The organism is Thalassobaculum sp. OXR-137 (genome assembly GCF_034377285.1).
Taxonomy (GTDB): domain Bacteria; phylum Pseudomonadota; class Alphaproteobacteria; order Thalassobaculales; family Thalassobaculaceae; genus Thalassobaculum.
In genome coordinates this window covers 4,709,613-4,822,732 of sequence record NZ_CP139715.1, presented here as the reverse complement: position 1 = coordinate 4,822,732, position 113,120 = coordinate 4,709,613, and the positions used below count along the sequence as shown (strand labels likewise).

Here is a 113,120-nt window from a genome sequence, read left to right as displayed (position 1 = left end):
AGCCCTCAACCAGAATCCGGAAATGTTCGGCGTGAGCCTCGGGCGCGAAGACCTCGGCCTCGTACAGAATGCGGTAGAAGGTCGGATGGGTGTCGAGATAGCCGAAGAAGGCCCGCAGCCGTGCCTCCTCGCGCGCCGGTCCGGTCAGGTCGCGCGGCATGGACGAGGCGATATGGTCGAGCATCTGCCGGCCCATATAGGGCAGCAGCCGGTTCAAGACGTCCTGGCGGGATTCGAAGTAGTTGTAGAAGGTTCCCTGGGCGACGCCGGCGAGCTGGGTAATCTTCGAGATCGAGGCCTCGGCATAACCGTCGGTGCCGACCACCTGCGCCGCGGCTTCCAGAAGCAGTCTGTAGGTCTCGCGCGCCTTCTCCTCACGGGACAGACGTCGCGCTTGGGTGGGGCGAAGGGAAAGAGAGTCCGCCATCGATATGTCGGCGCTTCCTAATGCACTGTTATTTCATTTGTATATTAACAGATTAGTTTCGGAAGTTGGGCCAAATTTGTGGCTCTGGGAGAGGGGCGATATCGGCTTTTCTGTCGCCTATGTTCCCGTATTCGTCGTAGGGGATTTGAAGGAAAGCTACCGGCGCCGGGAGGTCAGTTGGTCTGATTGTCCAGCACCAGCGCCTCACCACCGGACCAGACCGGCCCGGAAGCGGAATCGAGTTTGGCAGCCTCCTCCGTGCCGGCCCGGTCGATCCGGTACAGCTTCTCGTCGGCGAAGGCGCTGTGGTTGTGGGCGCTCTCGTTGCCGACATGGCCGGTCACGTTGCGGCTGTCCCAGGCGGTGGCGGCGACGATCGCCTCGCCGGAGGTCGGGGCTTCCACGAACAGGGTCTGCGCGATCTCCCGGTTGAGCCAGCGCGGATCCTCGGCATGGGCGACGGGGGTGAATTTCCAGACGATCCGGTCGGTCATCGGTTTCCTCATGGTCGTGTGGAGGGATTAGGGTCTGTTGGGGAACGGGTTGTCGCGGACCCGGTTCCCGAACGCAAAAGGGCGGCGCCTCTGTCGAGACGCCGCCCCCTTGGATCTGCTCAGGTCAGTGCGACCGCGATCAGGCGAGGTCGAACCGGTCCGCGTTCATGACCTTGGTCCAGGCCTTCACGAAGTCCTTGGCGAACTTCGCCTTGGCGTCTTCCTGGGCATAGACCTCGGCGACGGCCCGGAGCTGCGAGTTGGAGCCGAACACCAGATCGGCGCGGGACGCCTTCCACTTCAGCGCGCCGCTGGTGCGGTCGCGGCCCTCGAACTCCGTCTCGTCCTCGTTCGCCGCCGACCACACGGTGCGCATGTTCAGCAGGTTGACGAAGAAGTCGTTCGTGAGCGTGCCCGGCTTGTCGGTGAGGACACCCAGGTTCGACCCGCCGTAATTGGCGTTCAGCGCCCGCATACCGCCGACCAGCACGGTCATTTCCGGCGCGCTGAGGCCGAGGAGCTGGGCCCGATCGACCATCAGTTCCTCATCCGCCACGCTGTACTTGCGCGGGTGGTAGTTGCGGAACCCGTCGGCCACCGGCTCCAGCGGCTCGAAGGCCTCGGCGTCGGTTTGCTCCTGGCTGGCGTCGGTGCGGCCCGGCGCGAAGGGGACCTTCACGTCGTGACCCGCCTTCTTGGCGGCGTCTTCCACCGCGGCCGATCCCGCCAGCACGATCAGGTCGGCGAGCGAGATCTTCTTGCCGCCCGACAGACCGCCGTTGATGGACGTCCGCAGGCTTTCCAGCTTCTCCAGGGTGGCGGAGAGCTTGACCGGCTCGTTGGCTTCCCAGTCCTTCTGCGGGGCGAGGCGGATGCGGGCGCCGTTGGCGCCGCCCCGCTTGTCGGAACCGCGGAACGTGGCGGCCGAGTTCCAGGCCGCCGAGATCAGGTCGGCCGCCGGGATGCCGGAGGCCAGGACCTTCGCCTTGATGTCGGCCACGTCCTTGTCGTCCACCAGCGGGTGATCGACATCCGGCACCGGATCCTGCCAGATCAGCACCTCGCTCGGGACCTCCGGGCCGAGGTAGCGGACGCGCGGACCCATGTCGCGGTGGGTCAGCTTGAACCAGGCGCGGGCGAAAGCGTCGGCGAACTCGTCCGGATTGGCGTGGAAGCGCCGCGAGATCTTCTCGTAGGTCGGGTCCATGCGCATCGCCATGTCGGCGGTGGACATCATGGTCGGGACCTTCTTGGAGGGATCATGGGCATCCGGCGCCATGTCCTTCTCGGCGACGTTCTTCGGGGCCCACTGGTTGGCGCCGGCGGGGCTCTTGGTCAGCTCCCACTCGTAGCCGAACAGCATGTCGAAATAGCCCATGTCCCACTGGGTCGGGTTCGGCGTCCACGCCCCTTCGAGACCGGAGGTGGTGGTATGCGCGCCGATGCCGGACTCGAAGCCGTTCTTCCAGCCGAGACCCTGGTCGATGATGTCGCCGCCTTCCGGCTCGGCACCGACCAGCGACGGATCACCGGCCCCGTGGCACTTGCCGAAGGTGTGGCCGCCGGCCACCAGGGCGACGGTCTCCTCATCGTTCATGGCCATGCGCGCGAAGGTCTCGCGGATGTCCTTGGCCGAAGCCAGCGGATCTGGGTTGCCGTCCGGGCCTTCCGGGTTGACGTAGATCAGGCCCATCTGCACCGCGGCGAGCGGGTTCTCCAGCATGCGGTCGCCGGAGTAGCGGCTGTTCTCCTTGTCGGAGGTTGCCAACCACTCGGTCTCGCGACCCCAGTAGATGTCCTCTTCCGGCTCGAAGATATCCTCGCGGCCGCCGCCGAACCCGAAGGTCTTGAAGCCCATGGATTCCAGCGCGACGTTGCCGGCCAGGATCATCAGGTCGGCCCAGGAGATGGCATTGCCGTATTTCTGCTTGATCGGCCAGAGCAGGCGGCGCGCCTTGTCCAGGTTGCCGTTATCCGGCCAGCTGTTCAGCGGGGCGAAGCGCTGGGTACCCGAGGAGGCGCCGCCGCGGCCGTCGCCCGTGCGGTAGGTGCCGGCGCTGTGCCAGGCCATGCGGATGAACAGTCCGCCGTAGTGCCCGTAATCGGCCGGCCACCAGTCCTGGGACTCGGTCATCAGGGCGGTAAGGTCCTTCTTCAGCCCGTCGTAGTCGACCGCATTGAAGGCCTCCGCATAGTTGAAGTCCTCGCCGAGCGGGTCCGACATCGGCGGATTCTGGTGCAGGATCTTCAGATTGAGCTGGTTCGGCCACCAGTCGCGGTTGCTCACCGCAGAGGCCAGCGTGTGCCCGTGCATGAAGGGGCATCCGCCTGACTTGTTACTGCCGTCCATTACTACCTCCCAGTATCGCAATTCGGGTTGTCTCTCCGCGGGGCACCGCCACGGCGCGCGCCAGACAGAAAGCGTCATAGGCGTTCGCGACGGTTCAGGGTCCGAGAGAGGCCGACGGTTCGTCCGTCCACCCAACTCCATCGTAGAACCCGACAGGCCCCGCGTCATCGCTAATTTAGAATCTATCCAAACTGAATGATCCGAGGAATTCTCATTTACTGATCGCTTTGATAAGCTGTGCTTATGATAAACATCACCCTGAAACAGCTCCGCTACTTCGACGCCGTCACCCGCACCGGCCATTTCGGGCGGGCGGCGGAGAGCTGCGCGATCTCCCAACCGGCGATGTCGATGCAGATCAAGGAGCTGGAGGAGACCCTCGGGGTTTCGCTGCTGGACCGCAGTGCCCGCAAGGTGCGGCTGACCAGCTTTGGCGAGGAGTTTTCGCTGCGGGTCCGCGACCTGCTGAGGTCTGCCGAAGAGTTGGGAGACATGGCGCGGGCGGCGCGCGAGGGGCTGATCGGGCGCCTGCGTCTCGGCATCATCCCGACCATCGCGCCCTACCTGCTGCCCTCGCTGATCGGCGACCTGACCGAGCGTCATCCCGGCCTCGATCTTCATGTGCGCGAGAGCCTGACCCCGCGTCTGCTGCAGGAGCTGTCGGACGGCCGGATCGACGCGGCGGTCGTCGCGCTGCCGGTCTCCGAGCCTGCGTTCACGGAGGTCACCCTGTTCTCGGAGACGTTCCTGCTGGTCCGGCACAGCGATGCCGCAGACGATCCGGTGCCGAGTCCCGCAAGCCTGCGGGAAATGCGGCTGCTGCTGCTGGAGGAGGGGCATTGCTTCCGCGACCAGGCGCTGTCCTTCTGCAATATCCGCTCGACCCTGCCGCGCGAGACTCTGGACGGCAGTTCGCTGTCCACCCTGGTCCAGATGGTCGGATCGGGGATCGGCGTCACCCTGATCCCGGAGATGGCGGCGGATGTGGAGACGCGTTCCGCCTCGGTGTCGATCGCCCGGTTCGACGAGCCGCAGCCCTCGCGCAGCGTCGGCATGATCTGGCGCAAGACCAGCCCGCTTGCCCCGCAGCTCGGCCAGGTGGCGGAGGTGGTGCGGGGCTCGGCTGCCACCTTGCGCGAACGCCACAGGCAGGCGAGTCTCGCCCCATGAACCGCCGAAGCGCGGCCAAGCAACCGAGGGGAAGGACGCCATGGGCTTCGAGATCGACCGGGTCGACCACATCGTCATCAACTGCCGCGACCTGGAGACGACGGTTGCCTGGTACCAGCGGGTTCTCGGGCTGCAGCGCGAGGAGTTCGCCTATGGGGACCACACCCATGTCGCCCTGAAGTACGGCCGGCAGAAATTCAACGTGCGGCCGACCGGCACAGAGCATTGGTGGAGCGTGGACAACGACGCGCCCGGCAGCCTCGACATCTGCCTGATCACCACCAGCCCGATCGATGACGTGATCGCCCATCTCGCGGCCTGCGAGGTGGAGATCGCCAAGGGCCCGGTACCCCAGATCGGCGCGCTGGGCCCGATGACGTCGGTCTATTTCTACGACCCCGACCGGAACCTCATCGAGGTCGCCGTCTACTCCTGACCGCTGCATGCCCCATCGGTCGGTATGGTTCACGATCCGCTGCGAGGCCGTCGCCCGTCGGGGATGATCGCCGAACTGAGCCCCGACCATTCTCCAGCGGAGGACCTCAGCCCGGACATCTTCGACTACACCGAGAAGCAGTACAGCGAAGTACCGGTGACACTCGAAGTGTCGAGGCGCGCAACACCATGGTGGCGAGCTATGAGGCCGCGAAGGCCGCATTGGACGAGCTGGCCGGCGGCAACTTGAAAAGGCCGGTACGCTCCCGGTCACGCCGCGGCAGGCTGGGCTCGGGCGGCCGGTCGCTGGCATGCCGTGGCGGAAGAATTGACGGGCTCTCTGGTGCACCAAAAGTTAACAGTCAGGGTTAAGATCTTAAGATGTTGAATCTCCCTGGAATATTTTCAAAGTCGATGTAATTTTAGGAACCATACTCGCGGTTGGACGTTCTTTAGTCGTGCAACAGAGTGAGATTCAGTATGTCATTGTCGCGAAACGGAGATCATGAGATGCCCACCCTGCTGGATGTCATCACGATCGAAGATCTATCTGCGTTCGTGGATGGGCAGGCGGATGGCGATCTGGCCGAAGCGATCGAAGAGCTCGATCTGCAGGATGATCGATGTGCGGAAACGCTGGGCGCGTTCATGGCGCAGAATGCCCTTCTGCACCGGGCACTCGACCCGATGACGGACGAGCCGGTGCCTCAACGGCTGCTCGATCTCGTCCGCGGCCATCACCAGGGTCGGAACTGACGGGCTGCGGTCTACGCGCTGAGCCGTTCGCGCCGCGTCCCGCCGACGCCACATCGGGTCAGGGTGCACTTCGGACATAGGAATTCTCGGGAATACGCGCTTCGGCGCGTATTTTTCGTCGTCGGATCAAACGAGATCGTCCGGGACGAACCACGATTTTCTGGCAAAGGCCCGACCCTCTTCGAACGGAAAGTCGGCGATATACGGGCGCCGTTCCGCCTCAGCCGGCCCGCCGGTCGCTGCCTCCTTCCACAGATCGAAAAGCTCTTCATTGCGGCCGGCAATGCGCCGGCCCGCGAAGACGGAGCCCAGATGGTAATCCCACAGCCGCTGTTCGAAGGCGCGGACCTCTTCGGCGTCGTTCCACACCACCCCGGCCTCGGTGTCCCAGCGCAGGCTTCGGCCGTTGAGGTTGGCTGAGCTGATCATCGCCAGGCGGTGGTCGACGATGAAGACCTTGGAGTGAATATAGATGACCGGGTGCCCGTCGATCGTCCGGCGGTCGTCCGTCTCCAGCTCCTGATACCGGTTCACCAACGAATAGAACGCCGCACGCTCGCCGAACGCTTGCCGGATCGCCTCCAGGCACTGGATCTGCAGCCATTCGCCGTGCCGATGCGGCGGCTCCGTGGCGTCTTCGTACAGCACCTCCTGCGGCGCCGACGGCAGCAGAAGGATCAGACGCAGGTCGGGCTGGCGGTGTGCGGCCGCCACCAGTTCCAGGACGATGCTCCGCGACCGCAGGAACTGGGTCTCGATGTAGATCATGCCCTCCGCCTGGCGGATGGCGTCGATATGCGCCTGCTCGATCTCCATGATCGCCGGTCGGGGGCCGAATTCCGTGAGCGTGCGGCGCTGGCGGGACACCGTGCGGATGAAGCGCAATCGGCGGTCGTCGACGCGCTGCGGGCGGGCCGACGTGTCCGGCACGTCCATCCGCTCCACCAGGGCAGGCATATTGCGCACGAACCGGCGCAGGCGCTTGACCCGCTGGTTGAACGGCTTCACCTCCCGGTTCCAGCAATCGATGAAATGGTCCCGCGCGTCGTCGCAAACCGGACCGGTGATGCCCAGGCTGACATCGTGCCAGGTTTCATCGGACGGAAGATCGTGGGCCGGCGTGTCGTAGCGCCGCTCGTTGATGTCCAGCCCGCCGATCACGGCGTACGTGCCGTCGACGATGGCGAGCTTCTGATGATAGGTGGCCGGTCGCAGGCGCGGGGGAGTCCCGAAACGGGGCAGGAGAGCGCTGGGATTGCGGGTTCCCAGCAGCGGCGCGAGGCCGGGCGCCTCCGCCAGCAGGGTCTCGGGACGGACGCCCTGGATCGTGGCCAGACGGCGGACCCGATACCAAACCAGCGGCCAGAATACCCAGCGCAACATCTTGCCGACCTTGGCCTCGTGCAGCGCGGCGATCACCTGCAGACCCGGGCGCGGGTCCCCGTCGTCGCCGGCGTCGATGCGGGCCGTATGAAAGCCGCGCACGGAGGCCCAGGTCAGCTTGTGAAGATCGGTGGCGACGGTGGGCTCGAAATCGGTGAGCAGGATCCGCACATCGACGCCCCGCGACGACACGTCGGCGATCAGGTCTGCCCAGGTCGTCAGGCCCGAGTCCGTGACCCGCTGGGAGCGCAGTCTGGTTGTCGGATCGAAAATACGGAATCCGAGGAGCACCTCGCGCTTGGCGTCGAAGATCCGTTCTTCGAGGGCGGGATAGGCTTCGCTCGCCGCGATCAGCGGGGTGACCGTCTCTGCCGACGTCTCTTCCGCTGGATCTTGCCGTGTCTCAACCCCCAGTGTCGTTTCCATCGCGTCCATCGGCTTCGAGTCGTTGAGCGGCGGGAGAGGAAGCTGCCTGAGGGCGGCCGGAACAGTCATTGAAGGCCGTTTCTCTGGTGTATAGGCGTTTCTGTCGGCTGTGCGTCAGGCGTAACGCGCGACAGGGCTCTCGGTCCGAGATCCCTGTCGGATAGATCGGTTGATGCGGCGCGACGCCCGGGGCGGGGGTCAGCGCGGAGCCTGGATCTCGGCGGACTCGAAGCCGAGCTCTTCGGCTACCGCGACATTGACCGGGTTCAGGTCCATCGTATTCCGCACGCTGGCCCAGGCGGTTTCGATTTCCGCCGCGTCCAGGCCGTCCTCGGTGACGACAGTGGCGGTGTGCACCGCGAATCTCAGGCTCTCCGGCGCGTAGGACTGGGCGAGGATCGCGCCGCCCAGAAGAGTGGCAGGCATGGCGATCAGGGCGACCAGGGCGATACCGGTGACAATAGCTATGGAACGGATCCGCATGTCCTCAGCCCCCCGCCACGACGAGAAGCAGTTGCGCCCACAGGGTGGTCGCGAACGCGCAGCCGATCATAAGGGCCATCCGCTGCAGGGCCGGATTGTTCGCTGGGATGGCGGTGGTGTGCTCCATAGCCGTTTTCATTTCTCTATCTCCTGATCAAAGACGTTGTTGCCGTTCCGTGCGCGGGTGAGGCCTCAGGCGACACCGGCGTGGTGGGCGGCGACGCCGTTGCGAGAGCGCATGGACGAGACGTATGCAGGCGTAGAGGACAGATGGGCGCCGCCGACATGCAGCTCACGAAGACGCATGCGGGCGCGGGCAACGCGGGACTTCACCGTGCCGACGGCGACGTCGAGCATGTTGGCGATGTCCGGGTACGGCACGTTCTCCAGGCCGGCGAGGATCAGCAGTTCCTGATCGCCCTTATCCAGATTGGAGAAAGCCGCCATGAACTCCTTGAGCTCCACGGTGTCCTGCTGGGCGCCGGGGATGGACTGCTCGTACTTGCCGGAGTCCAGTTCCTCCGAACCGGCCACCGGACGCGGGCGGCGGCACTCGGAGATGAAGTGATTGCGCATGATCGTGAACATCCAGGCCTTGAGGTTGGATCCTTCCTCGAAGCTGTCGATGCGCTTCAGCGCGCGTTCGACGGTGTCCTGGACCAGATCGTCGGCACGGGCGGCGTCCCGGGTCAGCGACCGCGCAAAGCGGCGCAGGGTGGGGAGCAGCTGTTCGATCTCTTTGGCCACGTTCGGACTCATCTCGGTCACCTGAATTCGTTTCGATGAATAGCAATAAAGTACTTATTGAGCTCCGGTTCAATTAAATCCGCTGCCCACTCTAAAGCATAAAGCCCCATTTGGGCGGTTTATATAATGGAGGCATTTGCAGCAACATGAGGGACGGGCAGAAAAGGCGGCTCGTAATCATTATGATTATTCGGCTCACTATGAGCGGGAGGGGTTGGTTGGGCGGTTTGGGGTGAATGATCATTTAAAGCCATTGTGTCATTTGACACAGATGACGGCTGTTGAGTAAGAGGCGCACTATGAGTATATGATTGGCCTATCGGCCGCCTCGTAGGCGCTATCTGTCGGATCTAAATGGTGTTAGTGCTCAAAATCGGATGATTTCGATCCCCGGTTCCAAGCATCTGGGCCGCGGATCCGACGACTTGGATGGTGTGGCGAGGCCTGGCACCATGGAGAACCCGATGGGTGAAGAACAAAAGTCTGGTCGTCGTACTGAGCGGCTTCAGCTCATGCTGGACGACGAAGAGCTGACCAGGATCGACGATTGGCGCTTCGATAATCGTATCCCGACGCGCGCTGCCGCGATCCGCGAACTGATCAGGCGCGGCATGCTCTATGAGGATGCGATCGACGAAGCTGTCGACATGCCGGACCCCAGAGACATGAAATCAACGGAATATCGGGCTATTCCGATCGAGGAATAACGATCGTCCCCGATATTCCGGACTATTCGTATGTCCAAAAAGACCGATGCCCAGCTCTGCGAGCTGGGCATCGTCGTTGTAGCAGTGTCTCGCAGGTGAGCGTCACATGGGTCGGCGGCCGCGGATGGCGCCGGCCACGGCGCTGATCACCAGCAGCACGAGGAAGACCACGAAGAGGATCTGCGCGATATCCGCGGAAGCGGCCGCGACGCCGCCGAAACCGAACACGCCGGCAATGATCGCCAGCACGAGAAACATCAGACTCCAACCAAGCATTTTCGTCTCCATTTTTCAGTCAGCGCTGGCGACCGAACGGATCCAACGCATTGAGTTGTTGTGACCGGTAAACGCCTGTTCAAATGAACGGTTCCGCAAAAGGACCGACAAAAAATGTGCCGATGTGCCGGCATCCGCCCCGCCGGACGGCACGGTTGCGGGCTTCTGCATTATATAAACGCGACACACCGCGCCGGGTCGCGGGCGAGCCCGTTCGGCCGAGTCTTCCCACCGTGTCGCCCGGCTTGGGGCCAGGGACAGACGGCGCCGCTCGTCGAAAGGATCGACCGATTTTGGAACTGCCGTTTGGGTGAGCCGTTGTCGGGACATGGGGGCGGTTGGAACCCATACCGATCGTGCCATGCGGGACCCGATATCGTTCATCGGAGGGCGCATAGGGCGCAGCCGTTGAGGCGGGTCCTGTTTCCATCTCAGAAACAGGAGACACGCATGACTATGAAAACCCTTCTTCGCAGGTCGACGCCATTCGTGCTGGCTGCGCTGATCAGCACGCCCGCGACGGCCGGCCTTATCTTCAACGACGTCGCCGAGATCCGGGACCGGACGCCGACCGGTACCTCGTTCAACGAGCAACTGGCTCAGGAGTACAAGAAGATCGCCCTGTTCGAGGCGGACGAGATGTACGACTGGATCGATGCCGAGAACCACGCCACCAAGGGCAACATGGCCGCCAACGGCAAGACGCCGCTGCCCTATACGCCGGCGGAGTGGGACATCGAGAGTACGGAGCATCTGCGCGAACTGGAATTGGCCCGGGCCGAACTGCTCAGAATCCTCGACAACGGCGCGCGCAGCAGTGCGCCGCACGAGGCGGCCGTCGCCCAAGCGAAGTACGATTGCTGGGTCGAGCAGCAGGAAGAGGGCCATCAGCCGGCGCATATCGCGGCCTGCCGCGATGCCTATGTGACGGCGCTGGCCGATCTGAAGCTTGCGGTGGCGCCGGAGCCGGCCCCGGCCGTGGCCGTGGTGCAGGACGAGATCGCCCGGGAGACGGTGTATTTCGAGTTCGACAAGTCGACCTTGACCGGACAGGCCCAGGCCAAGATCGACAGCTTCGTCGGCGAGATGAAGAAGATCCAGCCGGTGGTTACGCTGTACATCGCCGGCCACGCCGATACGACGGGCCCGCAGGACTACAACGTCAACCTGTCGAAGGATCGGGCCGCCTCGGTGCGGGCCGCGCTGGAGCGCCAGGGCATGACCGTCGGCGACTACAGGGACCTGGAGATCGAAGCCGAGGGCGAATCCGATTTGGCGGTGCCGACCGCCGACGGTGTCCGCGAACCGCGTAACCGCCGGGTCGAGATCATCGCCCGCGGTCAGGTGACGAAGATGATCGACCAATCTGCGGCGCTGACGCAGTAGGCGCTGGCGACCGACATTTCGGCCTGCCCATAAAGCGAAGCCCCCGCCGGCGACGGCGGGGGCTTTGTCGTGTCATTCGCTGAACAGCGAGTTCTGAACGGCGGCTCCTGCGGCGCCCGATGCGTCGCAGCGGCGAATCAGGCCTTGGGCCGACCCAAAGGGAGTTCCTCTGCAGGTTTCACGCCTTGCTTGGATGCATCCAGGCCGAGCCTGATGAGCATACGAATGGCGCTTGACCGGGAGTTGACCCGGTGTATGAATCGCCAATCTTCGATTTCGCCCAATTCGTCGTCGTTGAGCATGATCTGCAGACGTTCAGTGCGTTTGCCGCGAGTTTGTATCCCTTCCGTCATAGTATTATCTGATCCTTCCGGCGTGGGGCCAGTTCGTCTCAAGTCAGTCCAGATTTGATCGTCCATACAGACTTAGTACCTGTATTTAGGTGCCAGATCTTCATCATGGGTTAATGTATAGGCGCTTTTCGAAAGGGCTTTATTCCATAGGGCACAACGCCATGGTCACCGACAAAGCGGGCAAGCAGTTGAATATCATGACCGAATACCTGTTCCGTAAATTGTCCGGGATGATCGCTGTCAACGACGTCATGCGGTCGGCGTTCTCGGTGGTGTGCACGGACAAGGCGCGGTTCGCCAAAGGCGATTATATCGTCCAGCCGGGTCAGGATTTTCGGTCCGTCTACCTGATCGTCGACGGCTGGGCGACGCGGTCCAAGCTGACCAGCAACGGCGCGCGGCAGATCATCAATTTTGCCATTCCGGGCGACATCCTGTGCTTCAACGCGGCGCTGTTCGACAAGGCCGAGGTCCATATCCAGGCCCACACGGCGATCGACGCGTTTTCGATCCCGATCCGACCGTTCTCTGATCTGCTGAACAATCAGCCGCAGCTGGCCGTGGCGCTGGCCTGGACGGCGGCGCAGGAGGAGGGGGTGGTATCGGAGCGTCTGCTGTCGCTCGGCCGGCGCAGCGCCCGTCAGCGGGCGGCGCATCTGCTCTGCGAGATCCACCGCCGGCTGCAGGTTGTCGACCTTGTGCGGCCAGGGGAGCAGTTTCAGCTCCCGCTCACGCAGGAGGATCTGGCGGACTCTCTCGGCATCAGCATGATCCACACCAACCGGGTCCTGCGCGATCTGGTGCGCGGCGGACTGATCGCCATGGAGCGGAACTCCGTGCGTCTGCTGGATCTCGAGCGTCTGCGCGAGATCAGCGAATTCTCCGACGATTATCTGCATTTTCCGGAAGACAAAAAATAAGGGGAAGAGACCTGCGTCCCTTCCCCTATTCCTGCCGCACGCCCCTCGGGACGTCGGTATCCTGTGCGGCCCGCGTGCTGCCGCGCCAGGCTCAGTCCTTCTTCGACTCGTCGATGATATAGCCGGTGCCGGCGCCGACGGCGCCGCCGATCGCTGCACCGCATGCCAGACAGCCGCCCGTCACCGCGGCACCGGCCGCGCCGACGCCGGCGCCGATGGCGCCGCCGGACAGGGTGCTCTGCTGGGTGCTGTTCATGCCCGAGCAGGCGCTCAGGGTGAGGCCGGCGGTAACCAGGGCAGCGGTAGCAAGCTTACGCATGGCTCTATCTCCTAGCTGTTGCATTCTTGCAGGGGAACGCTTCGTCCGAACGGCGGTTCCCGCATATCCCTTGCTTCCGAAAAATTATTCGCCGCCGAAAATGCGTCAGCCGCCGTGTTGGGGCACGGCGGCTGAGCAAAAGACGCGGGGAAGGAGAGTGGGCTTAGTCGGCAGCGTCCTTAACGGCGCGCTTGGTGTCGTTCACCGCCTCATCGGCGGCCTCGCCCATCTGTTCCATCGGGCCGTCCTGGTCGTAGCAGGCGGACAGGCCGAGGGAGAGAAAACCAGCAAGCAGACTGGCCCAAACGATCTTCTTCATGACTAACCTCCATTCTTGATGTCTTCAGCAAGACCTCGTGTGTTCGGTGGGATAACGGACTTGGTCGGGGTCGGTTCCCATAAATAATTGTCCGATGTCGAACGCGGGGCGCCAAGTGCTCCGCGGCGGCCGCGGCGGGAGCACTTTCTTTATACCTGTGCGCGCCGCGGGGCGGACGCCGCCAGGGGACCTCCGCCGGCAGAGAGACTCCCTCATACCGGAACCATCGCGTCGCGATGCCGTTACCCAGGCAGATTTCATTGTCGTGCTGCGGGAACGGATCGACCGACCGCGGCGGTCAGAGATGCCAACGGAGAATCGAAGAATGCTCTATTCCAGATCCCTCTTGGCCGGACTTGTCGCCGGATCGTCCCTGCTCATGACCGTGTCGTCCGCAGCCGGGCAGCATGCCATGCCGGTCTCCCTGGCCGTGCCGTCGGAGACCGACGTGGCGGCCCTGCCCCTGGCGGAAATGCTGGGCGATCCCGCGGGCGGAGATCTGACCGGCGATATCGAACGCCTGGTGATGCAGGGCTTCCTGGAAACCGGCCTCAGCGCGGATATCGGCGACAGTGCCGTTCAGGCGGGCCGCATGGCCTATGCCCAGGACCTCTTCCAGCCGATCTGGTCGAAGGCGGGGGCGGAGTCGCTGATCCGGCTGAACGAGAACCTTCTGGCATACGGTCTTCCGGTGGACCCGGATGGCGGTGAGGCGGTTGCCCAAGTGGTCGAGCGGCGCTTCGACGCTCCGAGCGATGCGGATCGCGCCCGGGCCGACATTGAGCTGACGGCGATCTGGCTGCGCATTGCCGCGGCGGTGAGCGGCGGATTGGAGGACGAGGGTGCCGCGGTTGCGTCTCTCGCCAATCAGCCGGCGCGCTCTCTGCTGACAACCGCGCTTCGGCGCGCAGGCGAGGGTGACGCGATCGGCACGCTGACCCCGTTCGAACCGGAGAGCGCCCAGTACAAGGGTCTCAAGAAGGCGCTGCACCAATACATCGATATCCAAAGCCGCGGCGGGTGGTACGCCATTCCCGACGGCGATCTGGTCCGCGAGGGCGACCATGATTCCCGCATCCCCCAGCTGCGGGCCCGCTTGCAGGCCGAAGGCTATGCGATTGCCTGGGAGACCGAGGCGGACCGGGACGACCCTGCGCCCACTCCGACCGACAGCGGCCGTCCTCTTGTCGAGGTGGCCCTGAAGGACGGCGCGGCGGAGGATGGCGCGATCGCCGAACGGGCGGCCGACCTGATGGCCGATCCGACCGAGTTGGATGCGCCTCTGGTGGCGACCCTGAAGGACTTCCAGTCCCGTCACGGGCTCGAGCCGGACGGGGTGGTCGGCCCGATGACCCTCGCCGCGCTCAACGAGAGCGTCGAGTCCAAGGTCGGTCGGATCGTGCGGGCGATGGAGCAGTGGCGCAGCCAGGGGGCGCTCGGCGAGCGCTATGTCTGGGCCAATATCCCGTCCTTCACGGCCGAGGGCTGGAACGCGGGCCGTCGGGAAATCCGGATGAAGACCGTCGTCGGCATGCCGTCCCGCGAGACGCCGATCTTCTCCGACCAGATCGAATACACGGTGGCCAATCCGAAATGGTACGTGCCGGTGAGCATCGCCCGCCGGGACAAGCTGCCGAAGCTCATCGAAGATGCCACCTATGCCGACCGCAAGGGTTTCACCGTCTATGAGCGGAGCACCGGCCTGCAGGTCAGTTCCTCTGCGGTGAACTGGCGCGATCCGGGCGCGGTCAACCGGTATCGCCTGGTCCAGAACCCGGGTTCCTCGAACGCGCTGGGCGAGTTGAAGATCATCTTCCCGAACCGCCATTCGGTCTATCTCCACGGAACGCCGAGCACATCGCTGTTCAAGCGGGCCAGCCGGGCCTTCAGTTCGGGCTGTGTGCGCCTCGAGCGCCCGGTGGCCATGGCGAACTGGCTCGCCTCCCACGATACGCGGGCAAGCGAGGCGCAGATCCGGCGGGCGGTCGCGTCCGGCGAGAACCGGCACATCCGCTTCGGGGCGCCGATCCCGGTCCATCTGACGTATGTGACCGTCACGGTGGACGATGAAGGGGTTCCGAATTTCTGGCGGGACATTTACAAGCGCGACGATCAGATTCATTTCGTCGAGCGTTATGCCCCGCCGGAGATCCAGACCACGGCGAGCGTCGCCCTCGACAGCATGGGACCGAAGCCGGCTGATTGATGCGGTTTGCTTGGAATTTAGTATGTGCGGCGGTGCTGTTCGGCCTGATCATGGCCGGCAGCACTCCGGCCGTAGCGGAAGGCCGCGCCGTCCGATTGAACGGCGACGCGCCCCCTCATCGGATCTGGCACCGGCTGGTGATGCCGGGCCACACGGTTCGTCTCGACGTTCCTAAAGGTTATACGGCGTCGGTAGACGGCGAGCCGGTCGGGAGGCGCTGGGTAGCTCCGGAAGCGCCCGGCCACCATTCGCTTCGGGTGGTCGACAAGACGGGCGAGACGGTTCAGCAGGTCGCCCTGTTCGTTCTGGTGCCGTCCGCCAGCATCGATGACCGCGGCTATCTGGAAGGCTATCGGATTGGCCGCTATCCGCGGAACACGCCGAAGGGGTTCATCCGCCTCGGTCGGAACGATCTGAACATCCGGATCTCCCCGTCTTTCAGGATCGGTCAGTTCATCTGCAAGCAGCAGCCCGGCCATTTTCCGAAGTTCCTGCTCGTGGGCGGTGCGAATGTCCATCGCCTTGAGGTGTTGCTGGCGGGCCTGCGCAAGGAAGGGGTCACCAAGGCGAAGAACTTCTTCGTGATGAGCGGATTCCGCACACCCTATTACAACGCCGCCATCGGCTCGGCCCGTCTGTCTCGCCACATGTACGGCGATGCCTCGGACATTTATGTGGACGTGGATCCGCGGGACGGAGTCATGGACGACCTGAACGGCGACGGCGCGGTTACGAAGGCCGATGCCGATTTCCTCTACGACTTCGCCGAGCGTCTGTTCGCCGCCAGGCCGGACGTTGAGCCCGGCGGGCTCGGGTCGTATGCGGCCAACGCCGTCCACGGCCCCTTCCTGCATAGCGACGGTCGCGGCAGCAAGGCGCGCTGGGGACGGTAAGTGTCTGTCGGAAGCGCCGGGCCGGAACCGATCGATGGGCGCGCGGCCTGTGTCGGTTGGAGAGAAGCCGTCCGCTCCCGGTCGCCGGACTTGAGCTGCCGGGCGATCTTTCTGCTCGACACTGACGCCCAGGAATGATCGAACCCTCGTCGCAGAATATAAGCGTTCGCCTGCGGCGGGACGGCATGGTCCCAATTGCCATGATTGCCGCCGCAATCTTGATGTATCTCGATGGTCGGGATCTGAAGAACCGTGCGGTTTCAGCGCAGCGCCGATGTATCGTTGGGCGTTCCTCGTCCGGTAACGCTATCGTTTCTCTACCCAGATTGGGGGAAGCTGTGTTTCGCGTGTTCTTGCCGTCGGTGATGTTCTACGCCCAGGCAGCCGCCCATATCGGGTCGGCCGCGTATCAGGCCCGGCGCGGGCGGCTGACCAACGCCCGTCTGGTCGAAGGCAGCCATGCGCTGCGCCGGTCCCTGGAGGCCGTGGGCGTCCGCTTCGAGGTATCCGGCCTGGAGGAGACGGACTGGAGCGGTGGACCCTATGTGTTCGCCGCCAACCACATGAGCGCGCTGGAGACCCAGATTCTTCCGTCCATCCTCAGCCAGGCCGCCCCCTGTACGTTCGTGGTGAAGTCCAGCCTCGTGGGCTATCCCGTCTTCGGTCCCGTGTTGAAGGCCTTCGACCCCATCGTGGTCGACCGGAAGGATCCCAAGGCGGATCTCCGCCAGGTGCTGGGCGAGGGCGGCAAGCGCCTGGCCTCCGGCAAGTCCGTCATCGTCTTCCCGCAGGCCCATCGGACCGAGGCCTTCGACCGCAAGGGCTTCAACACCATCGGCGTCCGACTGGCCCGGGCGGCGGGCGTGCCCATCGTGCCGATCGCCCTGCAGACCACCGCGTGGAGCGAGGGACGTCTGCTCCAGGATATCGGCTGGATCATCCCCAAGCGGCCCGTCCGTTTCGCCATCGGCAAGCCCATCGACATCGGCGCCGACAGCCGCGGCGCCCAGGAGCAGGTGGTGTCGTTCATCGAGGGCAAGCTCGCGGCGTGGTCCGAGTCCGAGCCGAAGACGGCCTGAGACGGCGGGGAATAATATTTCCGCGGGGACGGTCGGTTCTCGGGCCGGCTTATGGCATCTTGGGGCTTCGCGCCCGGCCGCGATGGATGCGGCCGCCGGCGATACCGGGAACCGACGGAGACCCTGATGACCGTGAAGACGATCGCGACCACCCCGTTCGACGGACAGAAGCCGGGCACCTCGGGGCTGCGCGCCAAGACCACGGTCTTCATGCAGCCGCACTACCTGGAGAATTTCGTCCAGTCGGTCTTCGACACGGTGGGTCCGCTGACCGGTAAGACGCTGACGCTGGGCGGCGATGGCCGCTACTTCAACAGACAGGCGATCCAGACGATCCTGAAGATGGCAGCGGCCAATGGGGCCGCACGGGTGGTGGTCGGCCGGGACGGCCTGTTGTCCACGCCGGCGGCCTCGGCGGTGATCCGCAACCGCAAGACCGATGGCGGTCTGATCCTGTCCGCGAGCCACAATCCCGGCGGCGAGGACGGCGATTTCGGCATCAAGTACAACATTCCCGCCGGCGGCCCGGCGCCGGAAAGCATCACCGGGGCGATCCACGCCCGCACGGCAGAGATCTCCGAGTACCGCATCCTCGACGCCGCGGATATCGACCTGTCCCGCGACGGAGAGAGCGCGCTCGGCGACATGGCGGTCGAGGTGATCGACCCGGTCGCGATCTATGCCGATCTGATGCGCTCGCTGTTCGACTTCGACGCGATCCGCGCCCTGTTCGCGTCCGGGTTCCGCATGCGGTTCGACGCCATGCATGCCGTCACCGGGCCCTATGCGACGGCGATTCTCGAAGGCGAGCTCGGCGCACCGGCCGGAACGGTGATCAACGGAACGCCGCTGCCGGATTTCGGCGGCGGTCACCCGGACCCGAACCCGGTCTATGCGGCGGCGCTGATGGAGGAGATGTTCTCCGCCGACGCCCCGGATTTCGGCGCCGCCTCGGACGGCGACGGCGACCGCAACATGATCGTCGGCCGCAACACCTATGTGACGCCGTCGGACAGCCTCGCCGTGCTGGCGGCCAACGCGCATCTGGCACCGGGTTATGCCGGCGGGATCGCCGGCGTGGCGCGCTCCATGCCGACCTCGCGGGCGGCCGACCGGGTGGCCGAGAAGCTGGGGGTGGAGGCCTTCGCCACGCCGACCGGCTGGAAGTTCTTCGGCACGCTGCTGGACGCCGGCCGGGTGACGATCTGCGGCGAGGAGAGTGCGGGCACCGGCTCCAACCATGTCCGTGAGAAGGACGGGCTGTGGGCGGTGCTGCTGTGGCTCAACGTGCTGGCGGCGAAGAAGATGTCCGTGGCCGACGCGATGGCCGAACACTGGGCGACATACGGCCGCGACTACTACTCGCGCCACGACTACGAGGAAGTCGACAAGGCCGCCGCCGAGACGTTGATGGACGACCTGCGCGACGTCCTGGCGGGCCTGCCGGGCAAGACCGTGGAAGGCCTGACGGTCACCGAGGCGGACGATTTCGCCTATACTGACCCGGTGGACGGCTCGACCGCCTCCAAGCAGGGCATCCGCATCGTCTTCGGCGATGCCGCCCGCGCGGTGCTGCGGCTGTCGGGGACCGGCACGGTCGGCGCGACCCTGCGGGTCTATCTGGAGCGTTACGAGCCGGATCCAGCGAAGCAGGGCGACGACCCGCAACAGGCCCTGGCCCAGGTGATCGCGGCGGTGGAGGCACTCGCCGGCATCGCCGAGCGCCTCGGCCGCGCCGAGCCCGACGTCCGGACCTAGCGACTCCACGGCCTCCTTATTTTCTCACTCTCCGGATTCAGTCCGGGGGAGTGCTGAACAGGTGAGGTCACCCCGCCGCCCGCGCCGGAAGGCCGTTCGCCAGCTCGGCGTCCATCCGCTGGAGGGCGAGTTGCACCATGCCCTCCACGATGAGTTCGACGCTGCCCTCGGCGATGACGATCCGCGACAGCGGGTCGTAGGACGGGTTCAGCGAATCCCGCAGTCCCGCCTCGAAGCTCGCCTGCATCAGGTGATATCCGCGCATCCCCGACCCGGCGATGGCGATCCGATGGGGAGCGAGCACCGAGGCCACTGTGCGCACCGCGTCGGACAGGCTGGTGCCGGCCTCGTCGAACAGGCGCTGCAGCCCGGCATCCCCGTCCTCGGCCCGGCGGACCAGCACCATCATCTGATCCTCGCTCGGCTGTTGGTGGTTGGCGATCGGCAGGTTGGCGATGGAGCGGGCGTCGCGATACAGGGCGTAATCCGCCAGATATGCCTCGATACAGCCGCGCTGGCCGCAGCGGCACTGGGCCCCCGCCGGCTGCCGCCGAACATGGCCGATCTCGGAGGAGAAGCCGTGGGTCCCGGCGAAGGGGCCGCCATCGCGCAGCAGGCCCATGCCGACGCCGTGTCCGATCATCAGGACGGCGACCAGCCCTTCCTGCAGCCGGCTGTCGCGGGATGTCACCGCCAGCGCCGTGGCTGCGGCGTCGTTCTCGATCACCACGGGGACATCGAACCGGCCGGCTAGCGGGGTGACCACGTCGGTGTCGCGGATCGCCAGGATCGGGCTCCAGACCTGACGGCCGGCGACCGGATCGACGATCCCCTGGAAGGCGATGCCGAGGGCGCTCGGCGGCACGCCGGGTACGGTGGCGGCCACTCTTTCGATGGCGTCACCACAGGCATGGGCGGCCTCGTCGCCCTTCAGGTCGCGGGTGGTGCAGGGGATCAGCTCGCGGGCGAGGATGTTGCCCTGGAAATCGGCGATCACCGCGTCGATCACGTCCATCCGGATCGAGGCGGCGGCAACGCGGCCGAATCCGGGGTTGAAGACCAGGTTCACCGGCGGGCGTCCGCGCGGACTGCCGGCCGCCGGTTCTTCCGCCGCTTCCAGCAGGACGCCGTTGGCGATCAGGTCGGAGGTGATGGTCGACACCGCCGCAGCACTCAGCCCCGTCCGGCGCACCAGCTCGACCCGGGGCATCGCGCCATGGCGGCGCAGCAGCCTCAGGATTCGTGTTCGACTGTTATCCTTTTCCAAGACGATCAGCCCAGCCGCTTCCCCAGAATGCCCCGCCGCCGCGCCGACAGGATAACGCGACCTCTTGCCGCCGGTCGATTTATGGTTCTTGCGTGAAATTATTCGGCTGAAACCTGGGCCGGTCAAGCTGACGTGATTAGATTTTGTCGCTCCAGACGTCCGATTGTTCTAAAATAAGTTGATGATATGAACAAATGTCGACGGCCCGGGCGAAAAAGGGCCGCGGAGGGGAGGGTTTCATGTCGGTTCTCGAGCTTCGCGGCGTGTCGAAGCGGTTCGGCGCCATTCAGGCCCTGTCGGACATATCCCTGGCGGTGGAGCCGGGTCAGATCGTCGGCCTGATGGGCGATAACGGGGCGGGCAAGTCCACGCTGGTGAAGATCATCTCCGGCAATTTCAGGCCGTCGGCCGGACAGGTCCTGGTCGGCGGAGAGCCGGCGGAATTCCATAATCCGCGGGCGGCACGGGACGCCGGGGTGGAGGTCGTCTACCAGGATCTGGCGCTCTGCGACAACCTGACGGCCGCGGCCAACGTGTTCCTCGGGCGCGAACTGACCCGTGGGGTCGGACCGATCCGCGTGTTGGACAATCGGGCCATGTTTGCCCGCGCGGGAGAGCTGTTCGAAGAGCTCAAATCCGAAACCCGGCCCTACGACCTGGTCCGGCGCATGTCGGGCGGCCAGCGTCAGGCGGTGGCGATCGCGCGGACCCGCCTGTCGAACCCGAAAATCGTGCTCATGGACGAACCGACCGCGGCCATTAGCGTGCGCCAGGTGGCGGAGGTGCTCGATCTCATCCGTCGGCTTCGGGACCAGGGCATCGCGGTCGTTCTGATCAGCCACCGAATGCCCGACGTATTTGCCGTGGCGGACCGGGTCGCGGTCCTGCGGCGGGGAACGCTGGTGACCGACAAGCCGGCCTCCCAATCGTCGCCGGAGGAGATCACCGGACTGATCACCGGTGCGATCGAGCGCGCAGCCTGATCTGTCGCTTCGAGCGCGATTCGGGCAATATGGTTAACGGAGCTTCATGGTTTCTACCATGTAGAGATTTGGCCTCGATATCGTTGTCTTAAATCTTGCATACTCAGCGAAACTTAGGGTCGAAATCCCCGGAAAACCGAGAACCCGATTGCCGAATCGGCGTTATCTTGGTCTTCTTCATTCGGACGTTCAAACGCGCGTCGTCGCGTGATCGGGTATGGTTGTTATGCGAAAATGGCTTAATCATCAGAGCGTGCGCCCGCTTCGGCGGTTTCTGCGCGCTTTGAACGTGGATACCGTCTGGGCCGAGGAATGGCTGCGGCTGACCTACGCCAGCGCCGAGACCGATGAGGTCCTGAGCGGAACCGCGACGGCCTCCGCCAAGTTTCAGGTCTTCAAGGACTTCTTCCGCGATTGGGCCTCCCAGAGCGAGGACGGCGACACGAAGAAGTCCGGCGATTCCGCGCCGTTCACCGATGATCGCCTGCGGACCTTCGTTCCGAATCTTCCCCCGGCTCCCGAGCAGATGCTGCTGCTCTGCGACTTTGTCGGCTTCTCCGTCGACGAAGGCGCCGAGCTGCTGAATCTGTCGCCTGAGGAGGCGGTGGCCGCCTTGGAGGAGGGGCGGGAGCTGACCCGCAACCTGCCGCCGCTTCCGGTGCTGATCCTGGAGGATCACGGCCTGATTGCCCAGGACCTGTCCGACATCATCGGCGAGACCGGGCTTTCGGTGATCGGGATTGCCGCCAACGAGACCGACGCGATAAAGATCTGCCGCCAGAATTGGCCGGAGCTGATCGTGACCGACCAGATGCTGGAGAATGGCGATACGGGGCTTCAGGCCATCGAGAAGCTCCGGGCGGATGGCGAATTCGCGACGATCTACGTCACCGCCTATCCCGACGAAGTGCTCACCGGAATGGACGAGGAGCCGTCGGTGATCGTGGCCAAGCCGTTCAAGCCGGAAGCGATCCGTGCGGCCCTCGGCTACACGGTTGCGGCCCGCGACCGGCTGGGATCGGTGATCGACGCGGAGGCCGAGCGGGAGATCGGCTGAGGCCGATCCGCTGTGATCCTGGACTACGGATCTACCGTCCCGGCCCCTCGCGGCCGGGACTTTTGATTCAGCACCAGCCCTTCAGCGCCGCAGCTCGAGCTGTGCCAGGGCCGAGGACAGGCGTTCCTCGGCGAACGGCTTCTGCAGGACGGGCGCGTGCGGGTAGGTCTGCTTCAACGGAGACTTCTCGCCGTAGCCGGTGACGAACATGAAGGGGATGCCGCGCCGGCTCAGTTCCCGCGCCACGTCGCCCGCGTTCCGGTCGCCCAGATTGACGTCGAGCACGGCGAAATCGATGTCGCTGGTCTCGATCACCCGCAGGGCCTGGTCGACGGTGGAGCAGATCCAGACGTGATCCGCCCCGACGTTGCGCAGCATCTCCTCGGAAGCCAGCGCGATGATCAGGTTGTCCTCCAGCAGCAGGGCGGAGCCGCTGGCCGTCTGCTTCGTCGGTGCCGGCTCCTGCTCGCGGCCGGGGACCGGCGGGGGCGTCTTGACCATGCCGGCCACGAACCGCGCCGGGACGGTGATGTCGACCTCCAGCCCTTCGGCCACGAAACGGACGGTGGTCGTGCCGCCGAGTTCGTGTGGAACCGACTGTTCGATGATGGTGGTGCCGAAGCCGATCCGCTCCGGCGCCGAGACCTGCGGGCCGCCCAGCTCGCGCCACTCGACGGTAAGATCGCCCGACGCTGCCTGCGTCGAGGTCACCGCGATCCAGCCAGCGGGGGAGCTCAGCGCGCCGTACTTGATCGAGTTCGTCGTCAGTTCGTGGATCACCAGCGAGATCGCGGAAACGGCGTTGGGCAGCAGCAGCGCGTCGTCGCCCCGCAGGTCGAGGCGCTGGCCGTTCTTGCCGGAGTAGGCGGCCAGTTCGGTGGCCAGAAGGCGCCACAGGGAGGCCGGACGCCAGTCCACCTCGGTGACCTGGTCGTAGGCCCGGGCGAGGGCCTGGATCCGGCCGCCGACGGTCTCGGTAAGCCCGGTGATGGTGCCGCTCGACGCCGAGCTCTGCGACCAGATCCCCCGGATAACGTTGAAGATGTTGCGGACCCGGTGGTTCAACTCGGCAATCAGGATCTCCTGACGCTCGTTGGCGGCGGTGCGCTCCGCCAGCGCGGTCTCCGACATCTTCAGGATGACCTCGGTGAGGGTCACCCGAAGGGATTCCGCGGTCCGGATATCGCTGTCGGTCCACAGGGCGGATTGCCCGCGAACGATTTCCTGCCACGCTTCGAAACTGGTGCGGGGACTCAGCCTGTCCTCGCCGTCGCGCTTGATCACCGCCTTGTCGGGCGCGCCGGCCCACTCGATGGTCTTGGCGACCTCGCGGCGCACCAGAACGATGAAATCGCGCGTGGACCGGGAGACCGGGATCGCCAGCAGGCCGGCGGCGGTCGACGGCACCGGCACGCCCTCGGGCAACGCCGCCGGCAGGTCGTGGGTCGCGTAGATCCGGCCGGAGGCGACGGAGGTCAGGAACGGCAGCAGGGCGACGAACTCGTCATGGGTCGGCACCTCCCCGAACCCGATATAGGCGCCTTCCGTCCAGCCGATCATCCCGTCGCAGGGAATGACGGTGGCGATCATCTCTGCCAATTCCTGGAACTGGCGGCTGATGGAGGAGCCCGTGGCCAGGCGGGCCATCAGCGCGTCGTGCAGCGCCTGGGCACGCTCCCGGTCGCGGTTGCTGGCCTCGTTGTCCTTCTTCTCCAGGATCAGCGCGAAGAGCTGCCCGAACATCTGGGTCGCCGAGCGGGCCTGGAAGCTCAGCACGCGCGGGCTGTTGTGGTGGCAGGCGATCAAGCCCCACAGCTTGCCGTGCATGACGATCGACACGGACATGGAGGCCTGCACGCCCATATTCGCCAGGTACTCGAGATGGACCGGCGAGACCGCACGCAGGCTGGACAGGGAGAGGTCCAGCGGCTCGCCGGTGGCGGGATCGTTCTCGGGGACGATCGCCGCGGTCGGCGCCTGAATGTCGGAGACGATGCGCAGGGTGCTGCGCAGATACATCCGGCGGGCCTGGGGCGGAATGTCCGAGGCCGGATAGCGCAGCCCCAGGTAGCTGGTCGATCCGGGATTGCGGACCTCGGCGACCACTTCCCCGGACTCGTCGTCATGGAGGCGATAGACCATCACCCGGTCGAAGCCGGTCAGGGCGCGCACCGCCTTCGCCGCGGATTCGCAGGCCTCCTTCACCGTCTGCGGTTTGGAGACCCGGTTGATCATCGGCTGCACATAGGCAGTGTAGTCCTGCTGCACGTCCGAATTCGGCTCGAATTCCAGGATCGTGGTGGCGCCGTTGACGTGGAGCGAGATGTCGAAATCGCGCTGCAGGTTGTCGAGGATCCGAATGCGGAACAGACGCTCCACCGTGTCTTCGTCCTGCAGCATCTGCATGCGCGTGCGGATGTTGTGGATCGCTTCCCGGTTCAGCACCGAGTTGAGGTCGAGCCCGATCAGGTCGACCGGCTCCAGGCCGAGATAGGTGCCGATGTTCTCCGAGACCTGGGTGATGGTCCAGTCGGGGGACACCGCGATCAGGAAGCCGAAGAACTGGACCCGTCCCAGCTTGTGGATCGGTTCGCGCTCGCATTGCGACAGGTCGATGCCCGGCGGGAGTTCAGACGGCGAGGGCATGGATGGTCTCCTTGGGCGCCTCCACGAGGGATACGGCGTCGGCGAAACTGGCGAAAGCGATCTCGGCGCCCTGTAGGACGTCCTCCCGGGGGGCTGCTGCCGCCTCCGGCGAATTCAGGAGCGACAGCGTCCAGGGCCAGATCTCGTCGTCCGGCGCGCGGCTCAGATATCGGGGCGCCGGGCAGGCGCCGGCCAGGCGCTTAAGCAGAACGCGGGACCCCAACCTCGATCCGCCCAGCACGTAGCTGAGGCCGACGGGATCCGCGTCCTCGAACCGGGCGGCGGGCACCCCCGCGGTCGGCTTCAGCGCCCGTTCCTCCAGGTCCTCCACCAGCAGGTCGGTCAGCCGGAAGGGCCAGCGCCGGGTCATGTCCGAGGCCGCCAGACGGCGCTCCATCGGCATGACCACCGCATGGTGAACCAGCAGGAAGCTGTCCAGCCCCGCGCGAGTCCGGATGTCCAGGTGCTGCAGCAGGGCTTCCGTCCGCTGATGCAGAGCCCTGGTCTCCCGTCTGAGATGGTCTCTCAGTCTCATGCGCAGGCCTCTATTGGAACCCGGTCACGTACCGGTCGATGGGCCGACCGATCGGCGGTCGATTGTCGGTTTCCGGGGCGGCGGATCGAGATCTGCCTGCCGCCGATAGCAGCCGTCATAATCCAAGCTCATGATTCAATGCCACAGTAGTCGCGGATCGGCTTTGGCGGAAGGTCCGACAAGTGCCGTTGGACCGGGAATCATCAGTGTTTCGTAGGCGGTAGTATGTAGTCGCTATTGACTAACGCGCCGCTCTGTAGCGTTGATACGATTGCTCGGCGCGGCTTGGTACCGAGCCTGATTTCGGAGAAACAGAAGATGCCTGCCTCGGACCAATCCGGCCTCCGGAATGTTCGTCTGCAGATCATGCTTGATAGGGATGAGCTGGATTCGATCGACGACTGGCGCTACCGCCATCGCATGCCGAGTCTTGCGGCCGCAATTCGCGAACTCATCCGTCGTGGCATGCTGATGAGCGAGACCGTGTTGGAAGAAGAGATCGATCTGACCGATCGCATCCGCTCTACGGATTTCCGCGCCATTTAGCCCTGCGGGAGGCCGCCGCGATCGGCGCCGCAGCCTCCCAGACCCCTCTCCACGAAACGTGACGATGATGCCCGCAGCTCAGCTCGGTCGCGCCGGGGACTGCGCGTGTCCGCGCGGGCGGAAGCGCCCTTCCCGGCGGTCCGGGGTCGACAGAAGCGACCGGCGCCCTACCTTGTAGGGGGTTGATTTGTTTGCAACGGAGAGGAAAGGAGCCTCCCATGACGAAGCTCACCCCGACCGAAGCCCGCCAGGCCCGCCGCGGCCGCCCGGTCCTAGTTGTCTTGACGATTTCCTTCGCCATCGCGGTCGCCGCACTCAGCGTGGTGGCGGTCTGGAACGCCTGACTCACCACGGCGGGTCGTCGACCCGTCTGAAGACCCGATCCCGGGCCCGGGCCGCGCGGACAGCCGGCCTGGCCGGGAGGGTCTCCCGAAGAAGCCGCGAGCCGACCGGCGGCTCCATCTCGCCACGCCAGGAGCCCGACATAAGCGTGTCGGACCGCCCCGGTGCAGCCTAGATCTCTAAGGCTGCCTGTCGATTTATCGTTCTGGAGGGGAATGGTGGGCGCGACAGGGATTGAACCTGTGACCCCTGCCGTGTGAAGGCAGTGCTCTCCCGCTGAGCTACGCGCCCGGTCCGTATCGGGACGCCGGTATCTACGGGCAGCGGGCGGCCTTGTCAATCACTCAACGCCCCCTGCGGCACATTCGGTGTCCCGTGTCTTTCTTCCCCTACAAGCCGAGCAGGGCCGGGAGCGCGGCCAGGCTGTCGATCCGGGCATCGGCCTCGATCTCGGCCAGGGGCAGGCGGGCATAGCCGTAGCTGACCAGCACGGCGCCGGTCCCGGCCCCGTGGGCGACGGCCATGTCGTGCTCGTTGTCCCCGACCATCACCGCCCTGTCCGATCCGACGCCCAGCAGAGCCAGGGTGTCGAGCAGGTGGCGCGGGTCCGGCTTGCGATGGGCGAAGCGGTCGCCGCCGGCTACTGCGTCGATATGCGGCGCGAATCCCAGCGCTTCCAGCACCAGTTCCGCCGGCCGTTGCGGCTTGTTCGTGCAGACCGCGACGGCAAGCCCGGCCGATTTCAGCCTGGCGACGGTTTCCACCGCGTCCGGATAGGCGCGGGTATGCCCGGCCACGTCGCTCTGATACTCGGCGATGAACCGGGCCACGAGCGAGTCGAGGCCCTGGGCACCGTCCGAGCCGTCGGCCGGGGTGCCGGTGGCGGCCCAGGTCCGATCCACGAAGACACGGCTGCCGTCGCCGATGAAGCGGCGCACCTCCTGGGGGGTCAGCGGCCGCCGGCCCTCGCTGGCGAGAAGGCGGTTGGCGGCGGCGCCGAGATCGTCGGCACTGTCGATGAGGGTGCCGTCGAGATCGAAGACGACCGCGGCGGCGTTTGGCGGAAGCGACATGGGGATCCGGGAGTGTTACGCATCGCAAGGGCTGGAGGGTGTTACACTCCGTTGCAAAACGTGTGTTCGTCAATGGGCCTGCCCGGTGGCATTTTGCCCGGCGCGGACCCGCGGCAGATCGCCCGGTGCCGCGATGGACATTGAGAGGGAGCCTATCGCCGATGAAGCAGCGAGTCGCCGCCGTGATCCTGTCCGCAGGCATGGGGACGCGAATGAAGTCGGCGCTGCCGAAGGTCCTCCACCAGGTGGCCGGCAAGCCGATGATCGGCTGGGTGCTGGATGCGGTCGCCGCCAGCGGCGCGGACCCGATGGTGGTCGTCACCGCCCCGGCGCACGATGCCGTGCGGCAGGCGGTTGGCGACCGGGCCGAGGTCGTCATCCAGGAGACGCCGCTGGGAACCGGACATGCCGCTCTTGCCGCCGGACCCGCGCTTGAGGCCTGGTGCGCGGATGGCGGCACGGTTCTGATCTGTTTCGGCGACACGCCGCTGATCACGCCCGAGACGCTGGCCCATCTGGTGGCGGCGCGCGCGGCGCACGACGACCCGGCCGTCGTCGTCCTCGGCTTCGAGCCCGAGGATCCCGGCCTATACGGCCGGCTGCTGCTCGGCGCCGACAACTCTCTCGAACACATCGTCGAGGCGCGCGATGCCAGTCCCGAGGTGCTGGCCATCGGCCTGTGCAACGGCGGCGTGATGGCGATCGACGCGTCGATCCTGTTCGACCTGCTTCGGCGGATCGACAACGGCAATGCCAAGGGCGAGTTCTATCTGACGGATCTGGTGGGCCTGGCGCATCGGGGCGGGCGGCGCTGCACGGTGGTCACCTGCGATCCGCTGGAGACCCAGGGTGTGGATTCCCGCGCCGGCCTCGCCCGGGCGGAGGCGGCGATGCAGGTCCGCCTGCGGGCGGCGGCACTGGAGGGCGGCGTGACGATGACCGCGCCGGAGACGGTTTTCCTGTGCCACGACACCCGGCTGGCCGCCGACGTGACGGTCGGCCCGCATGTGGTGTTCGGCTCCAAGGTCGTGGTCGAGGAGGGGGCGGAGATCCGCGCCTTCAGCCATCTGGAAGGCGCCCATGTGGGACCCGGCGCCCTGGTCGGTCCCTATGCCCGGCTGCGGCCCGGCGCGCGGATCGGCGCGCAGGCCCATATCGGCAACTTCGTGGAAGTGAAGAACGCCGAGATCGAGACCGGCGCCAAGGCCAACCACCTGAGCTATATCGGCGACGCCCGGGTCGGCGCCGGCGCCAATATCGGGGCCGGCACCATCACCTGCAATTACGACGGCATCAACAAGCACCGCACCGATATCGGCGCCCGGTCCTTCATCGGCTCGAACACCGCTCTGGTCGCCCCGGTGACGGTTGGCGACGGCGCGGTGATCGGGGCCGGCTCGACCGTCACCCGGAACGTGGCCGGCGACGATCTGGTGGTCGTACGCGGCGAGACCAAGACCATTCCCGGCGGGGGCGAACGCCTGCGCCAGCGCAATAGTGCGAAGAAGAAGACGAAAGGCTGAGGCATGTGCGGGATCGTGGGAGTGCTGTCGGGTGAACCGGCGGTGCCGTTGATGATGGACGCCCTGCGGCGGCTGGAATATCGCGGCTACGACTCGGCCGGGGTGGCGACGGTGACGGGCGATACCCTGAGCCGTCGGCGCGCGCCGGGGAAGCTGTCCGCCTTGCAGGAGGTGCTGGAGCGCGAGCCGCTGAAGGGCGTGTCGGGCATCGGCCACACCCGGTGGGCGACCCACGGGCCGCCCAATCTGGAGAACGCCCATCCGCATGTCGCCGGTCGGGTCGCCGTCGTCCATAACGGCATCATCGAGAACCACGCCGTCCTGCGTGCCGAATTGAAGGCCGAGGGCGCGGTCTTCGAGAGCGCCACCGACACCGAGGTGGTCGCGCACCTGCTGGACCGGGAGATTTCCGGTGGGGCCACCCCGCAGGAGGCCATGGCCCGGGTGATGCCGCGGCTGACCGGCGCCTTCGCCTTCGTCGTGCTGATCGCCGGCGAGGAGGACCTGATGCTGGCCGCCCGCCGTGCCTCGCCGCTGGCGATCGGCATCGGCGACGGGGCCGCCTATGTGGGCTCCGATGCGGTCGCCCTGGCGCCGCTGACCCGGCGCATCGTCTATCTTCAGGACGGCGACTGGGCGGTGCTTCGCCGCTCCGGTGTGTCGGTCTTTATCGGCGACGGCACGCCGGTCGAACGCACAGAGCAGGTCTCCACCGTTTCCGCCGCCATGGTCGGCAAGGGCAATTTCCGGCACTTCATGGAGAAGGAGATACACGACCAGCCGGAGGCGATCGCCCATACCCTGCACGCGGTGATCGACCCCGGGACCGGCGAAGCCACGCTGCCGGGCCCGCTGGCCGACGCGGCGAGCGTCGCCAAGATCACTATTCTGGCCGCCGGTACCAGCTTCTACGCGGGCCTGACGGCGCGCTACTGGCTGGAGAGCATCGCCGGCATCGCCTGCGAGGTTGAACTGGCCTCCGAATTCCGCGACCGCAAGCCGGTGCTGCCGGCCGGGGGCGTGGCCATTGCGGTGTCCCAGTCCGGCGAGAGCCTCGATACGCTGATGGCCCTGCGTCACGCCCGGACTCTTGGACAGAAGGTGCTGGCTCTGGTCAACGTGCCCGAGAGCACCATCGCCCGGGAGGCGGACGGCGTGCTGCTGACCCGCGCCGGTCCCGAATTCGGCGTCGCCTCGACCAAGGCCTTCACCGCCCAGCTCACCGCGTTCCTCGGTCTCGCCATCGCGCTCGGATTTGCGCGAGGCCATATCGACGAGGCCGAGAAGCGGCGCCTGGTCTCGGCCCTGGAAGGCGTGCCGAGCCGGGTAGCTGCGGTGCTGAAGGACGTGTCGCGCTACCAGTCGATCGCCCACGGCCTGTCACGGGCGCGCGACGTTCTCTATCTCGGCCGCGGCCTGTCCTACCCGATCGCGCTGGAAGGCGCGCTGAAGCTCAAGGAAATCACCTATGTCCATGCCGAGGGCTACGCCGCCGGCGAGATGAAGCACGGCCCGATCGCGCTGATCGAAGACAATGTGCCGGTGGTGATCGTGGCCCCAAGCGATGGCTGGTTCGACAAGACCGCCTCCAACATGGCGGAGGTCCGGGCCCGGGGTGGGCGGGTGATCCTGCTGACCGACGCTGCCGGGGCCAGGGCGCTGGGAGAGGCGGCCGACGAAGTGGTCGTGCTGCCGGACATCGCGCCCGAGGTGGCCCCGATCCTGTACTCCATTCCGGTCCAGCTCCTGGCCTATCTGGCGGCGGTGGAGAAGGGGACCGACGCGGACCAGCCGCGCAACCTCGCCAAGAGCGTGACGGTGGAGTGACCCAGGCGAACGCGGAGGCCCTGTTCGAGCGCTGGTGTACTCCCGGGCCGCCGGCGACACGGCCCGGAGATACGGCCCTGGGCGACCAGGCGACGCGGGGTCTCCTGACGGTCTCCGGCGTCCAGGAGGGCGTGGTCGATCAGGTCAGGACCTACCGCTGGGACCCGGCCGCGCCGGCCGACGGCCGGCCCAGCGTCGTCCTCGTGCATGGCTGGGGATCGCGGGCGAGCCACTTCGCCGCCATGATCCGCGGCCTGACGGCGGCCGGGATCCGCTGCGCCGCCTTCGATGCGCCGGGACACGGCGAAAGCGGCGGCACCACGGCCAGCCTGCCCCGCATGGCCGCCGCATTCCGGCTGCTCTGCCGCGCGCTGGCCTACGAGGGGACCCCGCCGGCGGCGGCGGTCGGCTATTCCTTCGGCGGCCTGGCCGCTGGGCTCGCCTGCGTACCGGACGTCTTGGCTGGACCGCCGGCCGAGATCCCAGCTCTCGCCCTGGTCTCCTCTCCGGTGACCCTGGCCTCGGCGACCCGGCGCTGGCTGGAGATGGCCGGCGAGCCGCAATCCCGCCAGGCCGACCTGATGGCGGAGCTGCGCCGGCGCGGCTTCGACGGCGACAGGTTCGACTTGCTCGCGGTGGCGGAGCGGCTGCCCCGACGCCTGCTGCTGGTTCACGACCAGGGCGACGACGAGGTTCCGGTCTCCGACGCCGAGGCTCTCGCCGCCGCGCGTCCGGACGCCATGCTGGAGCTGACCGACCGGTACGGCCACGCCCGGATGCTCCTGGCCCGTCCGGTGGTGCAGGCGGTCACGGCGTTCGTGCAGCCTCGGCACGAGGACATGTCGGTATCGTGACTTCTCCGGCGACGGTCGGCTGACCATTTCAGCGCCGACACGTCACCGATGGAGACAAGAGATGATCAGGCGATTGGGGAGTGCCACCGCAGCGGTTCTGATGCTCGCCACCGTTCTTGCCGCCCCGGCGGAGGCCCGGCGGATCGATGAGGTTCGAGCCAAGGTTCACGCCGTGATCGACGACCTCGGCATCGACCGGTCGCGGATCCGCCAGGTCTTCGTCGCCGCCGACGACGATGGCGGCGAGGCGCCCGGAACCCTCAGCTACAGCGCCTGGATCGCGTTCTCGGACTGTACCGGCAACCTGGCCATGCATCTTTCGGGCACCACGGCGGTGCGAACGATCTACACCACCGGCGACTGTGCCGTTCCCGGCGTCTCCAGGGGCGGTTGACCCGGTTTCTCCCGGATCATCATCACCTCGTCGCCATAACGACCCGCGTGCTTCAATGCCCGCGGGATCGTGCCGATGGCGCGGAAGCCGAGGCGCTCGTACAGCGTGATGGCCGAAAGATTGTCGGCCCGCACGTTGAGTTCGGTGATCTCGATCCCGGGCCGCGCGTCGGCAAGCGCCAGCAGGGCGGTCATGAGCTGCCGCCCCAGCCCCTGGCAGCGGTGAGTCTCGGCCACGAACACACCCCAGATCGTGGCCCGGTGACGCACATTGCCGCCGGCCCCCTCGCGCTGTGCGGCGAAGGCCACCGGGACATCGCCGTCGAAGCCGCAAACCATCGCGTTGAGCGGGTCCGCCAGCCGGCTGCGCCAGAACGTTTCCGGCTGACCCGCCTCCTGATCCAGCGTCGTGCCAAAGACCTCGGGTGCGGTCTCCAGAGCGCGCAATCGGATGGTGCGGAAGGCCGACCAGTCCGTTTCCGTCAGCCTGCGGATAACGACGCCCACGCGTTTCGCTCCCTTCAAATCGCCGCGACGCTGCCTATAGTACGGACAACACGACAATCATCACCCGCCGTGAAGGCGCGCGTCACGGGACGCCTGCCAGCGGGCCGATGCCACCAAGGCATATAAGGGAGCTAGTCGACATGGATCTCGCCAGCCGTCTGAAGGATCCGGAGCTTTTCAAGCAGCAGGGCTACATCAACGGCCAGTGGGTTGGCGCCGATGGCGGCGGCACGGTCAACGTTGACGACCCGGCGACCGGTAAGAAGATCGGCACCATCCCCGACATGGGCGAGGCCGAGACCCGGCGGGCGATCGAGGCCGCCAACGCCGCCTGGAAGGGCTGGCGCGAGAAGACCGGCAAGGAGCGCGGCCAGATCCTGCGCAAGTGGTTCGACCTGATGATGGCGAACCAGGACGATCTCGGCGCCATCATGACCGCCGAGCAGGGCAAGCCGCTGGCCGAAGCCAAAGGCGAGATCGCCTATGGCGCCTCGTTCGTCGAGTGGTTCTCCGAGGAAGCCAAGCGCAGCTACGGCGACGTGATCCCGAACCACGCGCCGGGCAAGCGGATCGTCGTCATCAAGCAGCCGGTCGGCGTGGTCGGCGCGATCACCCCGTGGAACTTCCCGAACTCGATGATCACCCGCAAATGCGCCCCGGCCCTGGCGGTCGGCTGCCCGGTGGTGATCAAGCCGGCGAAGATGACCCCGTATTCGGCTCTGGCCCTGGCGGTGCTGGCCGAGCGTGCGGGCATTCCGGCCGGCGTGTTCAACATCGTCGTCGGCAAGAGCGCGTCGGCCATCGGTAACGAGCTCGCCACAAACCCGATCGTGCGCAAGATCGGCTTCACCGGTTCCACCCCGATCGGCAAGCAGATCATGGCCCTGGCCGCGGGCACGGTGAAGAAGGTCAGCCTCGAGCTCGGCGGCAACGCGCCGATGATCATCTTCGACGACGCCGATATCGACGCGGCCGTGGAAGGCACCATCCTGTCCAAGTTCCGCAACACCGGTCAGACCTGTGTGTGCGCGAACCGAATCTTCGTGCAGGACGGCATCTACGACAAATTCTCCGAGGCGCTCGCCGCCGCGGTGAACAAGATGAAGCAGGGCAACGGCTTCGATGACGGCGTCGTGCTCGGCCCGTTGATCGAGGGCTCCGCCGTCGACAAGGTCGAGGAGCATGTGATGGACGCGGTCGGCAAGGGCGCGAAGGTCGCCGCCGGCGGTTCGCGCGTGAAGGATCTGGGGTCGAACTTCTTCGCACCGACGGTGCTGACCGGGGCGACCACGGATATGCAGATCTTCCGCGAGGAGACATTCGGCCCGGTCGCACCGCTGTTCCGCTTCAAGACCGAGGAAGAGGTCATCCAGCAGGCCAACGACACCGAGTACGGTCTGGCGAGCTACTTCTACGCCCGCGATCTCGGCCGTGTGTGGCGGGTCGCCGAGGCACTGGAATACGGCATGGTCGGCGTCAACGAGGGCGGCATCTCAACCGAGGTGGCCCCGTTCGGCGGCATGAAGGAAAGCGGTCTCGGCCGCGAGGGCTCCAAGTACGGCACCGAGGAATTCACCGAGATCAAATACATCCTGATGGGCGGCCTCGGCGCGCCGTAAGTCGGCCTGTCAGTTCCGGATAAACGCGGGCCGGGCAGGGATCACTGTCCGGCCCGAGCTTTATTGTACTCCTCCAGGCTGATCTCCCCAGCCAAGAAGCGGCGGCGAAGTTCTGCGGCGGGAAGCGAGGAGAGCGGGTCCTTCGATACGGGAGCACTTGTTTCCGAACTCGTTATAGCGGGCGAACTTCCAGAAGTGGCGGGAGACTGTCTTGAGGACAATGGCATCACGACATCTTCGGCAAGGATCGTCTGTTTGCCGTGATTGCTGGCGCGTAGTTCGGCGCGAGCCCGGTCGAAGCTCGGGTCGTAGTACAAGGGAGCGCCGTCCAAGGATGCGAGACGTTCGGTGATTACCGTCGAGGGCGAAATACCGATCTGCGCGAGCCGTGCGCGCACGCGTGGCTCGTCATAGGAATGTTCGGCGACGGGGCTGTGCCAGTAGGCGATCTCGTTGTTTTCACCCTCCACGTGGGTGATGCCTCCGCTGATCCCCTCCAGCTCGACCGTGTAGCGACGGGCGCCCAACAGGAAGTCGCCGATGTACGTGACCCGCCCGGCCTGCACGGTGAATCGCGGCGCGGTGTCACTGATCCGGCCGTTCTCGACGAAAATGAGCTGGGACGGTTTGCGCGGCCCTAGAACCGCTGCTTCGCGGGATTCCCGAACGCGTTCGCCGACAATCATCAGCCCGGTCATGCCCGCACCCAACGGGCCATGATAGATGCCCGCGTTGATCACATCGTCACTTGTTGTCGGCTGATAAAATTGAGCTTGCGCCTCGAAGGGCACGATGGCGGTCACCGCATAGGTACCCGGAGCCAGATTGTAGAAGGCGATGTCGCTCCGTTCGTTCTGATATCCGATCTCGCTGTGGCGAACGAAGACCGGGAGACCACCGGGTGTCGTTGACGTTGTGACGGTGCCGGAGCCGTCGTTGATGCGGCCGATCGTAACGGTCCAGAGGAGAGGTGGGGTGGTCTCCGCCTTGTAGAGCCCGAAGGCAACGCCCCCCGCACCCGTGATCAGGCCATCGCCATCCCCCCGCACAGCGACGTCCCGAGAGCAGGCGGATACGACCATGGCGAGGAGCATTAGAGCTAGAAAACGCAAGTATAGAACTCCTCCTATGATAGATCTAACGGATACCCCATTTCGCCGGGAGGGCCAACCCGCCCGTTCCCCATCGGAAAATCTCCGTGCCGGAACGGCGGGGGTAACCTTCTGCGCTGCGGCGCACTATGTTGCGGTGACGCGATTACGGACTGAGGCGGGAGAATGGCGATGGCCGGCTACGATTACGAACTGATCACCATCGGCGGCGGCTCCGGCGGGGTGCGCGCCTCGCGCATGGCCGGACGCTACGGCGCCAAGGTCGCCGTCGTTGAAGAGCTTCGGGTCGGCGGTACCTGCGTACTGCGCGGCTGCGTGCCCAAGAAGCTGCTGGTCTACGGATCGCACCTGCCGCACGAGATCGAGGACATGCGCGGCTATGGCTGGTCGGTTGAGGGCGTAAGCCACGACTGGTCGGCGCTGATCGCCGCCAAGGAGAAGGAGCTCGACCGGCTCCACGGCATCTACATGAAGCTGCTGACCGGTGCGGGCAACGACGTGCTGGACGGCAAGGGCAAGATCGTCGATCCGCACACGGTCGAGGTGGCCGGCAAGCGCTACACGGCCGAGCGCATCCTGCTCGCCACCGGCGGCTGGCCGAGCCTGCCGGACGTGCCGGGCATCGAGCACGCCATCACCTCCAACGAGGCGCTGGAACTGCCGCAGCGGCCCGAGCGGATCGCCATCGTGGGCAGCGGCTTCATCGCCGTCGAGTTCGCCGGCATCTTTCACGGCTACGGCAGTGAGACCCATCTGATCTACCGGGCCTCCAAGGTGCTGCGCGGCTTCGACGAGGATGTCCGCACCGCCCTCGACGAGGAGATGGCGAAGAAGGGCATCCACCTGCATTGCGAAACCCTGCCGTCGCGGATCGAGAAGGCCGGCGACAGCTACCTGGTCCACCTGACGGACGGCGAGACCCTGGAGGTCGATGCCGTGATGTACGCCACCGGCCGTCACCCGAACACCAAGGGCATCGGCCTGGAGGAGGTCGGGGTCGAGATGGACAAGAATGGGGCGGTGAAGGTGGACGAATACTCCCGCACCAACATTCCCTCCATTTGGGCGATCGGCGACGTGACCGACCGGATCAACCTGACCCCGGTGGCGCTGGCTGAAGGCACCTGCTTCGCCGAGACCGAGTTCAACGACAACCCGATGTCGCCGGACCATGAGAACGTGGCGAGCGCGGTGTTCAGCCAGCCGCCGATCGGCACCGTCGGGCTGAGCGAGGCCGAGGCGCGCGAGAAATACGGCACGCTGGACGTCTACATGTCGGGCTTCCGGCCGATGAAGTACACGCTCACAGAGAATACCGAGCGCGGAATGATGAAGCTGGTCGTGGACCGGGCCAGCCAGAAGGTCGTCGGCGCCCACATGGTCGGGCTCGACAGCCCCGAGATCATCCAGGGCGTGGCCATCGCGGTGAAGATGGGGGCGACGAAGAAGGACTTCGACCGCACCATCGGCATCCATCCGACCGCGGCCGAGGAATTCGTCACCATGCGCGAAAAGCGCCCGGAGCCCGAGGAGCAGCAGGCGGCGGAGTAGGTCGCGGCGGCAGTCCCCGCTCCTATAAACAACCGACTTCCCGGACTTGATCCGGGACCGTGGCAGGAACGCCGGTTGAGGATCCCGGATCATGTCCGGGAAGTCGGTTAGGGTATGAGGGTAGCGCCGGCCCCTACCCCCCCGCGATCGCGATCAGCGTTTCCGGGTCGAGCACCAGCAGCGGCTGGCCTTCGCCCATGACCGTGGCGCCGGCCAGGACGTCGACCGAGTTCAGGGCCGGGTGCAGTTCCTTCATGAACACTTCCTGGCGCCGCTTCACCCGGTGCACCGCCACGCCGATGCGGCGCTGGGGCGTGCCGATGATGACGACCGGGAAGGCCTGCTGGCCGACCGCGACCTCCGGCGTCTCCCAGCCCAGCATGGTCTCGATCGCCCGAACGGTCAGGAACCCGTCGCGGTGCTGGATGCCGGCGCGCTCGCCGACGGTCTGGATCTGTTTGCGGTCGACCTCGATCACCTCGATGATCGCGCGCTCCGGCAGGCCCAGGTCGCGTTCGCCGTCGCTCACCACGATGATCCGCTGCAGGGCGGCGGAGACCGGGAAGCTGAGATAGAAGCGCGTGCCTTCGCCTTCCTCGCTGTCGATATCGATGGCGCCGCCGAGCCGCCGCAGGGTGGTCAGCACCACGTCCATGCCGACGCCCCGGCCTGACGTCTCCGTCACCGCCGCTGCGGTGGAGAAGCCCGGCGCGAAGATCTGCCGATGGATCTCCCGCTCGGTCATCCGGGCGGCGTCCTGCTCGGTGATCAGGCCCTTTTCCAGCGCCTTGTTGCGGATGCGGTTGGTGTTCAGGCCGCGCCCGTCCTCCGCGATCATGATCTGGGCGACATTGCCGTGCTGGGTGGCGCGCAGGGTCAGGGTCGCCTTCTCGGGTTTGCCGGCATCCAGCCGCTCCTGCGGCCCCTCGATCCCGTGATCCATGGCATTGCGGATCATGTGGACCATGGGTTCCATCAGGGCGTCGACCATGGACTTGTCGATCTGGATGTCGCCGTCGTCGATCTCCAGGGTCACCTGCTTGCCGAGCGAGCGGGCAAGGTCGCGCACAAGGCGCGGCATGCGGCCGAAGACGATGCTGATCGGCACCACCCGCAGATCCAGCGTCACCGAGTGCAGCATCCGCAGGGTGACTTCGGCCCGGGCGATCTGGTTGGCGAAGACCTTGCCGGCATCGTCGATCCGGGCGGCGGCGGCGTAGAGCCGCTCGGCCTTGCGGTCGTCCACCTGGCCTGCCAGCGAGCGCAGCTCGGCCGCCGTGGCGCCGAACCCGGCCTCCGACGCGCCCTGGTCCAGCCGCGACAGGCTGAGACGGAGTTCGGCCACCGTGTCGAGATAGCTGTCGATCAGCGCCGAGGAGACGCGCAGGGAACTGCCGCCCGCACTGCCGGGGACGGCGGCGCCGGTGCCGGCACCGGCACTTCGGGCGGGTGCTGCCTCGCCGCGTTCGGCCGGCACGCTGCCGTCTGCGGCAGTGGCCGGCGGATCGGCGGGTCTGGCGGGTGGCGCTGCGGGCGCGGGATCGGCTGCGCGCGGCGACACAGGTGGCGGAGGCGCGGCGCGCGGCTGCGCCGGGGCGGGACGAGGAGCGGACTGCGGTGGCGGGGCGGGGCTGTCGCCAAACGGGGCGGCAAAGCCCTCCTGCTGCTCCGGCGACCATCCGGAATGCAGGGCCGAATCCCAGGAACTGTCGTCGACGAACAGCACATGGCCGTCGGTCTCGGCCGCTGGCGGTGTAGGGGCCTGCGCGGCGGGCGGTGGCGTCGGCGCGGCAGCAGGGGCGGCTGGAGCCGCCTTGTCGCCGACCACCAGCACGGTCCAGGCGCGCAGCACGTCGCCGCTGGTGTCCAGAGTGCGGATGGACGCCTCCACCGGGGCGTCGTCGCCGGTGATGCCGATGAGGAACTGGTAGAGGTCCGGGTCGATATCGACCAGCACCCGATTGGAGATCACCTGCTGGCGGTAGAGCAGACCGAGGATCTCGCCGCTGGCCGGGGCGCCGTCGGGGACCATGACCTGCACCTGCACGAGCCGGGCGCCCGGCTGCTCCAGGAATTCCACCGCCTCGTTGCGGGCGGCGGGGGACATGCTGTCGAACAGGTCGTCGCCCAGGACCTTGCGCAGTTCGGCGACGGCCGCCCCCGCGCCGGTGAGCAGCAGGGCCAGCTCGTCGCGCAGCCGGTCGTAGGTCTCGCGCGGCATGTCGAGGGAGGAGACGGTCAACCCCTCGATCCCGATCACCTCGCTCTCGCGGCGGATCTCGTCGGCCACCTCCAGCGCGCCGGCGCGCTCGGTCCAGGCCTCCATCAGCGTCAGTTCGCTGGCGAGACGGGCCAGGGCGGAGATCCGGAACACGCCGAGCGCCCGGGCCAGGATGCCGACCAGTTCCCAATCCGCCGACGCCCCGCCGCGCACCGACAGCCGGTCGACCACCGCCCGGGCCTCGCGCGAGATGTGCGGCGCCATGGAATCGTCCACGTCGTCCATGGAGATCCCGGCATCGGCCAGTTCGGACAGCACCCGCAGCCGGTGGATGAAGATGCACAGGCCCCGGATCAGGGCGGTTCGGTTGCCGGCCTGATCGCCCTCGAGCACGCCGAGAATATCGCCCAGCACCTCGGCGATGCCGAGATAGCCGACGTCGTTCGCCGCCTCGCGGATCGCCAGCATGGAGGAGACGATGGCCCGGCTGTCCAGGGAATCCATCGCCGGGTTCTCCAGCGCCTCGGCGAGCTGGCCGAGCTCTGCCGTCACCACCGCGTTGAACGGCTGCACGGTTCCGGGCTGGAACTCCGCCTCGTCGTCATTGGCCGGCTTCTGCGAGACCTGGATCGCCATCCGGCTCTGGGTGGTGGCGCCTGTCTCTTCCTCCGGTTCGGGCTCCGGCGGATCGTAGGCCGGCGGCGCTTCGGCCTCCGGCGCCTGGACCGGCGGAGGTGGCGGGGGCGGCGCGGCGGCGGCGGGCGGGGCCGTTGCAGTGATCGCGCCGCCGCCCTTGAGCTGCGCCTTGGCCTGTTTCAGCGCGGCGATCAGCCCGGGATCGCCGGCAATGTCGCTGCGGTTCTGCAGGCAGGCGCCGCGCAGGTCGACCAAGGCATCGGCCGATTGCAGCAGCAGATCCCGGGCGGCCTCGTTCGGGCGGGCCTCTCCGTTGCGGAACATGTCGAGCAGGTCTTCGGCCGCATGGGCGACCGTCTCCATGCCGGTCAGGCCGAGCGAGGCCGATACGCCTTTCAGCGAATGGATGGCGCGGAACAGCGCGCCCATGATCTCGGGGTTCTCCAAGTCGGCCACCGAGCCGGACAGGTTGGCCTCGAGCTGGGCGAGGTAGTCCTCGCTCTCCTGCTCGAACAGCTCCCACATCTCCGAATTGTCGTCGAAGCCGCTCATGTCAGGGCCACGCTGCGGTCGCCGCCCCGGTGAAACTCCGGCACATGCGAGGCGATCAGGCCGGTCAGGTCGACCACTTCGTGGAAGGTGCCTTTATGGGTGATCACGCGGGCTTGGCCGTCCTCGTCGGCCGGGCCGGGCGGGCTCTCGTCGTCGACGATGCCGAGCACGCCTTCGGTGGCGATCGCCCATTTCTGATCGAAATGGCTGACGATGACGTGGATCGACTGCTTCTCGAACCCGTCCTCCGTGAGCCGCAGCACCGGCAGGATGTTGCCGCTGACCTCGATGACGGAATCGATCTTCACCCCCGGCCGCCGGGGCAGGGGGGCGGTGCCGATATCGTCGATGGCCCGTTCCACGATGCTGGAATCGATGGCGAAGAGCCGGCCGCCGACGGCGATCGCCATATATTTCGGCCGCTGTCGGACCCGCAGTTCGTCCGGATCCGTGCGCTCGGCGACGGCGCGTTGGTCCGACAGCAGGGGCAGGGTGCTCTGGGCATTGAACCAGCGGTCGGCGTCGACCGCCTGCACAAGCTCGCCCTTCTCGTCGAGGAAGGCGTGCTGCACCTCGTTGCCGGCGACCAGCCCGTGCATCGGCTTGGCCGGGCCGAAATCCTGAATGCCCAGGATGCGCTCGACCGCCAGACCGATCACCGCGCTGCCGCGCTGCATGACGATGCACATGGCGAGGGTCAGCTCTTCCTCGCGCGGGTGCAGCCGCATCACCACCAGCGGGATCGGCTCATCGCGCAGGACCATCACGCCGATATAGTCCTCGGAGTCGCCCTCGATGGGCTCCATCCTGTCGATCTCTACGACCTCGCGCACCCGGCCGAGGGGGACGCCGAAGCGCCGGCCGTCGGACATGAACAGCAGGACCGGGATGCGTTCCTGGTTGCCGCCGCGCTTGCCGCTGACCACGGCGTTCACGTCATCGCTCCGGCCGGAGCGGGCGACAGCAGGCGGTTGATGGTGTCGATCAGCAGCCCGCCGCCGGACGCGTCGACATCCTTGCTGACGGAGCCGGACGGCTTGCCGATCACCGCGTCGGCACCGACCAGCCGCGCCTCAACGGCCTTCGGGGAGGCGGGGTGGGTGAGGGAGGACAGCACGATCACCTTTGCAGGCGACAGGATCTTGAGGCGGCGCAGGCATTCGATGCCGTCCATCACCGGCATCTCGATATCGAGGGTGACCACATCGGGAGACAGCTCGCGGGCCATGTCGACGCCCTCGCGGCCGTTCTCCGCTTCGCCCACGACCTCGAATCCCTCGGCACGCGCCAGGATGTTCTTGATCGTGAGCCGAACAAGTTTCGAATCATCGACGATCAGTACTTTGGGCATCCGCCGGCCGTCTTCCCCAGTCAACCAAGGCCGAGTTCAACCAAGGCCTTGAAATCTAAGTGCTCAATCGTTCCATATCGGCGCTGGTTTGCCTACCCGTTTGTGGAGGGGTTTCGGGCCGATCGCGCGGAAACGGCTTCTGCGAAGGGCGCGGGCCATTGTACCATCGCGGGAACAGTCACTGGAGACCATGGCGGGGGCCCGCGTGCTGGCTTGGCATTTTGTCGACGAGACGCTGAAGGACGGCCGTCCGGTGCCGCCCGACGGCGAACGCCTGACCCATGACGGGCCGGTCAGCCTGTGCGAGGGCGGACTACACGCCTCGGAACGGGTGCTCGACGCCCTGAAATTCGCGCCGGGCAACATCATCTGCCGGGTCGAATGCGACGACGTGGCCGAGCGGCAGGCCGACAAGCTGGTCTGCGGCGGGCGCACGATCCTGTGGCGGATCGACGGCGAGGAGGTGCTGCGCGCCTTCGCCCGCAAGGTGGCGCTCGACGTGGCCGAGTACTGGGAGATGCCGGCCGAGGTGCGCAAGTTCCTGGAGACAGGCAACGACAACCTGCGGGTGGCCGCCCGCGGCGCCGCGCGTCAGGCGTCCCGCGACGCGGTGCTGTCGGACGAACCTCAGGCGGCGGCGGCCGGCGAGGCGGCCCGTGCGGCGGCAGCCCGGACCCATGCGGCGCGCTCCACGGGACTCGCGGCGGCCTGGGCCGCGTCGAAGGCGACCCGGCGGGCCGATGCCTGGGAGGAGTTCGACCGGCTGCTGGAGACGATGATCGAGGAGGCCCGCGCCGCCGCTCCCCCCGCGGCCGCCGAGGACGACGAATGGGGCGACTTCGCCGACGAGATCGAGGCGGAGTTCACCTAGGTTCTTTCTTCCCCACCCCACCCGACTTCCTGGACGGGCGGAACGCTCGATCCAGGATCCTGTATCGACGCCGGAGACACGGTCCTGGATAGCGCTGGCGCGCTTCCAGGAAGTCGGGAGGAGAGAAAGAATGCGCGCGCCGGGTTCACCCGAAGAAACCGCAGCGGTGAAGCTGTTCGTGGAACTTCCGCAGGGTCTTGGCCTTCTCGCTCGGATCGGGGATCGCGGCGACCAGTTCGTCCTCGAAATTCGCCCGGCGCAGGTGCCCGACGATGATGTTCCGCGCCAGATCCGACGCCTTGCCCTTGGGCAGCATCTCCGGCTGCACCATGCTGACCAGCATGAAGGCCCGCACGTGCAGCGGCTTCTCCGGGTTGTCCAGCTTGTCGAGGATCTTGCCCTCGGTGATGTAGGACACCAGCAGCTCGTCCAGCCGCTCGGTCAGCGCCGCCTTGCGCTGCGGCGGCAGATTGGACTTCTGGATGTGGTGATAGATCGACGTCACCTTCGCCATCTTCTTGTTCGGCGGCAGCTTGTCCCGGATCAGATGGTTGATCGTCTTGGAATGGACCAGCAGCTTGTCGAGCAGCGTCTCCAGATCGTTGCGCAGCACCGTCTGGCCGATCTCGCTGTCCATCATGGCCAGCAGGTAGCCGGTGGCGCGGCCGGGATCGCCTAGGGCCGGCAGCATGGTCTCCGCCGCCTCGCGCATGCCTTTGCTGCCGCCCTTGTTGATGATCGTGGACTGCCGCGCGGTCATGGCCTGGGCCATGGACGGGCCGCCGATGATCTCGATGTCCGGGATCAGCTTGTCGAGCAGGCCGATGAAGACCTCGCGCTCCTCCTCGCGGTCGCCGCGGGTGAGCGGGCTGAGCCCTTCCAGTTGGCGCCGGACCCGGTCGACCAGAACCGCCTTGCTTTCCGGCAGTTTGCCGGCGGCGATCAGGCGGATGAAGGTGGCGTTGGCGAACTCCTGATGCTCGGGCGTCAGCTCGACCGGCTCCTCCTCCTCTTCCTCCTCGACGAGCGGTCGCCCTTCGGCGACGCAGAGCAGGGTGACGAGGGCGGTGCCGAGTTCGCGCGGATTGCCGATCATGTCCCGCAGGACATCGACATTGTACAGCGTGTCGGAGACGAAGATGTCGATCGCCTCCAGCGCCTGAGGCGCCTCCGCCTTCCAGGCCCATTCCATGAGCTGGCCGAACTTGCCTAGGAAGCTGCGGTTCTCGACCAGCTCCACCGACATGACGTAGCGGATCAGGTGGGAGACGTGCTCCTGCGAGACCTTAGCGACGATGCCCTCGACAACCGTGTTGAAGCCGTCCACCCGGATCCGGGGCAGGCGCTGCTCCGACGCGGCGATAGCGCGGGCGTTGATCTTGTTGATGAAGTCGAACAGCACGTCCCGCCGCTGGTTGACGGTCGTGTCCTCCATCTTGCGGACCTGGAAGGTGGAGACCTTTCCGACCGCCGAGAACAGAAGCGTGCCCTCCTCCAGCACCCGCTTGATCTCGCGCGGGGCGTGGAGCAGTTCGGTGGCGGTGAGGTTGTTCTTGTCGAGATAGTTGCGGAACAGCCGGTTGATCGTCGCCCGCGCCTCGCCGACGAACAGGTCGTTGGGCGCATGGCAGACGGGGGCATCGTCGATATCCTGGACGAAGACCTTCTCCTCGGTCTTCGGCTTCATCTTTTCGAACAGGATGTCTTCCGGCTTCAGCCGGTCTATGGAGCCCTTGGCTTCCTTGATGACACGGACACCCAGGATTCCGGCGCGGCTCAAGATCTTTGCCGCCTCCGCCTGAGCCACCTCCTGGTGCTGAGCCGTGGCCTCAATTGTCCAACGGCCCTCGCGTAGTGCGAGGATCTCGAAGGTTTTTCCGCCGAACATTTCTATGCTCGCATCTGAATTTTCCGGCGGAGCGCTTCTTGCTCCCCCACTCCCACAGAGGAGATAGTAAACGAAGTTTTCACTTAATTCATGACAAGAATCGCATACGGCTGTAACGCGCAGTCCGTTAAGCGCGCGAAACGTGCAAATCGCTCATGCATCTTTGGGTTTTTGGGACGGGCGGGCGGCACAGGCCGAGCCAAGCAGTGCCCGGCCCACGCCTAGTTGGAGCCGTGTTATTGCGCGGCGGTGCTAGTGGGCTTTCGCCTCGCCGACCGCGCCCTGCCTCAGGCTTTCCTCGCCGTTGAGCTGGGCCAAGCGCCTCTTCAGGTTCTCCGGACCCTTCACCACCGATATCAGTTCGCCGGTGCGGGTGTCGCTGATGCGCCAGGTATCGGCGGCACCGAAGGGGGCGGCTTTGTAGCGTTCGTGCATCTGGGCCATGGCGTCCTCCTCCTTGGGGTTGGTGGTCGCTGTTGCCACACCTTTCACCTGGGGAGTCCTGCGCGGCCATCAACCCCGCTGGGGGGACGCCGACACACGGCATCGAGCAGCCGTCCGTCGATGACGGCCAGACCCAGAGCGATCATTCCCATGCCGCCGAGCTGCCGCGGTTCGACGATCTCTCCGAGGATCAGGGCGCCGAGGGCCATGGCGCTCACCGGAATGAGGAGCGTCACGAGGGCCACGTTGGTCGCCCCGGCGCTGGCCAGAACTCGAAAGAACAGGATGTAGGCCAATGCGGTGCTGATCAGGGCGAGGCCGAGAACGGCGCCCAGCGCCGCCGGGCCCGGCAGGCGCAGGGTCCAGGGCATGTCCACGACCAGGGCCAGGGGGAGCACCAGCAGGGTGCTGGCGGAAAGCTGGCCGGTGGCGGTGACCAGCGGCGGCTGGCCGGCGAAGCGGCGGCCGAACACGCTGGCGGCCCCGTAGGAGATCGTCGCCCCGACCACCGCAAGCTGGGCGATCAGCGGCGCGTCCAACCCGTCCAGGGCGGCAGGTCCGACGGTGACAGCCAGGCCGGCGAAACCCAGGATCACGCCGACCACCTTGTGCAGTGGCAGACGCTCGGCGCCCGACGCTCGGGCGATCAGGGCGGACCAGAACGGGGTCATGCCGTTGATCACCGCGGCGAGGCCGGCCCCGATCTCGAGCTGGCCGAAGAAGATCAGGCCGAACGGTACCAGATTGTTCAGCAGCCCCATCACCGCGTAGTCGCGCCAGCGCGCGGCGCCGGGGGCGAACCGGATCCCGGCCACACGGAGCACCAGGTGCAGGGCGAGGGCGGCAATGCCGACCCGGGCCAGGACCAGGGTCAGCGGCGGCACCTCCGCAACGGCAATCCGGCCGAACAGGAAGGAGCAGCCCCACAGGATCGACAGGGCGAGCAGCAGCAGCCAGTCGAGGCTGGTCATGCGGGTATCGGCGGGGGGCATGGGGCGGACTCCTGTGTTCAGGTGCGCGCAGCCAATGGGGGGACACCCGCTCGGGCTTCCCGGTTCTTGTTGTCAGGATCCGCACCTCTCGCGGCAAGGCGCCGCAGTGTGCTCATGGGACGCCGAGATTGAAGCGCCGGCGGTACCGGCCTACCGTCGAGATCTCGACACCTGAGGAGGCCCCCATGCGCATCGGCGTGCCCAAGGAAATCAAGAACCACGAGTACCGGGTCGGTCTCGTGCCCTCCAGCGTCCGCGAATTGGTCGCCCATGGCCATGAGGTGGTCGTCGAGACCCATGCCGGTTACGGCATCGGCCTGGACGACGACCGGTACGAGGCGGCGGGCGCCACGATCCTGTCGACGCCGGAGGAGGTGTACGCCACCGCCGACATGATCGTGAAGGTCAAGGAGCCGCAGCCGGTGGAGATCGCTCGGCTGCGTCCGGGCCAGATCCTGTTCACCTATCTGCACCTGGCCCCCGACCTGGAGCAGACCAAAGGGCTGATCGACAGCGGCTGCATCGCCATCGCCTACGAGACGGTGACCGACGCCCATGGCCGCCTGCCGCTGCTCGCCCCGATGAGCGAGGTGGCGGGCCGGATGTCGATCCAGGCCGGCGCCCATTGCCTGGAAAAGGCTCAGGGCGGCAACGGCATGCTGCTCGGCGGTGTCCCAGGCGTGGCGGCGGCCAATGTGGTCATCCTCGGCGGCGGCGTGGTCGGCACCAATGCCGCCCGCATGGCCATGGGTCTGGAAGCCAAGGTCACGATCTTCGACATGTCCCTGCACCGGCTCTACGAGCTCGACATGCAGTTCGGCGCGACCCTGAACACCATCTTCTCGACCCGCGATGCGGTCGAGGAATACGTCCTGCAGGCCGACCTCGTGATCGGCGCGGTGCTGGTTCCGGGCGCGGCGGCGCCGAAGCTGGTGACCCGGGAGATGGTGTCGCGGATGAAGCGCGGCTCGGTGCTGGTCGACGTGGCCATCGACCAGGGCGGCTGCTTCGAGACGTCGAAGCCGACGACCCATGCGGAGCCGACCTACATCGTCGATGAGGTGGTGCATTACTGCGTGGCGAACATGCCGGGCGGCGTGGCGCGGACCTCGACCTTCGCGCTGAACAACGCGACCCTGCCGTTCACGCTCTCGCTGGCAGACAAGGGCTGGCGTCAGGCGCTGTACGACAACAAGTATCTGAAGGAAGGGCTGAACGTCCACGAGGGAAGGGTGACCTACAAGGCGGTCGCCGATGCCCACGGCTTGCCCTTCACGCCGGCCGAAGAGGCGATGCGGCTCTAACCCATCTCTTGCGGGCGGCCCTTCGACACGCCCTTCGGGCTGCTCAGGGAGACGTCGCTTTAAAGATTATCCTTTGGACCTCGCCCTGAGCAGGACCCCGGCGGTCAGCCGGGGGCCGTGTCGAAGGGCCAGCCCACAGCTCACACCCCCAGCCAGTCCCGTGTCTTCGCCCACCCCATCCCCGCCATCAGGGCGGGGGTGCGCAGGGGGCCGCCGGGGAAGGGGAGGTGGCGGACCTTCTCGAAGAGCTTCAGGCGGCTGTCGTCGCCGGTGATCGCTTCGGCGATGATCTTGCCGGCCAGCCCGGTCAGGACCACGCCCTGGCCGGAAAAGCCCTGGGCGTGGAAGACAGTCTCCGACAACCGGCCGATGTCCGGGATGCGGTTGATGGTGATGCCGATCAGTCCGCCCCACTGATGGTCGATCCGCACATTCGCCAGCTCCGGGAAGACACGGCCGATCTTGCGCCGCATGGTGCCGGCCAGCCCCGGCGGGGTGATCGCCGAATAGCTCGCCCCGGAACCGAACAGCAGCCGGCGGTCATGGGTCAGGCGGAAATAATCCAGCGCCACATTGCAGTCGGCGACCGCCACATCCTGGGGGAACAGTTTGGCGACCAGCGCGTCGGACAGCGGCTCCGTCACCGCGACGAAGGAGGCCACCGGCATGATCTTGGAGCGCAGCTTGCGATGTAGCCGGCCGAGATAGGCATTGCCGCAATAGACCACGTGTTTCGCGGTGACGGCTCCGGCGGCCGTGCGAACCACCGTTCCGTCCACCTCCCGCACCGGGCTGTGCTCGAACAGGAGCGCTCCGGCCTCCTCGGCTCCACGGGCGAGGCCGAGCAGGTAGCGCAGCGGGTGGATCTGGCCGCTCTCCGGATCGACCATGGCGCCCGTGTACCGGTCGGAGCCGAGCCAATCGCGGACCTCCGCTCCCCGGACCATCTTCGGCCCGGTGTAGCCCCAGGCATGCCAGGCCTCGCACACACCCTGCATCCCCTCGAACTGCCGGTCGTTCAGGGTGGCGTGCAGGTAGCCGAAGCGCAGGTCAGCGTCCGGGGCGTGACGGTCGGCGCGGAGCTTCATGTCCTCCACCGCCTCGCGGGCCATGTCGAAAAAGGCGCGGGTTCCGTCCTTGCCGACCTGCCGTTCGACGACCGAGACGTCGGCGCCGAGGCTCTGCAGTACCTGGCCACCATTGCGCCCCGAGGCCCCGAAGCCGATGGTCTCGGCCTCCAGAAGTACGACCTCCAACCCGCGCTCGGCGCAGTGCAGGGCGGTCGACACGCCGGTGAGCCCGCCGCCGATGACGCAGACGTCGCAGCTCCGATCCCCGATCAGGCGGGGCCGGTCGGGGGCCTCTGCCGTCGCGTGATACCAGGTGAGGGGAGCCGTCATCGCACTGCCCCCCGCGTCACACGGTCTTCAGGTACCAGGCCCATTCCAGCGGCGTGACCTCGGACTCGAAGTCCCGGCGCTCGCTCTCCTTCACCGCGTGGAACACATGCTGGAAGCCCTCGCCGAGCCAGTCGGCGATGAATTTGCTCTCGTGGAAGCGCTCCAGCGATTCCGCCCAGGTCTTGGGCACCGACGGTTCCTGGGACTCGTAGGCGTTGCCGTCCACCGGCGGCGGGGCCGCTGCCTCGGTCTCGATGCCGTGCAGGATGGCGGCCAGGATGGCAGCACCGGCCAGATAGGGGTTGGCGTCGGCGCCGGCAACCCGGTGCTCGATCCGCACCGCATCGGGCGAGGAGGCGGGCACGCGGAAGGCGCAGGTCCGGTTGTTGTACCCCCAGCAGGCCGACAGCGGCACATAGGCGTTCGGTCGGATCCGGCGATAGGCGTTGGCGGTCGGTGCGAACAGGGCCATGCAGTCGTTCATGGTCTGGCACAGCCCGCCGACCGCGTGGCGCAGCAGCGGCGAGCCGTGCTCCGGATCCTCGTCGCTGGCGAAGATGTTGTTGCCGTCCTTGTCCAGCACGCTGACATGCATGTGCAGGCCGTTGCCGGTCTCGTCGCCGAACGGCTTGGCCATGAAGGTCGCGTTCATGCCATGGGCCCGGGCCACGCCCTTGACCACCCGCTTCAGCATGACGGCATGGTCGGCAGCCTGAACCGGATCGTCCACATGGGTCAGGTTGATCTCGAACTGGCCGGGGGCGTATTCGGCGGAGGCGGCCATGGCCGGGATGCCCTGGAGCTGGCAAGCATTGGCCACGTCGTCCAGCACCGCCTCGAAATCGTCGAGCTCGTCCAGGCCGTAGACCTGGGTGGTCGACTGGCGCGATCCGCTGACCGGGCTGATCGCCGGGCTCGGCGGCAGATGCGCCTCCCGGGTCTTGTCGATCAGGTAGAATTCCAATTCCAGCGCCACCACCGGCCTCCAGCCGCGATCGGCGTAGCGCTGGGCGACCCGCTGCAGCACGACGCGCGGATCGGCGTAGAACGGCGTGCCGTCGGGCTCCGCCATGGTCAGCATCACCTGAGCCGAGGGGCGCGCCGTCCAGGGCACCTGGACCAGGGAGCCGGCGACCGGCCAGCACGGATAGTCGGCATCGCCCAACTCCCACACCAGGCCGCTTGAATCGACGCTGTCGCCGGTGACGTCGGTGCCGAAGACGGAGGCCGGGAAGGCGGCACCGTCCTTGAAGGTGCCTTTGAGCTGGTCGCGGCCAATGCGCTTGCCGCGCACCACGCCGGACAGGTCGGGCAGGAGGACGTCGATCGTCGCCACCTCGGGATGGGCGTCGAGGAAGGCGGTCGCGGTTTCAGGCGAGGGCACGGAGGTAGGGCGCACGGAAGACATGATTTTGGGACACTCGAATGGTTTACCGCTCATACCATGGCGCGAAGGTCCTGTGGAATGCGATCTTGCGCCGTCCGGTCCGGCAGGCCGACACTGCCGGTCGCCAACCGATGCGGGAGACCCTCCATGACGCTCAGCTTTGCCGTCGGCGACCTCCGGGTCGACCGGATCCTCGAACAGGAAGTGCCCGGCTTCGATCCCTTCACCTTCCTGCCGACCCTGACGCCCGAGATCCTGGAGGCGAACCGGTCCTGGCTGGAGCCGCTGAGCCTCGATCCGGCCACCGGGCTGTTCATCTTCCCGATGCAGTCCTACGTGATCCGCACCGGCAAGCACACGATCCTGGTCGATACCTGCGTCGGTAACCACAAGGACCGGCCGACCCGGCCCAACTGGCACCAGAAGACCGACACCACCTATATGGACGCGCTCGCCAAGGCCGGGTTGAGCGTGGAGGACATCGACTACGTGATGTGCACCCACCTGCACCCGGACCATGTGGGCTGGAACACCAAGCTGCTGGATGGTCGATGGGTCCCGACCTTCCCGAATGCGAAGTACGTCTTCTCGGCCAAGGAACTGGCCCATTGGACGGCGCGCAATGCGGAGACCCCGATCCCCTATATGGTGGACAGCGTCCTGCCGGTGGTGGAAGCCGGGCAGGTGGTCGAGGTGCGCAGCGACCACGCCTTCGACGACTGCCTGCATCTGGAACCGGCGCCGGGCCACACGCCCGACCACTTCGCCGTGCACCTGAATTCCAACGGGTCGGAAGCGCTGCTGATCGGGGACATGATCCACTCGCCGCTGCAGTGCCGCTATCCGGACCTGGTCGCCGCACCGGACATCGACCGCGAGCAGGCCAAGGCCACCCGGGTGGCTGCGATGGACAAGTATTGCGAGACCGACACGCTGATCTGCACCGCGCATTTCCGCTCGCCCTCCATCGGCCATTTCGTGCGGCACGGGGACGCCTTCGACTTCCGGTATCGCGAAGACTGACGAAGGTACCGTTCGCTCCCCTAAGACTGCCGCCATTGTGAGGAAACTCGCATTTCAGAGGTGGGGTAGCCGCTACGATCATGGCGCTAACGCAGTGCTGGGGAGTGCGCGCTATGGAAGTTTTTCGCGGAAGGGGCCGGCCTGACGGCGGCCCCCGGTCGTCCGTCGCCAAGGGGGCTGGACATGACCGCCACGGCGGCTGACGGGGCAGCCCCGTCCGGACGCCCGCGCCATCTGGTCGGGGCCAGTCTGATTTCCGCCGCCGGGTCGCTGCCGACCCATCTTCTACCGGTCACGATCACCGCCGTGGTGGCGGGGACCTCGGTGTCGCCGGAGATGGCCGGGCTGATCGCGTCGGCCATGCTGATCGGCCAGCTTTTGTCCTCCCTCGGCCTCCCGCTGCTCAGCGTTGCCCTGATCCCGCGCCTGTGGGCGGCGGCGGTCTCGCTCGCCCTGCTGGCGGGCATGGTGCTGTCCGGCGCGGACGGCATCCTGCTTCTGCTGGCGGGCTGGTTCGCGGTCGGCCTGTGCTGCGGTGTGTTGCTGTTCCTGGGAACGGTTTCCGCGGCCCATTTCGCCCGGCCGTCCCTCGCGTTCACCCTCAGGCTGGGTGTCGTGCTCATGCTCTCGGGCGCCTGCACGGGGCTGATCCAGGTCACCGACGCGGCGGCGGATTACGGCACCTATCTGATGTGGTTCGGGATCTCCATCGCCGCCGTGCTGGCGGTCGGCAACCTGCTCTACGCCCCCATCCCGCCGGTCCCGCAGAAGCACGACGCGCCGGGAGGTGGCCGGTTCACCGGCAAGATGGCCGCCGGGCTGATCGCCGCCTATGTGCTGTTCGTTGGCCAGACCGGACTGGTCGCCTATGTGCTGTTCTCCGCCGGGGAGCGGGGGATGGACCTGCACTCGGCCGCCTGGGCCTTCGCGGCGGGCAAGGTCGGTTCCGGCATCTGGCTGGTCGCCGCCTCGCGGATCGCCAGGCCGGGCTCCTCCGCCCTGCGGATGGCTGTCCTGGGCGTGCTGGTCGCCGTCGGCGGCTACGGCATGTCGGTGGCCGGCACGATCGAGACCTTGTTCTGCTTCCTGATCTTGTTCCAGATCTCGTTCAATTCCCTGTCGGCGCAGGTCCAGGGCAGCATCGCGGCCACCGGTCCGCAGGTCACCGGCCGCTGGATCGCCGGCACGTTGCTGCTCGGAGCGGCGTCGGGGCCGCCGCTGCACGGATGGGCGATCGGCGCGGGGCTGGACGCGCAGTTCGTTCTGTTCGCCGTGATCAGCGCCCTGCTGCCGGCCCTGTGGATGACGGTCTGCCGCATCTCCGTCCGGCAGGAGCGCTGATGGGCCGAGATTGCCGCGGGTTGGACAGTGTTGTATTCACTGGGCTGTCCAATCCGCGAGGCTCCCCATGACCATCGATCTCGAATCCTGGATCCGCGAACACCGGATCACGGAGGTGGAGTGTCTGGTCTCCGATCTCTCCGGCATCGCCCGGGGTAAGATCCTGCCGGCTCAGAAGTTCCTGCGCGCGACCCGAGACCAGGGTCTGCGCCTGCCGGAATCGATCTTCGGCCAGACCGTGACGGGCGAATATATCGACGAGATCGACCTCGACCCGCGCGCCAGCGACGTCTTCCTGCGCCCGGTGGCCGAGACCATCCGCATGGTGCCCTGGTACGCCGAGCCGACCGCCCAGGTGATTCACGACGCCTTCTATTTCGACGGTACCCCGGTGGACATCGCCGCCCGCCACGTGTTGCGCCGGGTGCTGGACCTGTATGCCGAGAAGGGATGGACGCCGATCGTCGCGCCGGAGCTGGAATTCTTCCTGGTCAAGGTGAACGAGGATCCGGATTACCCGCTGGAGCCGCCGGTCGGCCGCTCGGGACGGCCGGAGACGGCGCGTCAGGCCTACGGGATCGACGCCGTGAACGAGTTCGACCCGCTGTTCGAGGACATCTACGACTACTGCGAGGCGCAGGAGATCGACGTCGACACGCTGATCCACGAGAGCGGGGCGGCGCAGATGGAGATCAACTTCAACCACGGCGAGGCGATGGCGCTCGCCGACCAGACCTTCCTGTTCAAACGCACGGTGCGTCAGGCGGCGCTGGACCATAAGATCTACGCCACCTTCATGGCCAAACCGATGCAGTACGAGCCGGGCAGCTCGATGCACATGCACATCTCGGTGGTGGACAGCGAGACCGGCCAGAACCTGTTCGCCGGCAAGGACGGGGAGAATTCCGACTTCTTCCTGAACTTCATCGGCGGGCTGCAGAAATACGTGCCGCCCTGCATGGCCCTGTTCGCGCCCTATGTGAACTCGTACAGACGGCTGGTGCCGGATTCCGATGCGCCGGTGAACGTCCATTGGGGCGTCGACAACCGCACGACCGGGTTCCGGGTGCCGGTTTCCCGCCCGGATAGCCGCCGGGTGGAGAACCGGGTGCCGGGCGCCGATGCGAATCCATACCTGGCCTTCGCCGCCTCTCTGGCCTGCGGCTATCTCGGCTTGGTCGAGGAGCTGGAGCCGTCGAAGCCGGTGGAGGGGAGCGCCTATAACCTGGCCGCCAACCTGCCGCGGCATCTGGAGGATGCGCTGCTGCGCCTGAACCGTTCCAAGCCGCTGCGCGATATCCTGGGTCAACGTTTCATCAACGTGCTGACCCAGGTGAAGGAGCAGGAATCGAAAGCCTATCTCCAGGTAATCAGCGCCTGGGAGCGGCAATACCTGCTGCTGAACGTCTAGGCTCGGGCTGGCGAAAACCGGGATGGTGCGCGCGGCGTAAGGGTGAGACAGATCGCTATCTGTGTCGTGTAGAGCTGGACCTTATTCGTTTCAGCGGATCACACGCCCGTGCAGCGGGCCTGATCATTTCGATGCATATTAAATGGTGTGTTTCTTGATTTGATAAAACGCTGGATTGCAATCCCCCACTTTTTTTGATTTTATTCCGTAGTATGGGGAGGCCTGATTTCCTCCACTTAATTGCAATGTGGAGAAGGGTAAGTTTTATCAGAGAAATTCAGGTCGCCCATCTCTCTTGTATTTTTCCTGCAGGGAGTCTTTTGAGGATGTTATTGAAGGAAAGGCGAAATGTTCGATCAGAATTCATCACATTGATTGCTGACCGTGCCAACCCGGTCTCTGAAGTGTTATTTCTAGGGTACGACAATACAAAAACGAAACTGATACCGGCTCTCTACGGGAATAAGTGTAGGGTTTGGCATTGTGATGGGCAAGTTGAGGATTTGAGTCAGTTCGATTTAGTGATCAGTTTTGGTTATAGGCATATTATTAGACCAAAAGTATTGGAAAAAACGACGGCGCCAATTCTTAACCTGCACATCTCCTATCTGCCTTGGAATCGCGGCGCGCATCCGAATTTCTGGGCTTTTTATGATGATACGCCAAGCGGGGTCTCGATTCATCTTGTCGACAAAGGAATCGATACCGGGCCTATCGTCTATCAGAAGGAGGTCGAGTTCACAAAATATGAAACGAGCTTTTCCAGCACCTATAAAAGACTAATTTGGAAAGTTGAGGATCTCTTTATTGATAATATTTCCGATATTATTGGGAAGCGGTTTAGCGCCACTCCTCAATCGGGTCCTGGAACATACAAGCGCCTCCGAGATCTCCCTGCCGGCTTTTCAGGTTGGAGCGCTGACATAGACCGGGAAATACGCCGACTTCGTTCGGGGGAAGTCTAATAGCGGTGCGGTCGGAAAAGAAAAAGGGCACAACCGGTTCATTCTAAACCGATCGTGCCCCAGAAAATCCGGAAAAAACCCTGATCAGGCCGCGTCGCGCGTATATTCCGCTTCGATCTCGGCGACCATTCGGGCGGTCTCCGCAGCGATCGAGCGCACCAGTGCGAGCGCCTGACCGTACATCAGAGCCTGGCCGGTCTCTTGCGCCGCCAATTGCAGGGTGTCGATCGCCTGCAAATTAGCCGCGTCCATGTCCCGGTCCCAATCTTCCGTCATTGCTGATCCCCCGCGCCCCGCGTGATGCCATGACCCGATACTGACCTGCGGACGTGAATAAACGGTTAAGCCGGGTCGGTTTTTCAGAAAGCTGCCGTTTGCGAGCGTCGGTCGCTATAGTTGCGCCACCTGACGCCAACCCGGATTGACCACGATGACCGCTGTCGCGCCTGCCATAGACACCGACCAGATCAAACGCCTCGACGCCGCCCATCACTGGCACCCGTTCACCGATACCAAGGCGCTGAACGCCGAGGGAACCCGGGTGATCGTGAAGGCCGAGGGCAGCCTGCTCTGGGATTCGAAGGGCAATGAGATTCTGGACGGCATGGCCGGCCTGTGGTGCGTCAACGTGGGCTACGGCCGGCAAGAGCTTGCCGACGCGGCGTCGCGGCAGATGATGGAACTGCCGTACTACAACACCTTCTTCAAGACCACGAACGTCCCGGCCACCGAGCTCGCCGCCAAGCTGGCGGAACTCACGCCCGACGGGCTGAACTACGCGTTCTTCGCGAATTCCGGCTCTGAGGCGAACGACACCATCGTGCGGATGGTGCGCCATTTCTGGCAGCTCCGGGGCAAGCCGAACAAGAAGACGATCATCAGCCGGGAATACGCCTATCACGGCTCCACCATGATCTCGACGAGCCTGGGCGGCATGACCGCGATGCACGCCCAGGTCGACATGCCGCTGCCCGGCTTCTCCCACATTCGGCCGCCGTATTTCGTGCGCGACGGCGGCAACATGACCGAAGAGGATTTCGGGGTCGCCGCGGCCCAGGCGTTGGAGGATCGGATCCAGGAACTCGGGGCCGACACGATCGCCGCCTTCATCGCGGAGCCGATCCAGGGGGCGGGCGGCGTCATCGTCCCGCCGGCGAGCTATTTCCCGGAAATTCAGCGGATCTGCCGCAACCACGACATCCTGTTCATCGTCGACGAGGTCATCACCGGCTTCGGGCGGACGGGTAACTGGTTCGCCAGCGAGACCTTCGACCTCAAGCCGGACATGATGACCCTGGCGAAGGGGCTGTCCTCCGGCTACGCGCCGATCTCCGCCGTCATGGTCGGCGACCGGGTGGCCCAGACCCTGATCGAGGACGGCGGCGAGTTCTATCACGGCTTCACCTATTCCGGTCATCCGGTGGCCTGCGCGGTGGCGTTGGAGAACCTGCGGATCATCGAACGCGAAGGGCTGGTCGAGCGGGCGCGCAGCGAGATCGGCCCGTACCTGCAGGACGGGCTGCGGTCGCTTGCCGATCACCCGCTGGTCGGCGAGGTCCGCGGCGTCGGCATGATCGGGGCGCTGGAGCTGGTGAAGGACAAGGACGGGCCTATCCTGTTCGACAATATCGGCCGGGTCGGCACCATCTGCCGCGACCATTGCTTCAACAATAACCTGGTGATGCGCGCGGTGCGCGACGCGATGGTCTGTTCGCCGCCGCTGGTGATCACCCGGCCCGAGGTCGACAGGCTGGTCTCGACCCTCAAGATCTGCCTAGACAGGACTCTCGCCGATATCTGAATGCGGGCGATCAAAAGTTGAATAGAATGCAGTTAAAACTGGGTTGATTAACGCTTCCTTAACCCTCATCATAAGAGCGGGAGAGGGAGTACGTTCATCATGATTCTATCAACATTCGAGCCGGCGGTTCCGTTAGGGGCCGCAGGGCTGGGCAAGGCCCCGGGGGTTCCCCTCGGGCTACGCGGCTCCACGTCCATGAGTAGCGGTCTGCGGTCCGGTGTGGCCCTGATCGACGCCGCCGGCCAGTCGCTTGAAGATCTGCACGATGTGCGTAAAGCGCTGGCCGAGGCGGAGCGGGAAGCTGCCCGCACCGAGGCGCGCCGGCAGTTCGCGGACGAGGTTCGGGCACGCACCGCGCCAACCGCTCCGGAAAGCGATGCCGGTGTTTCCGCGCCCGCTGAACGGCCTTCGGCGCCGAGCGATGGCGGCTCTCAGCAGGCGGTCGCGGCGGCGCAGATCGCGGCGATCCGGGGAGAGCCGGCGGGACGCGGATCCTTCGTCAACCTCGCGGTGTAACGTCGCGCGGCCCCGCGCCTACGTGGGGCCGATACGCAGAGCCGACCTGCCGTCACTCCGGAAGGTCGTGCCTGTTCTTCTCTGCCTTTTCCAGGAAATTGAGCAGTCTGACCCGCTGGGTCTCCAGCTGGATGCGGTCGATCGGAATTTTCCCCATCCAGAGCCGGATCCGGTCCACGACTTTGTCCAGACCCTCGTCCTTGAGGACATAGTCGTCTGCGCCCGCCCGAAAGCTGGCGATCAGGCTCTCTGGCTTGCGCCCGCTGGTGGCGACGATGATCGGCGTGGTCCGGGATATCTTGCTGCGGACCTCGGCAATGAAGCGGTTGCCGCCGTCCAGATGGAACACACCCGGCTGGGTAAACACCCCGAGATCGACCACACAGAGGTCCACCTCCATGCGCCGCATCTGCGCAAGGGCTTCTGAAAGGTCGGTGAAGTTCAGTACTGTCCCGAGCACGCCGTCCACCGCCGCCCGGAACAGCATGGTCTGAATCATGTCGTCTTCGAGCAGCAGGATCCATCGTTCGGTAGACATAAGAACTCAGGTGGGACGTGGCGGTGTCGACAGGAGTGTCGCGATCTTCAGGACAGCCTCTTCGGCGTCCGCGGCGATCGTGCGGGCATTCTCCTCTACGAAGCGTCCGCCGCTACGGATTGCCTCCTGATACTCGCGGCTGCGGGCGCTGAGCCGCAGGAAGCCGATGTTGCCGGCAATGGAGACGAGCTTGTGCAGGGCCTGGCGCTTGTCGTCCTGGGACGACGTGGGCGACACGATGGTGTTTCCAAGTGCCGTGATTTCCGTGGATGCCTGCTCCAACACCATCTTCAGGGTTTCCGCCGGAATCAACCTTGTCAGGGCCTCGTAGCGTTCCTGGCTGAAGGCTGGCTCGCCGCCGCCGGCCGGATCGGCGGGAGCAACGGGCGGGCGATCTTCCGGGGCAGCGCGCAAGACGCCGACCTGCGCCAGCGCATCGTACAGCGCCTTCTTGTCGACCGGCTTCGCCAGATACCCGTTCATCCCGGCGTCCAGACAGGCGCTCATGTCGTCACGCGACACATAGGCGGTGAGCGCGATGATCGGAACCGCCCGGATCGACATCTCCGTCTCGAGGCCGCGGATGGCCCGGGTGGCCGCCAGCCCGTCGAGGACCGGCATTTCGATATCCATGAGCACGGCGTCGAAATCGCCGGATCGGACGGCCTCCACCGCTTCTTCCCCGTTCGAGGCGGCGGCCGTGCTGCAGCCGATCTGCTCCAGGAGAGCGCGGGCGATGTCGGTGTTGATCTCGATATCATCGACCACCAGCACCCGCGGCGTCTTTGCCGCCGTGGTCGGGGCGTAGTCGAGGGGCGTGTCGGCCGGGAGCGCTGCCGGTTCCACCGAGCCGAGGGTTCTGGTCGGAAAGTCGAGGGTCACGGTGGTACCGGTGCCCGGCGTCGAGGCGATGTCGATGCTTCCCTGCAGTGCCTCGACGCTGGAGCGCACGATGGCCAGGCCAAGTCCGGCGCCGGGGTTGGACGGGGTGCCGAGGCGCTGGAACGGTTCGAAGATCAGCTTCAGGTGCTGCTCGTCCATGCCGACGCCGGAGTCGGCGATCATGACCCTGAGCCTCTCGCCCTGCTCGCCGTCGGTGATCGAGACGGCGAGCGTGACATGGCCGGCCTCGGTGAATGCCACCGCGTTGGACAGGATGTTCGTCAGGCAGCGGCGGAGGCGCGGCCCGTCGGTTTCGACCATGACGCTCGGTACCCCGCCATCCGCGATCTTCAGGTCGATCCCCTTGATGTCGGACTCGATCCGGAAATCTGCCATGGCCTCGTCGATGAGCCGGGGCAGGGACGTCGGCTCCAAGACCACCGTCTCCGCCGCGCCCTGGGACCGGGAGACATGGAGGATATCGTCGATGATCCGCAGCAGGGTCCGGGCGGCGGCGGTGACCCGGTCAATCTGTTCCTTCTGCTCCCGGTCCCGGGGCTGGTGCGCCATGAGCTGGGCGTAGCCGAGGATGGCATTCAGCGGCGTTCTCACCTCGTGGCTCATCATGGCGATGAAGCGGTTGCCCACCGCCAGCGCGTCGCGGGCGGCGGTCTCGCTTTCCCGCAGCGAGGCGACGATCTCGCGGCGGCGGATTTCCACCGAAATGAGAAGGCCGAAGATGCCGACACCGGCCACGTTGGCGGCGACCAGGATCGGTCCGACGGTGGTGAAGATCCGCCAGGCCAGCGTTTTGTCGGGGAGGAGGAAGATGGTCGGCAGGCAGACGATGGAGGCGATCGTGGCGTAGGCCAGCAGCAGGGGCAGGGAGTGCCGGATCGACCAGCGCTGCATGATCGCCCAGCCCACCACGCTGCACAGGGCGTATACGACCATGGCGATGACGCCCGTCGGGGCGCCGATCCCGCCGATCCAGGCGCGCAGGATCATCGGGGGGATCGCGGCGACGAGGGCCGCGACCGGCCCGCCGAGGAGCCCCGACAGCAGCACCGGACTGGCGCGCGTGTCGAAGATCACGCCCGGCGCGAACTGGATCGGGATCAGCATCACCAAGGCCGAGGCGGCGCCGAGGGCGAGGCCGAGAATCGTCGATCGCGCGAGCGGATTGATGCCGTCGTTGAGGCCCGGTGTCGCCGTATAGGCCAGGGCGGCAAGGGCCAGCAGGCCGATATTATTGATCAGCGGAAGCGCTATTTCCATGCAAGCAGATCCCGACCCTACCCAGTGTGACGCCAAATATGGCGACGATTGGTAAATAGAAACTGAAAATCGAGCTCGTCGCGTATTCCCGCAATCAGAGAGTCGCCCGTTGACCGGCATTGACACTCTGTCGCGGGCACCGTTGAATCCGATCTAACGTTGTGCACCGCAAAAGGTGCCATAGCCAGAACAGGGGGCATTGATGACCAAGCGCAACCTCACCCAGCGGATCGCGTCCGGCGTCTCGCGCCGCTCGTTTCTTGCCGGAACCGGGGCCGTGGCCGCCGGCCTCACCTTCTCCGGCAAAGGCTTCGCTGCGGAGGAGAAGGTCCTCAACTTCTACAACTGGGACACTTATATCGGCGAGACGACGCTGGACGATTTCAGCGAGGTCACCGGCATCGACGTGACCATGGACCTGTTCGCCGACAACGACGAGCTGTTCGCCAAGCTGAAGGCCGGCAACCCGGGCTACGACGTCATCGTGCCGACCAACGACTATGTCGAGCGCATGATCTCGGCCGACATGCTGGTCAAGCTCGACCACTCGAAGATCCCGAACATCAAGAATATCGACCCGGCGTTCCTGAACCCCGCCTTCGATCCGGGACGGACCTATTCGCTGCCCTACATGTGGGGTTCCATCGGCATCGGCTATCGCAAGAGCCGGGTGAACAGCACCCCGGACAGCTGGAAGGTCCTCTACGACAGCGACGAGTATGCCGGCAAGATCGCCCTGCTGGCGGCGCCGAGCACCGTGCTGCAGGTCGGCTGCAAGTATCTCGGCTATCCGCTGAACGAGAAGGATCCGGCGGTCCTGGAGAAGGTCGCCGACATGCTCATCAAGCAGAAGCCGAACATCAAGGTCTTCGCCGAGGACAACGGTCAGGACCTGCTGCTCTCCGGTGAGGTCGACCTGACCATGGAGTGGAACGGCGACATCCTGCAGGTGATGGCCGAGGACGACGACATCTCCTATGTCGTGCCGAAGGAGGGCGGACTGCTGTGGGAGGATACGCTGTGCATCCCCACCGGCGCCCCGCATCCGGAAAACGCTCACGCTTTCATCAACTTCCTGCTCGACGCCCAGGCCGGGGCGGCGATCGCCGACTTCATCCAGTACGCCACGCCGAACGCGGCCGCCAAGGCGCTGATGTCGGACGAGTACAAGAACAACCCGGCGATCTTCCCGTCCGACGAGGTCATCCGCAATTCGGAGACCGCGATCTATCAGGGCACCGACTACACCCAGCTGGTCGACCGTCTGTGGACCAAGATCGGCGCGGCCTGAGGCGCCCTTAGGCAAGCGCGGGGGACGCGGTGGAGAACTGGCGGCGAGGCCGATCCGCATTCTGGCTGATCGGCCTCGGGCCGACCTTCTGGCTCGTCTTCTTCTTCCTCATCCCCCTGGCGATCGTCTGGCTCTACAGCTTCGCGGAGCTGCGCGGGCTGGTCGACATGGAGGTGACGGGCACCCTCGACAACTACGCCCGCGCCCTCGATCCGCTCTATCTCGAAGTCTTCGGCAAGTCGGTGGTCTTCGCCGGGCTGACGACGGTGGTCTCGCTGATCGTCGGCTTTCCGGTGGCGCTGGCCATCGTCTTCGCCCCGCCGCGCTGGCGGCCGGTGCTGCTGCTGTTGGTCATCCTGCCGTTCTGGACCAACCTGCTGATCCGCACCTACGCCCTGATCGCGGTGCTGCGGGTGAGGGGGTTCGCCAACTTCACCCTGGAATGGTTCTGGGACCAGTCGAACACCCTGCTGTCGCTTTTGGGGCTCGGCTCCTACCAGCTCCTGGGCGAGCGGTTCGAGCCCCTGGAGTTGCTGTATAACAACACCGCCGTCATCATTGGGCTGGTCTATGTCCACCTCCCGTTCATGGTGCTGCCGCTCTACGCGGCTCTGGAGAAGCTCGACCGCTCGCTGATCGAGGCGGCGCTGGATCTCGGTGCCTCCCAGTGGCGGGCCTTCCTGACCGTGGTGGTGCCGCTGTCCATGCCCGGCATCGTGTCCGGCGCGATCCTGGTGTTCATCCCGGCCCTGGGCTCGTTCCTGACCCCGGACCTGCTGGGCGGCACCGACAGTCAGATGATCGCCAACGTGATCGAGCGGCAGTTCAAGAGCGCCAATGACTGGCCCTTCGGCGCGGCCCTGTCGTTCCTGCTGATGTACCTGACCTTCGCCGCCTTGGCCCTGCGGGCGCTGATCGGCCGCGGCCGGGGAGGGTTCTAGCCGTGGCGCGCACCCCGATCGGCCCGCTCGAATACACGCGGCGCACCTGGATGCGGCTGACCCTACTGGCGACCTTCGTGTTCCTCTATGCGCCGATCGTCACCCTGGTGGCATTCAGCTTCAACGACAGCCGGCGCAACATCGTCTGGCGCGGCTTCACCCTGAAATACTACGAGCAGGCGCTCGGCAATTCGGAGCTGATCGAGGCGTTCGTCAATTCGCTGACCATCGCCCTGATCTCCACCGTCATCTCGACGATTCTCGGTGCGTTGACGGCGCTGCTGCTGTGGCGGTTCCGCTTCCCGTTCAAGGCCGGCTACGAAGGGGCGATGGCCTTGCCCATCGTGATCCCGGAGATCTGCATGGGCGTAGCGATGTTGGCCTTCTTCGCCAAGGTCGGCTGGCCGAGCGGACTGCCCTGGCCGCTCTCCCTGTCGGCGATCATCATCGCCCACGTCTCCTTCAGCTTCCCCTTCGTCGCCGTGGTGGTCCGCGCCCGGCTGTCGGGCTTCAATCAGGAATTGGCAGAGGCGGCACAGGACCTGGGGGCCAGCGAGTGGCGGGTGTTCTGGGACGTGATGGTGCCGTTCATGCGCCCAGGGCTGGTCGCCGGCGCGCTGCTGGCCTTCACCCTGTCATTGGACGATTTCGTCATCACCTTCTTCACCTCCGGTCCGGACACGGTGACCTTCCCGGTCAAGGTCTACTCCATGGTCCGGTTCTCGGTGACGCCGGAGGTCAACGCCGCCTCCACCGTTCTGATCGTGCTGACCGTGGTGCTGACCGGCGTCGCCCTGTGGATGCAGTTCCGCCAGGAGAAGGAAAAGTCATGAGCATCAGCGGAGCCGCGCCCGCCGTCTCCCCAGCCTCGGGCAACGACGCCCCGATCATCGAGATTTCCAGCCTGTCGAAGCGGTTCGGCAAGTTCTCGGCGGTCGAGGACGTCAACCTGAGCATCGGCCGGGGCGAGTTCTTCGCGCTGCTCGGCCCGTCCGGTTGCGGCAAGACCACGCTGCTGCGGATGCTGGCCGGCCTCGAGCTGCCCAGCGAAGGAACGATCAAGATCGACGGGCAGGACATGTCCCTGGTCCCGGCCAATAAGCGGCCGGTGAACATGGTGTTCCAGTCCTATGCCGTGTTCCCGCATATGTCGGTGCTGGACAATGTCGGGTACGGCTTGCGGATCGACGGGGTGCCGCGCGAGGAAATCAAGCGTCGGGCCGAGGAGGCGCTGGCCCTGGTGAAGCTCGACGGCTTCGCCTCTCGCCGCCCGGATCAGCTGTCGGGCGGTCAGCGCCAGCGGGTGGCGCTGGCCCGGGCGCTGGTCAAACGGCCCAAGGTGCTGCTGCTGGACGAGCCGCTCTCGGCGCTGGATGCCAAGCTGCGCGAGGCCATGCGTCTGGAGATGGTGAACCTGCAGGAAACCGTGGGGATCACCTTCATCATCGTCACCCATGACCAGTCGGAGGCGCTGTCCATGGCGTCTCGGATCGCCGTCATGGACCAGGGGGCGGTGCAGCAGGTTGCCCCGCCTGCGGAGCTCTACGAATTCCCCTCCAGCCGCTTCGTCGCCGATTTCATAGGCTCGGTGAACATGATCGAGGGCCGGGTCGAGCAGGCGTCGAGCGGCCGGGTACGGCTAGTGTGCCCGGGGGTTACCACGCCGATCGAGATGGAACACGACACCGCGCCGCCCGTCGGCAGCACCGCCTGGGTGGCACTGCGGCCGGAAAAGATCGACATCACCAAGGAGCCCACCGGCGAGGCCGACGCCAATACCGTCTCTGGAATGGTCGAAGAAATTACCTATCTGGGCGAAACATCGGTCTATCATGTCCGGATTTCCCCGGACCTGCCGCTCATGAAGGTCTCGAGCGCCAATCTGGACCGGGTAACGCGACGCGCCTTTACCTGGGAGGATCCGGTGTATCTCTCCTGGACGGCAACATGTGGAGTGGTTCTGGAAAGGTGAGCATACCGGATACGATCGAAGAGGCGGGCGGCGAGACCAGATGGCTGGATAGACCCGACGGAATGCACCTCAGATACGCCCTGTTCGGCCCCGCGGGGCCGTTCGGCTGGTGCGTGTTTCTGCCCGGCTACACCGAATTCATCGAGAAGCACCTGGAGACCGTCAGGGACCTGCGCGCGCGCGGGTTCGGCGTGCTGTGTCTGGACTGGCGCGGCCAGGGCCTGTCGGCGCGTTACCTGCCGGACCGCTCCAAAGGACACGTGGACAGCTTCGATACCCATCTGGCCGATCTGGACGCGGTGATCGCCGATGCCGGGCTCGATGACGCCGGGCCGCTGACGGTCGTCGGCCATTCCATGGGCGGGCATTTGGCGATCTGGTTCTGCCGACGCCATCCGGAGCGGGTGAAGCGGGGGGTGGCGATCGCGCCGATGATCGGGGTGGCCTCGCTCCGCCCCACCATCGGCGGTCTGCTGTCGGTGTTCTGTGCCGTCGGCATGTCTGGCCGCTATGTTTTCGGCGGCAGCCCCTATGGCCCGCGCCGGCGGCAGTTCGAGGGCAATAAGCTCACCACCGATTCGGTCCGCTTCGACCGGACTCACCGTTTGATCGAGCAAAACCCTGAACTGGCGGTCGCCGATCCGACCTTCGGCTGGGCCCGGGCTGCCTGGCGGTCGATCCAGCTCACCCACCGGCCCGGCTGGTTCGAAGCGATCCGCGCGCCGATCCTCGTCGTCCTGGCCGGTCGTGACCGGATCGTGGACAACGCGGCCACCAAGCGGGCGATCCAGCGGTTGCCGCACGGGATGGGGGTCCGCATCCCCGACGCCGAGCACGAGATCCTGGGCGAGATCGACCCGATCCGCGATCAGCTCTGGGAGGCGTTCGACCGGTTTTGCGGCTTGAAGGTCGCGCCGGCGGCGCCGGAGCGCGCGAAAGAGGCGGCCGTTTAGCGCCGTCCAACCCTCCGACCTCGCCCTGAGCGGCCCCGGCTCTTGGCCGGGGCGTGTCGAAGGACCTGAACTCTCCCCCCACCCTTCGACACGCCCCGGCCAAGAGCCGGGGCCGCTCAGGGCGAGGCGATTTGGTGGTGGGGCTCAAGGCCTCCAGATGTACTGGATGTCGATCGGGTCGCGCTCGGTCTCCACGAAGCCGAGGCGCTGGTAGAACCGGTTGGCCGGGCTGCCGTTCAGCACGGTCAGCCGCACCGGCTTGCCGAGCGCGCGGGCCTCGTCCATCAGCACCGCCATGATCCGGCTGCCGAGCCCGCTGCCGTGGCAGTCGGGTGTCAGGTACAGGTGCTCGATCTCCACATGCGCGCCATGATCGGTGAAGGTCACGCACCCGGCGAAGCGGCCGTCCAGGTCTATGAGCCGGGTGCGCTCTGGGCTGAACTTGGCCACGAACTTGTCGCGCGCACGCTCCGGCGTGTAGCGGCCCAGTCGCTCCAACTCGCCGCGCATCACCGCCACCTTCAGGTCGACCAGACGGTCGATATCCTGAGCGGCGGCGGGACTAAAAGTGATCGGCGGCAGGTCAGCGGGTTTGGACCGTACGGTTTCGGCTGTCATGGGACCAATAATGTTCAGGGGTTCGGCTTGGCGGGTTGCACTGCAACAGCTTACCATGCGGGCCGGTACTGTCATCGTCCCAGGGAGGGTCGCTTGCTGCTTATCGAGAAGATCATGGCGGCCTTCGCCAGCCTGATAGCCATCAACCTGATGAAGCTCGACAGCGAGGATGTGGTCCGTGCGCGCCGCGAGTATCTGGGCCAGAAGCAGGTCGTGAACGGCCCGGTGCCGCGCGGCGGCGACCGCCAGGTCGTCGTGCGGTTCGGACGCTGAGATGACCCGCAAAGTCACCGTCGCCGCCACTCAGATGTCCTGCGGCGCCGACGCCGCCAGCAATCTCGACCGGGCCGAGGCCCTGGTGCGCCGCGCCGCCGGCGCGGGGGCGCAGGTCATCCTGCTGCAGGAACTGTTCGAGACCCCGTATTTCTGCAAGGACCAGGACGCGGCCTATTTCGGGCTCGCGCGGCCGGTGGAGGGCAACCCGGTCATCGCCCGCTTCGCCGACCTCGCCCGCGAGCTGTCGGTGGTGCTGCCCTTCAGCTTCTTCGAGGCGGCCCACAACGCCCATTTCAACAGCCTGGTGATGATCGACGCCGACGGCTCGGTCCTCGACCTGTACCGCAAGGCGCATATCCCGGACGGGCCGGGCTATCAGGAGAAGTTCTACTTCACCCCCGGCGATACCGGATTCCGGGTCTGGGACACCGCCTATGGCCGTCTCGGCTGCGCGATCTGCTGGGACCAGTGGTTCCCGGAATCCGCCCGGTCCATGGCGCTCCAGGGAGCCGAACTTCTGTTCTATCCGACCGCCATCGGCAGCGAGCCGCCGCCGGCCCCGCCGATCGACAGCTCGGCCCATTGGCGGCGGGTGATGCAGGGCCATGCCGGCGCCAACCTGACGCCGCTGATCGCCAGCAACCGGGTCGGCCGCGAGATCGGGCTGACCTCCGAGATCACCTTCTACGGCACCTCCTTCATCGCCGATGAGACCGGGGCGGTGGTGGCCGATGCGGAACGGGCCGACGACGCGGTGATCACCGCCAGCTTCGATCTGGACGCGGTGCGGGCGCGGCGTCTCGGCTGGGGCGTGTTCCGCGACCGCCGGCCGGAGCTCTACGGCGCCATTGCCACGGTGGACGGCAGCCGCCGGCGCTGACGAGGCTCTCATGGGCATCACGATCACCGCCTTCCACCGCTCTCCGGACCAGGGACGGGGGCTCGCCCGGGACATGCAGGTCCGCTGGGCGCTGGAGGAGCTGGAGCTGCCCTATGACGTGCGCTACGTCCCGATACCCGACCTGAAGCAGCCCGACCATCTGGCGCTGCAGCCGTTCGGCCAGATCCCTGTCTTCGAGGAGGACGGTCTCGTCCTGTTCGAATCCGGCGCCATCGTGCTCCACCTGGCCGAGCGGCATCCGGGGCTCCTGCCGGAGGATCCGCACGCCCGGGCGCGGGCGAAGATGTGGGCGGTCGCCGCGCTCAGCACGGTGGAGCCGCCGATCATCGAGCTGCAGAACGCCACCCTGCTGGAACGCGGGAGAAGCTGGCAGCAGGAGCGCCTGCCCCTGGTGAAGGAGCAGGTGCGAGCCCGGCTGATGCCCCTGGCGGCCCGCCTTGCCGACAGAAAGTGGCTGGAGCCCGGGTTCAGCGCCGGCGACCTGCTGTTGGTCTCCGTGCTGCGCCGCCTGGGCTGCACGGATTTGCTCGACGGTATGCCTGCCTTGGCGGCTTATATCGCCCGCGGCGAAGCCCGCCCGGCCTTCCAGCGCGCCTTCGCCGATCAATTGGCGGCCTACCGGGAGCATTGTGAGTAATCGGCCGCCGAATTGTGCGCGGCGGCGCGACATCCGCCTCAGACTGTGTTAGCCGGTCTGGCAAACACGTGCGTTCACCCCTGGGACCTCCGTCGATGACCCTTCCCGATCGCGTGCTCGACCACGCCCGCATTCCCGAGCTCAGCAATCCGTATTTCGGCAAGGTCCGCGACTGCTACGACCTGCCGGACGGACGGCGCATCCTGATCGCCTCGGACCGGATCTCCGCGTTCGACCGGATCCTGGCCTCGATCCCGTTCAAGGGTCAGGTGCTGACCCAGATGGCCCGGTACTGGTTCGAGCACACCGCCGACATCTGCCGCAACCATGTGCTCGACTATCCCGATCCCAATGTGGTGGTCGCCAAGCGGCTCACCATCCTGCCGGTCGAGATCGTCGTGCGCGGGTATCTGGCGGGGACGACCAGCACCTCGGTCCTGACCCGCTACAAGAAGGGCGAGCGGGTGATCTACGGCCACAGCTTCCCCGAGGGGCTGCGCGACAACGCCAGGCTGCCGGCACCGATCATCACGCCGACCACCAAGGCCTTCGACGGCGGCCATGACGCGCCGCTGACAGCCGAGGAGATCCTGTCCCAGGGCCTTCTCACGCAAGCCCAGTGGGAGAGCGTGTCGTCCATCGCCCTGGCGCTGTTCGCGCGCGGGCAGGAAATGGCCGCCGAGCGCGGACTTATCCTGGCGGACACCAAGTACGAGTTCGGCACCGACGTGGACGGCACGATCGTGCTGGCGGACGAGATCCACACGCCGGACAGCTCCCGCTTCTGGCTGGCCGACGGGTACGAGAGGGCCTTTGCGGAAGGCAGCCGCCCGCCGTCCTTCGACAAGGACGTCATCCGTTCCTGGGTCGATGCCCGCTGCGATCCCTATAACGACGACATTCCGGAGATCCCGAAGGAACTGATCGACCGGACGGCCGCCGTCTATGTGGAGGCGTTCGAGGCGATCACCGGCCAGCGTTTCGTGCCGGACGTCTCCGGCGCCACCCCGCTGGACCGCATCCGGGCGAACCTCGCGGGCTATTTCTCGGCCTGACCTTCCAGCCGCTCGATCAGGGCGGGGAGGTCGGCGATGGTGTCAATGACGTGGTCCGCGTCCGCGGCCTTCAGGGTTTCGGCTGCCTTGGCGCGCAGCGGGGCGATCTCCGCCTCCGTCATGGCGGCCAACTCTTCCGGCGTCTTGCCCACCGCGTTGCCGGACAGGGTCACGCCAACGGTCACGCAACCGGCGGCCACCCCCTCGGCGATGCCGGGCTCGGTGTCGTCCACCTTGATCACCGCGCTCGGCGGGTAGACCACCAGGTCGACGAAGCATTTGTACATCATCAGCGGCCCCGGCCGGCCCTCCGGCAGGTCGTCGGCGCAGACCAGGTTGTCGGGCGCATAGCCCTGCTCGGCGGCGAGCGGCAGGACCCGCTCCATGATCGAGCGCGTGTAGCCGGTGGTGGAGCCGATTTTCATGCCCCGCCCGCGCAGCCAGGCGACCACGTCCTTCGTACCGGGCACCAGGGTGGCGTAGTCGGCCACGACCTCCTCGTTCATCGGCACGAAGACCTCGTAGACCTTGTCTACATCGCTCTTCTGGGGCGCGGCGCCATATCTGGCGGTCCACTGCTCGGCCACCGAGGGCAGCTTCATCATGGCGTCGATATGGTGCCATTTCGGCGCGCCCATCGGGCCGCGCGCCTCTTCGATGCTGGTCTCGATGCCGAAGCGCTTGAACGCCTCCACGAACACGCCCATCGGCGCGAAGGAGCCGAAATCGATGGTCGTGCCGGCCCAGTCGAAGACCACCGCCTTGAACTTGGTCATGCCGAATCGCTCCCGAACAGGTCGTTGATGGTTTCCTCGCCGATGCCGAAGGCGGTCGACGCGCCGCAACCGGCCGTGACCACGACCACGCGGGTGGCGTCGTCCGGCGCGTCGGTGAAGCGCCAACGGTCGCCGGCACTGGCATAGGTGCCGATCCAGGTCTCGCTCACCCGCCGCGCACCCAGGTCGAGCACGGTGTCTAGCTCGTCCAGAACCAGCGCGTTGAGATCGTCCGAGACGAACGGGTCGAGGGTCTCGCCGTATTCGTGGGTGTCGCCGACGACGAGGGAGCCGTCGGCCGACTGCACGACGATCAGGTGGATGCCGTGCTGCCGCTTCGCCGCCTGCTCGCGGTCCAGCTTGGCCTTCAGCGGGGCGGCGGCGGGCAGGTCGGCATAGCCGCGGTAGCGGGCCAAACCGTGGTCTGACATCACCGCGGAGCCCAGGGTCACCGGCCGCTCCGGCACTACCCGCATCATCTGCAGCTTGCAGCGGGTCGGGGCGTAGGCGGCGATGCGGTCGGCGAACAGGCCCTGGTAGTTGTCGCCAGGGCAGACGATCACGGTCTCGGCCTCCACCCGGCCTCGGCTGGTTTGCAGCACCGGCGTGTCCACCGCATGCACCAGGGTCGACCAGCGGAACTCAACCCCATGCAGCTTTTCCAGCCAGCGGGCGAGGGCGGCGATGGCCGTGCGGGATTCCACCCGCAGCTCATGCGGCGAGTAAAGGGCAGCGGTGACCCCGTCGGGGCGCAGGGACGGGCAGCGGGCGCGCGCTTCCTCGCCGGTCAGGCGGCGGCACTCTTCCGCCATCTCGGTGTCGAGGAAGGCGTCGATCACCGCCTCCGCCTCGGCAGACCGGGCGGTGACGATCAGGCCCTCATGCAGCACCGGGATCTTCGCGGCGGCGGCGACCTCGGCCCAGACGTCGCGGGAGCGCCGGGCGAGGGTCCAGCAGTCGCCCGCCTCCTGGCCGGAGACGGTGACGAAGCCGAAATTGCGGATGGAGGCGCCGGTGGCGAAGGCGTCGCGTTCGATCACCACCACGCGCTTGCCCCGCCGGGCGGCGGCGAGCGCATGGGCGAGGCCGAGAATGCCGGCACCCACGATGGCGATGTCATAGCTCATAGGCGGCCCCCGCAGTCGCGTAAGCCGGGCATGTAATCGCCTCGGGGCCGCAGCGGCAAGGCCGGTTTCGTGAACCTTCCGTGTCGCCGTCAGGCCTTCGCGGGCAGGCGGAGCTTGTCGCGGGAGACGGGATGATCCCAGTCCTCTCCGGCGACCAGCCGGGCGGCGAGCCAGCCCCAGTCGTCGGCCGATTTCGCGCCCTTGCCGTTGCCGCCCACGGCCACCGCGATCCTTCCGTCCTCGACCCAGTCGATATGGGGATAGCCGGTGGCGGTCCAGGCGACGGCGCAGGTATCGGTGTGCCAGTGACTGGCGCGGGCGAGGCCGGGGATCAGGTCGGTGAGAAAGGCCTGGAAGTCGCGCCTGTTGTCGGCCGACCCGCTGCTCTTGAACCAGCGCGAGAAGTCCTCCCGGCTGTGCAGGTCGGCATCGTCGGTGCTGCCGATCCCGATCTTCAGATACAGGTGCCCGTCTGGATAGCGGATCGGCGGCAGGATATAGGCGCCGCTTTCAGCATGACCCATGGTCGGCATCGACGCTAACTCCTCCGCCAAGTCGCCTTCGATCCGCGCCAAAGTGACGGTCCGACCGAAGACACGCAGGTTCAGGGCCTGCGGGCTCAACCCCCAGGCATCGGTGAAGGCGCCGGCGGCGATCAGTACGCGCTCGGCCTGGTGGACTGCGCCGGCGGCGGTTTCCACTTCCACCCCGCCCGAGATCAGGCGGATGGCGGCGGCCTCCTCGGCGATGATCGTGGCGCCGCGTTTTGCGGCGGCAGCGGATTGCGCGGCGACCATGGCGCGCGGACTGAGATGCCCCGCCTTGCCGGTCTCGTGCAGGCCGCGCCGGTCGTCGGCGATCTTGAGGAAGGGGAAGCGCGTGCGGATATCGGCGGCATCGAGCCGGGCGATCTGCGCGCCGAGCGGCCGGCCGGCGGCTTCCGACCGGTCGAGATAGTCGGAACCGGGACCGCTGAGGCCGAGATAGCCGGACGGGGTGAAGAAGCGGATGCCGCCTTCCGCCTCGATCTCGTCGTAGCGGTCGATGGAGCGCTTCGCCGTGACCGCCCAAATGGGGTCCGGGTCGACCGCCCGGGTCATCCGGCCCTCGTCGTAGTGGCTGGCGAAGACGCCCCGGTGGGTGGCGCGGTCGGCAGGTTCGTCGGGCCCGAGCAGGGCGACACCGTCCGTCAACCCGGCCAGATGACGCCCGGCGGCGCTGCCGATCAATCCGCGGCCGATGACGATGACCTTGTGCATGGGCGGGCTCCTCAACCGAGCGCGTGGCTGGACAGGGCAAAGAGGCGGGCGTCGTCGGACGGTTCGGGCCAGGAGCCTCGCACCATCACCGGCGAGTCGGCGCCGACGGCTGCGAGCCCCTGGGATTCCAGGAATGCGGCAAATCCGTCGAAGCCGACCGGCGCATCCACCCGTACGAAGCCGGGCAGGGCGAGGGCGCGGAACAGCCGGATCGCCTCCTCCTCGCCGGCGGCCACGATTGGGCCGATGACGGTGCCGCGCCCGAACATGCGCTCGATCGCGTAGCCGGTGATGCCGGCACCCCCGTCGATCACCGCGACCCGGCCGATGTCGCGCAGGGCAGCCAGGGCGTCGGTCCGTCCGGCGCCGAAGGCCGCCCGGTCGAGGGCGAGGATCGCCGGCATATCGTTCGGTGTGGCCGGGCGGAGGTCCGCGGCCAGCTGCGGTCGGCCCTCGTAGGTCCCCTGATACTGGCGGCAGGCGCCGACCGTGCGGAAGCCGAGCTTATCGTAGAGCGGTTTGCCGGCCTCGGTGGCGAGCAGCATCATCGACCGCTCCCCGGCGTCGTCCAGAATCCGCTCCACCAGCCGGCGGCCGATACCCCGGCCTTGGCAGTCGGGAGAAACCATCACCAGCCCGAGCCGGGCGGCGGCGGGTTCGAACGCCCACCATAGAGCCACACCCTGCAGGGCGCCGGCATCGTCCTTGGCGGTATGGCCGGCGCCCAGCCGCATGAACAGGCCGATATCCTCGCGGCGATGCGGCCAGCGCAGAGCTTTCACCAGTTCCGTGACGGCATCGAGGTCGTCCGGCTGGACGGGGCTGACGTGAAGCGCGGAGGCGGTCATCGGGCCTGTCTCCGGTCTTGGTCGGGGGCGTCCTGGCGCAGGCGGCGCAGGATGACGGCCGGGTTGCCGAAGTGGCGATGCAGCTCCGGCAGGATCGTCTCGACCGGCGCGGTGCGGATCAGTTCGGCCAGCCGGAAATGCTCGACGGCGAGGTCGTCGCGGCTGCGGTATCCGCCCATCAGCCGGTGCAGGCACAACCGGGTCTCGGCCTGGACGGTGGCGTAGGTGCGCGACAGCCGCAGGCTGCCGGCGGCATCCACCAGGGCGCGGTGGTACTCCAGATCCAGATCGCCGCCACTGGTATGGTCGCCGCCGCGCATCGCCCGGTCCATGCGTTCGGAAATGACGGTGAGGTGTCTGGCGGTCGTGGCCCGGTCGCCGTGGGAGACGAGGCGTCGGACGGCCGCTTCCTCCAGACTGGCGCGCACGAAGAACACGTCCAGCATGTCCTCCTCGCTGAGGTCGACCACGAAGACGCCACGATGGGGGATGCTCTTCAGCAGCCCTTCCTGGACCAGCCGCTGCATCGCTTCGCGCAGCGGGCCGCGGCTGATGCCGAGGGCGAGCGCCAGTTCCACTTCGTGGAGCTGCTCGCCCGGGCCGTGAGCCCCGGCCAGGATATCGCTGCGCAACCGCTCGGCCACCTGGGTGGACAGGGTGACCTTTTCGATCGGTTTGGGCACCGCCACGGCTCAGGCCCCGAGCAGGCCCGGCAGGCCGCCGATATCGGCGATCGCCCGATAGCCGTAGGCCGGATTGCCGGGACCATGGCCGCGCTCCACGAACACCCGCTGGGCGATGCGCAGGTCATGGGCGGTCATCAGGTCGTAGCGCAGGCTGGACGATACGTGCATCACATGCTCCGGCCCGCAGCCCAGCGTGTCGAACATGTACTCGAAAGCCTGGAACCGGGGCTTGTAGGCCTGTGCCTGTTCGGCGGTGAGCACGGCGTGGAACGGTGCGCCGAGCTTATCTACATTCGCCTGGATCTGACTGTCGGAAGCGTTGGACAGCACGACCAGCGGCAGTTTCTGCGCGGCCCGGGCCAGGCCGGCGGGGACGTCGGGATGGGGCCCCCAGCTCGGGATCGCATCGACGATGGCCTGAGCATCGTCCGCATTGAACGTCACACCCCAGCGCTTGCAGGTACGTTCCAGCGCGCGGTGCAGGACCTCCGGATAGGGCTTCCACGCGCCCAGAACCTCGTCGAACCGGAAGGCCGTGAAGTCCTCCAGAAAGCCCGGCATCGCTGCGCTATCGACCCGGTCGGCGAGACGTGCCCGGGTGACGTCGCCGACCCTGAAGTCGGTCAGCGTTCCGTAGCAATCGAAGGAGATATAGCGGATTTGGGACAGCGACATGCCAAGGGCCTCGATCATGGTTGATGCGACAGTTGCCGATGATTGTCAGATTGTCAACAATCAAACAATTATCGTCCCGGGCGCTCGGTTCGACGGGGGCAGGGGCAGACCCGTGGCGGGAACCGTGGCTCCGGCGAGACGTTTCTCACGCATGCAGACGCGCGGTCGATCCGACGCCGGAAACCGACCTTCTGACCGGCGCAACCGACCGCTTCAATCGAATGGAGAACCACCATGGCCACCAAGGGTGCCGCAGACTTCGCGGCAATGATGTTGGATCCGTACGACCATTTCGAGACTCCGATGGCCGTCGCCCGTAGCGAGTCCCTGAGCAAGGAAGAGAAGCTCAGCGTGCTCAAATCCATGGAGGAAGACGCCCGCGAGCTTCAGGTCGCCGAAGAGGAGAGCATGGATGGCGGCGAACGGCGGTCTCTGTCCGCCGTCCGCGATGCCATGCGGGCAGTGGATCCCGAGGCCGCCGCCCGCAGCGAGGCCGTGCAGACCAGCAAGGCCCGCTGACGCGAACGCGCCGGCCCTATGCGGCGCTGTCTGCCCGCCGACGTCGTCGATCCGTTGCCGGAGGTCTATAGTGCCCGCGGACGGGCATCGACACGGCAACGACGGGGGCGACTATGACGATCGGGATCGGCGCCTTCGGGCGGAACGCCGGCGCGGCGGTACTGGCCGCCTGGGAAGAGGCGGAAAGACGGGCGTCCGGCGATCTTCACGGCTTCGCCGTCTTTACCGTGCTGAGGGCGGGCGGCGAGCCGGTCTCCCTGGATTGTCAGCGCGGAGGCCTGGAAGCCATACGTGCCGGGGCTGAGCAACTCGTCCAGACGGCACAGGCGACCGTCGCAGCGGTGATCACCAGCGGTCCGGACCGGCCAGAACCACTGTCCCAATTCCTCGCGGCCGGACGGGCCGGGCTGGTCACCGGCCACCGGCTCCCCAATCTGGCAACGGTGGAGGGACCCTCGGCAGGCCGGGCGGCGCTGGCCCTGCTCGCGCAGGGGCTGTCGGCCGATGAAGCGGTGGCCCGGGTCCTTCGCAGCAATCCCGATATCGATGCCGGCCTGATCGCCGTGACCCCGACCGATCTGGGTCTTGCGAACAGCGCGCATGTGGAAGGGCGCGACGATCTGGGCCGCGCGCTCATCATGGCGGAGGACCGCCGGTACGGGTTTGGGCTGCTGCACAACTCCATCGCGCCGGTGGAGGGCCTCGCCCAGGCCGTTGCGGCGGTCGGTGAGGCGGTGCTCGCGAGGGCTGGCGATAGCTAGAAACCGCAACCGCTCTCGCCCCAGCCCGACATCGGCAGAACGGGAGGGCAGCCCGAGACCGCCGGAGATATCAATGACCTTCAGAACCCTTTTGGAACGAGCCCTGGCCGAGGCGCAGCGCCATTGGATGATCCTGGGATCGGCGCTCCTCCTGTACGGCTTCGGCGTGCTCGCCAGCGAAGTCGGGGAAGGGGAGACGCTGACATTCGACAGGTCGGTCCTGATGTTCTTCCGCGTGGACGGCGATCCCACACTGGCCATCGGCCCCGAATGGATGTTCGAGATGGCGCGGGATATCACCGCGCTCGGGAGCTTCACGCTGCTCTGTCTGCTGGTGGTGGCGGTCGCCGGGATCCTGCTGATCCTCCGACGCAACGACATCGCGGCGTATCTGGTGACGGCGATCGCGAGTGGGACAGCGCTCAGCACGGGTCTGAAGCTGATCTTCGACCGGCCGCGCCCCGATTTGACCGGGATCGTTCAGGTCTTCACGTCGAGTTTCCCCTCGGGCCACGCGACGATGTCGGCGGTGACCTTTCTGACCCTCGGTGCCTGCCTGGCCGCGGCGACCGATAACCGGAGGCTCAAGACGTTCGCCTATGTCTACGCCATGCTGCTGACCATCCTCGTCGGGTCGAGCAGGGTCTATCTGGGGGTGCATTATCCGACCGATGTGGTCGGCGGCTGGATCGTCGGCGCGTCGTGGGCGGCGCTGAGCTGGCTTGGGTTCCAGGTGGTGGTCCGCCGCAGACCCTCCGCACGCCGGCTCGCGCGGGCCGGTTCCGAAACGGAATGAGCGGGACTTCGCCCCTCAGGCGGAAGCGCGGAGTGTCGAGGGGGCGACGGTCGACGGCTCCGGCACCCGGACCCAGGCGAGCAGTCCCAGGCCGAGGGCGATTAGGGCGGCCGCGCCGAGCATTGCCGTCGTGCCGGTGTGCCACAGCACGCGGGTGACGACCGTCAGCGGAATGCCCACCGCGACGCGATACTGCGGGCGGTAGAGACGGCGCGGGCGGACTTCGATCACGGCATCGAACACGCCGTCGGGTCGCATCCAGCGGTCGCTCTGGTCCTGCAGACCGGCGGCGGCCTCGATCCGGTTGCCCTCCAGCAATGCAACGTAGGAAATGATGTCGTTGGATTCCTGATATTCGCGGACCACGTCGCCCAGACCCACGAGATCGCTGGGGTCGATGCCCAATGCCATGGCTTCGCCGAGGCGCGCACCGAGCGATTCCCCATAGGCATTGGCGGTCTCGATCGCCTTCGTGGCGCCGAGCCCGAAGATCGTCGCACCTACGATCCCCAGCCCGATGAGGCAGGTCACGGCGTAGACGGTCGCCAGTTCGCGGTAGGATTGGAAAACCTCCGGATTGGCGAGGACGGCGGCGTGCACCACCACGCCGAGCGCCAGCAGCACCAGCGCGGCGAAACCGGCGATCGCCGTGCTCCGGGTGAACTCCGCCAGGATCTCGTGCTCATAGTAGAGCACGATGCTCCCGGCCGGACCGAAGCGGCCGGCGACCGGCAGGGAGTACCGCGACAGCCAGTCGTGATGCTCGATCCCGGGCAACTCGTCGCCCAAGCCCAGGAAACTTCCCTCGGTCCATTCCCGGTCGCCCGCATCGAAGTCCGTCGGATTCCGCAGCACCACCCGGTCGGTCAGATCGACGATCTCCACGGCCCGCACGGCCGTGTCGAACCGCAGCACGCGGCCGCTGGCCGCATCGAAGCCGATGAAGTCGGAGACCGGGAGGCCCATGGACAGCATGCCGCCCATCGCCTTGTGGACGGTCTCCGCCTCGGTGCGGATCCGCTCCACGTCGAAGCGCGACGACGCCAGAACCCACCAGCTGCCGCCGAAGAGGACGAGGCCGGCCAGTACGAGGCACAGACAGGCGACCAGACGCCGGCGTGCGGACCGGATCGCGCTGCTGTCCGGACCGGCATCCGCTAGGTCCGATTGGAGTGGCTGGTTCATTCGGGCACACCTTTGACGTGATTGGCAGGATAGGCCAGCCCGAAGACGATGCAAGCCGGACTCGCGCCCGGACGATCGCGCTAACGAGTTGCTGTCACTGGTCGCGTGTGAAACAGTCGGGTCACGCAATAGCCGGATGTCTCGCTGGAAGGAAGCTCTCCGTGACGGCTGTCATGCTCGCACGGGCACTGGTGGTGTGCCTCATCTCCCTGACGGTGGGGGCGATGGTTGCCGGAAAACCGGCGCAGGCTGCCGCAGAGCGGCCTGTGCTGGACTGGCTGGAATTCAGCGCCGCCACCCAGGAGCACTACCGGATTTCTGCCAACCCGCAGGATACGGCACGGATGCGCGCCGTCCCTTCCTGGACGGACAGGCCGAGCCGCTTCCATCTGCTGATGCTGATCCCGTTCAAATCCGTTGCCGCCTATTCGATCGGCGTCGACGGGGTGCTCGACACGTTCCGCCAGCAGAACATACCGGCGGAATTCGAGATCTGGCTCTACGGAAACGACGACGCCATCGCCCAGGAGGCCGTCGACTGGGCGGAGTCGCATGCGGTCGACCTGATCATGCCGGTCGGCTCGCGCGCGGCGGAGTTCATGCACCAGACCTATGTCGGCGGCCGGTTGCCGGTGGTCACCAACTCCGCCAAGGATCCGGTCCTGCTCAGCCAGATGCCGGACTATCAGAACGGCAGCGGCACCAATATCGCCTATACGTCGAACACGGTGCCGATCCGCCTGTTCGTCAGCTACCTGCTGCAGCTTCTGCCGGATCTGAAGAATGTCGGCGTGCTGTATGCGGAGTCGAACCGCAGCGCGATCGAGACCCAGGTCACGCCGCTGCACGACCTGGCGGATTCTTTCGGGCTGACCGTCTACGACGTGGCGGTGGGCGACGGCCAGCAGGTCGAAGAGGATCTGGTCGCCGGTATGGGACGGGTCCGCCAGCAGATGGTGAATTCGGATCCCGGCCTGTCGGCCAGCGCCTGGATCGTGACGGGGTCGACGTCGGTTTATCAGCGGATCGGCCTGATCAACGGTCTTGCTGGCCGCGCGCCGGTCGTCTCGACGTTGCCGGACGTCGTGCGCAGCGGCGACGACAGCGCGGCGATCTCCATCGGCATCAACCAGTCCACCGCGGTCCAGCTTTCGGCGTTCTATGCCATCAGCGTCCTGACCGAGGGCGTGGATCCCGGCTCCCTTCCGGTCGGCGTCGTCACACCGCCGGATCTCGCGATCAATTTCCGCGTCGCCCGGCAGATCGGCCTCCGGATTCCCTTCCGGTTCATGGAGGCCGCGACGTTCATCTACAATTACGACGGCAGGCAGGTGCGGGCGTTCGGACAGCCGGTCGGATACATTAATTGAAGCCCGGCCGGGATTGCCCATGACCCATGCATCAGAGAATTCGAAAGAAGCGACGACCGGTCGGATGCGGCCGGCCCGGCGGTACAGCTTCGTCATGGGGCTGGCCTATGTCGTGCTGCTTGCGGTGTCGGTCGGGTTCTTCATGTTCCAGATCGACAAGCGCGAGAAGGCCGAATGGGACGCGCTCTCCAGCGGCCTGAAGGAGCATGGCCTGATCCTCGACGCCCTGGCCTCCGCGGTGGTGAGGCGGTCGGAGGAGATCCGCGACGATGTCACGTCGGCCTACGCCGCCGCCCTGAGCGATATGCCGGACGGTCGGGTCCAGGCCCTGGTCGACAGAGGGGAGTTCGGAGAGCTCTCGTTGCGGGTCAATTCGGGGATCGACCTGCCCTCGACGGCGGCGCTGGCCGGTGTCCTCGATGCCGGGGCCGACCGGTCCACCGACGCCGAACTGGTCGCGGCCCTCCAGTTGCTGGGCGAGTTTCGGTATCTCGTCTCGCTGCTGCCGACGATCAAGCGGACCGCTTACATCTCTCGGGCCGGCTTTGCCGCGATGCTGCCGGCGACCCAGGCCGAGGCCGACGCCTTCCTGCACGCTCCCCGGTCGGACGCTCTGATGACGACGGGACTGCCGAACGACAATCCCGAACGTCAGGGACGGTGGCTGTTTGGAACGGACCGAACCGGGAGCCCGCTGCTTCATCTGGTGATCCCGGTGGACGTTCAGGGCCGGTTCCTGGGCGTCATCGCGTTCGAGTTTTCCCTGGATTATCTGAACAGGGTCAACGGCGATTTCGAGTATCCGGTCGGACAGACCCTGTTGGTGACGGCCGACGGCCTGCTGCTGGCGCATCCGGAGCAGGGTGCTATTCGGGTGCCGCTGGGATCCCCGGTCGCCGACGCCCTGCCGGTCGACGCGGCGGAGGTGGTCGCCCGTGCCGATGACGTGCCCTCGCGCCGGGTGGTCGACGTTGGGGGAACCCTACTCTATGTCGAGGCCCTGGAATCGGCACCCTGGACGCTGATCTATCTGGGAGACCGCTGGACGATCCTGACCAGCCTGATCGTCGACCGCGGGCCCGAGATGCTGGCTCTGGTGGCAGTCCTGACCCTCATGATGCTGATCGCCGGCGGGCTTACCGGGCGGGAGTTCGTCTGGCCGGCCAGCCAGCTTGTGGAGCATATCAAGGCGGCCGGCGAGGTCGGCCCCGGAGGGCTGCCGCGGGTGCCGCCGGGCTGGCGTCCCTGGTTCCGTACCGTCACCCGGGTGTTCCGCGAGAATTCGGACCTGGTCCGTTTGCGCCAGGAGCTGCAGATCGCCCACGACATGCAGGCCTCGGTGCTGCCGAGGGAGCCGTTCCGGCACGACCGGATGGTGATCGTCGGACAGATGCACGCGGCCTACGAGGTCGGCGGCGACTTCTACGACTACTTCCAGATCGACGAGAACCGGGTCGGCGTGGTGATCGCCGACGTGTCGGGAAAGGGCGTTCCGGCCGGGCTGTTCATGATGATCTCGCGCACGCTTCTGCGCGCCGAAGGGCTGGGCGGCGGCGACCCCGGCGAATGCCTCACCCGGGTGAACAACCTGCTGGAGCGCGAGAACGAGGCGGCCATGTTCGTCACCGTGTTCTACGGGGTGATCGACCTGAAGAGCCTGACCCTGTCCTATGCGAATGCCGGCCATAACCCGCCCTTCGTCCTGAAGGCCGACGGCAGCGTGGTTCCCATCGAGCCGCTGGGCGATCTGGTCCTCGGCGTCATGCCCGGCATCGAATACTCCTCGGCCACCACCAGCCTGTCGCCGCAGGACGCGCTGTTCCTGTACACCGACGGCCTCACCGAGGCGTTCGACGTGAACAACCAGGAATATAAGGAAGCCCGGCTGATCGAGGCCCTGGCGACCTGCCGGGGTCAGTCGGCGGCCGAGATCGGGGATTCCTGCATCGCCGATGTCGAAACCTTCGCCACCGGCGCCGCCCAGGCGGACGACATGACCTGCCTGGTGGTGCGGATCGAGGCCTGATCCGCACACTGAGCCGAATCCGCCCCGAACCGACGCTATCGTCCAAGTGTTTACCCTGGCATGGCGTATCCTGCCGGAAGCCGCGCGGATGGGGTGAGGGGGAAAGCATGTTTCTGTCGGTGTTCGACATCTTCAAGATCGGGGTCGGCCCGTCCTCGTCCCACACCATGGGGCCGATGCTGGCGGCGGCCCGGTTTCTTTCCGGATTACGAGATGCCGGCGGCCCGACGCCGGCGGCACTGCGGGTCCGGCTGCACGGCTCGCTCGCCTTCACCGGCAAGGGGCATGCGACCGACCGCGCGGTGATCCTCGGACTGCTCGGATACCGGCCGGACACCCTGGATCCGGACCGGGCCGACGCCCTGGTCGCCGAGGTTCAGGACAGCGGCAGGATCGAGGTGTCCGGGATCGGGCCTCTCGCTTTCGCCCCGCAGACGGATCTCGTCTTCGACTACGACGTCGCGCTGCCGGGGCATGCCAACGGCATGGTGATCGAGGCGCTCGACGGTGAGGGCGGCCCGGTCCTGTCTGAGACCTACTATTCCGTGGGCGGCGGCTTCGTGGTGACCGCGTCGGAACTCGAAGCCCAGCAGTCTGGCCGGGCCGACGGTCTGGGCGAGGAGAAGGCCCAACTGGGCTACCCCTATCCCTTCGGCTCGGCGGCGGAGATGCTGGCCATGGGCGAGCGGGCCGGGCTCAGCATCGCCGCGATGAAGCGGGCCAACGAGACGGTGGCCCATGGCGACGGACTGGAGGCGGCCCTGGATCGGATCCTCGATGCGATGGACTGCTGCATCGACCGCGGCCTGACCCAGTCGGGCGTCCTGCCCGGCGGCTTGAACGTCCGGCGCCGGGCCAAATCGATCCACGAGGCCCTGTTGGCGGAACGGGGCCTCAACCGGGTTCAGCCCCACACGGTGAACGACTGGATGAGCGTCTATGCCATGGCGGTGAACGAGGAGAACGCGGCCGGCGGCCGGGTCGTGACCTCGCCGACAAACGGTGCTGCGGGCGTGGTGCCGGCGGTGCTGCGCTACTACCGCGACCACTGTATCGGCGCGAGCCGCGACGGACAGCGGGACATACTGCTGGTCGCCGCCGCGATCGGCGGACTGATCAAGCACAATGCGTCGATCTCCGGGGCGGAGGTCGGGTGTCAGGGCGAGGTGGGATCCGCCTCGGCCATGGCCGCGGCCGGCCTGTGCGCCGCGCTGGGCGGCTCGAACGCCCAGGTGGAGAACGCGGCCGAGATCGCGCTGGAGCATCATCTGGGGATGACCTGCGATCCGGCGGGCGGGCTGGTTCAGGTGCCCTGCATCGAGCGCAACGCGCTGGGGGCGATCAAGGCGGTGTCCTCCGCCAGCCTGGCTTTGCGGGGCGACGGCCGGCATTTCATGCCGTTGGACAACTGCGTCCGAGTGATGCTGGAGACCGGCCGGGACATGAGCCTCAAGTATAAGGAAACCTCCACCGGCGGGATCGCGGTCAACCTCCCGGAATGCTGATCGGCCCCCGAAAGTTTTTTTGAGCTCGCGACTCGCGGGAAAGCGCCGGGGAGCCGCCTGTCTTCGTAGTTAACGGCTCCTAGTATGCAAAAATATGGAACCGTTCGCGTTCCCTTGCGTTTCATTGACGCGGAGGGGATCTGACAAAGCCACCTGACAAAATTCACTAACGTTAGCGGAATAATCAGGTCTCTTTTCCCGTCCTACCTATGTCGAAACCAAGTGGCGAGGGGTTGTCCGGTCGCCAGATCGATTGGAAGGAGTGAGATGATTTCGACACGTGTTGTAGGCCTTGCCGTTGCCGTGGTCGGTGGCGTGCTTCTGGCTCTCGGAGTGAGCGCGGCCGATGCCCCGCTCTCCGAGCTGAGGTACGAGCTCACGGGGCAGTATTCCGACCGGACGATGCTGCAAATCGTCGGTGGGGCCGCCGCACTGGTCGTTGGATCACTTGTGGCGCTTCGGGCGCGCTCTTGATCCTCAAGACCCGTAATTGACGCTTCTTCCGTATGACTAGAAAGAACTTAGGAGAACTATAATGCGTAAATCCGTGATGTATGCCGTTCCGATCGCTCTGGTCACCCTGATGTCTGTCGGCTCGACGGCCGCTCAGGCCAATGACGGCATCCTGTTCCCGAACGTGCATGCCATGCGTATGGCGAACCCGGCCGGCGGCAACTTCAACCAGGAGCTGGTCAAGGAGTACAAGGAAATCGCCCTCTTCGAGGCCGACGAGATGTACGACTGGTTCGACGCCGAGAATCATGCCGCCAAGGGCGTGATGGCGCAGAACGGCAAGACCCCGCTGCCGTATGACCCGGAGAACTGGGGCATCGAGGACGATGCGAAGATGGCCGAGCTGAAGTCGGCCCGCAGCGAGCTGGTCGGTCTTCTGGATGCCGGCGGACGCGAGATCGCCCCGTCCGAGGCCGCCATCGCCCAGGCGAAGTACGACTGCTGGGTCGAGCAGCAGGAAGAGGGTCACCAGCCGACCCACATCGCGGCCTGCCGTGACACCTTCTTCGCCGCGCTGAATAACCTGAAGGCCGCCATGGAGCCGAAGGTCGCGACGACCGACGTCACCCAGACCTTCGCCGAAGTGGCCCGCGAGATCGTCTACTTCGACTTCGACAAGGACACCATCACCCCGGACGCGCAGGCCAAGATCGACAACTTCGTCATGGAGATGAAGAAGCTCGACAACATCACCCTGTTCATCACGGGTCACACCGATACGTCCGGTTCGAACGCCTATAACAAGGACCTGTCCGCCCGCCGCGCTGCCACGGTGCGTGCCGAGCTGGACCGCCAGGGCATGACCACCGGCAACATCGAGGACCTCGAGATCGCTGCCGAGGGTGAAGAGCAGCCGGCCGTTCAGACCGGCGACGGCGTCCGCGAGCAGCTGAACCGTCGTGTCGAGATCATCGCCCAGGGCGCGGTGACCGAGACCTCCCGGGTCACGACCGTCACCACCAACTAAAGGTGACGTCCGTCACTGCGATTTAAGACGGCCCTGACGGGCTCTCTTCAGGAACCCCAGCCTCCTCGGCTGGGGTTCTTTTTTGTGCTTCAGTCAGGCCTTCGTGTTCTTTCTGTGGCAACCTGTGACAACCCTGTGCATCGCTTGAATGCCGTGACTTTCTGCAATAGATCAACTTCATACCGAAAAGATGGAGTCGCAGAAATGTCCACCAACAGCGTCGTCAAAACTCTCAGCGCAGTCCTCGTCGCCGGTGTTCTTCTTGGCGGTTGTTCCAATCTCAACACCCAAGAGCAGCGAGCTCTTTCCGGCGGTGCCCTGGGTGCCGGTGTCGGTGCCGCGGCGGGCGTGCTGACCGGCGGCAGCATCTTCGCCGGCAGCGTCATCGGCGGTGCGGCCGGTGCAGCCATCGGCGCCTTCACCAGCGAGAACGAGGTCAAGGTCAATCCCTGAGCCGTCCGTGGCCGAGCGGACCGCGTTCGCGGGGACCGGTTCGACCCGGCCCCAGGAATCTCGACTGGATGATTGAGAGTGACATGCACAGAGGATTGACAGAAACCGGCGCTGAGGCGATTCCTGACCGATGCGCCTGTTCATCGCCGTCATCTGCGTCTTATCGCTTGCTGCCTGTGCCGGAAGCACCGGCAAGCAGCAGGCGGCCATGGGCGTGCAGCCCGTCGTCAAGCCGACCGTCAGTGCGCCGGGACGGACACCCGTTCCCGAGCCTCGGCCGGCCGTGCCGAGCCGCGCCGGCGCAAAGAAACCTGGCGGCGACACAGGCGCGAACGCTTCTGCCCAGGCGGCCGCTCAGCAGCAGGCGTCGGCCGCTGCCCTCGCTCCGGCAGTGGACATGGATAAGCTCGCCGGCGCCGACCGGCCGCGCATCAGATCCCTGCTCGGACCAGCCGACGAGGTGCGGGCCCAGCCGCCGGGAGAGACCTGGATCTACCGGGAGGGCAAGTGCTCCGTCGAGCTCTACCTGTTCCCCCAGGTCTCCGCGTCGCAATACGCCGTTCTCGGTCACAGGTTCCTGCCGTCTTCTCTCGGCGAAGAGGAGCGGACGGCATGCTTAACGAAGTTAGCGTCGAGGACACCTGCTTCGTAATGCCTCCCGGTCCTCCCCCGCGTGTCCTGATCGTCGACGACGACGCCCTCATTCTCGAGACGCTGGCGATCAACCTCGAGGATAACGGCATCGAGACGGAGACGGCCGAGTCCGGCGAAGCGGCGATGCGCCGGCTTTCCGAGGACGCCAATTTCGATCTCGTGATCCTGGACTGGAAGATGCCGGGCATGTCGGGCCTCGACACGCTGAAGGCCATGAACGCGGCGAGTCTCAACCTGCCGGCCATCATTCTCACCAGCCTGACGGACCAGATCTTCGAGGAGTCGGCGCTGGCCACCGGTGCGGTGGATTTCGTCGACAAGTCCCGCAGCTTCTCGATCGTGCTGCGACGGGTGCAGATCATCCTGTCCGGCGTGCGCGGCCGCACCAGCGCGGGCGACGAGGAGGGGGCCGGTGCCGTAGCGGAGGCGGATCGCATCGTCGTCGGTGCGCTGACCCTGGACCGCAAGGCCGGCCGGGCATTCTGGAACGACGCCCAGGTGCCGCTCACCCTGACCGAGTACCAGCTCGTCGACGAACTGGCGTCCAAGCCGGGACGCGATATCAAGTATCGCGACCTCTACAACCTAGTGCACGGCGAGAACTTCTTCGTCGGCACCGGCGGCGACGGGTATCGGGCGAACGTCCGCAGCTTCGTGAAGCGGATCCGGCAGAAGTTCAAGGACATGGATCAGTCCTTCGAGCAGATAGAGAACTATCCGGGCTTCGGCTACCGCTGGCGCGAGCCGGAATAGGCGACCGGTGAGCCAGGGCGCCCCTCCATCGGCCTTCTCCCGCTATAGCCGCTCCATCGCCGCCAAGCTGCTGGTCGTGCTCATCCTGTTCATGGTGGTGCCGGCGGTGCTGTACGGCCGGTTCCAGATGGCGGACCAGGAACGCCGCGCCTTCATGCTGGAGAGCGTGCGCAGTCACGGCGCCGCCATCGCCCAGGCGCTGGCCGACGACGTGGGTCGGCCCGAGGCGGATGTTTTCGCCGAGGTGCCGGAGCGTCTGCATCTCTTCGAGACGCCGGGAATGCGCCTGCGGCTGCTGTTCAGTCCGGTCGGGGACAAGGATGTCTCCGACTTCTTCTATGTCGCCACCACCCCGCCCTCCACATCGGAGCAGCTGGAGGTGGAACGCCAGTTGTTCCGGGCCACGGGCCTGTTGAGCGATGTCTGGTCGTCCTGTTCGGGCATGCGGGAACTCAGCCGGGTGACGGCGGTCCCCGAGGCTGGCCGCGAACTGCTGGTGTCCATCACCCCGATCCGAACCGCCCAGGGATGCTGGGCGCTGATCGCCTCTCTGGCGCTGGACGACGAGGTTGCCGCCTCGCTGATCGAGCCGTATTGGCAGCGTCCGGAGGTCATCGCCGCCGTGGTCATCTATGTGGCGATGGCTTCCATTCTCATCCTCGTCCTGTTGGATGTTCGCGGAGCCCTGCGGCGGTTCGAGGTCCATGCCCGCCGGATCGCCAGCGCCGGCGGCGCCGGACGTTCGTTCCGCCGATTGAACCGGGTGCCGGAGCTGGACGGGGTGGCCGGGGAGTTCGACGCCATGGTCCAGCGCCTGCACGACGTGGCGGTCGATATCCGGGCCTCGGCGGAAGAACAGGTGCATGCGCTGAAAACCCCGATCGGCACCATCGCCCAGTCGCTGGAGGCGTTGCGCCGGGCGATTCCGCCGGACAACGCGCGGGCGCATCGCATGCTCGGCATCATCGACCAGTCGCGCCAGCGGCTCAGCAGCCTGATCGTGGCCGGACAGCGGACGACCGAAGCGGCCGCCCTGCTGGCGTCGCCGCCCCGCGACCCGGTGCGGGTCGACGCGCTCCTGCGCGACCTCTGCGCCGATTTCGAAGGGCCGTGCGAGGCGCGGGGCATCCATCTGAGCGCGGAAATCGCCGCAGAGGCGACGGTTCTGGGCAGTGACGAGATGCTGGAAGCGGTGTTCGAGAACGTCATCGAGAACGCGGTCGGGTTCTCGCCGAAGGGCGCGACGGTCGCTGTCCGCCTCGATCGACTGGGCCGTGACGTGCGGATCGTCGTCCGCGACTCCGGCCCCGGCGCATCCAAGGAGGTTCTCGGCCATCTGTTCGACAAGGGCTTCACCAAGCGCCCGGCCTCCGCCATCGACGAAGGGGGAGGCGGCCATTTCGGTCTGGGCATGTGGATCGTCAACCGCAATGTGGAAGCCCTGAACGGATCCGTCTCGGCGCGCAACGCCGATCCGAGCGGATTGGAAGTGACGATTACCCTGCCCATCGCGGAAAAATCGTGAACCGCGGAATAACACCCCATGCGCACGGGTCATGATGTCAGCGGCCAATAAAAAAGCCGCGTCATTGCCCCACTCCCCTGCAGGGCTCGTTTCGGCGGGCCCTGCATCGGGGGGCACGGGCCGGACACCCGGCGCTGCGCCGCTGCCGCGGCACCCCTCGCGACAGTAAGAAACCTTAGGGTTTCTGCGGATTTCGCGCCACCGCTCGGCTTTCAGATCTGCCGGGGCAGCACACTGCTGCCGCTGGAAGCGCAATAAAACGCCATACGTCACCGTTAGTGCCGGAACCCCCCATATGCCACGGCGTTCACAGGTTGGGGCCGGGAGGGCACAACCTTGTCACAGCTCTGGCCCAGCAACGTCACAGCCGTATCGCTAAGTCTTATTCAGACGACGGCGAACAGCCGGACACTTTGAAGGTTGTGGGAGCAGAGCAATGACCATCACCGAAATGCAGGCGAGAGAGCATTACAGCAGCGTTCAGCGGACTGCCCGCCGGCTGGTCGGCAATCGGGCCGACGCCGACGACATCGCCCAGGAGGCGCTGCTGCGGGCCATCGTTTATGTGCGCGACGGTCGGAAGGTGGAGAACTGGCGCGGCTACCTGAACCGGATCGTGCGGAACGTCATCGCCGACGACTATGCCCGCCGCAAGCGGCAGGGCCCTGTCGTCGATCTCGACGACGTCCAGGGCAGCCTCGGCGTTCTGCCGAACCAGTACCAGCGTCACCGCGTCCACGAGATGCAGGACGCAATCGATGCGCTGCCCGAGCAGCAGCACGACGTGGTGCAGATGATCGCCGTGGACGGCATGTCCTACCGCGCCGCTGCCGAGCAGCTCGGCGTGCCGGTCGGCACCGTCATGTCACGGCTGTATCGCGGTCGCGAGACGCTGAAGGTGCGGATGGACGAAGGCATGGGATCGCAGCCCGCTGCGGCCGCCGCCTGAGCCCATAGGTCTATCCCCTTCCTGTCGGAAACGGAGCGGTCGGGCCAGCCCCAACGCCTTGCCGCTCCGTCACGGGCCCGCCGGCGCCGTCCCCCACCCCCACCCCAGGCGCCGGCGGGATCCCGAGACGAGACAGGATACCCGCCCAGGTCGCGACCGGAGGAGGACGCTGTGAGAGCGAAGCTGATGACGACCGTCCTGAGTGCCGCATTCATGGCCGGAGCCGCCCAGATCGTTGCGGTGGCCGAGCCCGCCAACACCCAGACCACGATGCCGCCCTCGGCCGAGTCGGGCGCCGTGATCGACGTGAAGCCGGTCGGCCGCCCGAAGGTCGACGAGGCGACCTCCGCCAGGGAGAAGCAGCTCGTCGGCGCGACGGTGATCTCGCTGGACGAGAAGGAGGCCGGGACCATCGAAAAGATCGTCGACGAAGGCGGCTCGTCCAAGGCGGTGGTCGAATACGACGGTGTTTTGGGCGTCGGCGCCAAGAAGGTGGCGATCCCGCTGGCCGATTTCACCCTGATTTCCGAAGGGCGGGCCCGGGTCAGCCTGAGCGCGGCCGAGATCAAGGACCTGCCCACCTACGAGGGCTGATCGACTTAACCGAATGCGTCGGGACCTTGGCGTTGTTCCCCCGAGCTCCCCCCGAAGCGCCAGAGCGTTCCGACGCTGGACCCCGCGGCTCAGGCCGCGGGGTCTTCTCTTTGGGTCGTCCTATTGCGCCGCCCAGGCGGAGGCGAGCTGACGGGAAACGAGCTGGGCATAGAGCCCGCCCTTGGCCAGCAGCTCCTCGTGGCTGCCTTCCTCGATCAGCCGTCCGTCCTCCAGGACGACGATCTTGTCGGCATCGCGGATGGTGGACAGCCGGTGGGCGATGACGATGGTGGTGCGGTCCGCCTTCAGCTTGTCCAGCGCCCCGCGCACCGCCTGTTCGTTCACCGCATCCAGATGCGAGGTCGCCTCGTCCAGGATCAGGATCGGGGCGTCCTTCAGGAAGGCCCGGGCGATGGCGACCCGCTGGCGCTGCCCGCCCGACAGGGAGGTGCCCCGTTCGCCCACCGGCGTGTCGATCCCGTCCGGCAGCGTCTCCACCAGTTCCTGCAGGGAGGCATGGCGCACCGCCGCGTCAAGATCCGCCTCGGACGCCTCCGGCCGGGCAACCAGGATGTTGGCCCGCAGGGTGTCGTTGAACAGGTAGGTGTCCTGGGCCACCAGGGCGATCCGGCCGCGCAGGTCGTCCAGTTCGTATTGCTTCAGGTCGACGCCGTTCATAGTGACCCGGCCCGCATCCGGGTCCCAGAACCGCATGAGGAGCTGGGCGGTGGTGGTCTTGCCCGCGCCCGACGTGCCGACCATGGCGACGGTGGCGCCTGCCGGGATCTCCAGGGTCACGTCGTTCAGCGCGTAGCGATGCTGGCCGGGATAGGTGAAGGACAGGCCCTCGAGCGCCATGGAGGCGGGACCCTGGGCGGGCGGGACGCCCGGTCCGTCGGTCACCGGCACCGGCTCGTTCTCCAGCCCGTAATAGCGCCGGGTGGCGCCCAGGGTGTCGGCCAACTGGCGGCCGATCTGGGCGATTTCCGACACCGGCAGGAACGCCGCCATCGCCAGCAGGGTGAGCAAGGGCAGGATGCCCGGATCGATCGACCCGTTGGACGCCATCACAGCACCGGTCACCACCACCGCCAGGCCGCCGAGGCCGGTAAAGACCTCCAGCAGGCTCTGCTGCAGGGTTAGCTCCTCGAAGAACGGCAGGCGCAGGTCGATATGGCGCTGGGTTAGCTTCTCGATCAGTGTGCCGCGGGCGTTTTCCTGCTGGAAGGCGACGATCTCGCCGAGGCCCTGGACCGAGTCCACGGCGACGGCGCCGAGTTCGCCCGCCGCCTCCCGCGCCTCGGAGCCGAGCTGGTCGACCTTGCCCCGCATCAGGAATGGCGCCAGCGCCACCGCCACCAGGAACGGCACCAGGGCGACGGCGACCCACACGCTCTGGCTCGCCAGCACCGCGACCACGGCGGCTGGTACCAGGACGGCGACGAAAGCCGGGGCGACGGTGTGGGCGAAGAAATACTCGATCAGCTCGATGTCATGGGTGGCGAGCGACATCAGGTCGCCGGTGCGCCGGCGCACCAGATAGGCCGGCGACAGGGCGTCGAGCTTGCGGAAGGCGGCGATCCGCATCTCGGCCAGCAGCCGGAACGCCATGTCGTGGGCGAGCCAGGATTCCAGCCAGTGCAGCAGTCCGGACAGCGGTGCCACCACCGCCAGGGCGATGAGCCACTGGTCGTAGGACGTACCGTTCTTCAGCGCCAGGATGGTCAGCGCGCTGAACACCCCGACACCGATGAAGGCCACGACTCGCAGCACACCGAAGGCGAAGGTCAGGGTGAGGCGGCCCCACCAGGGCAGGGCGGTTGCCATCAGCGCCATCACCACCTGGAACCAGCCCAGGCCCTCGGCCTTGATGATGCCCTCGGTCGGGGCCTGTTTGGCGCCGCCGGGGACCGAGGACAGGGTTTCCGTCGCCGGCTTGGGGTCGATCACGGCGTCGCCCTCGGCCTGCTGGGATTCCCGCGCCTGCTCGGCCATCAGCCGGGCATAGACGCCGCCCTTGGCCATCAGCGCGTCATGGGCGCCTTCCTCCACCACCTGGCCCTTGTCGAGCACCAGGATGCGGTCGCAGTCGATGACGCTGGACAGGCGGTGGGCGAGCACCAGGGTTGTGCGGCCCTTCATCAGCCGGTTCAGGGCGTCCTGAATGACCGCCTCGTTCTCGGCATCGACCGCGCTCAGCGCCTCGTCGAGCACCAGGATCGGGGTGTCGCGCAACAGGGCGCGGGCGATGGCGACACGCTGGCGCTGGCCGCCGGAGAGCTTGATGCCCTTCTCGCCCACCACCGTCTGGTAGCCTTCGGGCAGGCCGGCGATGAAGCCGTGGATATTGGCGGCCTGGGCGGCGGCGATGACGTCCTCCTCCGACGCCTCGGGCCGGCCCATGCGGATGTTGTCGCCAATGGTGCCGTGGAACAGGAAGGTGTCCTGATTGACCACCGAGATGCGCGAGCGGATCTGCTCGAAGGACATCTCGCGCAGGTCGACGCCGCCGATGGTGACGCGCCCGTTCTCGGGATCGAAGAAGCGCAGGAGCATGCGCACGACCGACGACTTGCCGCAGCCGCTGGGACCGACCAGGCCGACCCGCTCGCCGGCGGCGACGTGGAAGTCGAGGCCGTCATGCACCATCCGCCGGGCGCCGGGATAGCGGAAGCCCACGCCCTGGAACGAAACCGACGGCGTCAGGCTCTCGGCCGCCGGATTGTGCGGACCGTCGACCACCGCCGGCACGCCGTCCAGCAGGTGATAGACGCCCTTGGCCGCCGACATGCCGACCATGCCCTGGTGCAGCACGATGCGCAGCTCGCGCATGGGCCGGAAGATCTCCACGCCCAGCATCATGATGATCAGCAGCTCGCTCAGCTCCATCGCACCGGAGTCCACCCGCCAGGCGCCGACGGCCAGCGCCGCCGCCGCGCCGCAGGCGATGGCAGTGTCGGTGATGCCGCGGGCCAGCGAGTTGGTCGCCAGCACCCACATGGTGCGCTTGAACAGGTCGCGCGCCTTGGCGGCGAGCGTATCGGCCCGCTGGGTGCCCTGGCCGAAGGCTTTTAGGGTCGGCAGGCCCTGGATGCTGTCTAGGAACTCCGCGGCGAAGGCCGAATAGGCCTTCTGGCGGCGCAGCGAATTGCGCTGGTCGAGGCTGTGCCAGATCGCCGGGGCGAACAGGGAGATCAGCGCGAAGACCAGCAGCACGCCGGCTACCGGCAGGTCGAGGAAGGCGGCGAAGGCGAAGATCAGGATCGGCGTCAGCAGCGAGATCAGGCCCTGTGGCATATATTGGCCGAAATAGGTCTCGAGCTGCTCTACCCCGTCGACCAGGGTGAGGGTGATCCCGCCGGACCGCTCGCGCCCGACATAGGCAGGGCCGAGTTCGGCCAGCTTGTCGAACAGTTTGCGCCACAGCTTCTTCTGCACGATGGCGGCGGTACGGTGGGCGACCGTGTTGCGCCAGTGCTCGAAGACGCCGCGCAGGAGCATGACGACCGCGATGGCCGCGATCGGCCCCATCAACTGTTCCACCGTGTCGCCGGCGAAGATCCGGCCGATCAGCCAGCCGAGCAGGGCCAGCCGCGCCACGCCCAGCGCCACGGCGCAAAGCCCAACGATCACCGCCAGCGCGATGCGCCAGCGGACACCCTGCGTGAAAGCCCAAAGCCGCGTCTCGAAATGCATCGGGGTCATCCTCGAATATCGAACTTGTCATCATTCTAATTGAGAATGACTCCGAACTAGATGGACGATTGCGAAGAGCCATTGTACGATTTTGAACGTTGATGCGGTGCCGCATGAACGCTCACTATCGACGGACAAGAGCAGACTGGGCGGCTATTGCCGTGATCGGAGGATGCGGTGATCAGCGACTGGGACAATCTGCGGGTGTTTCTCGCGCTGGCCGAGGAGGGCAGCCTGACAGCCGCCGCCCGCAAGCTGAAGGTCAGCCATCCGACCGTGGCGCGCCGGGTGAAGGCGCTGGAGGACGAGCTCGGCTCGCGCCTTTTCGAGCGGCTGCCCGACCGCTTCGTGCCGACCCTGGCGGCGACCCATCTGCTGGACGAGGTCCGGGCGATGGAGCAGTCGGCCCAGGCGCTGGCCCGGCGCAGCGCCGGCCTCACCGACACCCATCTCGGGACCGTGCGGATCTCGGTCGACGAGACCATGGCCGAGTTCATCTCCCGCCACCTGATGCGGCTGCGCGAGAACCACCGCTGCATCGAGTTCGAGATCGCCGTCGCCCATATCTCGGCCAACCTGTCGCGCCGCGAGGCCGACCTGCTGATCCGCAACCGGTTCCCCGACAGCGCTCATCTGGTCGGCCGCAAGCTCGGCCGCTTCGCCTACGCGGTCTACGGGGTGCGGGACTTCGCCAAGGCCTGCGACGGCAGTCCAGAGTCGCTGCGTGCGCTGTCCTGGATCGGGTTCGACGACGACCATCTCTATATGCCAGGCCAACAATGGCAGATTGAACTGCTGCAGGGGCGGGCGCCCGAGGTGCGCACCAATAACGGCGTGGTGTTCTACCACGCGATCCACGAGGGCCACGGGGTAGGTGTGCTGCCCTGCTTCCTGGGCGACAAGCATCCGGCCCTGACCCGGCTCACCCCGATCCTCGACGATGTGGTGGTCGACGAGTGGATGCTGGTGCACCGGGACATGCGCTCGCTGCCGCGCATCCGGGTGGTGATGGATGCGTTGGTGAAGCTGTTCCAGGACACCCGGGCGGAGATGGAAGGTCGCATCGCTGTGCCGACTCCGGTCAACGACCTCGCGGCGGTCGGCGGCTAGCTCACGGCGTATCTGAGCGCTGCATCGGCCAGCAGCCGGGTGGAATCCAAAGTCGGCAGGACGGAATTCTGGTCCGACAGGACCAGCGGCAGTTCAGTGCAACCGAGAATGACGGCATCGCACCCGCGGTCGCGCATCCGCGCGATCAGGCTTTCCAGGTAGGCGACCGACGCCGGCACGTGGATGTCGTTCACCAGCTCGTCCATGATGATGCGGGCGACCTCGTCCTTCTCTTCCTCCTCCGGCCGCAGGAACGCGATGTCCTCGGCGCCCAGGGCGTCCGGATAGACGGAGCTGTCCACCAGCCATCGCGTGCCGAGCAGGGCCGCCCGGCGAACGCCGCGGCGTCGGGCTTCGCTTGCGACCACCTCGGCGATGTGCAGCCAGGGCAGGGGCGAGCGCGGCCGCACGTGGGATATGGCGGCGTGGATCGTATTGTCCGGGCAGATCAGAACATCCGCTCCCGCCCCCGCAAGTTTCTCCGCCGAGCGCAGCATGATCGCGCCGACGGCGGCCAGGTCTCCCGCCTCCAGCGCCGCCACATAGTCCGCCAGGGAGGCGCCGTGCAGGACGATCTCCGGATGGGCATGGGGGCCCAGCAATGCCGGTGCCCTCGCGCAGATCGTCCGGTAGCAGAGTGCGGCTCCTTCGGAGGAACAGGCGACGATGCCGATGGTCCGGGGGTTTGCGGTGGAAGCGGGATCGGGGTAGGTCATGGCGGTCTCTCTTTCGGCGGATCGTTCGATATATAGAACGAGTAGCCGCCCCGTCAAAGCTGGAGTTCCGTGCGATGCCCTCCGAGATGCCGGACGATGCCGCCCGCCGACAGACCTTTGCGACGTTGCTGCAGTCGAAGCGGCGTCAGCGCGGCCTGTCCCTGAGCGAGCTCGCCCGGTCGGCGGGGATCGCCAAGTCGAACCTGTCGCGCCTGGAATCCGGCGAGGGCAATCCGAGCCTGGAGACGCTCTGGGCGCTGAGCGGCGCGTTGGACGTGACGGTGAGCGAACTGATCGACCCGCCGGCCGGCCAGGCACGGCTGGTGCGGCGGGGCGAGGCCGCCGACATGTGGGCGGAAGCGTCGGCCTACGGCGTCACGCTGCTATCGCGCTGCCCTGCCGGGGCGGTGCGGGATCTCTATCGGGTGACGTTCCAGCCGGGCGAGGCCAAGCGCTCGGCGCCGCATCCGGCTGCCAGCGTGGAGCATGTGGTGCTGCTGTCGGGCCGGGCCAGGGTCGGCCCGGTGGGGGCGGAGGAGGAGTTGGCGCCCGGCGACTATCTCACCTTCCCCGCGGCACAGGAGCATGTCTACGAGGCCTTGGCCCCGGACACTGAAGCGCTGATCGTGATCGAGACGCGTTAGAAGTGCGATCGGCCCCTGATTTCGGCTAGCCCGATTTCTGTTAGCTGGCGCGGAGCATCCGGCGGCGGGTGTCGATCAGGTCGATCGTCAGCAGCAGGTGCGTGATCTCCCCGTCCTCTCCGGAGAGCGGCAGGATCAGGTGGTCGCGCAGCACCACCTCCTTGAGGGGGCCTTCATAGGGCACCGGAGTGCGGACCGGCGCCCGGCTGGTCACGGCGTCGCGCAGGCCGGTCATCAGCGGGCCGTCCTGGCTGATATGCGGCAGGGAGCTCATGAGCTGGCCGGTATGGTTGCCGAAGGACACGGAGCGCACGGCGTCGCCGATCACCCGGAACCGGAAATCGGCGCCGCCGTCGATGACCTGGAGAAAGACCACATGGGTGAGCAGACGGGGAATGTCCGTGGGGTCGAAGTCGCTCCGCCGGGGAACGGGCCGACCGCCTCGGATCGACTCCCAGTATTCCAGGCTTTCATCAACCATCGACATTCTGGACCTACCGTGTCGAAGACATCAGGGGCTCGGCCGGTCGGCGGTGACTGACGAAAGGATGCGGCAGGTCTCGCAAAGGGGACGCCGCGAAACGCTGCCATTGGCCGACCCGTATCCGGGTGACACGCCACCCGAATTCGGGACTATAGGGCTCAGGGGTTAAGCATTCGTATAGCCGAATGCATATTCGGATATTTGCGGCCCGGAGCCGTGGATCGCTCTCTGAATTTTTAGAGTTTCGTGAAGGGCGGCACCGTGGCGATCAGTCCGCGGCTGCGCAGCCGATCCTGCAGCAGCCCGAAGAAGCCGCGGCGGAAGAACTTCATCACCACGATCACCAGGACGGCGAACAGGAGCAGGTGGGCATGCGGGCTGATCTCGCGCAGGACTTCCTGGCCGAGCACCAGCAGCACCGCGCCGATCACCGGCCCGGCCAGGGTGCCCAGCCCGCCGACGATCGTGGCGGCCAGGATCAACCCCATTTCCGACAGCAGCAGCATCTGCGGCGCGATCACCTGCACGAAGAGATGGGCGAACAGGCCGCCCGCCAGGCCGGCGAGCAGGCTGGAGACGACGAAGGCGTTGGTCTTCCACTTCACGGTGTCGATGCCCATGGCCTGGGCGATGTCCTCGTCCTCGCGGATCGCCTTCAGGTACAGCCCGGCCTCGGAATTCACGAACTTATAAACCACCACAAGGCTGATCAGACCCATGGCCAGCATGATCAGATAGCCGAGCGCATGGTTCGGCTCGTCCAGCGGCAGCAGGTAGGGCATCTCCAGGCCGAGCGAGCCGCGGGTGAACTCGTGCTCGATCTGCAGCACCAGGCGCAGGATCTCCGAAAACCCGATGGTCATCAGCGCGAGATAAGGACCGCGCAGCCGCAGGCACATGCGCGCCAGAACCCAGCCGACGGCCGCTGCGACGATCCCGCCGCAGAGCACCCCGACGATAGGATGGACGCCCAGATGCAGGCACATCAGCCCCGAGGTATAGGCGCCGACCGCGGCGAAGGCCGCCTGGGCGAAGGACAGCACCCCGGCGAAGCCCAGCAGCAGGTTCCAGGACGAGGCCAGGATGATGAAATACAGCGCCGTCGCCCCCACCCGGATCAGGTAGCTGTCGAAGATCAGCGGCACCACCAGGGCGACGGCCAGGGCGAGCACGGCAACCAGCTTCTCGAAACGCGTCACGCCCGACGCTCCTTCTGTCCGAACAGGCCATAGGGTCGGATCAGCAGCACGCCGATCAGCACCAGGAACGAATAGACGTCCTTGTAGGCGAGCGAGATGAAGACCGAGCCGAGGCTCTCGACCAGGCCCAGGATCAACGCGGCGATCACCGCCCCCGGGATCGAGCCCATACCGCCCAGGACCAGGATGACGAAGGCCTTCACCACGGGGACGACGCCCACATCGGGATAGACCAGGAAGATCGGCGACAGCAGCGCGCCGGCCGCCCCCGCCAGCAGGCCGGCGATGGCGACGGCCATCATGTTCATGCCGATGGCGTTGATGCCGGTGACGGTGGCGCCGACCCGGCTCTGGGCGGTCGCCATCAGGGCGCGGCCGAGCCAGGTGCGGTACATCAGGAACAGGGTGGCGGCGATCAGGACGATGGCCATGCCGGCGGCGAACAGCCGGTCGCCGGACAGCCAAAGGTCGCCGATCACCGGTACGGATCCGGGCCAGAAGGAGTCCGGTGTGTATTCGTAGGCCCCGGCCGTCGCCAGCGCGCCGTTCTGCAGGAACAGCGACAGCCCGAAGGTCAGGATGATGGCGTATTCCTCCGGCCGCTCGATCCGCGTGGTGTAGATCGGGCGCAGCAGCACGCGCTCGGTCAGCACGCCGAAGGCGGCGACGCAGGCCATGCTCAGCGGCAGGCCGACCAGCGGATGCAGGCCGAAGGTCACGGTGAACAGGTAGAGGGCATAGCCCCCGAGCATCAGGAACTCGCCGTGCGCGAAGTTCACCACGCGCATGATGCCGAAGATGATCGTCAGACCGAGGGCGATCAGGCCGTAGATCAGGCCGAAGATCAGGCCGTTGACGATCTGGGACAGGACATAGACGTCCACGGGGCTCTCCCTAGAGGATGCGGCATGGCGGCACGAACCGCCATGCCGGCAAGTCGGTCAGGACAGGATCGTCACTTCACGATGTCGGCGGTCTTGAACGCCGTCGGATACAGCACCGACGCCTCGCCCGCGGCCTGATCGACCTCGGTGTACTGGAAGATGAATGTCGGCACGTCCTTCCACTGCTGGGTCCACACGCCCGGGCCGGTCTCGAACTTCACCGGGCCGCGGGAGCCGTCGAACTCCAGGGTCTTCAGCGCCTCGACGATCTTCGGCCCCTCTGTGGAGCCGGCCTTCTTCATGCCCTCCAGCAGCGCCTGCATGCTGTCGTAGCCCTGCAGCACCACGTAGTTCGGCTCGCGGTCGAACTCCTTCACGTAGCGGGCCTTGATGGTCTCGCCGAGCGGGGTCAGCTTGACGCTCGGGCTGAACGGGCAGGAGAGCAGGACGTTCTTGCCCGCTCCCTTCACCGCTTCCCAGAACACCTTGTCGTTCTGCGAGGTGCAGGTGGCGTCCAGGAACAGGGTGTCGGAGGACGGCGCGAAGCCGATCTCATGCGCCTGCTTCAGCACCAGGAAGCCGCCCGGCTGGGTCACCGCGGAGATGATCATCTCCGGCTTCACCTGGGTCTTGTACTTCAGCAGGACGGGGACGAAGTCCTTGCCGGTCTTCTCCACCACCTCGTAGGAGAAGTCGATATCGGCGCCGAGTTTCTTGATGGCGCCCTCGATGTTCTTGGCGATACCGACGCCGTAGTCGGAATCCTCGACGATGGCGGCGATCTTCTTCAGGCCGACCTCGGCCGCGAGCCCGACCATGTTCTCCGCCAGCTTGGAGGAGTAGACGCTGGTGCGGAACACCTCGGCATAGCCCGCCTCGGTCAGGTTGTCGGACCAGCAGGAGGCGATGACGAAGGGCTTGCCGTGCTGCTTGGCCACCTCGATCTCGGCCGAGCAGACGGAGGAGTGGTACTCGCCGGCGAGGCCGACGACGCCCTCGCTGGTGATCAGCTTTTCGGCGGCGGTCGCCCCCACCGGCGGCTTGCCCTGGGTGTCTTCCACGACCAGTTCGACCATCTTGCCGTCGAGGCCGCCGGCGGCGTTGAAGTCGTCCACGGCCCATTGCAGGCCGAGCACCAGTTCCTTGCCCTGCTGATAGGCGCCGGGCGAGGACAGCGGCGCCAGGCCGCCGACCTTGATCGTGTCGGCCGCGAGGGCCGGGCCGCCTGCGGCGAGTGCCGCGAGCAGCGGCAGGCCGGCGAGAAGTCTCGTCTTCGTCGTTCTCATGCTGAAGCCTCCTTCGTTGCGTCGACCACGCGCGTCTCAGATCTGCAGCCAGTCCTTGATCAGCGCGTGGAGGTCCCCTGCGAATGCGTCACGTGCCCCGTCGGCCTTGTTCCTGCCGAGTTCCAGGACGTACACGTGATCGCCGATGCGCACCGCCTCGCGGACGTTCTGGTCCACCAGCAGCACCGTCATGCCCTCGGCCTTCAGCCGTTCGAGCGTGTCGTAGACTTCCTTGGCGACGATGGGCGCCAGGCCGACCGTCGGCTCGTCGAACACCACCAGATTGGGTTCGATCATCAGCGCCCGGGCGACCTCCAGGATCTTCTGCTGGCCGCCGGACAGGTCGCCGCCCTTGACCGACTTGCGCTCGGCCAGGATCGGGAACTGGTCGTAGATCCTGCGCCGCATCTTGCCGATGCGCGCGCTGTCCCGCCGGAAGGTCCAGCCGCCCAGGTCGATGTTCTGCTCCACCGTCAGATGCGGGAAGACCGTGCGTTCCTGCGGCAGATAGGCGATGCCCAGCTCGGCCATCTTGTGCGCCGGCGTTCCGGTGAGGCGGGTGGCGTCGTAACGCACCTCGCCCTCTTTGGTCGGCAGCATGCCGCAGATCACGCGCACCAGGGTCGACTTGCCGGACCCGTTGGGACCGATGATGGAGGAGATCTGACCGCGCCGGACCTCCAGGCTGACCCCGTGGAGGATGTTCACCTCCTCCACGTATCCGGCGACGACGTTTTCGACGACCAGCATCGTCAGCCCCCCAGATAGGCTTCGATCACGAGCGGATTCTCGCGGATCTCGGCAGGCGTGCCGTCGGCGATGAGCTGGCCGTTGGCCAGCGCGATGATGCGCTGGGACAGGCTCATGATGGTCGGCAGATCATGGCTCACCATGATGATGGTCAGCCCGTCCTCGTGCAGGGTGCGGATGCGCTCCAGCATCACCTCGATCAGCGTCGGATGGACGCCGCCGAACGGCTCGTCCAGCAGCAGCAGGCGCGGGCGCAGCATCAGGGTGCGCGCGAATTGCAGGAGCATCCTCTGGCCGCCGGACATGGACCCGGCGACGGTGTCGCGGAACTGGTCGATGGTGAGGGAGGCGAGCAGCTCCTCGCCGCGATGGATCAGGTCCTCGCGGCTCTCGCCGTCCTGGCGCACGGCGAAGCCGGCGGCGAGCAGGTTCTCCATGCAGGTCATGTGCGGGAAGACGCGTGGCGCCTGGAACATCCGGCCGATGCCGGCGCGCGTCACCTCGTGCATCGACAGGCTGTCGATCCGGTTGCCCTCGAAGGCGATCGTGCCGGCGCTGAGCGGGTAGATCGAGCCGACGGCGTTGAGCAGGGTGGTCTTGCCGGACCCGTTCGGGCCGATCAGGCCGAGCAGTTCGCCGGCCGCCATGGAGAAGGTCACGGAGTCGAGGGCCTTGTTGCCGCCAAAGGCGAGCGAAGCGTCCTCCACCTCGAAGATCGGAGATGCGGCGGTCAAAAGACAACTCCCCCATGTTCCACGACGCGCGAAGGTGCCGTGGCTGTCTCCCGATCCTCCCTCCTGATTGCGCCATCCCTGGCAGGCGCTTATCCCGGATTGATTTCGCACATGCGAGGTGCGTTCGTTATTCCGGTTTCCGGAAACCGTAAGGCGGGTATGATCGGCCTGTCAATTGCACTTCCGAAGCGATGTGGAGGCCGTGATGACCGCCAAATCCGAGAAGCCGCTCGCCCGCTATGCCCGCATCCTGGAAACGGTGGCGGCGTCGGGCGAGGGGATGACCCTCAGCAACATCGCCCGCACGGCGGGGCTGCAGGTCGGCACGGCCCATCGGCTGGTAAACTCCCTGCGCGAGGTCGGGCTGCTGGATCAGGCCGAGGGCAGCCGTTCCTACCTGCTCGGCCCGCGGCTGCTGCGGATGCTCCATGTCGCCTCGGTGCCGAAGGCGGTGGTGGCGGTCGCGCGGCCGTTCCTGCGCGAGCTGGTGGCGGAGTTCGGGGAGACCGTGTTCATCGCCCGGCTGGCCGGCTCGGTGGTCGAGACGGTGACCCTGGAGCAGCCCTTGGGCGACTTCCGGTCCTATATCCATCCGGGCCGGGAATGGCCGATGCATGCCACGGCGACGGGCAAGGTCATCCTCGCCAACCAGGATTCCGATTTCATCGACCGGATCCTGGCGGAGCCGCGGGTGCGCTTCACCGAGAACACCTGCGTCGAGGAGGTGGTCCTGCGCGCCCAGTTGGACGAGGTCCGGCGCACCGGCTTCGCGGTCTGCGACAACGAGATGGACGTGGGCGCACTCAGCTACGCCTGCCCGCTGAAGCTGGACGGCCGCCATGTGTTCTTCGCGCTGGGCATCGTCGGCTTTGCCGAGCGCATGCGGCGGGTTCCCGCTGAGCAGGTGTGCCAGGCCCTGGCCCGCTCCGCCGAGGCGATGACCGAGCGGTCGCTGCGGATGGCGGCGTGACCCGGGGATCCGATGCAGAGCGCCAGTTGACCGCCGCCGATTTCCGAATTTAGAGTTTTGCGGTGCAAAAATTTCCGAAAATCGGAAATTCGAGGCCCGTGCCGATCCGGTCGGCGTGCCGACTGGTGTGAGGTGGGGTGAGGGCGATGGATGCGGTCTGGCGTGTAGGCATCGATATCGGCGGCACCTTCACGGACGTGGTGGCGACCGACCGGAGCGGTGGAAACGTCCGCTCCGCCAAGGTGCCGAGCGTGCCGGGCGACCCGGTCTCCGGCCTGATCTCGGCCCTGGCGGCGGTCGATCTGACCTGGGACGCGGTGGCCGAGCTGGTTCATGGCACGACCATGGTGACCAACGACATCGTGGAATCCCGGTTTTCGAAAACCGCGCTGGTCGCGACCGAAGGCTTCACCGACACGCTCGATATCGGCCGGATGTCGCGCGACAACCTCTACCGGCTCGACCTGCTGCCCAAGGCACCGGCCCTGGTGCCGGACGGGCTGCGCTTTTCGGTGGCCGAGCGGATGCTGCATGACGGCAGCGTCGATCTGGCGCTGACCGAGACGGAGGCCGACCGTGTGGCCGAGGCGGTGGCGGCGAGCGGCGCGGAGGCCGTCGCGGTCTGCCTGCTGCACGCCTACCGCAACCCGGCGCACGAGATCCTGCTGGGCGAGCGGCTGCGCCGGGTCGTGCCGCGGGTGGCACTGTCCCACCGGATCAGCCCGGAGCAGCGCGAATATGAGCGCATGAACACCACGGTGCTGAGTGCCGCGGTCATGCGCCGGGTGCAGGACTATCTGGGCCGGATCGGCGAGCGGCGGCCGGCGGGGTCGCGCTTCCATTTCTTCCATTCCGCCGGCGGCATGGCGGCAATCGACGCGGTGGCCGATCACCCGCTGATGCTGGCCATGTCGGGGCCGGCCGCCGGGGTCGCCGCCTCGGCCCGCATCGCCGCCGAAATCCGCGACGAACTCGGCACCGACCAGGCGCTGACCTTCGACATGGGCGGCACCACGACCGACGTCTGTCTGGTCGCGGACGGGGCCGCCCAGGTGCGCTCCGACCACCGGCTCGGCCGCTACCGCATCCGCCTGCCGATCCTGGCGGTGGAGTCGATCGGGGCCGGCGGCGGCTCCATCGCCCGGCTCGACAGCGGCGCCGTGCTAGTCGGCCCGCAGAGTGCCGGGGCCGATCCGGGGCCGGCCTGCTACGGACGCGGCGGCACACAGGCGACGGTGAGCGATGCCGACCTGATCCTCGGCTATCTGGAGCCCGGCCGCCGCCTGGGCAACGCCCTGACCCTCGATCTCGCCAAGGCCGAAGCCGTCGTGCGCCCCATCGCCGAGAGTGCCGGCGTGTCGGTGGAGGAAGCGGCCCTCGGCATCGCCCGGGTCACCCACGCCAACATGGTCCGCGCCCTGCGCCGCATCACGGTGGAGCGCGGCGTCGACGGTCGCACCTGTCCGCTGATCGCCTTCGGTGGGGCCGGGCCGATGCATGCGGTGGAGGTCGCCCGCGCCTATGGCATCCGCCGGGTGGTGGTGCCCGCCCTGTCCAGCGGCTTCTCCGCGCTCGGCTGCGTGGCGGCGCGGATGCGCTACGGACGGCAGCAGACCGTCGGCATGGCCAGTGAGATCTGGGACGCGGCGGCCGCCTGTGCCGCCCGCGACGCGCTCATCGACGAACTTTCCGCCGACCTGCGCAGCGCCGAGGGTGCGGAGGCCACCGCGCTGAGCGTGGAGGTCATCGCCTCCCTGCGCTACCGCGGCCAGAGTGACTCCCTGGAGATCGCCGATCCGACCCTGGACGACGTGGAAGCCTTGGGGGCCGCCTTCCGTGCTCGGCACGACGCGCTTTACGGTTTCAGCACCGACGAGCCCTGGGAACTGGCGGCCCTTCGGGTCGCCGTGTCCGGCCCGGAGCAGCCCAGCGTGACCCCGACCGTGGAGCGGCGCGCGGCGGCAGAGGGGCGGCGGCGCTGCGTCTTCGAGGAGGGCGGGGCGATGGATGTGGTCTGTCTCAACCGTGATGCGCTGGCGCCGGGCGACTGGCGCCAGGGGCCGGCGATCGTCGAGGACGACTGGTCGACCATCGTGGTGCCGCCGCGCGAACGCTACCGGGTCGACGGCTACGGCCATATCCATATCGAGGTGGCGCAAGTGGAAGGGGTCGGCGAGGCATGAGCATCGATCCGTTCACCCTGGAGGTCATCCGCAACGGCCTCTCCGCCATCGCCGAGGAAATGTCTCTGGTGGTGATGCGCTCCGCCCGCTCGCCCCTGCTGCGCGAGGCGGGGGACCTGTCCTCCGCGCTCACCGACCGGGACGGGCTGCTGATCGCCCAGGGGCAGGACATTCCCATGCATATGGGGGTCATGAGCTTCACGGTTCAGGAGTTCCTGAAGATCGTGCCGCGCGACCGGCTGAAGCCGGGCGATGTCTGGCTGCTCAACCTGCCCCAGGTCGGCGGCAACCACTTGCCCGACGTGAAGGCGATCCGCCCGGTGTTTTCCGGCGACCGTATCGTCGCCTTCGCCGTCAGCCTCGCCCATTGGGCCGATGTCGGCGGCGCCGCGCCGGGCAGCTACTACGCCGCCGCCTATGACGCCTGGCAGGAGGGGCTGCGCATTCCGCCGCTGCGGATCGTCACGGCCGAGGGGCCGGACGAGGAGAAGCTCGCCATGGTGCTCGCCAATGTGCGCGGGCCGGAGGAACGGCGCGGCGATATCCTGGCTCAGGTCGCGGCCACGCGGGCTGCCGACCGGCGCTTCGCCGAGATGTTCGCCCGCTATGGTGCCGACGAGGTGGAGCGCGCCTTCGCCGCCCTGCACGACCGGGCCGAACGGCAGATGCGCGCTGCCATCGCCGCCCTGCCGGACGGCGTCTATGACGGTGAGGACTTCATGGACGACGACGGCCATGGCGGGGCGCCGACGGCCGTGCGGGTCACGATGACGATCAGGGGCGAGGAGGCGGTGCTCGACTTCTCCGCCTCCGACGACGCGGTGCCGGGTCCGATCAACACCACCCGCTTCATCACCGCCGCCTCGGTCTACTACGTCATGAAGGCGGTCTGCGGGCCGGAGATCCAGCCGAGTGCGGGCTGCTACCGGCCGCTGACGATCGTCACCCGCCCGGGCTCGATCCTGGACGCGCCGGCGGACAAACCGGTGGTCGGCGGCAACCACGAGACCGCCCAGCGGGTGGCCGATGCCGTCTTCCTGGCCTTCGCGAAATTCGCGCCGGAGAAGCTGTCAGCCGGTGGGCCGACCACGGCCGGGCTGCTGATTTTCGGCGGCCATCGCGAGGACGGCACCTGGACGACCTTCTACGAGGTGCATGGCGGCGGCGAGGGCGCGCGGGCCGACCGCGACGGCATGCCGGCGATCCGCGCCCACATGGCCAATGTCATGGGCACGCCTGCCGAGGTGGTCGAGGCCGAGTACCCGATCCGGGTGGAACGCCAGGAGATCCTGCGCGGCACCGGCGGCAAGGGCCGGCATACCGGCGGCGACGGGCTGCGGCGGGTCTACCGCGCCCGGGTCGACGGGCTGACCCTGACCACCATGTGCGAGCGGATGGTGGTCCCGCCCTACGGCCTGGAAGGCGGGGAGGCGGGTGCACCGTACCGTCTGACCCTGGTGCGGGCCGACGGCATCGAGACCGCACTTCCCGGCAAGACCAACCTGCGCATCGCCAAGGGCGACCGGGTGATCGCGGACTCGTCCGGCGGCGGCGGGTACGGGAAAATTTAAAATCACCCGACTTCCTGGACATCCCCGCAGGGGGTGATCCAGGACCGTGTTTCTGGCGCCCGGTTCAGGGTCCTGGATCGCCCCCTGCGGGGTCGCCCAGGAAGTCGGTAAAGGAAGACGGGGATGCGGCGCTACCGCCGTCGGTGCCAGGCCTTGTGGGCTTCCTCCAGGGCCAGCAGCACCAGGGCGACCGCCAGCATCGAGGCCCATTCGTGCCAGCCGATCGGCTGGATCGCCAGTACGTCGCTCAGCCCCGGCACGTACATCGAGCCGATATGGACGAGTTGGGCGATCGGCACCGCCAGGACCAGGAACGGGTTGGTCAGCAAGGGGATGCGGAAAATCGAGCGGGTTTCCGACCGGCTGCACAGGGCGTGGATATTGCCGAACAGCACCATCAGCATCAGCGTCAGGTTGCGCGCCATATCGAGGTCGTAGCCCATCGCCAGCAGGGCGTCGAACATGCCATAGGCCAGTAGGCCCATCGCCCCGCCGATGATCAGCACATGCTCGACGATGCGCCGCTCGAAGATCGGTTCGCCCGGGCGGCGGGGGCGTTTCGACAGCTCGCCCCCTTCCTTCGGCTCGAAAGCCAGGGCGACGTCCTGCAGACCGTTGGCCACGAGGTTCAGCCAGAGAAGCTGGACCGCGGTCAGCGGCATGGGCAGGCCGGTCAGCACACAGAGGAAGAACAGCAGCAGGGCGGAGAAGCCGGTGGCGATCAGCAGGCCGACCACCTTGCGGATGTTGTTGTAGACCACCCGGCCCTGTTCGACGCCGTCGACGATGGAGGAGAACCGGTCGTCGGTGATAATCAGATCGGCGGCCTCCTTGGCGACGTCGGTGCCGCGTTTGCCCATGGCGATGCCGACATTGGCCCGGTGCATGGCCGGCGCATCGTTCACCCCGTCGCCGGTCACCGCCACGAAATGCCCGGCCCGCATCAGGGATTCGACGATCTGCTGCTTCTGCAGCGGTTCGATCCGGGCAAAGACCCGGGCGTCGCGCACCAGGGCGTCGATATGATCCAAGCCTCTGGCCTCGGCCGCTTTCAGGTCGCTGCCGGTGACCACAGGGTCGTCCGGTCCGGCAATGTCCAGGTCGCGGGCGATGGCATGGGCGGTGGCCGGGTGGTCGCCGGTGATCATCGCCACCTCGATGCCGCCGGCCCGGCAGCGGTCCACCGCCTCACGGGCCTCCGGGCGGATCGGATCGATCATCGCCACCATGCCCAGCAGGGTCATCTCCTCCATCGCCCGCAACGCCGGGCCGCGCTCCGGCAGCTCGCGATGGGCCAGCGCGATCACGCGGTAGCCGTCGCGGGCCAGAGCCTCGAACTGGGCCGTGACGGCGGCATGGTCGATCGGAACCCGGCCGTCGGCGGTCTGCATATGCGTGGACATCGCCAGCAGCTTTTCGGGGCTGCCCTTCACATGCAGGAAATGTCGTTCCGACCAGCGGGTCAGACTGCCGGAGAACGCCCGTTCAGACTCGTAGGGCACCAGCTCCAGGCGGCTCTGCTCGGCATGCAGGCCGCTGATCGACAGGCCGAGCTTCTTGGCCAGCACCAGGAACGCCACGTCGACGATGTCGCCGTCGTAATCCCAGGTCTCGCGGCCGGCATAGTCCAGGTGGCTCTCGTTCGCCAGGGTACCGGTGGTGCACAGCGCCTGCAGTCGGTTCAAATGCGGGGCCATCGGCACGCAGGCCCCGCTGCCGGTGTCGTGCTCCTCGACCGTGCCGGGACCGATGCCGGCGCCGGTGACGGCGAAGCTGATCCCGTCGGGCAGCACGATCCGGCTGACCGTCATCTCGTTGACGGTCAGGGTGCCGGTCTTGTCCGAACAGATGAAGGTGCAGGAACCCAGTGCCTCAACGGCGATCAGCTTGCGGATGATGACGTTGTGCTTGGCCATGCGGTCCATGCCGATGGCGAGCGCGACGGTCAGGGCGGCGGGCAGGCCCTCGGGGATGGCCGAGACGGCGAGACCGATCGCCATCAGCGCCATTTCCGAGGTGCTGTAGCCGCCGACCGCCAGCATCAGGGCGATCAGGGCGGCGATGGCGACCGCGATGCCGGCGGCGACCTGATAGGTGAAGCGGCGCACCCGGATCATCAGCGGCGGCTCGGACACCCGCCGGGCGGAGACTTCCCCGGCGATGGAGCCGAGCTCGGTGGCGAGGCCGGTGGCGATGACCTCGCCCTCCGCCCGGCCATGGGTGATGACGGTGCCGGCGAAACAGGTGTCCCGTCGTTCGGCAAGCGGCGCGTCGCTGCGGACGCTGACCTCGGCGCTCTTGGCGACGGTAACGGACTCGCCGGTCAGCATGGACTCGTCCACCGCCAGGCCCTGGGCGTCGCACAGCCGCACGTCGGACGGCACCTTGTCGCCGGAGCTGAGCAGCAACCGGTCGCCCGGCACCACCTGCTCGCTGTCGATCATGCAGGGTCGGCCGTCGCGGATGACCCGGGCCGACCCGCGCACCATCCGGCGCAGGGCCGAGGCGGATTTCTGGGCGGCGTGCTCCTGCACCGTCCCGATCGCCGCGTTGATCAGGAGGACCGCCACGATGAAGGCGCCGCTCGGGATCTGGCCGATGGCGAAGGATACGACCGCCGCGATCATCAGGATGTAGATGAAGGGGCTGAGGAACTGGCGGCCGAACAGCGCGGCGAGGCTCGGCGCCTTCGGCTCCGGCAGCCGGTTCGGGCCGTAGTGTTGCAGGCGGATCGCCGCCTCTTCCTGGGTGAGACCGCTCGGGAACGTCATGGGCCGTATCCGCCTGTGCCAACTGCCCGCCGGTATGAAGCATCCGATGTTGCACTGCAATGCGACCGCTCGCCCCTGGGGCGTGGCGGTTTGGAACCGTTCGAGTTCTGCGTCGTTTCTCTCTTCAGATCAGCATCATAACGAGCGACCCGCCGGTCGGCGGGCAATGCCGCTCATCACCATGTCAGGAGAGTGAAATGGCGACGAACACCATGGAGCGCCAATCCGCCAGCGGGAAGAAGTCGGACACCATCGTTGACGTGATCGCCGCCGAACATAACCGGCTGCGCTCGCTGTTCGACCGCCTGCACGCCGAGAAGGACGGCGACAAGAAGGCCCGCAACGATCTGTGGGCGAAGGCCAAGAAGGAGCTCCTCGCCCATCACGAGGCCGAGGAGGAGAGCCTGTTCAACGCCCTCGTCCAGACCTCCAAGGACGCCCGTCACGAGAGCCTGCACGCCATCTCCGAGCATGGCGAGCACAAGAAGGTGATGGAGCAGATGGAAGAGATGTCCCCGGACGACGAGGACTGGGACGACAAGTTCGAGGAGCTGCGCCACGACGTCTTCCACCATCTGGAGGAAGAGGAAGAGGACGTGCTGCCGCTGGTCGGGGACGTCATGTCCGACGAGAAGGCGCGCGAACTCGGCGCCAAGTACCGGAAGATCCACAAGGAAGAAATGGGCGACTGAGTCCTCTTCCCTGGGCAATGAGAACGACCGGCCGCGCTTCCGAGAGGGGGCGCGGCCGGTTGTCGTTCGGCCGGACGGTCAGGCGGCTTCCACCAGGGCCGGCTCCGGCCATTTCAGGTGCCACTGGGTGGCCGCCTCGTAGGCCTGGCCGACCCGGAACACGGTCGCCTCGTCGTAGTAGCCGCCGATGATCTGCATCGACAGGGGCAGGCCGCTGTCGCTGAAGCCGATGGGGATCGACATGGCCGGGTTGCCGGTCACGTTGAACGGCATGGTCTGCATCGGCCAGGCCAGCGGGAAGCCCTTCTGGGGGGCGTCGATCCGCGGGGCCGGGGTCATGGACGAGGGGGCGAGCAGCACGTCGTACTGCTTCAGGAACATGCTGTTCACCTCCTGGCTCAGTTCCCGACGCAGGCGCTGGGCTTGGACCAGATCGGCGGCCGAGATATAGGCGCCGAGCATGATCCGCTCCATGGTGAGCTGGCCGAAATCGAGCGGGCGGGTCTTCAGATCCTCCTCGTGGATCGCGTAGGCCTCGGCCAGCAGGATCACCCGTCCGCAGGAATTGTACTGGGTGAAGGGTGAGGCGCCCTGGACGTCCTCGACCTCGGCGCCGAGGCTGCGCAGGGTTTCGCAGGCGGTGTCGATCGCCGCGCTGCATTCCGGCGCCATGCCCTCTGCATCCGCATAGAACGAGCGCAGCAGGCCGATCTTCATACCCTTCACGCCGGCATTGAGGGACGCCCGGAAATCCGGGATCGGGACGTCGGCGCTGGCCGGGTCGATGGCGTCGTAGCCCGCGACCGCCTGCAGGGTGATGGCCGCGTCCTCCACCGTCTTCGACAGCGGTCCGCAATGATCCATGGTGTAGGACAGCGGGAACACGCCGCGCCGGCTCACCAGGCCATAGGTCGGCTTGATGCCGATGACGCCGCAATAGGCCGCCGGCCCGCGGATCGAGCCGCCGGTGTCGGAGCCCATGGCCGTGCGCATCATGCCCATGGCCACCGCGGCACCCGAGCCGCTGGACGATCCGCCCGGGCCGTGGTCGCGGTTCCAGGGATTGCGTGCAGGCGGGAAGGGCAGGTCGAAGGAGGGGCCGCCGAAGGCGAACTCGTGGGTCGACAGCTTGCCAAGCAGCACGCCGCCGGCCTTCACCAGCTTCTCGGCGCAGACGCTGTCGGTCGCCGGGATCACGTCCTCGCGCAGCTTGGAATGGCAGGTCGTGCGGATCCCGGCGGTGTCGTAGATGTCCTTCAGCCCATAGGGGATGCCGTGCATCGGGCCGCGGTCGGTCCCCTCGGCCAGTTCCTTGTCGGCCTTGGCGGCATCCTGCATGGCCCGATCACCGGTCACCGTGATGAAGGCGTTCAGGGCCGGATCGAGATCGGCGATGCGCGTGAGGCAATGTTCGGTGATCTTGGCGGAGGTCAGCGACCCGTCGCGCAGCTTCGCACCCAGTTCGGCGATGGACAGGCTTTCCAGCGGTTCGGTCATGGCGCGGCACTCCGGGTAATGGTGGTGGGAACGAAGATGCCGGCGGGCTCGGCCGCGGCGGTGCGCGGCCGGCGCAGGTCGGCGACCATCGCCTGCAGGCCGACGAAGCCTTCGTAGATCGTCTCCACCCGCTCGGACGGCAGGGTGAGACCGTTGAGGGCGGTCATGGCCTCGAAGGCCTGGCGCATGGACGCGGTTCGATCGTCGCTGGACATCGCGGAACCCCTGGCAAATGGCTGGCTTGCGCGCAGGCGAAACCGGGCGCGCCTCCTTATTGTATCCAAAAAATCGGTATCTCCGTCCAGTCATTTTGCAGTGCACAAATTAGCGGCGAACACCGATTCCAGACTCGCAATGATTTCAGCTTCATATGAAATACGGATCGATCCTGGCTTTCCGGAAATCGAGAGCGTGAGCATCAATTGCGCAATCAATGGATTCTAACTGTGCACAATAGTGCAATGCAGCATGTGGTTTGATGGCCGGCGATGCTGATCTTGACGGCGCGTCCGGCTCCTCATCATCTCGTCCATAAGGGAGAACTTCGGGACATAGGATTGAATTTCTTCGGTTTTATCTATCGTCTTCATATCCAGTTCGGCCGCCTCGATAAAAATTGGATACAATTTGGCGAATTTCGGCATGCCGATTGCAAAACCCTGAAGCCATGTCGCGGGTCGATCGTGTGTTCCGGCTCCCGGGGAGCGGGCAGGCGGGACGGCGCCGAAGAAAGGCCGGAGGCCACCTTCACGGGCGGTCGAACCGGTCTCGGGGCGGTGCGAATGGCGCGGCGGGTACACGCAAGGAGGCTTCACAATGCGTAACATCAAGACACTGGCATCGGCGCTCGCCGTGTCTGCCGGGCTGGCCCTTTCGGCGCTTCCCGCGTCGGCGGAGTCCGTGCTTCGCGTCGCCATGACGGCAGGCGACATTCCGATCACCATCGGCCAGCCCGACCAGGGGTTCGAGGGCTACCGTTTCGTCGGCTACAACCTCTATGACACGCTGACGCTGTGGGACCTGTCCCAGGGCGAGACCGCGGCCGATATCAAGCCGGGTCTGGCGACCTCGTGGGACATCGATCCCAACGACCACACCCGCTGGATCGTCAAGCTGCGCGAAGGCGTGAAGTGGCATGACGGCTGCGATTTCGTCGCCGAGGACGTGGCCTGGAACTTCGCCCGCGTCTCCGACGACAAGGCGCCGCAGTTCAACGCCAAGCAGTTCGCCGACATCCGCAACCGAACCGGCATCATCGACAAGGTCGAGGTGATCGACGACCACACGGTCGCCTTCATCACCAAGCAGCCGGATGCGCTGTTCCCCTACCAGCTTTCCTACTGGTTCATGATCAGCCGCTGCAAGCTCACCGAGCTCGGCAACGACTACGAGAAGTATTCGGTCGATCCGTCGGGTACCGGCCCGTACAAGTTCTCGAGCATGGTGGCGCAGGAGCGCCTGGAGCTGGTCAAGAATCCCGACTACTGGGACCCGAACCGCATCCCGAAGCATGACCGTCTGGTCCTGATCCCGATGCCGGAGGCGACCACCCGAGCCGCCGCCCTGCTGTCGGGCCAGGTCGACTTCATCGAGGCGCCCTCGCCGGACACCATTCCGCGTCTGGAATCCGCCGGCATGAACATCGTCACGGCGCCGTATCCGCACAACTGGTCGTACCAGCTCAACTTCGTCGATGGCGCCTTCAAGGACGTGAAGGTTCGGCGGGCCGCCAACTACGCGCTGAACCGGCCTGAGTTCAAGGAACTGCTCGGCGGCTACATGATCGAGGGCTACGGCATCGTGCCGCCGTCGACCCCGTACTACGGCAAGCCCGAATACGTCTACGAGTACGACCCGGAGAAGGCGACCGCGCTGCTCAAGGAAGCCGGCTGCTACCCGTGCAAGATCACCCTGGCGATCTCCACCTCGGGTTCCGGTCAGATGCAGCCGTTGCCGATGAACGAACTGGTGAAGAGCCAGCTCGACGCGGTCGGCTTCGACACCACCCTGGACGTCATGGACTGGAACGCGCTGCTCGATGTCGGCCGTCCGGGTCGTGAGAAGAACCCGCAGATCGACGGCATCAACATCAGCCGTGCCCTGCAGGATCCGTTCAGCGCCCTGATCCGCCACGTCTACAGCAAGCAGCATGCGCCGAAGGGCTCGAACTGGGGGCACTATACCAACCCCGAGGTCGATACCGTGATCGACGAGATCTACGCCTCCTTCGATCCGAAGACGCGGATGGAGAAACTGACCAAGCTGCACGAGTTGATGGTGGACGACGCGACGATGCTGATGGTCGCCCATGACGTCAACCCGCGCGCCATCGCCCCGAACGTGAAGGGTTTTGTCCAGGCCCAGAGCTGGTTCCAGGACCTCACCCCGATCGTGGTCGAGTAAGCCCCGACCAAGTCCGGTCCGGCCGGCCCGCCCACCCGGGGCCGGCCGGACCTCCCTCGCCAGAGGCATCTCCGAGCTGAAGGGACCCCCAGATGACCGCCTATATTCTGCGCCGCCTGCTTTACGCGATCCCCATTGCGCTCGGTGTCAGCATCGTCTGCTTCGCGCTGGTCTACATCGCGCCGGGCGATCCCCTGAACACCCTGCTTCCCGAGGACGCCAGCGCCGAGACCATCGCCATGGTCAAGAAGGCCTACGGCTTCGACAAGCCGATCCCCGTCCAATACGCGATTTGGCTGGGCAAGGTCCTGACCGGCGATCTAGGCAACTCCATCGCCACCGGCCGGGCGGTCACCGACGAGTTGTTCAAGGCTCTCGGCAACACCATCCTGCTCGCCGCCGGCGCGGTGATCGTCGCCTTCAGCCTGGCCTTCGTCATGGGTCTTGTGGCCGGCTATCACGCCGGCGGTCCGGTCGATCGCGGCGTCACCGGCATCGCCGTGATCGGCGTCAGCATTCCCAACTACTGGCTCGGCATCGTGCTGGTGATCATCTTCGCCGTCGAGCTGAACGTGCTGCCGGCGACCGGGATGGGGCCGCGCGGCTCCGACGACTTCAATTTCTGGGAATGGAACCACTTCCGCCATCTGCTGATGCCGATGGTCACCCTGTCGATGATCCCGATCGGCATCATCACCCGCACGACCCGGGCGGCGGTCGCCGAGATCCTGAACCAGGACTTCGTGGAGACCCTGCGGGCCAAGGGGCTGAACGAGCGCGAGATCCTTTTCCACGTCATCAAGAACTGCATGCCCCAGGTGCTTGCCGTCATGGGTCTGCAGTTCGGCTACCTGATGGGCGGGTCGATCCTGGTCGAGACGATCTTCACCTGGCCCGGCACCGGGTTCCTGCTGAACAAGGCGATCCTGACCCGCGACCTGCCGGTGCTGCAGGGCACGATCCTGGTGCTCGCCATGATCTTCGTCGCCACGAACCTGGTCATCGATCTGCTGCAGACGATGGTCGACCCGCGCCTGAAGCGCAGCTGAGCGGAAGGAGGGAAGAGCCATGGCCAACATCACCATGTCCGAAGCCGATGCCGTCGCCGCCCAGGGGGCGCCGGCGGTCCGGGTGCGCAGCTACTGGCAGAATGTCGGATACCGGCTGCGCTACGACTATCTGACCCTGTTCTTCGGGGCGGTCGTCCTGCTGATCCTTCTATCGGCGATCTTCGCGCCGCTGCTGGCGCCGATGGATCCCTACCAGAGCAGCCTGATCAACCGTCTGAAGCCGATCGGCTACAAGGACTTCATCCTGGGCACCGACGAGTTGGGGCGCGATATCCTCTCGCGCCTGCTCTATGGCGGGCGGATCTCGCTCACCATGGGCATCGTTCCGGTGCTGCTGGCGACCCTGATCGGC

The 113,120-nt window shown here is 66.5% G+C and carries 106 protein-coding genes and 1 tRNA gene (2 of these 107 cut by a window edge); 60 read left to right on the top strand and 47 right to left on the bottom strand.

Annotated elements, in window-relative coordinates; translation table 11 throughout:
• The 3 genes from T8K17_RS22390 to katG all read right to left on the bottom strand — a co-directional run.
• Positions 1-427 carry the 5' portion of a TetR/AcrR family transcriptional regulator gene (locus T8K17_RS22390; RefSeq protein WP_322331954.1) on the bottom strand. It extends 215 nt beyond the left edge of the window, so the window shows 427 of its 642 coding nt (coding positions 1-427); it begins with the start codon at positions 425-427; the stop codon falls past the left edge of the window.
• Between the two features lie 173 nt (positions 428-600).
• Positions 601-921 carry a hypothetical protein gene (locus T8K17_RS22385; RefSeq protein WP_322331953.1) on the bottom strand — a complete coding sequence of 107 codons (321 nt, stop codon included), beginning with the start codon at positions 919-921 and terminating at the stop codon, positions 601-603.
• Positions 922-1,060: 139 nt separating this feature from the next.
• Positions 1,061-3,271 carry a catalase/peroxidase HPI gene (katG, locus tag T8K17_RS22380; protein ID WP_416153150.1) on the bottom strand — a complete coding sequence of 737 codons (2,211 nt, stop codon included), beginning with the start codon at positions 3,269-3,271 and terminating at the stop codon, positions 1,061-1,063.
• 243 nt (positions 3,272-3,514) lie between these two features.
• Here katG and T8K17_RS22375 point away from each other — a divergent pair, with 243 nt between their 5' ends.
• The 3 genes from T8K17_RS22375 (at position 3,515) to T8K17_RS22365 (ending at position 5,632) form a co-directional block, all read left to right on the top strand.
• Positions 3,515-4,441, top strand: coding sequence for a hydrogen peroxide-inducible genes activator (locus T8K17_RS22375; RefSeq protein ID WP_322331951.1), 927 nt, complete (start codon positions 3,515-3,517; stop codon positions 4,439-4,441).
• Between the two features lie 40 nt (positions 4,442-4,481).
• Complete coding sequence (locus tag T8K17_RS22370; protein WP_322331950.1) at positions 4,482-4,877, top strand: VOC family protein; 396 nt, start codon at positions 4,482-4,484, stop codon at positions 4,875-4,877.
• Positions 4,878-5,386: 509 nt separating this feature from the next.
• Complete coding sequence (locus tag T8K17_RS22365) at positions 5,387-5,632, top strand: hypothetical protein (protein ID WP_322331949.1); 246 nt, start codon at positions 5,387-5,389, stop codon at positions 5,630-5,632.
• A gap of 126 nt (positions 5,633-5,758) precedes the next feature.
• Here T8K17_RS22365 and T8K17_RS22360 read toward each other — a convergent pair whose 3' ends face one another.
• From T8K17_RS22360 to T8K17_RS22345, 4 genes are all read right to left on the bottom strand, one after another.
• Positions 5,759-7,441: a phospholipase D family protein gene (locus T8K17_RS22360; protein WP_322331948.1), complete on the bottom strand. Its 1,683-nt coding sequence runs from the start codon at positions 7,439-7,441 to the stop codon at positions 5,759-5,761.
• Between the two features lie 198 nt (positions 7,442-7,639).
• Complete coding sequence (locus tag T8K17_RS22355) at positions 7,640-7,924, bottom strand: hypothetical protein (RefSeq protein ID WP_322331947.1); 285 nt, start codon at positions 7,922-7,924, stop codon at positions 7,640-7,642.
• Between the two features lie 4 nt (positions 7,925-7,928).
• The gene (locus T8K17_RS22350) at positions 7,929-8,063 is read right to left on the bottom strand and encodes a hypothetical protein (protein WP_322331946.1); all 135 of its coding nucleotides are present in this window, start codon (positions 8,061-8,063) and stop codon (positions 7,929-7,931) included.
• A 53-nt stretch (positions 8,064-8,116) separates the two neighbouring features.
• Positions 8,117-8,683, bottom strand: coding sequence for a sigma-70 family RNA polymerase sigma factor (locus T8K17_RS22345; RefSeq protein ID WP_322331945.1), 567 nt, complete (start codon positions 8,681-8,683; stop codon positions 8,117-8,119).
• Between the two features lie 452 nt (positions 8,684-9,135).
• Here T8K17_RS22345 and T8K17_RS22340 point away from each other — a divergent pair, with 452 nt between their 5' ends.
• Positions 9,136-9,378 (top strand): hypothetical protein, encoded by a 243-nt coding sequence (locus T8K17_RS22340; RefSeq protein WP_322331944.1) that lies wholly within the window; start codon positions 9,136-9,138, stop codon positions 9,376-9,378.
• Between the two features lie 102 nt (positions 9,379-9,480).
• Here the strand turns inward: T8K17_RS22340 and T8K17_RS22335 are convergent, their stop codons facing one another.
• Positions 9,481-9,654 carry a DUF1328 domain-containing protein gene (locus T8K17_RS22335; protein ID WP_028792861.1) on the bottom strand — a complete coding sequence of 58 codons (174 nt, stop codon included), beginning with the start codon at positions 9,652-9,654 and terminating at the stop codon, positions 9,481-9,483.
• 450 nt (positions 9,655-10,104) lie between these two features.
• Between T8K17_RS22335 and T8K17_RS22330 the strand changes: the two genes are divergently transcribed.
• Both T8K17_RS22330 and T8K17_RS22325 read left to right on the top strand, forming a co-directional pair.
• Positions 10,105-11,040 carry an OmpA family protein gene (locus tag T8K17_RS22330; RefSeq protein ID WP_322331943.1) on the top strand — a complete coding sequence of 312 codons (936 nt, stop codon included), beginning with the start codon at positions 10,105-10,107 and terminating at the stop codon, positions 11,038-11,040.
• 442 nt (positions 11,041-11,482) lie between these two features.
• The gene (locus tag T8K17_RS22325; protein WP_322331942.1) at positions 11,483-12,313 is read left to right on the top strand and encodes a Crp/Fnr family transcriptional regulator; all 831 of its coding nucleotides are present in this window, start codon (positions 11,483-11,485) and stop codon (positions 12,311-12,313) included.
• A 91-nt stretch (positions 12,314-12,404) separates the two neighbouring features.
• On the opposite strand, the gene T8K17_RS22320 is transcribed toward T8K17_RS22325, so the two are convergent.
• Positions 12,405-12,632 carry a hypothetical protein gene (locus tag T8K17_RS22320; protein ID WP_322331941.1) on the bottom strand — a complete coding sequence of 76 codons (228 nt, stop codon included), beginning with the start codon at positions 12,630-12,632 and terminating at the stop codon, positions 12,405-12,407.
• Between the two features lie 163 nt (positions 12,633-12,795).
• Complete coding sequence (locus tag T8K17_RS22315) at positions 12,796-12,951, bottom strand: hypothetical protein (RefSeq protein WP_322331940.1); 156 nt, start codon at positions 12,949-12,951, stop codon at positions 12,796-12,798.
• 325 nt (positions 12,952-13,276) lie between these two features.
• On the opposite strand from T8K17_RS22315, the gene T8K17_RS22310 reads away from it, so the two are divergent.
• The 4 genes from T8K17_RS22310 to T8K17_RS22295 all read left to right on the top strand — a co-directional run bounded on the left by T8K17_RS22310 (position 13,277) and on the right by T8K17_RS22295 (position 18,887).
• Complete coding sequence (locus T8K17_RS22310) at positions 13,277-15,157, top strand: L,D-transpeptidase family protein (RefSeq protein WP_322331939.1); 1,881 nt, start codon at positions 13,277-13,279, stop codon at positions 15,155-15,157.
• On the top strand, positions 15,157-16,050 hold the full coding sequence (locus tag T8K17_RS22305; RefSeq protein ID WP_322331938.1) for a D-Ala-D-Ala carboxypeptidase family metallohydrolase: 894 nt from the start codon (positions 15,157-15,159) through the stop codon (positions 16,048-16,050). The genes T8K17_RS22310 and T8K17_RS22305 overlap by 1 nt, the downstream gene beginning before the upstream one ends.
• A 347-nt stretch (positions 16,051-16,397) precedes the next feature.
• The gene (locus T8K17_RS22300; RefSeq protein WP_322331937.1) at positions 16,398-17,129 is read left to right on the top strand and encodes a lysophospholipid acyltransferase family protein; all 732 of its coding nucleotides are present in this window, start codon (positions 16,398-16,400) and stop codon (positions 17,127-17,129) included.
• A 126-nt stretch (positions 17,130-17,255) separates the two neighbouring features.
• Positions 17,256-18,887, top strand: a complete 1,632-nt coding sequence (locus tag T8K17_RS22295) for an alpha-D-glucose phosphate-specific phosphoglucomutase (protein WP_322331936.1) — start codon at positions 17,256-17,258, stop codon at positions 18,885-18,887.
• A gap of 67 nt (positions 18,888-18,954) precedes the next feature.
• Here T8K17_RS22295 and T8K17_RS22290 read toward each other — a convergent pair whose 3' ends face one another.
• A complete protein-coding gene (locus tag T8K17_RS22290) occupies positions 18,955-20,154 on the bottom strand; it encodes an ROK family protein (RefSeq protein ID WP_416153149.1) in 1,200 nt (399 codons plus the stop codon).
• 239 nt (positions 20,155-20,393) lie between these two features.
• On the opposite strand from T8K17_RS22290, the gene T8K17_RS22285 reads away from it, so the two are divergent.
• Entirely contained in the window at positions 20,394-21,137 is a 744-nt protein-coding gene (locus tag T8K17_RS22285; protein ID WP_322331934.1) for an ATP-binding cassette domain-containing protein, read from the top strand.
• 289 nt (positions 21,138-21,426) lie between these two features.
• Positions 21,427-22,194, top strand: coding sequence for a response regulator (locus T8K17_RS22280; protein WP_322331933.1), 768 nt, complete (start codon positions 21,427-21,429; stop codon positions 22,192-22,194).
• 81 nt (positions 22,195-22,275) lie between these two features.
• Here T8K17_RS22280 and T8K17_RS22275 read toward each other — a convergent pair whose 3' ends face one another.
• The gene (locus tag T8K17_RS22275) at positions 22,276-24,840 is read right to left on the bottom strand and encodes an HWE histidine kinase domain-containing protein (protein ID WP_322331932.1); all 2,565 of its coding nucleotides are present in this window, start codon (positions 24,838-24,840) and stop codon (positions 22,276-22,278) included.
• Positions 24,824-25,375: a biliverdin-producing heme oxygenase gene (locus tag T8K17_RS22270; RefSeq protein ID WP_322331931.1), complete on the bottom strand. Its 552-nt coding sequence runs from the start codon at positions 25,373-25,375 to the stop codon at positions 24,824-24,826. Before T8K17_RS22270 ends, T8K17_RS22275 begins: the two co-directional genes overlap by 17 nt.
• A gap of 318 nt (positions 25,376-25,693) precedes the next feature.
• Between T8K17_RS22270 and T8K17_RS22265 the strand changes: the two genes are divergently transcribed.
• A complete protein-coding gene (locus T8K17_RS22265; RefSeq protein WP_322331930.1) occupies positions 25,694-25,921 on the top strand; it encodes a hypothetical protein in 228 nt (75 codons plus the stop codon).
• A gap of 218 nt (positions 25,922-26,139) precedes the next feature.
• Positions 26,140-26,265: a hypothetical protein gene (locus tag T8K17_RS22260; protein WP_322331929.1), complete on the top strand. Its 126-nt coding sequence runs from the start codon at positions 26,140-26,142 to the stop codon at positions 26,263-26,265.
• 214 nt (positions 26,266-26,479) lie between these two features.
• Here the strand turns inward: T8K17_RS22260 and T8K17_RS22255 are convergent.
• Positions 26,480-26,554, bottom strand: a tRNA-Val gene (locus T8K17_RS22255).
• Between the two features lie 98 nt (positions 26,555-26,652).
• A complete protein-coding gene (locus T8K17_RS22250; protein WP_322331928.1) occupies positions 26,653-27,336 on the bottom strand; it encodes an HAD-IA family hydrolase in 684 nt (227 codons plus the stop codon).
• A 161-nt stretch (positions 27,337-27,497) separates the two neighbouring features.
• Here T8K17_RS22250 and glmU point away from each other — a divergent pair, with 161 nt between their 5' ends.
• From glmU to T8K17_RS22230, 4 genes are all read left to right on the top strand, one after another.
• Complete coding sequence (glmU, locus tag T8K17_RS22245) at positions 27,498-28,859, top strand: bifunctional UDP-N-acetylglucosamine diphosphorylase/glucosamine-1-phosphate N-acetyltransferase GlmU (protein WP_322331927.1); 1,362 nt, start codon at positions 27,498-27,500, stop codon at positions 28,857-28,859.
• Between the two features lie 3 nt (positions 28,860-28,862).
• The gene (glmS, locus tag T8K17_RS22240) at positions 28,863-30,686 is read left to right on the top strand and encodes a glutamine--fructose-6-phosphate transaminase (isomerizing) (RefSeq protein WP_416153148.1); all 1,824 of its coding nucleotides are present in this window, start codon (positions 28,863-28,865) and stop codon (positions 30,684-30,686) included.
• Positions 30,683-31,540: an alpha/beta hydrolase gene (locus tag T8K17_RS22235; protein ID WP_322331925.1), complete on the top strand. Its 858-nt coding sequence runs from the start codon at positions 30,683-30,685 to the stop codon at positions 31,538-31,540. The genes glmS and T8K17_RS22235 overlap by 4 nt, the downstream gene beginning before the upstream one ends.
• A gap of 61 nt (positions 31,541-31,601) precedes the next feature.
• Complete coding sequence (locus tag T8K17_RS22230) at positions 31,602-31,934, top strand: hypothetical protein (protein WP_322331924.1); 333 nt, start codon at positions 31,602-31,604, stop codon at positions 31,932-31,934.
• Here the strand turns inward: T8K17_RS22230 and T8K17_RS22225 are convergent.
• Entirely contained in the window at positions 31,886-32,440 is a 555-nt protein-coding gene (locus T8K17_RS22225) for an N-acetyltransferase (protein ID WP_322331923.1), read from the bottom strand. The two genes, T8K17_RS22230 and T8K17_RS22225, sit on opposite strands and share 49 nt — an antisense overlap.
• Before the next feature lie 140 nt (positions 32,441-32,580).
• Here T8K17_RS22225 and T8K17_RS22220 point away from each other — a divergent pair, with 140 nt between their 5' ends.
• Positions 32,581-34,059, top strand: a complete 1,479-nt coding sequence (locus tag T8K17_RS22220; RefSeq protein ID WP_322331922.1) for an NAD-dependent succinate-semialdehyde dehydrogenase — start codon at positions 32,581-32,583, stop codon at positions 34,057-34,059.
• Positions 34,060-34,100: 41 nt separating this feature from the next.
• On the opposite strand, the gene T8K17_RS22215 is transcribed toward T8K17_RS22220, so the two are convergent.
• Positions 34,101-35,171: a hypothetical protein gene (locus T8K17_RS22215; protein WP_322331921.1), complete on the bottom strand. Its 1,071-nt coding sequence runs from the start codon at positions 35,169-35,171 to the stop codon at positions 34,101-34,103.
• A 171-nt stretch (positions 35,172-35,342) separates the two neighbouring features.
• Here T8K17_RS22215 and gor point away from each other — a divergent pair, with 171 nt between their 5' ends.
• On the top strand, positions 35,343-36,722 hold the full coding sequence (gor, locus tag T8K17_RS22210; RefSeq protein WP_322331920.1) for a glutathione-disulfide reductase: 1,380 nt from the start codon (positions 35,343-35,345) through the stop codon (positions 36,720-36,722).
• Between the two features lie 133 nt (positions 36,723-36,855).
• Here gor and T8K17_RS22205 read toward each other — a convergent pair whose 3' ends face one another.
• From T8K17_RS22205 to T8K17_RS22195, 3 genes are read right to left on the bottom strand one after another with little or no spacing between them, the layout of a single operon-like run.
• Positions 36,856-40,131 (bottom strand): chemotaxis protein CheA, encoded by a 3,276-nt coding sequence (locus T8K17_RS22205; protein ID WP_322331919.1) that lies wholly within the window; start codon positions 40,129-40,131, stop codon positions 36,856-36,858.
• Entirely contained in the window at positions 40,128-41,066 is a 939-nt protein-coding gene (locus tag T8K17_RS22200; RefSeq protein WP_322331918.1) for a chemotaxis protein CheW, read from the bottom strand. The genes T8K17_RS22205 and T8K17_RS22200 overlap by 4 nt, the downstream gene beginning before the upstream one ends.
• Positions 41,063-41,482 (bottom strand): response regulator, encoded by a 420-nt coding sequence (locus T8K17_RS22195; protein WP_322331917.1) that lies wholly within the window; start codon positions 41,480-41,482, stop codon positions 41,063-41,065. The genes T8K17_RS22200 and T8K17_RS22195 overlap by 4 nt, the downstream gene beginning before the upstream one ends.
• Positions 41,483-41,672: 190 nt before the next feature.
• On the opposite strand from T8K17_RS22195, the gene T8K17_RS22190 reads away from it, so the two are divergent.
• Positions 41,673-42,353 carry a hypothetical protein gene (locus T8K17_RS22190; protein WP_322331916.1) on the top strand — a complete coding sequence of 227 codons (681 nt, stop codon included), beginning with the start codon at positions 41,673-41,675 and terminating at the stop codon, positions 42,351-42,353.
• Between the two features lie 145 nt (positions 42,354-42,498).
• Here T8K17_RS22190 and T8K17_RS22185 read toward each other — a convergent pair whose 3' ends face one another.
• The 3 genes from T8K17_RS22185 to T8K17_RS22175 all read right to left on the bottom strand — a co-directional run bounded on the left by T8K17_RS22185 (position 42,499) and on the right by T8K17_RS22175 (position 45,677).
• Complete coding sequence (locus T8K17_RS22185; RefSeq protein WP_322331915.1) at positions 42,499-44,133, bottom strand: hypothetical protein; 1,635 nt, start codon at positions 44,131-44,133, stop codon at positions 42,499-42,501.
• A 360-nt stretch (positions 44,134-44,493) separates the two neighbouring features.
• Positions 44,494-44,724 (bottom strand): hypothetical protein, encoded by a 231-nt coding sequence (locus T8K17_RS22180; RefSeq protein ID WP_322331914.1) that lies wholly within the window; start codon positions 44,722-44,724, stop codon positions 44,494-44,496.
• A gap of 5 nt (positions 44,725-44,729) precedes the next feature.
• Positions 44,730-45,677: a DMT family transporter gene (locus T8K17_RS22175; protein ID WP_322331913.1), complete on the bottom strand. Its 948-nt coding sequence runs from the start codon at positions 45,675-45,677 to the stop codon at positions 44,730-44,732.
• Between the two features lie 185 nt (positions 45,678-45,862).
• Between T8K17_RS22175 and ald the strand changes: the two genes are divergently transcribed.
• Complete coding sequence (gene ald / locus T8K17_RS22170; protein ID WP_322331912.1) at positions 45,863-46,981, top strand: alanine dehydrogenase; 1,119 nt, start codon at positions 45,863-45,865, stop codon at positions 46,979-46,981.
• Between the two features lie 140 nt (positions 46,982-47,121).
• Here the strand turns inward: ald and T8K17_RS22165 are convergent, their stop codons facing one another.
• Both T8K17_RS22165 and T8K17_RS22160 read right to left on the bottom strand, forming a co-directional pair.
• Positions 47,122-48,381: an FAD-binding oxidoreductase gene (locus T8K17_RS22165; protein WP_322331911.1), complete on the bottom strand. Its 1,260-nt coding sequence runs from the start codon at positions 48,379-48,381 to the stop codon at positions 47,122-47,124.
• A gap of 16 nt (positions 48,382-48,397) precedes the next feature.
• Positions 48,398-49,780 carry a glutamine synthetase family protein gene (locus tag T8K17_RS22160; RefSeq protein ID WP_322331910.1) on the bottom strand — a complete coding sequence of 461 codons (1,383 nt, stop codon included), beginning with the start codon at positions 49,778-49,780 and terminating at the stop codon, positions 48,398-48,400.
• Positions 49,781-49,915: 135 nt separating this feature from the next.
• Between T8K17_RS22160 and T8K17_RS22155 the strand changes: the two genes are divergently transcribed.
• From T8K17_RS22155 to T8K17_RS22140, 4 genes are all read left to right on the top strand, one after another.
• Positions 49,916-50,791: an MBL fold metallo-hydrolase gene (locus T8K17_RS22155; RefSeq protein WP_322331909.1), complete on the top strand. Its 876-nt coding sequence runs from the start codon at positions 49,916-49,918 to the stop codon at positions 50,789-50,791.
• Positions 50,792-50,974: 183 nt separating this feature from the next.
• Positions 50,975-52,132: a hypothetical protein gene (locus T8K17_RS22150; RefSeq protein ID WP_322331908.1), complete on the top strand. Its 1,158-nt coding sequence runs from the start codon at positions 50,975-50,977 to the stop codon at positions 52,130-52,132.
• 67 nt (positions 52,133-52,199) lie between these two features.
• Positions 52,200-53,543, top strand: coding sequence for a glutamine synthetase family protein (locus tag T8K17_RS22145; protein WP_322331907.1), 1,344 nt, complete (start codon positions 52,200-52,202; stop codon positions 53,541-53,543).
• A gap of 326 nt (positions 53,544-53,869) precedes the next feature.
• A complete protein-coding gene (locus T8K17_RS22140) occupies positions 53,870-54,508 on the top strand; it encodes a formyltransferase family protein (protein WP_322331906.1) in 639 nt (212 codons plus the stop codon).
• A gap of 84 nt (positions 54,509-54,592) precedes the next feature.
• Here the strand turns inward: T8K17_RS22140 and T8K17_RS22135 are convergent, their stop codons facing one another.
• Positions 54,593-54,784, bottom strand: a complete 192-nt coding sequence (locus T8K17_RS22135) for a hypothetical protein (RefSeq protein WP_322331905.1) — start codon at positions 54,782-54,784, stop codon at positions 54,593-54,595.
• 154 nt (positions 54,785-54,938) lie between these two features.
• Here T8K17_RS22135 and T8K17_RS22130 point away from each other — a divergent pair, with 154 nt between their 5' ends.
• Both T8K17_RS22130 and T8K17_RS22125 read left to right on the top strand, forming a co-directional pair.
• Entirely contained in the window at positions 54,939-56,309 is a 1,371-nt protein-coding gene (locus tag T8K17_RS22130) for an aspartate aminotransferase family protein (protein WP_322331904.1), read from the top strand.
• A gap of 219 nt (positions 56,310-56,528) precedes the next feature.
• The gene (locus T8K17_RS22125; RefSeq protein WP_322331903.1) at positions 56,529-56,825 is read left to right on the top strand and encodes a hypothetical protein; all 297 of its coding nucleotides are present in this window, start codon (positions 56,529-56,531) and stop codon (positions 56,823-56,825) included.
• Between the two features lie 52 nt (positions 56,826-56,877).
• On the opposite strand, the gene T8K17_RS22120 is transcribed toward T8K17_RS22125, so the two are convergent.
• Together T8K17_RS22120 and T8K17_RS22115 are read right to left on the bottom strand one after the other, a co-directional pair.
• Positions 56,878-57,363 carry a response regulator gene (locus T8K17_RS22120; protein ID WP_322331902.1) on the bottom strand — a complete coding sequence of 162 codons (486 nt, stop codon included), beginning with the start codon at positions 57,361-57,363 and terminating at the stop codon, positions 56,878-56,880.
• Between the two features lie 6 nt (positions 57,364-57,369).
• Positions 57,370-59,523: a response regulator gene (locus T8K17_RS22115; RefSeq protein ID WP_322331901.1), complete on the bottom strand. Its 2,154-nt coding sequence runs from the start codon at positions 59,521-59,523 to the stop codon at positions 57,370-57,372.
• A gap of 202 nt (positions 59,524-59,725) precedes the next feature.
• Here T8K17_RS22115 and T8K17_RS22110 point away from each other — a divergent pair, with 202 nt between their 5' ends.
• The 5 genes from T8K17_RS22110 to T8K17_RS22090 all read left to right on the top strand — a co-directional run bounded on the left by T8K17_RS22110 (position 59,726) and on the right by T8K17_RS22090 (position 64,680).
• Entirely contained in the window at positions 59,726-60,814 is a 1,089-nt protein-coding gene (locus T8K17_RS22110; protein WP_322331900.1) for an ABC transporter substrate-binding protein, read from the top strand.
• 29 nt (positions 60,815-60,843) lie between these two features.
• A complete protein-coding gene (locus T8K17_RS22105; RefSeq protein ID WP_322331899.1) occupies positions 60,844-61,755 on the top strand; it encodes an ABC transporter permease in 912 nt (303 codons plus the stop codon).
• Positions 61,756-61,757: 2 nt separating this feature from the next.
• A complete protein-coding gene (locus T8K17_RS22100) occupies positions 61,758-62,588 on the top strand; it encodes an ABC transporter permease (RefSeq protein WP_322331898.1) in 831 nt (276 codons plus the stop codon).
• Positions 62,585-63,727, top strand: a complete 1,143-nt coding sequence (locus T8K17_RS22095) for an ABC transporter ATP-binding protein (RefSeq protein WP_322331897.1) — start codon at positions 62,585-62,587, stop codon at positions 63,725-63,727. The genes T8K17_RS22100 and T8K17_RS22095 overlap by 4 nt, the downstream gene beginning before the upstream one ends.
• A 62-nt stretch (positions 63,728-63,789) precedes the next feature.
• Positions 63,790-64,680 (top strand): alpha/beta hydrolase, encoded by an 891-nt coding sequence (locus T8K17_RS22090; RefSeq protein WP_322331896.1) that lies wholly within the window; start codon positions 63,790-63,792, stop codon positions 64,678-64,680.
• A 144-nt stretch (positions 64,681-64,824) separates the two neighbouring features.
• On the opposite strand, the gene T8K17_RS22085 is transcribed toward T8K17_RS22090, so the two are convergent.
• Positions 64,825-65,298: a GNAT family N-acetyltransferase gene (locus T8K17_RS22085; protein ID WP_322331895.1), complete on the bottom strand. Its 474-nt coding sequence runs from the start codon at positions 65,296-65,298 to the stop codon at positions 64,825-64,827.
• Between the two features lie 93 nt (positions 65,299-65,391).
• Here T8K17_RS22085 and T8K17_RS22080 point away from each other — a divergent pair, with 93 nt between their 5' ends.
• The 4 genes from T8K17_RS22080 (at position 65,392) to T8K17_RS22065 (ending at position 68,167) form a co-directional block, all read left to right on the top strand.
• Positions 65,392-65,571: a hypothetical protein gene (locus T8K17_RS22080; RefSeq protein ID WP_322331894.1), complete on the top strand. Its 180-nt coding sequence runs from the start codon at positions 65,392-65,394 to the stop codon at positions 65,569-65,571.
• Position 65,572: 1 nt separating this feature from the next.
• Positions 65,573-66,454, top strand: a complete 882-nt coding sequence (aguB, locus tag T8K17_RS22075) for an N-carbamoylputrescine amidase (RefSeq protein WP_322331893.1) — start codon at positions 65,573-65,575, stop codon at positions 66,452-66,454.
• Positions 66,455-66,464: 10 nt separating this feature from the next.
• Positions 66,465-67,112 carry a glutathione S-transferase family protein gene (locus T8K17_RS22070; protein WP_322331892.1) on the top strand — a complete coding sequence of 216 codons (648 nt, stop codon included), beginning with the start codon at positions 66,465-66,467 and terminating at the stop codon, positions 67,110-67,112.
• A 95-nt stretch (positions 67,113-67,207) separates the two neighbouring features.
• Positions 67,208-68,167, top strand: a complete 960-nt coding sequence (locus T8K17_RS22065; RefSeq protein ID WP_322331891.1) for a phosphoribosylaminoimidazolesuccinocarboxamide synthase — start codon at positions 67,208-67,210, stop codon at positions 68,165-68,167.
• On the opposite strand, the gene phnX is transcribed toward T8K17_RS22065, so the two are convergent.
• From phnX to T8K17_RS22035, 6 genes are all read right to left on the bottom strand, one after another.
• Positions 68,152-68,943: a phosphonoacetaldehyde hydrolase gene (phnX, locus tag T8K17_RS22060; RefSeq protein ID WP_322331890.1), complete on the bottom strand. Its 792-nt coding sequence runs from the start codon at positions 68,941-68,943 to the stop codon at positions 68,152-68,154. The genes T8K17_RS22065 and phnX overlap by 16 nt on opposite strands.
• The gene (locus tag T8K17_RS22055; RefSeq protein ID WP_322331889.1) at positions 68,940-70,070 is read right to left on the bottom strand and encodes a TIGR03364 family FAD-dependent oxidoreductase; all 1,131 of its coding nucleotides are present in this window, start codon (positions 70,068-70,070) and stop codon (positions 68,940-68,942) included. Before T8K17_RS22055 ends, phnX begins: the two co-directional genes overlap by 4 nt.
• 89 nt (positions 70,071-70,159) lie before the next feature.
• The gene (locus tag T8K17_RS22050) at positions 70,160-71,329 is read right to left on the bottom strand and encodes an FAD-binding oxidoreductase (RefSeq protein WP_322331888.1); all 1,170 of its coding nucleotides are present in this window, start codon (positions 71,327-71,329) and stop codon (positions 70,160-70,162) included.
• Positions 71,330-71,340: 11 nt separating this feature from the next.
• Positions 71,341-72,177: a GNAT family N-acetyltransferase gene (locus T8K17_RS22045; RefSeq protein WP_322331887.1), complete on the bottom strand. Its 837-nt coding sequence runs from the start codon at positions 72,175-72,177 to the stop codon at positions 71,341-71,343.
• The gene (locus T8K17_RS22040; RefSeq protein WP_322331886.1) at positions 72,174-72,860 is read right to left on the bottom strand and encodes a GntR family transcriptional regulator; all 687 of its coding nucleotides are present in this window, start codon (positions 72,858-72,860) and stop codon (positions 72,174-72,176) included. The genes T8K17_RS22045 and T8K17_RS22040 overlap by 4 nt, the downstream gene beginning before the upstream one ends.
• Positions 72,861-72,869: 9 nt before the next feature.
• A complete protein-coding gene (locus tag T8K17_RS22035) occupies positions 72,870-73,538 on the bottom strand; it encodes a haloacid dehalogenase type II (RefSeq protein WP_322331885.1) in 669 nt (222 codons plus the stop codon).
• A gap of 234 nt (positions 73,539-73,772) precedes the next feature.
• On the opposite strand from T8K17_RS22035, the gene T8K17_RS22030 reads away from it, so the two are divergent.
• The 3 genes from T8K17_RS22030 to T8K17_RS22020 all read left to right on the top strand — a co-directional run bounded on the left by T8K17_RS22030 (position 73,773) and on the right by T8K17_RS22020 (position 75,614).
• Positions 73,773-74,057, top strand: a complete 285-nt coding sequence (locus T8K17_RS22030; protein WP_322331884.1) for a hypothetical protein — start codon at positions 73,773-73,775, stop codon at positions 74,055-74,057.
• Between the two features lie 113 nt (positions 74,058-74,170).
• Complete coding sequence (locus T8K17_RS22025) at positions 74,171-74,818, top strand: DUF6963 family protein (protein ID WP_322331883.1); 648 nt, start codon at positions 74,171-74,173, stop codon at positions 74,816-74,818.
• A gap of 73 nt (positions 74,819-74,891) precedes the next feature.
• Positions 74,892-75,614 carry a phosphatase PAP2 family protein gene (locus T8K17_RS22020; protein ID WP_322331882.1) on the top strand — a complete coding sequence of 241 codons (723 nt, stop codon included), beginning with the start codon at positions 74,892-74,894 and terminating at the stop codon, positions 75,612-75,614.
• A 15-nt stretch (positions 75,615-75,629) separates the two neighbouring features.
• Here the strand turns inward: T8K17_RS22020 and T8K17_RS22015 are convergent, their stop codons facing one another.
• Positions 75,630-76,799: a hypothetical protein gene (locus T8K17_RS22015; RefSeq protein WP_322331881.1), complete on the bottom strand. Its 1,170-nt coding sequence runs from the start codon at positions 76,797-76,799 to the stop codon at positions 75,630-75,632.
• A 161-nt stretch (positions 76,800-76,960) separates the two neighbouring features.
• Here T8K17_RS22015 and T8K17_RS22010 point away from each other — a divergent pair, with 161 nt between their 5' ends.
• The 11 genes from T8K17_RS22010 (at position 76,961) to T8K17_RS21965 (ending at position 88,108) form a co-directional block, all read left to right on the top strand.
• Complete coding sequence (locus T8K17_RS22010) at positions 76,961-78,169, top strand: ABC transporter substrate binding protein (protein ID WP_322331880.1); 1,209 nt, start codon at positions 76,961-76,963, stop codon at positions 78,167-78,169.
• Between the two features lie 19 nt (positions 78,170-78,188).
• Positions 78,189-80,195: a SpoIIE family protein phosphatase gene (locus T8K17_RS22005; protein ID WP_322331879.1), complete on the top strand. Its 2,007-nt coding sequence runs from the start codon at positions 78,189-78,191 to the stop codon at positions 80,193-80,195.
• Positions 80,196-80,302: 107 nt separating this feature from the next.
• The gene (locus T8K17_RS22000) at positions 80,303-81,700 is read left to right on the top strand and encodes an L-serine ammonia-lyase (RefSeq protein ID WP_322331878.1); all 1,398 of its coding nucleotides are present in this window, start codon (positions 80,303-80,305) and stop codon (positions 81,698-81,700) included.
• Positions 81,701-81,967: 267 nt separating this feature from the next.
• Positions 81,968-82,174, top strand: a complete 207-nt coding sequence (locus tag T8K17_RS26325; protein WP_416153147.1) for a DUF3185 family protein — start codon at positions 81,968-81,970, stop codon at positions 82,172-82,174.
• A 61-nt stretch (positions 82,175-82,235) separates the two neighbouring features.
• A complete protein-coding gene (locus T8K17_RS21995) occupies positions 82,236-83,180 on the top strand; it encodes an OmpA family protein (RefSeq protein ID WP_322331877.1) in 945 nt (314 codons plus the stop codon).
• A gap of 204 nt (positions 83,181-83,384) precedes the next feature.
• The gene (locus T8K17_RS21990; protein WP_322331876.1) at positions 83,385-83,633 is read left to right on the top strand and encodes a hypothetical protein; all 249 of its coding nucleotides are present in this window, start codon (positions 83,385-83,387) and stop codon (positions 83,631-83,633) included.
• Between the two features lie 130 nt (positions 83,634-83,763).
• A complete protein-coding gene (locus tag T8K17_RS21985; RefSeq protein ID WP_322331875.1) occupies positions 83,764-84,285 on the top strand; it encodes a hypothetical protein in 522 nt (173 codons plus the stop codon).
• Entirely contained in the window at positions 84,246-85,040 is a 795-nt protein-coding gene (locus T8K17_RS21980) for a response regulator transcription factor (RefSeq protein WP_322331874.1), read from the top strand. Before T8K17_RS21985 ends, T8K17_RS21980 begins: the two co-directional genes overlap by 40 nt.
• A gap of 7 nt (positions 85,041-85,047) precedes the next feature.
• The gene (locus T8K17_RS21975) at positions 85,048-86,565 is read left to right on the top strand and encodes a HAMP domain-containing sensor histidine kinase (RefSeq protein ID WP_322331873.1); all 1,518 of its coding nucleotides are present in this window, start codon (positions 85,048-85,050) and stop codon (positions 86,563-86,565) included.
• A 436-nt stretch (positions 86,566-87,001) separates the two neighbouring features.
• Positions 87,002-87,514: an RNA polymerase sigma factor gene (locus T8K17_RS21970; RefSeq protein ID WP_322331872.1), complete on the top strand. Its 513-nt coding sequence runs from the start codon at positions 87,002-87,004 to the stop codon at positions 87,512-87,514.
• A 171-nt stretch (positions 87,515-87,685) separates the two neighbouring features.
• Entirely contained in the window at positions 87,686-88,108 is a 423-nt protein-coding gene (locus T8K17_RS21965) for a PRC-barrel domain-containing protein (RefSeq protein WP_322331871.1), read from the top strand.
• A gap of 120 nt (positions 88,109-88,228) precedes the next feature.
• Here the strand turns inward: T8K17_RS21965 and T8K17_RS21960 are convergent, their stop codons facing one another.
• Positions 88,229-91,804, bottom strand: coding sequence for an ABC transporter ATP-binding protein (locus T8K17_RS21960; RefSeq protein ID WP_322331870.1), 3,576 nt, complete (start codon positions 91,802-91,804; stop codon positions 88,229-88,231).
• Between the two features lie 177 nt (positions 91,805-91,981).
• On the opposite strand from T8K17_RS21960, the gene T8K17_RS21955 reads away from it, so the two are divergent.
• Positions 91,982-92,914: a LysR family transcriptional regulator gene (locus tag T8K17_RS21955; protein ID WP_322331869.1), complete on the top strand. Its 933-nt coding sequence runs from the start codon at positions 91,982-91,984 to the stop codon at positions 92,912-92,914.
• On the opposite strand, the gene T8K17_RS21950 is transcribed toward T8K17_RS21955, so the two are convergent.
• A complete protein-coding gene (locus tag T8K17_RS21950) occupies positions 92,911-93,630 on the bottom strand; it encodes an aspartate/glutamate racemase family protein (protein WP_322331868.1) in 720 nt (239 codons plus the stop codon). The genes T8K17_RS21955 and T8K17_RS21950 overlap by 4 nt on opposite strands.
• Positions 93,631-93,704: 74 nt before the next feature.
• On the opposite strand from T8K17_RS21950, the gene T8K17_RS21945 reads away from it, so the two are divergent.
• Positions 93,705-94,274 (top strand): XRE family transcriptional regulator, encoded by a 570-nt coding sequence (locus T8K17_RS21945; protein WP_322331867.1) that lies wholly within the window; start codon positions 93,705-93,707, stop codon positions 94,272-94,274.
• A gap of 40 nt (positions 94,275-94,314) precedes the next feature.
• On the opposite strand, the gene T8K17_RS21940 is transcribed toward T8K17_RS21945, so the two are convergent.
• The 6 genes from T8K17_RS21940 to T8K17_RS21915 form a co-directional block, all read right to left on the bottom strand.
• On the bottom strand, positions 94,315-94,761 hold the full coding sequence (locus tag T8K17_RS21940) for a PAS domain-containing protein (protein WP_322331866.1): 447 nt from the start codon (positions 94,759-94,761) through the stop codon (positions 94,315-94,317).
• A 233-nt stretch (positions 94,762-94,994) separates the two neighbouring features.
• The gene (locus tag T8K17_RS21935) at positions 94,995-95,957 is read right to left on the bottom strand and encodes a branched-chain amino acid ABC transporter permease (protein WP_322331865.1); all 963 of its coding nucleotides are present in this window, start codon (positions 95,955-95,957) and stop codon (positions 94,995-94,997) included.
• Positions 95,954-96,841: a branched-chain amino acid ABC transporter permease gene (locus tag T8K17_RS21930; RefSeq protein ID WP_322331864.1), complete on the bottom strand. Its 888-nt coding sequence runs from the start codon at positions 96,839-96,841 to the stop codon at positions 95,954-95,956. The genes T8K17_RS21935 and T8K17_RS21930 overlap by 4 nt, the downstream gene beginning before the upstream one ends.
• A gap of 71 nt (positions 96,842-96,912) precedes the next feature.
• On the bottom strand, positions 96,913-98,127 hold the full coding sequence (locus T8K17_RS21925; protein WP_322331863.1) for an ABC transporter substrate-binding protein: 1,215 nt from the start codon (positions 98,125-98,127) through the stop codon (positions 96,913-96,915).
• A gap of 36 nt (positions 98,128-98,163) precedes the next feature.
• Positions 98,164-98,877, bottom strand: coding sequence for an ABC transporter ATP-binding protein (locus tag T8K17_RS21920; RefSeq protein WP_322331862.1), 714 nt, complete (start codon positions 98,875-98,877; stop codon positions 98,164-98,166).
• A 2-nt stretch (positions 98,878-98,879) separates the two neighbouring features.
• Positions 98,880-99,611, bottom strand: a complete 732-nt coding sequence (locus T8K17_RS21915) for an ABC transporter ATP-binding protein (protein WP_322331861.1) — start codon at positions 99,609-99,611, stop codon at positions 98,880-98,882.
• Positions 99,612-99,816: 205 nt separating this feature from the next.
• On the opposite strand from T8K17_RS21915, the gene T8K17_RS21910 reads away from it, so the two are divergent.
• The 3 genes from T8K17_RS21910 (at position 99,817) to T8K17_RS21900 (ending at position 104,335) form a co-directional block, all read left to right on the top strand.
• On the top strand, positions 99,817-100,581 hold the full coding sequence (locus tag T8K17_RS21910) for an IclR family transcriptional regulator (RefSeq protein WP_322331860.1): 765 nt from the start codon (positions 99,817-99,819) through the stop codon (positions 100,579-100,581).
• A 146-nt stretch (positions 100,582-100,727) separates the two neighbouring features.
• Positions 100,728-102,764 (top strand): hydantoinase/oxoprolinase family protein, encoded by a 2,037-nt coding sequence (locus T8K17_RS21905; RefSeq protein WP_322331859.1) that lies wholly within the window; start codon positions 100,728-100,730, stop codon positions 102,762-102,764.
• Positions 102,761-104,335, top strand: coding sequence for a hydantoinase B/oxoprolinase family protein (locus T8K17_RS21900; protein ID WP_322331858.1), 1,575 nt, complete (start codon positions 102,761-102,763; stop codon positions 104,333-104,335). The genes T8K17_RS21905 and T8K17_RS21900 overlap by 4 nt, the downstream gene beginning before the upstream one ends.
• A gap of 131 nt (positions 104,336-104,466) precedes the next feature.
• Here T8K17_RS21900 and T8K17_RS21895 read toward each other — a convergent pair whose 3' ends face one another.
• The gene (locus T8K17_RS21895) at positions 104,467-107,106 is read right to left on the bottom strand and encodes an HAD-IC family P-type ATPase (RefSeq protein WP_322331857.1); all 2,640 of its coding nucleotides are present in this window, start codon (positions 107,104-107,106) and stop codon (positions 104,467-104,469) included.
• Between the two features lie 197 nt (positions 107,107-107,303).
• On the opposite strand from T8K17_RS21895, the gene T8K17_RS21890 reads away from it, so the two are divergent.
• Positions 107,304-107,798, top strand: coding sequence for a hemerythrin domain-containing protein (locus T8K17_RS21890; RefSeq protein ID WP_322331856.1), 495 nt, complete (start codon positions 107,304-107,306; stop codon positions 107,796-107,798).
• 78 nt (positions 107,799-107,876) lie between these two features.
• Here the strand turns inward: T8K17_RS21890 and T8K17_RS21885 are convergent, their stop codons facing one another.
• A complete protein-coding gene (locus T8K17_RS21885) occupies positions 107,877-109,295 on the bottom strand; it encodes an amidase (protein ID WP_322331855.1) in 1,419 nt (472 codons plus the stop codon).
• Positions 109,292-109,510 carry a hypothetical protein gene (locus tag T8K17_RS21880; protein ID WP_322331854.1) on the bottom strand — a complete coding sequence of 73 codons (219 nt, stop codon included), beginning with the start codon at positions 109,508-109,510 and terminating at the stop codon, positions 109,292-109,294. Before T8K17_RS21880 ends, T8K17_RS21885 begins: the two co-directional genes overlap by 4 nt.
• A gap of 601 nt (positions 109,511-110,111) precedes the next feature.
• Between T8K17_RS21880 and T8K17_RS21875 the strand changes: the two genes are divergently transcribed.
• The 3 genes from T8K17_RS21875 to T8K17_RS21865 form a co-directional block, all read left to right on the top strand.
• Positions 110,112-111,698 (top strand): ABC transporter substrate-binding protein, encoded by a 1,587-nt coding sequence (locus T8K17_RS21875; protein ID WP_322331853.1) that lies wholly within the window; start codon positions 110,112-110,114, stop codon positions 111,696-111,698.
• 92 nt (positions 111,699-111,790) lie between these two features.
• On the top strand, positions 111,791-112,747 hold the full coding sequence (locus T8K17_RS21870) for an ABC transporter permease (RefSeq protein WP_322331852.1): 957 nt from the start codon (positions 111,791-111,793) through the stop codon (positions 112,745-112,747).
• Positions 112,748-112,766: 19 nt separating this feature from the next.
• Positions 112,767-113,120 carry the 5' portion of an ABC transporter permease gene (locus tag T8K17_RS21865; RefSeq protein ID WP_322331851.1) on the top strand. It continues 549 nt past the right edge of the window, so 354 of the gene's 903 nt are visible here — the first part of the coding sequence; it begins with the start codon at positions 112,767-112,769; its stop codon lies off the right edge, out of view.

Coding starts and splice junctions, on each gene's coding strand:
- T8K17_RS22385 (WP_322331953.1), bottom strand. CDS start 921: ATGACCGACCGGATCGTCTGGAAATTCACCCCCGTCGCCCATGCCGAG.
- katG (WP_416153150.1), bottom strand. CDS start 3,271: ATGGACGGCAGTAACAAGTCAGGCGGATGCCCCTTCATGCACGGGCAC.
- T8K17_RS22375 (WP_322331951.1), top strand. CDS start 3,515: ATGATAAACATCACCCTGAAACAGCTCCGCTACTTCGACGCCGTCACC.
- T8K17_RS22370 (WP_322331950.1), top strand. CDS start 4,482: ATGGGCTTCGAGATCGACCGGGTCGACCACATCGTCATCAACTGCCGC.
- T8K17_RS22365 (WP_322331949.1), top strand. CDS start 5,387: ATGCCCACCCTGCTGGATGTCATCACGATCGAAGATCTATCTGCGTTC.
- T8K17_RS22360 (WP_322331948.1), bottom strand. CDS start 7,441: ATGGAAACGACACTGGGGGTTGAGACACGGCAAGATCCAGCGGAAGAG.
- T8K17_RS22355 (WP_322331947.1), bottom strand. CDS start 7,924: ATGCGGATCCGTTCCATAGCTATTGTCACCGGTATCGCCCTGGTCGCC.
- T8K17_RS22350 (WP_322331946.1), bottom strand. CDS start 8,063: ATGAAAACGGCTATGGAGCACACCACCGCCATCCCAGCGAACAATCCG.
- T8K17_RS22345 (WP_322331945.1), bottom strand. CDS start 8,683: ATGAGTCCGAACGTGGCCAAAGAGATCGAACAGCTGCTCCCCACCCTG.
- T8K17_RS22340 (WP_322331944.1), top strand. CDS start 9,136: ATGGGTGAAGAACAAAAGTCTGGTCGTCGTACTGAGCGGCTTCAGCTC.
- T8K17_RS22335 (WP_028792861.1), bottom strand. CDS start 9,654: ATGCTTGGTTGGAGTCTGATGTTTCTCGTGCTGGCGATCATTGCCGGC.
- T8K17_RS22330 (WP_322331943.1), top strand. CDS start 10,105: ATGACTATGAAAACCCTTCTTCGCAGGTCGACGCCATTCGTGCTGGCT.
- T8K17_RS22320 (WP_322331941.1), bottom strand. CDS start 12,632: ATGCGTAAGCTTGCTACCGCTGCCCTGGTTACCGCCGGCCTCACCCTG.
- T8K17_RS22315 (WP_322331940.1), bottom strand. CDS start 12,951: ATGAAGAAGATCGTTTGGGCCAGTCTGCTTGCTGGTTTTCTCTCCCTC.
- T8K17_RS22310 (WP_322331939.1), top strand. CDS start 13,277: ATGCTCTATTCCAGATCCCTCTTGGCCGGACTTGTCGCCGGATCGTCC.
- T8K17_RS22305 (WP_322331938.1), top strand. CDS start 15,157: ATGCGGTTTGCTTGGAATTTAGTATGTGCGGCGGTGCTGTTCGGCCTG.
- T8K17_RS22295 (WP_322331936.1), top strand. CDS start 17,256: ATGACCGTGAAGACGATCGCGACCACCCCGTTCGACGGACAGAAGCCG.
- T8K17_RS22285 (WP_322331934.1), top strand. CDS start 20,394: ATGTCGGTTCTCGAGCTTCGCGGCGTGTCGAAGCGGTTCGGCGCCATT.
- T8K17_RS22275 (WP_322331932.1), bottom strand. CDS start 24,840: ATGCCCTCGCCGTCTGAACTCCCGCCGGGCATCGACCTGTCGCAATGC.
- T8K17_RS22270 (WP_322331931.1), bottom strand. CDS start 25,375: ATGAGACTGAGAGACCATCTCAGACGGGAGACCAGGGCTCTGCATCAG.
- T8K17_RS22265 (WP_322331930.1), top strand. CDS start 25,694: ATGCCTGCCTCGGACCAATCCGGCCTCCGGAATGTTCGTCTGCAGATC.
- T8K17_RS22260 (WP_322331929.1), top strand. CDS start 26,140: ATGACGAAGCTCACCCCGACCGAAGCCCGCCAGGCCCGCCGCGGCCGC.
- T8K17_RS22250 (WP_322331928.1), bottom strand. CDS start 27,336: ATGTCGCTTCCGCCAAACGCCGCCGCGGTCGTCTTCGATCTCGACGGC.
- glmU (WP_322331927.1), top strand. CDS start 27,498: ATGAAGCAGCGAGTCGCCGCCGTGATCCTGTCCGCAGGCATGGGGACG.
- glmS (WP_416153148.1), top strand. CDS start 28,863: ATGTGCGGGATCGTGGGAGTGCTGTCGGGTGAACCGGCGGTGCCGTTG.
- T8K17_RS22230 (WP_322331924.1), top strand. CDS start 31,602: ATGATCAGGCGATTGGGGAGTGCCACCGCAGCGGTTCTGATGCTCGCC.
- T8K17_RS22220 (WP_322331922.1), top strand. CDS start 32,581: ATGGATCTCGCCAGCCGTCTGAAGGATCCGGAGCTTTTCAAGCAGCAG.
- gor (WP_322331920.1), top strand. CDS start 35,343: ATGGCCGGCTACGATTACGAACTGATCACCATCGGCGGCGGCTCCGGC.
- T8K17_RS22205 (WP_322331919.1), bottom strand. CDS start 40,131: ATGAGCGGCTTCGACGACAATTCGGAGATGTGGGAGCTGTTCGAGCAG.
- T8K17_RS22195 (WP_322331917.1), bottom strand. CDS start 41,482: ATGCCCAAAGTACTGATCGTCGATGATTCGAAACTTGTTCGGCTCACG.
- T8K17_RS22190 (WP_322331916.1), top strand. CDS start 41,673: ATGGCGGGGGCCCGCGTGCTGGCTTGGCATTTTGTCGACGAGACGCTG.
- T8K17_RS22175 (WP_322331913.1), bottom strand. CDS start 45,677: ATGCCCCCCGCCGATACCCGCATGACCAGCCTCGACTGGCTGCTGCTG.
- ald (WP_322331912.1), top strand. CDS start 45,863: ATGCGCATCGGCGTGCCCAAGGAAATCAAGAACCACGAGTACCGGGTC.
- T8K17_RS22165 (WP_322331911.1), bottom strand. CDS start 48,381: ATGACGGCTCCCCTCACCTGGTATCACGCGACGGCAGAGGCCCCCGAC.
- T8K17_RS22155 (WP_322331909.1), top strand. CDS start 49,916: ATGACGCTCAGCTTTGCCGTCGGCGACCTCCGGGTCGACCGGATCCTC.
- T8K17_RS22150 (WP_322331908.1), top strand. CDS start 50,975: ATGACCGCCACGGCGGCTGACGGGGCAGCCCCGTCCGGACGCCCGCGC.
- T8K17_RS22145 (WP_322331907.1), top strand. CDS start 52,200: ATGACCATCGATCTCGAATCCTGGATCCGCGAACACCGGATCACGGAG.
- T8K17_RS22140 (WP_322331906.1), top strand. CDS start 53,870: ATGTTATTGAAGGAAAGGCGAAATGTTCGATCAGAATTCATCACATTG.
- T8K17_RS22135 (WP_322331905.1), bottom strand. CDS start 54,784: ATGACGGAAGATTGGGACCGGGACATGGACGCGGCTAATTTGCAGGCG.
- T8K17_RS22130 (WP_322331904.1), top strand. CDS start 54,939: ATGACCGCTGTCGCGCCTGCCATAGACACCGACCAGATCAAACGCCTC.
- T8K17_RS22120 (WP_322331902.1), bottom strand. CDS start 57,363: ATGTCTACCGAACGATGGATCCTGCTGCTCGAAGACGACATGATTCAG.
- T8K17_RS22115 (WP_322331901.1), bottom strand. CDS start 59,523: ATGGAAATAGCGCTTCCGCTGATCAATAATATCGGCCTGCTGGCCCTT.
- T8K17_RS22110 (WP_322331900.1), top strand. CDS start 59,726: ATGACCAAGCGCAACCTCACCCAGCGGATCGCGTCCGGCGTCTCGCGC.
- T8K17_RS22095 (WP_322331897.1), top strand. CDS start 62,585: ATGAGCATCAGCGGAGCCGCGCCCGCCGTCTCCCCAGCCTCGGGCAAC.
- T8K17_RS22090 (WP_322331896.1), top strand. CDS start 63,790: ATGCACCTCAGATACGCCCTGTTCGGCCCCGCGGGGCCGTTCGGCTGG.
- T8K17_RS22085 (WP_322331895.1), bottom strand. CDS start 65,298: ATGACAGCCGAAACCGTACGGTCCAAACCCGCTGACCTGCCGCCGATC.
- aguB (WP_322331893.1), top strand. CDS start 65,573: ATGACCCGCAAAGTCACCGTCGCCGCCACTCAGATGTCCTGCGGCGCC.
- T8K17_RS22070 (WP_322331892.1), top strand. CDS start 66,465: ATGGGCATCACGATCACCGCCTTCCACCGCTCTCCGGACCAGGGACGG.
- T8K17_RS22065 (WP_322331891.1), top strand. CDS start 67,208: ATGACCCTTCCCGATCGCGTGCTCGACCACGCCCGCATTCCCGAGCTC.
- phnX (WP_322331890.1), bottom strand. CDS start 68,943: ATGACCAAGTTCAAGGCGGTGGTCTTCGACTGGGCCGGCACGACCATC.
- T8K17_RS22055 (WP_322331889.1), bottom strand. CDS start 70,070: ATGAGCTATGACATCGCCATCGTGGGTGCCGGCATTCTCGGCCTCGCC.
- T8K17_RS22050 (WP_322331888.1), bottom strand. CDS start 71,329: ATGCACAAGGTCATCGTCATCGGCCGCGGATTGATCGGCAGCGCCGCC.
- T8K17_RS22045 (WP_322331887.1), bottom strand. CDS start 72,177: ATGACCGCCTCCGCGCTTCACGTCAGCCCCGTCCAGCCGGACGACCTC.
- T8K17_RS22035 (WP_322331885.1), bottom strand. CDS start 73,538: ATGTCGCTGTCCCAAATCCGCTATATCTCCTTCGATTGCTACGGAACG.
- T8K17_RS22030 (WP_322331884.1), top strand. CDS start 73,773: ATGGCCACCAAGGGTGCCGCAGACTTCGCGGCAATGATGTTGGATCCG.
- T8K17_RS22025 (WP_322331883.1), top strand. CDS start 74,171: ATGACGATCGGGATCGGCGCCTTCGGGCGGAACGCCGGCGCGGCGGTA.
- T8K17_RS22020 (WP_322331882.1), top strand. CDS start 74,892: ATGACCTTCAGAACCCTTTTGGAACGAGCCCTGGCCGAGGCGCAGCGC.
- T8K17_RS22015 (WP_322331881.1), bottom strand. CDS start 76,799: ATGAACCAGCCACTCCAATCGGACCTAGCGGATGCCGGTCCGGACAGC.
- T8K17_RS22005 (WP_322331879.1), top strand. CDS start 78,189: ATGACCCATGCATCAGAGAATTCGAAAGAAGCGACGACCGGTCGGATG.
- T8K17_RS22000 (WP_322331878.1), top strand. CDS start 80,303: ATGTTTCTGTCGGTGTTCGACATCTTCAAGATCGGGGTCGGCCCGTCC.
- T8K17_RS26325 (WP_416153147.1), top strand. CDS start 81,968: ATGATTTCGACACGTGTTGTAGGCCTTGCCGTTGCCGTGGTCGGTGGC.
- T8K17_RS21995 (WP_322331877.1), top strand. CDS start 82,236: ATGCGTAAATCCGTGATGTATGCCGTTCCGATCGCTCTGGTCACCCTG.
- T8K17_RS21990 (WP_322331876.1), top strand. CDS start 83,385: ATGTCCACCAACAGCGTCGTCAAAACTCTCAGCGCAGTCCTCGTCGCC.
- T8K17_RS21985 (WP_322331875.1), top strand. CDS start 83,764: ATGCGCCTGTTCATCGCCGTCATCTGCGTCTTATCGCTTGCTGCCTGT.
- T8K17_RS21980 (WP_322331874.1), top strand. CDS start 84,246: ATGCTTAACGAAGTTAGCGTCGAGGACACCTGCTTCGTAATGCCTCCC.
- T8K17_RS21970 (WP_322331872.1), top strand. CDS start 87,002: ATGACCATCACCGAAATGCAGGCGAGAGAGCATTACAGCAGCGTTCAG.
- T8K17_RS21960 (WP_322331870.1), bottom strand. CDS start 91,804: ATGCATTTCGAGACGCGGCTTTGGGCTTTCACGCAGGGTGTCCGCTGG.
- T8K17_RS21950 (WP_322331868.1), bottom strand. CDS start 93,630: ATGACCTACCCCGATCCCGCTTCCACCGCAAACCCCCGGACCATCGGC.
- T8K17_RS21945 (WP_322331867.1), top strand. CDS start 93,705: ATGCCCTCCGAGATGCCGGACGATGCCGCCCGCCGACAGACCTTTGCG.
- T8K17_RS21940 (WP_322331866.1), bottom strand. CDS start 94,761: ATGTCGATGGTTGATGAAAGCCTGGAATACTGGGAGTCGATCCGAGGC.
- T8K17_RS21925 (WP_322331863.1), bottom strand. CDS start 98,127: ATGAGAACGACGAAGACGAGACTTCTCGCCGGCCTGCCGCTGCTCGCG.
- T8K17_RS21920 (WP_322331862.1), bottom strand. CDS start 98,877: ATGCTGGTCGTCGAAAACGTCGTCGCCGGATACGTGGAGGAGGTGAAC.
- T8K17_RS21910 (WP_322331860.1), top strand. CDS start 99,817: ATGACCGCCAAATCCGAGAAGCCGCTCGCCCGCTATGCCCGCATCCTG.
- T8K17_RS21905 (WP_322331859.1), top strand. CDS start 100,728: ATGGATGCGGTCTGGCGTGTAGGCATCGATATCGGCGGCACCTTCACG.
- T8K17_RS21900 (WP_322331858.1), top strand. CDS start 102,761: ATGAGCATCGATCCGTTCACCCTGGAGGTCATCCGCAACGGCCTCTCC.
- T8K17_RS21895 (WP_322331857.1), bottom strand. CDS start 107,106: ATGACGTTCCCGAGCGGTCTCACCCAGGAAGAGGCGGCGATCCGCCTG.
- T8K17_RS21890 (WP_322331856.1), top strand. CDS start 107,304: ATGGCGACGAACACCATGGAGCGCCAATCCGCCAGCGGGAAGAAGTCG.
- T8K17_RS21885 (WP_322331855.1), bottom strand. CDS start 109,295: ATGACCGAACCGCTGGAAAGCCTGTCCATCGCCGAACTGGGTGCGAAG.
- T8K17_RS21880 (WP_322331854.1), bottom strand. CDS start 109,510: ATGTCCAGCGACGATCGAACCGCGTCCATGCGCCAGGCCTTCGAGGCC.
- T8K17_RS21875 (WP_322331853.1), top strand. CDS start 110,112: ATGCGTAACATCAAGACACTGGCATCGGCGCTCGCCGTGTCTGCCGGG.
- T8K17_RS21870 (WP_322331852.1), top strand. CDS start 111,791: ATGACCGCCTATATTCTGCGCCGCCTGCTTTACGCGATCCCCATTGCG.